This window comes from Acetobacter senegalensis (assembly GCF_001580995.1).
Classification (GTDB): domain Bacteria; phylum Pseudomonadota; class Alphaproteobacteria; order Acetobacterales; family Acetobacteraceae; genus Acetobacter; species Acetobacter senegalensis.
In genome coordinates, this window is sequence record NZ_LHZU01000145.1 from 1 (window position 1) to 115,343 (window position 115,343).

The following is a 115,343-nucleotide window of genomic DNA, read 5'->3' on the forward strand; positions in this document are numbered from 1 at the left end:
GGTGTTGCCAATGGCACAATTTCCCTTATCGAATCAAACGCGAAAAATTCCGACAAATTCATTGGAAGTGAGTTGACGATCTGGCGCAGTAGCCCGACCGAAGGGTTGATGGCGTTTGATTCGATAAGGGAAATTGTGCCATTGGCAACACCACAGCGCCTTGCCAGTTCACGCTGAGACAATCCCCTTTGCATGCGCAAGGCATAGAGCGTACCCCCAACATCCATGTTTCCCGCCTTTCCTGTCGTGTATATTTTTTAATCGTAATGAAAGACTCTGCCTGATGGCAAGGTGGCGGATGTGTGCAGATTTGCATCAAGGCTGACAAAATTCTGTTTGAAGTGTTTTTTATATTGAACACTCTGGAGCCCAATGGATGAGGGCTGCGGGGTGTAAAAAAGACAACAAAACTGTTGCGATTCAGCATTGTTATTTATATTATCATGAAAATGAAACGTTTTCTGGGAGTGATAAGGGGTAAGTTAAAGCGTCCAGCCTGTTTGGTATGTGTGTAATAGCATGCATGACGGGCGCTTTTGTGAGGAACTCGTGTGAGTTTCTTTCTTCATGACCTCGACTCTTTTGAACGCAAGTAGCGTTTTTAACCTTTGCCGCATCTGATATTCAAAGTGGAAGAAACACACGTGAGCAGAAAAACAAAATCAGCGGCTTTCACCGTTGCCTGCCGCAAACTGCCGTTGCGATGCGCTTTGTCATTCTCAACGTTGATACTTCCTGCACTGCTCTCTCCAGAGTCGGCAAAGGCTGCGCCAGATGATGTGGCTTCTCCCAAAACTCCCGTTAACCACCATGCGCCGCGTCCTACGCAAAGCCTGCATGTGGCTCCCGGTTCCCGGCATGCGGGCACACGGGCGCCAGCGCGTTCTCCGGCCAGAACCGTTCCTGCTGCGCGGCGCCATCAGGGCCCGGTGCAAGGGGGGAGTGAAGCCGTTGAAGTCAGTTCTCATCGCAGTGTTTCGCGTGGGGCGGATAACGTTGTTTCCAAAGCTGTCATGGAACAGTTTACGCCCGGCACTTCGGTGTTGAAATCGGCTGATCGTCTGCCGGGTGTCAGTTTCAGTTCTACAGACCCTCTTGGTATCGATTTGTGGGGGTCCAGCATTTATGTGCGTGGCTTCTTTATGGATCAGCTAGGCGTAACGCTGGATGGTATTCCGCTGAATGATCAGACTTATGAAAGCAATAACGGCCTGAATATCATCCAGGCTGCCATTTCTGATGATATTGACCGCAGCATTATCTCCGAAGGGCCGGGCGGTGTGGCTGTGCCCTCCACGTCCACGCTGGGCGGAACAATGCAGTTCGAGACCGGAGATCCCAAAGATCAACTGGGGGGTAAGGTTTCTCAGGGTTTTGGTAGCTATAGCTCCTTCCGTACCTATGCTCGCTTGGATAGTGGGAAGCTGAACAGCACGGGCACCAAGTTCATGACTGCCTATTCACGCTCGGATGAGGGGATGTGGGCCGGAGGCGGTTCTCAGTTCCAGCAGCAGGTGGATGCCAAGCTGGTGCAGCCCATTGGGCATGAAAGTGTCATGAAGGCTTTCTTCAACTGGAGTGATCTGGCGGAGTGGGGCTACTGGGATACTTCTTTGGCTATGTTGAATGGGCTTGGCTGGCGTACCCCGCACCTTTATCCCAATTACGCCAAAGCCTATAATTATGCGGCTGGAAATATTTCCCTGCCGACCACTGATGCCATTGAGGAGAATGGGGACGAACCGTACCTGTATGACGGTGGTCAGCATGAAACCAATTACACCGGGGGCCTGAATTTCGATCTTGCCCTGACAGACAGACTACGTTGGCGGTCCACTCTCTACGGTACCAGCCAGACAGGGTATTATACTTATGCCGATACCTCTACGCCTTCTGCTGATACAGAAGCACCATTTTCTGAGGAAGTCTGGCAGAACAGGCAGGAGCGTTATGGCTTTACCACGAGCTTCTTGTACAAAATCGCTAACCACAATATTGATGCTGGCGTATGGTATGAAAACAACAACCAGGAAGCAGGGTTGTTCTGGTACAATGAACCAACTCTAGGGGAAGGTTCTCCTCTTAAAACGGTTGGTCCGTACAACACATATGGTAAAGCGTTCCAGCAGGGCTACGGCTTTAACTGGAGAACAAACAATTTTGCCTTCCATCTACAGGATACGTGGCGTCCTATCGAAAATCTGCGCGTAACAGCGGGCTTTAAATCTGTTCTGGCAACCACAGCCGGAGGGGCGACTTACAACAATCCTGACTATACGGGGGTGGATGCTCTTCCCAACGGCAGCATGACAGCATCAAGTGCTTTTTTGCCGCATGTGGGGGCCAGCTATCATTTCCTCCAGCATCATGAATTCTATTTTGATCTGGCGGAAAACATGCGGACTTATCAGGTTCTACCAAATGGCGTAGGGAACTCCCCCTGGTCTGTGCAGGATCAGGATGCTTTCAGAAAACTTCAGCATAGCGTCTCGCCAGAAAAAGACTGGGTCTATGCTGTAGGGTATCGCTATACAGATAAACTGGTGCAAGCCAGCCTGGCCGGATACCATGCAGATGCCCGAAACCGGCTTCAGGCCGCAACGGAAGGCACTATTCTTGCTCCCGTTTCCACGGTTGTTCCCACAACAGTGCATACAAACGGGGTTGATGCCGCTGTTACGCTTACTCCTATCAAGGGATTGGCGATCTATAATAGTGTCAGCTACAACCATTCAACATATGGCGGAAATATTACAACTTCTGATGGTATATACTATACCAAGGGAAAGAAGATCGTAAACTTCCCGCAGTTTATGTATAAAGCCAATCTGTCTTACCGGTGGAAGGGGCTGGAAACACACTTTGACGTTCATTACTACTCAAAGCGTTACTACAGCTACGTGAATGATACCTCGGTGCCTGGTTACTGGCTGGCAAGCACTGGCGCACGCTACAATTTTGGGAAGGTTGGGTTTGCCAAAAACCTTTCTGTAGATTTCAATGTCTATAACCTGTTCAACTCGAAATATATTTCCATGATGGGGCAGAACGGTAACCCGATGTCCGGAGATTATCAGTCGCTTGAACGAGGGGCCGTTCGTGAATTCTTTGGGACGGTAAGCGCAGAATTCTAAACCGATTGTGAAGCCATCCCATCAGCAGAATAATGATAGGTCTGATATGCAGCACCGCATTACACGTCGCGATTTTGTTGGAGGGATGCTGGTTTCGACCACCCTGAGTGCTTTTGCCACTCTGCCATCAGCTTCCGCTCAGGCTTCTTCTTCTGATCACTTTGTGTCCCCGCCGTTACGTACAGGCATGCGGGGCAGTCATCCTGGCGCATTTGAAGCGGCCCACGCCCTGAGAGACGGCACTCTTCAGGAAAAAGAGATCAAAGACACGGGGGAAGTGTATGATCTTATTGTTGTCGGGGGAGGGCTCAGTGGGCTTTCAGCGGCACATTTTTTTCGGAAATATGCAGGTGCAGACAAAACTGTTCTGATTATAGAAAATCATGATGATTTTGGCGGGCACGCAAAAAGAAATCAGTTTTCCGTTAACGGACATGATCTGGTTCTGAATGGTGGAACGCTGGAAATAGAATCACCACAGCGATACAACCAGTGGGCATCCATGATCCTGTCTGACATAGGCGTGGATATAGAAGCCTATAAAAAAGAAAATACAAAGACAGGAAAAACGTACGAAGATATGGGCCTGCAAGCGGGCCTGTTTTTTAATCAGGAAGGCTGGCAACGCGATTATCTTATGCGCAAAAGCCAGAATCAGGCGGAAGATCACTGGCGTTTTGTGTCTGCCTCTGCCTTGAAAGCGGCACCACTTACGGACAAGGCGCGTGAAGATCTGATCAGGCTTGTGAACTCCAAACAGCCTGATTATCTGGCAGGAAAAAGCTTTTCTGAAAAAAAGAAGCTGCTCGCGACCAAATCTTACAAAGAGTATTTGCTGAATGTTGCCAACATAGATCCTGCGGCTGCTGCCATATTTCAGAAGGCCGCAGCCGGGGTGTTTTGCGTGGGTGCCGATGCATTGCCTGCTCTTTTTGCATGGGCAATGGGGTATCCTGGGTTTTCGGGGCTGGGGTTGGGCGAACTGCCTGAAGGTCTGCTGTCAGATTTACAGGGTGGCCAGCATGGCCGACAGAAAGATTCTGAAGAAACAGTGCATTTTCCGGATGGCAATGCAACGCTTGCACGTCTTTTGGTGGCGCATCTCGTGCCAGAGTCAACAAAGGCTCGCTCTCAGGATGATATGGGTCTTGCCAGCTTTGATTACACAAAGCTCGATCAACCGGGAAAACCTGTTCGCATCAGGTTAGGCACGCTAGCACTAAATGTTGCGCATGATGGTACGCCAGAAACTGCCGAGACAGTCTCGGTATTGTGTGCACCTGCAGGAGAAGAAGCGCCACGGCAAATCAGCAAGGTTCGGGGCAAGCAGGTTGTGCTGGCCTGCTGGAATATGATCATCCCTTATATGGTGCCCACTCTTCCTGCTGCGCAGAAAGAAGCTCTTGCGTGTGCAGTCAAAGGGCCGATCGCTTATGTTAATGTCGCGTTGAAAAATTGGCGGGCTTTCAAGAAACTGGGAGTTTCAGAAATTTCCTGTCCGGGGATGTTTTTTGAGGACGTGCAGCTTGCCGAGCCAGCCTCTCTGGGTGGGCTGAAAGCTCCCACGGACCCGGAAAAACCCATTGTGGTCCGTATGATCAAAACATTTGGCATGCCGGGCCTGTCTAAACGGGATCAGCATCGGGCTGGACGCAGTGTTTTGCTGGGTCTGACTTTTGAACAGTTTGAACATGAAATACGCCAGCAGTTGCAGCGTATTCTCGGCCCCGGTGGTTTTGATGCCGACCGCGATATTGCGGCCATTACGGTTAATCGCTGGCCGCATGGTTATGCCTACACCTATAATAGCCTGTATGATCCTCTGGACTGGGTTTTCACGGAAACGTCTGATCGGCCCTGCGTAAAAGCCCGGCAACCCTTTGGCCGTATTGCCATTGCAAATTCGGATGCCGGGGCCAGCCCTCATACAGATGCGGCATTTGAGCAGGCTCACCGTGCTGTTGTGGAACTGCTGGAGCGGCAGACTTTCCCGTTCGTCTCTGCTGCGCCGGGAGCGAGTACTCTGTGACCATGTTTGTTCCAGAGACTTCTCGCCACAAGGCGCATCGTTCTGAAAACCTCCCTGGCGCACCTCATGCGCCAGCACCCGCACTGGCCAAGAGTTTGCGTCCGCGGCACATCACCATGATTTCTCTTGGTGGTGTTATTGGGGCTGGGCTTTTCATCGGGTCTTCAGGTGCTATTCTGACGGCAGGGTCCAGTGTCCTGATCTCTTACGTTTTATCCGGGCTGATTGTTTTTCTGGTGAACATCATGCTGCGGGATATTGCGCTGCATGCACCCGGCCATGGATCTTTTGTAAACCAGATTCACTTTGCCTTGGGTCCTTTATCCGGATTTGTAGCCGGGTGGGTTTACTGGATTGTGTGGGTGACCACTCTTGGTGTGGAGGTCATTGCCTCAGCATCCCTTCTGGCACCGTATGTTCCGTTGCCTTACGCTTTGATCGAGATACTCATTCTTGCGGTGATGACAGCCATTAATCTGCTCTCTGTCAAAAACTATGGAGAGTTTGAATACTGGTTTGCCATGATCAAGGTTGCGGCAATTTGTTCCTTTGTTGTCATCGGCTGCCTGTTGCTGGGAAATCGCCCCGTACCCGTGGCACAGAATGTGTTCGGGCATGGCGGTTTGATGCCCATGGGTGTTTTTGCCTTTCTGGCAGCCATTCCAACAGTCCTGTTTTCCATGACAGGCAGTGAAATTGCGACCATAGCGGCCTTGGAATCTGATAATCCGGACCGAAATATCGCGCGTATCACCCGTACGGTAGCTCTGCGGCTTCTGGCATTTTATCTGACATCCATCGTGTTAATTCTGTGTTTGATACCATGGTCGGATAACATTCGGGGCTTTTCGCCTTTTTTGATGGTTTTGACCCGTTTTCATGTTCCTTATGCCAGCATGATCATGACCGGTGTGATCTTGTCGGCAACGCTTTCCACCCTGAATTCCGGGTTATACGCCACCTCTCGCGTTGTCTATGAGATGGCGTGCAAGGGGGACGCTCCCCGCGTTCTGCAAGCCATGTCTCCTCAGGCGCACCTTCCGCGCCGTGCTGTGCTTGCCAGTTCTGCTGTCGCACTTCTGATCTCTGCAACAGCCATATTCTCTCCGGGCGTCATGTTTGCTTTTCTGGTTGCCACAACCGGAACTTTCATTATGTTCTATAATGTAATGATTGTCTGCGCCCGTCTGCGTTTATACCGGTTGTCTGCCTGGAAAGGCTGGCTGGCCATCACTCTGCTGCTTGGGGTTCTGCTGTCCATGCTGATGACGCCGGAAACGCGGCATGAGCTGGCTGCCGGGTCAATCGCGCTGATTCTGATTACCGTCGGGGGCTGGATAAAACTTTATCGGAGTATCCATGCATCCGATGGTGGAGCATGACGTTTTTATTTTACCTGCGCAGCCTTGCTGTGTCTTCATCTGGCCTATCAGGCAAGGAGTTTGACTTTATGCACTGTTTCCCCGCTCTTCGCTCCGGTACTGCGGCTCTTGTGCTGGGCATGATGGCACTTGGTGCGTTCTCGGTCACTTCAGTCAAGGCATGGGCGGATGAACCTGTGGTGCAGGAGGAAGAAAGCGATATCATCAAGCTTTCTCCCGTTACCCCACATCGCATTCTTGTGCAGGACACCGTAGGCACCCATGCCAAGGATGGCCGGGTTTATGTTGTGGATGCGGATCAGGGCAAATTGCTGGGCATGGTCCAGGCCGCCTATAATGGCAACGTTGTGCAGGACCCCAAGGGTCGCGCATTTTACGTGGCGGAAACAGTATGGTCACGGGGTAACCGCGGAGACCGCCTTGATCTGCTGCCCGCTTATGACCCCCAGACACTCACCATCACCAATGATGAAGTTCTGCCGGGTAGAGCATTGGTTACGCCCAAAAAGAATAATCTTGCAATCAGTCAGGATGGCAGCCGCGTTTATATTTTTTCAATGGTGCCGACAAATGCGGTGCACGTCATTGACACAGCAGCCCACAAGGTAAGCCAGACGGTCGATTTGCCCGGGTGTGCTCTGGCCTACCCGTGGGGGAATGATGGGTTTACGTCTATCTGTGCCGATGGTGGTCTTGCCAATGTCAGCCTGAAGGATGGCAAGGCGAGCGTCACGCACACCAAACCATTCTTTGACCCTGAAAAAGATGCCGTTTTTGAACATAGCCCCACTCGTCGTTCAGATGGCAAAACGTGGTTTATCTCCTATAGCGGGCTGGTCTACCCCACGGCTCTTTCGACAGACAGCACGGTTGAGCCTGCCTGGTCCATTCAGGAAGCTGCGGGCATGAAAAAAGCCCCGGCTGCCGAAGCGCCTTTTGCCAAAACGTGGCGTCCCGGCGGCTGGCAGCTTTCTGCTCTGCATTATGCTAGCGGACATCTGTTTGTGCTGATGCATCAGGGAACATTCTGGACCCACAAAAAAGCGGGAACGGAAGTATGGGAGCTGGATACAGCCACGCATAAACTTGTCCGGCGTATTCCTCTGCATGCCCCGGCCACCATGGTAGGGGTGACACAGGATGATAAACCGCTTCTGTTTACCAATGATGATGAAGGTGACCTGTTTATCTGGGATATGAAAACCGGCAAGCAGATGAAAAAAATGCCGCATCTGGGTGATGATCTGTACTTTACGGTCGCGCTGGGTGAATGAGGATGCAAAGCCTTCCTTTACAGGTTCTGGGCGCGGTAGGGAGTGGCGCTTTTGGTGCGTTGTTCCTGTTCACCGGCATTGGAAAGGCTACGGATATTTCCCGTTTTGCGTCAGATATTGCCGCCTATCGTCTGCTACCGCTTGATGCTGCTTTTCCTGCGGCCTATGGCATTATTACTGTGGAAACAGCGTTGGGTGTCTGGCTTTTTTCAGGCTTTGCCGCGCTTCTTGCCGGTGTGATATCCGCGCTTCTTCTGCTGGTGTTCGCTACAGCCATGGGCATTAACGTTTGGCGCGGTCGTACACATCTTGCCTGTGGATGTATTCCCGGTATTGATGCCCGTCTTTCGTGGAACTCTGTTTTCCGCAATGCTGCTCTGGCGTTTCTGGTTTTTCTTGTTGGCCTTTGTGGCCAGCCGGGTTCTTTTTTCCTGTGCGTGGAAGGGCTGCTTGTTGGCGTTACCATGCTGCTTCTTTCAGTTGCCACGGTGTCTCTCCTGAAGCGTGAGGCGCGGATCTGATGATGACTGTTCTCATCGTTTCCACTGTGCTGTTAACGGTCTGTGTGCTTGCATTGGGTGTAGGGGTGTTTGTGCTGGCGCGTCAGATCGGGGTGTTGCATGAACGGCTGGCACCTATTGGCGTGCAGCCTGTTCTTGCCGGTTTGCAGGCCGGTCAGGCATTGCCTCAGATTACGGCGCGTACGCTGGACGGTACGGCTGTTTCTGTTGGCGGCCTCAATCCTTCCGGCCGCGCCATGGTGTTGATGTTTGCTTCGGCAGACTGCCCGGTTTGCAAGCGAACACTGCCTACCGCCCGGTCTGTGGCGAAGGAACACGATCTTGATCTGGTCCTGATAGGCGAGGGGGATGTTGCTGCTCTTTCCGCCATGGCCAGTCGTACTTCTCTGGATGGTGTGCCTTTGCTGCTCAGCACCGAGTTGCTGCTGCTCATGCAGATTGAACGTTTGCCCACATTGGTGGCGTTGGATGCCCGAGGCGTGATAACCGCGCGGGAAATTGCCAGCAGTCGCCGCGAAATTGAAGCTTTGGTTGCCACGCTGCCCCCGGTGCGTCAGGCCCTAACGGAGGAGTCTCTTCATGTCGCAGTCTGATGCATTTTCGCGCCACAAGGCGCGTTCAGAAAAAGAAGATACGGGCCGCAGTCTGCTTGACCGTGCGGTAGAGCGTCTGACGCGCCATGTTGCCAGCCGGAGTTCGCGCCGTAGTCTGCTTGGGCGGGCGGGAGCCTGGGTGACATTTGGCGCGCTGGTACCAACCTTGCCGGTTGAACGTGCTTCTGCCGCGACACCAGCCAAGCCTCAGCCAGCAAAGTTCAAGGCCCCCACACCGTTTGCAGCCAATGCGCAGACGAAAGACCCCACTGCCTGTAATTATTGGCGCTATTGCGCGATTGATGGGTTCCTGTGTGCGTCTTGCGGCGGCGGGGTTCATAGTTGTCCACCGGGCACAAGCCCGTCTCCAACCTCATGGATTGGCACCTGCTTCAACCCGGGAGATGGGCAGTCCTATCTGGTTGCTTATCGGGATTGCTGTGGGCAGGACGCGTGTAGCCAGCCCATGTGTCTTGGCAGTGAGGGAGATCAGCCCAGTTATCGCCCTCAGGCCAATAACGATATCATCTGGTGTTTCGGAACAGGTGCGTTAATTTACAACTGTTCCACGTCAGTCATTGTTGGGAACGCATCATGATAAAAAAAGGCTTATTTCTCTTTGCTGGTGCAGCCGCCTCCGTTCTGGGGGTAATGGCAGGATCAGCCCATGCAGCGTCTGACGGCGCTGCGGTCTATAATACTAATTGTTCAGTCTGCCATCAGGCGGCCGGAGCAGGGATGCCTGGCCAGTTTCCTGTTCTCAAAAACCGGATTGATAAAATTGCTTCCAGCCCGGAAGGGAAAACCTATCTGGCAGATGTGGTGTTGAATGGTCTTCATGGCCCCATTCAGGCGGGCGGTGTCACCTATGCGGGTTTCATGCCGTCCCTGAAAGCCTTGTCAGATGACGATATTGCTGCGGTGCTGACCTATGTGGCTTCCTTGAGCGACAGCAAACCCAGCCCGACCATTACGGCTGACGAGGTAAAAGCCGCCCGGGCGACCCCCAAGAAGAGTTCAGATATCCAGGCTGAACGGAACGCCTTGAATGCCGCGCATCCCATTCCATAAGATGGCAGCCGCTTGCAGATTTCTACCTGCAAAGGGAACAAAATGGCTGGCAGGGGCCGCGTTTGCGGCTCTGATGTGGGGGGGAAGTCCCTGTGTATCAGACGCTGCCCTGTTGGATCACGCGACCACAAACTATCTGACCCATTGCGGAGGGTGTCACGGAATTGAAGGGGCCTCTCCGCGCACCTTTGTCCCGCTATTGCGGGACCATGTCGGCACATTTGACTGCTCTGCTGAAGGCAGAGCCTATCTTGTGCGGGTGCCTGGTGTGTCCATGTCCCTTATTCGGGATGATCAGGAACTGGCGGATGTCATGAACTTTGTGCTGTTCCGGTTGGGGAGAAGCAGTACACCCGCAGCAGCCAAACCGTTTACTGCGCAAGAGGTTCATACGTTGCGGGCACAGCCCCTGACCACCACAGACCTGTTGAAGCTACGGGCAGAAGTTCTTTCTCGCGCTGCTGCGCAGTGCCCGCGTTAAGAGGGCGATAGCGCATGCGGGTTGGCTTCCAGAAAAGACTGAATGGAGGCATGGCCTGTTTCCGTTACGGCCAGCAAGCTTTCCAGATGCTCCCGGTTGTTGACCAGCCCCCGGGCTTCCACCGTGCCATCCGGGCCAAGCAGGACGGCAAATGGCACACGGTCTACACCCAGCAACCGGCCTACCGTTGCGCTATTGACCATCTGGTGCGCTGCAATGTGCAGGGTGTGCAAAGCCGCTTCCTGAGCCTGGGGCGTATCGTCACCCACAAAAAGCAGATCCAGATTTTCCCGGTAGCAGAAATCCTGCGTGATAGGAGCCATTTTCCGGGAAACGGGACAGTCGCCCGAAACAAACAGCAGAAGCTGTTTTTTGCCGTTCGTTCTTGGTCCGCCAATTACGCTCGTTTGGCCGCCCAATGTTGTCAGATGCTGCGCATCAAGCCTGTTTACGGCAGGCTGCGTGGGAGCCAGCGCGCCCAGAGGAGCGATTTTGCGATAAAGGGCTTTTATGCGTTCCAGCAACAGCAGGGTTACCGCCGTTGTCAGCAAAATCGCAATCCAGAGCATTCCCTGCGCGAGCATCAGAGCCGTCATGATCTGTCAGTCCTTGTCATTTATATGACTATCGCAACAAATTACCTGATGGTCGATACCAATCTTGTATAATAAGGAAAATTAACAATCATGTCCCATGCTTTGCAGTTTTATTATGATGGTCAATGGGTTGCGCCCCGCGGCATCCGCACTCTTGATGTTATTAACCCGGCTACTGAAAAAGCCTGCGCCACCATTGCCATGGGAAATGCGCAGGATGTGGACCGTGCAGTGGCTTCCGCGCGCAAAGCCTTTCCCGCATGGTCCGTCAGCACGCGGGAAGAGCGACTGGCCGTTCTGGAACGTATTCTGGTTGTTTATAAAAAACGCTCTGAGGATATGGCGCAGGCTATTTCTCAGGAAATGGGATCTCCCATCGCACGGGCGCGTGACAGTCAGACATGGGCCGGGATGGCTCATCTGGAGGAAATGATTTCCGCGCTCAAAACGTATGTGTTTGATGAACAGCGCGGCAATATGCTCATCACGCGGGAGCCAGTTGGGGTTGCTGGCCTGATTACACCCTGGAACTGGCCCATGAACCAGATCATGTGCAAGGTGGCGCCTGCGCTGGCGGCCGGCTGCACCCTGGTCATGAAGCCCAGCGAAGTTGCACCGCTCAGTGCACTGGTTTTTAGTGAAATCATAGAGGAAGCCGGTCTGCCCCCCGGTGTATACAACATGATTAACGGTGATGGGCCTGAAGTTGGTGAGGCCATTGCGCGCCATCCAGATGTCGATATGGTTTCTATTACCGGGTCAACGCGTGCGGGTGCTGCTGTTGCAAAACTGGCAGCCGATACAGTCAAACGTGTGCATCAGGAGCTTGGGGGGAAATCTCCCAACATCATTCTTCTGGATGCTGACTTTGAAGATGCTGTAAGACGAGGTGTTAAAGGTTGCTTTAGCAATTCCGGACAGTCCTGCGATGCCCCCACGCGGATGCTTGTACCGCGTGCCAAAATGGATCGTGCCATGGCCATTGCGAAAGAAACGGCAGACTCTTTCAAAATGGGGGATCCGGCAGATGAAACCACACAGCTTGGGCCGGTTGTCAGTGATGTCCAGTTTGGCCGCATTCAGGCGTTGATCGCAAAGGGCATCGAAGAAGGCGCTACTCTTGTCACTGGTGGTCTGGGCAAGCCGGAAGGTCTTGAAACAGGATATTACGTCAAGCCCACTGTCTTCGGAAATGTAGAGCCGGATATGACAATTTCACGAGAAGAGATCTTCGGCCCGGTTCTGTCTATTCTGGCATATGATGATGAAGAGCATGCCATTCAGATTGCCAATGATACGCCATATGGACTGGCCGCTTATGTTCAGTCGGGTGATCTGAAACATGCTCGGGCGGTTGCGCGTCGGTTAAGGGCCGGGAACGTAAATATCAATGGCGCAGACTGGACTGTTGCGGCTCCGTTTGGCGGTTACGGTCAGTCCGGCAATGGGCGCGAATGCAGTGAGTTTGGTCTGACAGACTTCCTGGAAATCAAAGCCATTCTTGGATACGGTGAAACAGCATGAAAACCGTGGCCAGTCTCTATGCCGCAGATGGCGGGGCTGGCCTCGCTTATCCTCCTCTTGATGGGCCAGTGCGTGCTGATGTTGCTATTGTTGGGGCAGGTCTGACAGGACTTTCCACAGCGCTTCATCTTGCTGAACAGGGCGCATCCGTCATTGTGCTGGAAGCGGAACAGCCCGGCTGGGGGGCTTCCGGACGGAACGGAGGGCAGGTTAACCCCGGTCTTAAGCCGCTTCCTGATGAGGTTGAGAAAGAGTTCGGCCCGGTTCATGGTCCAGCACTGGTTGACGCCGCGTGGAATGCGCCGAACCGCGTGTTTGAGCTTATTGAGCGCCATGCCATAGACTGCGCTGCGCAGCGTGGAGGGACACTCCGTGCGGCAACTGCTCCGGTGCAGATTGCCCCCTTGCGTGAACTGACACGACAATGTCTGGAACGTGGCTGGCCCGTGAAGTGGCTTGAGCCGGAAGAAATGCAAGCCCGAACAGGAACCTCTCTTTATTGTGGAGGGATGCTGGATATGCGGGGCGGTCAACTGGACCCGTTGGCTTATACTCGCGGATTGGCACGTGCAGCGACTCAAGTAGGCGCTACCATTTACGGTGCAACGCGCGTGGTCTCCTTTGCCCGGAAAGAAGGGGCATGGCATGTGCAGATAGGGGCAGGTAGCGTGGTTGCGCAACGGCTGGTATTCGCAACCAATGGCTATACGGACAAGGCATGGGATAAGCTTCGGCGGTCCGTGGTCCCTGTATTTAGCGGTATTGTCGCCAGTTCCCCGCTTTCGGATGCACTGGCCGAGCGTATTCTGTCTCAACATGAAGTTCTGTATGAACTGGGACAAATTACCACCTATTATCGGGTGGATGCTCATAAAAGACTGTTGATGGGCGGCCGGTCATATTCACATGATCTACAGGGAGCCTTGGCTTTTCCGTATCTGGTGCAACGTGCATTGTTTCTCTGGCCAGAGTTGCAGGATGTCGGCTGGACCCATGGCTGGAACGGGCAACTTGGTATAACGCTTGACCACTACCCCCATTGGCATGAGCCGGATGCGGGATTACTGGCATGCCTCGGTTACAATGGGCGGGGCGTTGCAATGGCGACCGTCATGGGGCAGCACCTCGCGAATTATCTTAGTGGAGCAGGCGTACCCCTTTTTCCTCCGTCTCCTATCAAACCAATAGCTGGCCATTTTGCATGGAAAGCAGGGGTTGCCGGACGTATTCTATGGGGCCGTCTTTCTGATCGGCTTGGTTTGCCTTTCTGAGTAAAATGCGGTGCTCTTTTGTCAGTTAAATGAGGAGGGATCGCAAAAATAGGAATAACTGGCAGGACGGTGTTGGTGCCGTGTGGCCATATTCTGTGCATAATGAAAATATAGCCCCTTAGATTGCCGGACGATCGGGGGCTGTTTCCTCTATTTTTTGTCTTTGCATCATGTTTTAGAAACAGATGCAGTAAATTCTGCATGGAAGTAAATACAAAAAAGAGGGCCACTTTCGCACCGGTAGCACTTAAATTGTGTTCCCTCAGCACCCTGCCTAAGGGACAGCATATTGTGGCTTGCGATGAATGAAAGTATCGAAGGAGCGTGTCAGTTAGGCAGATTGGCTTTCATCCTCTGATGGAAATGTTACACTGATCAAAACTGGGTTTTCTCTGGCAGTTATTTGTTCAGGTTTCAGATGATTTTGCAGATAAGGTTGCAATAGAAATCATCTGTATGGCTTCAAGCAAGGAGGCGAAGGGTTATGAGAACTGGTTATGCGATCCCTTCGTTCGTGATAATGGGGCTGTCCGTATCTTCTGCCTACGCTGCCAAGGATCAGACAAGTATGGTTTTTCGCATAACGCCTCTTAAGCCTGTGGATGAGCTTATGCAGCAAGCGCGTCGTGCTACGCCTCCCGCTTCAGGTATGGGGCTGCGTAAACCGGAATTGGTTGATCTGGCACACCTCTCTCCATTGTTCAAATTTGATGTGCGTTACGCCACAGATAGGAATTTTCTGGGAACACCTGTTTATTCGTCATCACATGCTTTTTTGGAAAAACCAGCGGCCGATGCGCTACTGCGTGTAGCAGAATTTCTGAAAACAAAAGGGTATGGACTTCTGATTTTTGATGCGTATCGCCCATGGTATATCACAAAAGTGTTCTGGGATGCGACACCAGCCGATAAACATCAATTTGTAGCAGATCCGGCCACAGGCTCACGCCATAATCGCGGGTGCGCAGTGGATTTGACATTATATGATCTGAAAACGGGACAGCAGGTGCCTATGCCCAGCGGCTTTGATGAAATGACACCCCGAGCTTATTCAGATTATACAGAGGCTCCTGAAGAACAGAAGACAGCCCGTGCTTTGCTGAAAGATGCCATGCAGCATGAAGGGTTTGAACAACTTCCTGAAGAGTGGTGGCATTTCGATTATAAAGACTGGAGCCTGTATCCCGTTCAGAATATTCCATTTGAAGAGATCAAAAATTAAAGGGCAGTTGAAAGGGTATTGGGAAGGTTATCCCCAAAATGCCACTATACCATCCCAGTAATCGGTTTCGGTCACTTTTTCTGCCATGAAAAGGCTCTGTCAGGCACATACCTGATTTTTTGAAATAGCCGCAAGAATTTTTGCACATTCTCACGCAGAAGGCTCATGCCATAAAATATTGTCGCTTTCTGCGTGAGTGTTTTCTTGATCAGGCTTGTGGTTGTCTTACGTGTTCTCTGCTCAGGTTATGCTCCAGACTTTAAGTTGTGCTTCTTGAAGGTGCCCGTGTAAGGGTTCAGTGCACCTGAACCCAGCTTTCGGCGGTATCGATACTGATTGTCGCAGGCTTGTAGCTGTCCGGTGCCGCATTAAAAATATTATCGACATAGGTTTGTGGATTACGATCATAAAGCGGAAACCAGCTAGACTGGATCTGTACCATAATCCTGTGACCTGGTAGAAAAGTGTGGGCCGCAACAGGAAGTTTCATGTGATAGACTTGGGGAACGTTGGCAGGGATGGGCTCCGGATGGTCAAAGCTGTTCCTGTAACGGCCCCGCAGAATATCTGCACTGATCATGAGCTGGTAGCCGCCCATTTCTCGCTGCGCGGGCACTTCATCCGGATAAACATCAATCAGTTTCACAACAAAATCGCCATCGGTACCCGTGGTTGTGGCGGTAAGATGCACCAGAGGCTGGCCTGAAATGGAAACTGCTTTTGTCAAAACCGGAGAGGTGAAGGAGGCAACATCTGGTCGAGAGGTTGCGTTCCGTTGATCAGTCGTCAACCACCATTGCCATTCCGAGTTAGGAAGATTTTTGGAGAGAACAGGCCGCTGAACATACGGAACAGGATGTTCAGGGTCTGATACATATTGCACCGTCTCTCCTTTTTGCGTGCTGGCGTCGAACGTCAAACCATGCTGAGGCGCAAGATGCAGTGTCGTGCATGTGGAATTGCAGTCTTGTGACGGCAAAGCGGGCATCGTCTCCCACTCATTGATGCCTGTGCGAAAAGTTGTAACGCGAGCAGGGAGGGGCACAGTGCTGTCTTTGAGATAATGCGCCAGAAAGGGCTCCAGTATTTTCTTACGGAAATATAGCCCTGTATCAGAATGCAGATCTATGGCGCCGAGCATGCTGGCGTCTTTTATTTCTCTGCCATGGTTCCACGGCCCCATGGCCAGCCATAAATCAGATTTTGCAGATGGCGTTTTTTGCAGGGCATAATACAGCGCGATTGCACCATAATTATCTTCCTGATCCCACAAACTATGAACAAGAAGCGTTGGAACAGTAAGACCTTCTTTTGGGAGAAGACGATCCAGCGCCTGAGACTGCCACCAGCTATCATAAGCAGGGTGTGCTAAAATCTGCCGGAAAAACCCGATCTGTTCCATACCATATGCTTTGCCAATAGCACCAGCAGAGACACCATTCAGGAAAAGCTGGTAATTGTCATACTGGTTGCTCCACCATTTGACTGTATTTTTTGGGGTCGCTTCCTGATTGTAGATGTAGGAAAGCATTTCTTCCCGAAATGCGCCGTTATGGAACCAGTCATCACCCATCCATCCGTCAACCATGGGGTTCATGGGCACAGAGACTTTAAGGGCGGGGTGAGGATGAAACAGGGCTGTGATGGCGGTGTAACCATCATAGGATACACCAAGAATGCCAACCTTGCCGTTGCTTTCAGGAACGTTGTGCACCAACCATTCAATGGTATCCCAGGTGTCCGTGCTGTGATCTACTTCCGTGGCATTTAATGGCCCCCGCATGGGGCGGTTCATTATATAATGCCCCTCGGAGCCATATTTGCCCCGCACATCCTGAACAACCCGAATATACCCGCCATCGGCTATAACGTCGGGCATATTGTCATAACCTTGCAGAACAGAGGCCATGGTGCCGCTGTCTGCCTGAGATGTCATGTGGTCGGCATTATAAGGGGTGCGTGTTAGCAGAATGGGCGCATTGTGTGCGTTTTTGGGCACCAGAATAACGGTATGTAATTTTACTCCGTCCCGCATCGGAATCATGATTTCCTTGCGGATAAAATCAAAGTCCTGAGTGCTGACTGTAAAATGGTCTGGCATGTCCGGGCTGATGCCGCCAGATGGCTGCGCGACGGCGGGCAGGCTTGTCGTGAGAAGACATGCCATGAGTAGAGAGCTTGTTTTCATGATAACCTTGAATGTCTTTGTGCGCACTGGACGTAATTTACACGTCCAGTGTGGTTAACGAATCTTTTAAAATTCAGCGGCAATTGTGCCAAAGAACTGCCGGGGAGCAGCAACAAACAGGTTGGCGTTATCGTCTCCTGATACGGAGGCTGCGCCATATACCCCACCAATATAGTTGGAGTTGAACAGATTGGTGATTCCAAAGGTGGTTTTCAGGTTTTGGGTAAAGCCAATTTTGCCAAAGTTATAGGCAAGATTAAGATTGGCGACCCAGTAAGCCGGAATTTTTTCATCATTCAAATATGTCATCGGGCGTGAGCCAATATAGTTCACGTTAAAGTTGAACATGGCACGTTTGTAGGTGTAGTTCAGGTTCGCTTTATACATGAACTTTGGATAGTAGACCTGATGCTTGCCCTTGATGTTGTATGATGTTCCCCCGTAATTGATGGAACGGCTTTGATATTCGGCATCGTTCCAGCTAAAACTATTGGTGATTTCAAGCCCTTCCACCGGGCGGATTGTGCCCATCACATCCGCGCCATTCATGGTTTCCCGACCGACGTTCAGGTAAGCGCTGTTCGCTGTATTTGCGCTGCCTTCCGTGATGGACGCAAGGCGGTTGTAATAGTCGGTATGGTAAAAATCGACGGATGCTGAAAAAAGATGCGTGTCATATCGGTATCCGACAACGTAGTTCCATGTCCGTTCTGGGCGAAGAACTTTCTTGTTGGCATCAAATACCTGCTGGGCGGTATAGGTGGAATTGCCTAGGCCACCCCATGCAGTGCTGCTTGCTGTCTGGGAATAGTAGTCATATGCGCGCATATTTTCCGCGATATCCCAGTAAAATTCATGATGATTAAGAAAGTGGTAGTCAAAATTGAAATGCGGCAGGAAGGCCGCCGATGCGGTTAAGGTGCCGTTTGCTGCGTGGCGATAATAAGTGTTCCATCCCTCAGCAGCCAACTGCTGGGTGTAGTCATCTTTGGTGCCACCATGCGTTGTTTGTGTGAGAGATTTGAACCCAGCCAGAAGATTCATGCCGGGAATAATGGTCCAGCGGTCCTGAAGGAAAAACTGGAAAGTATTGGTATTATAGGAGTTATTGAACCAGGTATGCCCCGTGCCCTGTTTGAAGTCAGATAGCCAGTTGTGCGCAGAGTTCAAACCGTCTTCGTAGAGCCTTTGGTTATAAATCCAATGGTTGTTTTCATACCATACGCCCGTTTCAATACGGTTGTGATGAGGGGCTTCAATGGTAAATTTCTGTGTGCCGCCCAGACGGCGCATGAAGGCATGCGCCATTGAGAGCGCCATGGGAACACCAGATACCGTGCCATCAGCCAGAAGTTCCGGCGTGCCATAAGAGGGAGACGTGACAAAGTTGTTCGTGCCACCATGCACCGCACTGCTGACGTTACCGTAAATAATGGTATCTGATTTTACATTTTTGAATAAATCGTAGTGGGTATTGATGGAGGATAGGTAGGTCCGCTGGATCTGCGAGGCATCCCAAGCATAATCACCAATTTCGTCATTAGACAGAAGACCTTCGTATCCCGGGGGGACGTCAGATGTATATTGGGCGTAATATGCCCAAAGTTTTGCTTTATCGTAGTCTGGTTTCAGATATGTGGAATTCCGCCCCATTGTTTTCCACATGTTTTTGGTCATTGTCAGGTAATTGCCCTGCGTAAAGTTACCATAGCCAAAAAAGGCCGTCACTTTGCCGCGGTCACCAAGGGGCTGAACAACCTTTGCATCGGCTTGCAGTTCGCTTTGGTAACCTTGCCCTTTCCACATATTTGTTTTGGTGCGCGCAAAAGATGCGTAGAATTTTGTTCCTGTGGAGTTCAGAACACCACTATCCACCCGGCCGTAAGTGCGAAAAGCGTTGTAACTGCCAAAAGTCTGGCTGATCTTGCCGCCAGCCTTGTCCTTGGGATCAGAGGTGACGTATGTCATTGCTCCGCCAAGGTTCTGGGCAGAGAAGGTGTCCAGAGAGCCTGCGCCCTGAGACATCGTCATGCCGCCGATGTCATCCTGAATCATTGCCTGGGTGATGGACACGCCGTTGTAGTTGGCAAAACCCTGGGTTCCCATCGGAATACCATCCAGCGTTGCGCCAATCTGCATTTGCGTAAATCCGCGCATGTAGAAAGTGTTGCCGTAGGTATCAAGGCCAAAGGCATCTGTTGATGTAAAGTTGGCTCCTGGTGTGGTTTGGGCAAGGATCTGCATCGGGTTAGTGCCCTCTACAAAGCGATCCATCACCTTACGCGTTACAGCAACTTCAGCACCGCGGCTGGCAACGCGGCGCGTGCTCACGTTTATTTCTTCATTGTCTTTGCTATGCAGCGGGCCGGATCGGCGATGTCGCGGCGGCGCAGAGCGCACTGCACTTGCGGGAGTGGAAGAAAGAGATTTATGCGGCTTGGTATGAAGGGGAGCTTTTTTGATCCCTGCCGTTGTGTGAACAGGGGTTGCCGCTGATGCTGCGGGAATAGTGAAAAGAGTAGCAAGAGCCGTGCCAAACAGCAGAAATGGCCTGCTATATCGTTCATAGAGCGTTTGACACCGGTATCCCATCTTAAACCCTTTTCAGATCGTAATGATATGCGTTGCTCAAACATCATGGCTGGCTGAATTGACCATAAAAGATCAGGTCAACCGCGAACCATAGGCTCTATGTTGTTGAACCGAAACGTATTCTGTCAATGCCCAAAAAATGATGGGTATGTGATAACTTTAGGTTAAGTTGTGGGACGGTGAGATCAAAGCAGAATGGAATGATCAGGTTCTTATTGTTGATGTAAGTACAACAATGGCTTCCTGCACTATAAACAGGAAGCCATTGGAACTGAAAATTTTATGTGTCTGTTTGTTTATAGTCTGTTTTTGGAAAAGTGCTTATTTGATTTCTGATTGATAAGTGGTGAGTTTGGTTTTGGTATCGGTTGCGAGTTTAACCAGATCTGTGTTCTTGGAGGTGGTGATTTGAGCCTCAAGCACTGATTTCATTTTGGTTGTGCTGGTCATGAAATAGCGGGTGTAGCTTCGGTCAAATGCCGAGCCATGCAAATGTTGCAACTGGTCAATGACTTTTTGGCTTTGCGCAGAAGGTTTGGCCGGCAGAGTCAATGTGTGGGTTGTGGCCAGCTTGGTTAGCGTATCGTGGTTTTCTGTCAGTTCTTTTACAATGGTTGTGCTGAGCAGAGCGATATCGTTACGAGCCGCGTGGGTTTTGGCGATGTTTGCCAACGCAATGTGGGTAAGATCCATATCATTGAGTTTTTGAACAAAGTCCGCGTCAGCTGACGTGAATGGCGCAGCTTTTTCCAGGGCAGGCAAGGGAGGAGCTGGCGGTTGGCCGGGGCTGATGCAGGCGCTCAGCGCAAAAAGGGTCACGAGAAGAGGGGAGCAGGCAAGCGCCTTACGACGGGACAGGACCAACATGATCAGCAAATTCTCCTTTGGCCACACGGGCCGTTTTGTCTGGCTGTCTTTAGGTGGTAGACGGCGCTTGGAAAAGCCCATGATGCTAGGGAGTGATAGGGATGGCAAGATAAGAGAGGCAGTCTGTTTTGATAAAAAGGACGAAATCAAGCGAGAATTAAGAGCGATATATTGGTCTGATGGTGACATATTTTGTCAGAAAAGAAATATTCCACACTTTATTTGACCTCTTGCATTGTATGGAAAGAGCACAGTAACTTAGAAGTGCTGCGCTTCATAGTGTGAGTGTTTGGGAAACGGGTGAGGATAGTCGAAGAAATGAAGTGTCGGATTGCGGGTTTGGTCGCGGTTGCCTCACTCTCTGTGAGTGTAAGTGGGTGCGGGTATTTTGATTCACGGGCTGCTCATAAAGCGCAGATCACAATGATCGGGATGACCTCTTATGATCTGCAGGCCTGTGCAGGCCTGCCGACGGCCACCAAACAGATCAATGATACAACTCAGATCTTTGTTTACACAGGAACGCAGCCACAGCCGAGTTATGGCGGTTCCACCCTTATTCCGATTGGTGATATTGCCACAACAATTGCACAGCTTGGCGGTGGGGGCGGAACAACTTGCTCTGCCGTGATCCGTCTGGATCATGACCGTGTCTCTGACGTGCATTACACAGGCAATAACGATGAAATGGTCGGAACAGATGGTATCTGTTCCATTATTACACGCGGTTGTGCCCGCCAGCCTGAAGGCACGATGCAGAAATCTGCTGGCGGCGTGTTTGGTCCGGTTTCAGCGTTCCATCCTCCCAGAACACCGCAGCAATCCACAACCGCAACTTACTCCACGCAATCAGGTGGGGCTGTGCTTAATTCTGATAAAAAATCTTCAGATCCTATTATTGTGCCCAGAACACAGTAAAATTCTGGGTTGAAAGAGCATTCAGTTATATTGTTTTAGAGGAAGCATTGCTCCGGTCATGTTTCCTCTTCTGCTGTTATTTGCGTAATCCCTGAGTTTTGGGTTGCTCTGGGGGTGATGCGTGTTGGGAAGCCTGATAATAGGCTTTCCTTGTTACCCAATGGAGGGCTGTTTCCCCTTCCGCTACGGTCAGAGCTCCTGAATCAATATCCAGTCCTACACGCAAGGATGCTTGGTCTATCTGCTGAAGAAGGGCGGCGTGAGTGCCCATTGCATCAGGTCCGTATTGTGAGTGTGCCTGATAGATGCAGCTAAAGCGTTTATATGCAGTGCCTTTTGCCAGCGGATATTTTGAGAAACAGCGTGAGGTAGCAGCGTGCATCGCACCTTTGCCATGATCATCCACGCATCCTGATAAAAGCACACAGATAGAAACAGGAGCCAGAAAATGCTTCCAGAAGGGAAGGGGCGGCTTTCGTATGTGATGGGTGGTTTGGGGGGCGTTATGCCGCCTTGTTTTTACAAAAATTTTCATGTTCCAGATAAAGCTTTGGTCAGCGACGATACGTGCAGATGGCCTCAGTAACTACATGGAATATATCATAAAAACCCAGAAATGTTATGTGTCAATCAAGTGGCAGACGGTTGGATGTTCAATGTTTGGCCCATTATCCGAACAGCTTCCGGCAAGACATGCCAACCCAGTATTGCCGAAGAGGGGTAAATCGAGTGCCCGGACACCGGGCGTCCTGCTGTGAGTATGGTTTTTCTGCCGAGCAGGCTGAAGAAAGCAGAGCGATCACAGATTTTTTTATGACATCGTGTATATTTTTTATGTTCTATAACGTAAAGTAAGAAATACATTTCTCGCAATTATGGTATATGTAATTCTCTGTTATGGCTGTTGAAAATAAACACGATCTTGCAAAGAAACGAATAATAGAAGCCGCTCGTCCTTTGATTGGAAAGCGGGGTTTTTCCGGTGTGGGAATTTCTCAAATATTGGAAGTGGCACAGGTTCCTAAAGGATCATTTTATCACTATTTTGAATCGAAAGAAAAATTCGGGGAAGATCTTCTTAGGCTATATATCCATGACTACCTTGCAGATATGGAACATTTGAGTTCCAAGAAGACTCAGACAGGGTACGAGCTGGTTTCATCTTATTTTGAACGCTGGCGTATCACCCATGTTGGGGGGCGGGTGGGCGATAAATGTCTTATTGTGAAACTGGCCGCCGAGATATCTGATCTTTCTGAAGATATGCGCGTTGTTATGGATAATGGTGTGGCTGCCGTTATCAAACGTTTGGCTGCCATGATCAAAGCAGGGCAAAAAGATAGATCAATTTCATCTCCTCTCTCCGCACATCAGTTGGCGACGTCTCTGTATCAATTATGGCTTGGGGCAACGCTGATGGCCAAGATCACCCACGCTCCCCATCCTTTTGATGAAGCTTGGCAGACGTCAATCATGCTTTTGAATGCGTCAAAGTAAGAAGCCGATTGAAGCGTTCGATAACGCGAGGCTTGCGTAGAGCAAGGGTGCCAAAAGGCAGTTGGTAGCAGATTTGGCAGCACGCAGCCTCTTGGAAACATGTGTTGTGAACAAGAGGCTGCCTGAGTATTTTTTTAAGCTGTGAAAAACTGGCTTAAACCGATGGACCGGAGTGCGCGGCGGTAAGCAATTGAACTTCGATCTGCCATCACATGAACCTCAAGCGAAGGGTCAAGGGGCAGGTTTTCCGGCTTTTGCGCTTCTACCAAAGCACGGTCTTCCTCAAAAACCTTGAGATTGAAGTCGTATACATCCTGCACGGGAAGGTCCGTATCAAAATTGCGGCAGATGGGGGCAAACATGCGTGTCTTGCGCGCAGAAACAGGAGAGGCTGCATTCATGATCACAAGCCGTTTCTCGTCGGGAAAATGAATTTCCAGGGTTGCGGTAAATGGCACATGCACCCGGAAATGCCTCAGCCATTCAAAGCCGGGCCGTCCTTTTTCAGAATGACCAATCGGATAATTGCCAACACTGCTCCGGTATTCTGCTTCAAACCCATAAGGGGTTATTTTGGGCATGTAGGCTGGCACAACAGGGTTTTCCGGGTCAGCAAAGGTCGCGGTATGGACGAAGGCGAAGTGAGCTACATCGATAAAGCCTTCAACCTGCCGGCCAGCAAAGCCGTTAATATCAATCCAGGGACAATTGATCTGTTGAAATTCAGGATCATTCCAGTGGGGCATGGAAGGAAGAGAAGCTTCTCCTTCCTGCGGGCGAAGGCAGGTCCAGATCAGGCCATAGCGCTCCATAACAGGATAGGTGCGCAGAGTAAGCCGTTTGGGAATGGCGTTATCCGGATGGGCTGGTACTTTCACACAGCGTCCTTCGGAGCCGAAGCGAAAGCCGTGATAGGCACAGGCTATGCTTTGCCCGTCTCCTCTACCCATGCTGAGAGGGACGCCCCGATGGGGGCATAGATCATCTGCCACCACAATCTCCTCCCCTGAACGGTAAAGGACAAGCGGCGCATCCAATAGCGTGACGCCGAGTGGCTTGTCTTCAAGTTCGCGCACAAGGGCGACTGGATACCAGTATGAAGCCAGAATAAGCCAATCATCCGGCTCAAACGTGTTGTCGCGGGGGAGCTTGGCTTCGGTGGTGCGGGCAGCGAGGGGGGGCGTGGTCACGGCAGGCGCTCCTGAAACAATGAAGGAGGAGGCAAAAGCCATCCAGTCATAGGAAGGAGTATTTCATTGATTGTATATTATCGGATATATCTGTTTCATGCAGTATGCATTCTCAAATTGAGAACAGTCGAATGAATCCGTTTTCTCGCTTCCTCATCTATTTTCTGGCTGTGGCGCGCCATGGGTCGATCCGCAAGGCATCGGAAGATCTGCGCATCGCCCCTTCCGCTATCGACCGGCATATTCTGTTGGGTGAACAGGCACTTCAAACGCCTCTGTTTGAACGTCTTGCGTCCGGCATGCGTCTTACTGCGGTGGGAGAACTGTTTCACGCTCATGCGAGCCGGTGGGTAAAGGATTTTGAGAGCCTGAACCGCCAGATTGATGAGTTGAAGGGGATGCGGCGGGGGCAGATTGATATTTTGGCCCCCCAGGCGCTGGCAAGCGCTTTTCTGCCGGATATAGCCGTGCGTCTGAAGGAGCATTATCCGGGTATTATTCTGAATATTCACATTCATGATAATGCCGAGTTAAATACCCGGCTTTTTGCCGGAGATGGGGATCTGGCCTTTCTGCTGGACCCTGTAGATGTGCGGGATTTACAGGTGAGGTCCGTTCTTTCTTTTCCGTTGGGAATTGTCAGTCCAGTGGGTCATCCCGTGACCGCACAGGCGCAGGCTCACTTTTCGGTTTGTGCGGAATATCCGGTTATTGTGCCAGAAGAACCTTTGGCGCTGGCTTCAGTATTCAGAAAACTGGAAGCTGATTGTCGGCTTAACGCTTATAGGGTTGCCAGTGGTAACAACGTGCAAATGATCAAATCCCTTGTCAGAACGGGATTGGGCATCACGCTTCTCAGTTATCTTGATGTTATGGAAGAAGTGCAGACAGGTGATCTTGCATTTACGCCCTTGGCAGGAGCAATGACGCCTCGCCTCACTTTGGCGTTGGCGCATGATCGTACGCGCCCTTTGTCTGGCGTGGCGCGACGTGTTGCCGATAGGGTCGAAGCAGAATGGACGCAATTACGACAGAAACTGGCGTAATTGCAGATCTCAATAAGAGAAAATTTTGGAAGGTTTCTCCAACTCTGCGTTGAGTTAGCATGCAGAAATTTTTATCAGCCTTCCATGTAGATTTTAGTCCAGACGAACGGAAGGGCGGATAATGGCTTCTATCCAGTCTGCAACGATGGAGGCCATGCCCCGGAAATAACCGAACAGTTCGATCTGATGCTTACGATAGAGCATGATGTGCCCAAGGCGCGCTGAAAGCCCGTGCATGATGCCACCACCTAAAACAGTGCCCCCCGGCAGCGCTGCCCATCCATTGTAATTGCCTAAAGCAACAATGGCCCCTTTATTGTGGAAAATGCAGGATGGGACTTCTTTACCGTGCTCCAGCCATGCAGGGAGATGTTGGGCAAGGTGGTGGGCCTGCTGCCGCGCCACCTGTGCTGTTGCGGGTAACGGTTCATCTGCAATGAAGGAGCAATCTCCCATTGCAAAAATCCTGTCATCATCAACTGAACTCAGATTAGGCTTAACCATAATCTGGCCGGACCGGTTGAGAGAAAGGCCCCCATAAGCTTTGGTGACTTCCGGTGCTTTGACGCCAGCCGCCCATACACGCAGGGTTGCGGCAATATGAGAGCCATCTTTCAAAATAAAGCCAGTGGCATCTGCTGCAGCAACACGAGAGGACGTGCGTACGGTAACACCCAACCGCTCAAGTTCTTTCTGCGCTGCGATGGAGACAGATTCCGGAAAAGCAGGCAGAATACGTGGGCCGGATTGAAGGAGTGTCACACTAAGTTTTGGAGGAGCCTTACCAAAGGCGTGCAAGCTGAGAGGATCGACAATCTCAAGCGATTTATGAAGTTCCGCGGCAAGCTGTGTGCCGGTTGCGCCCCCACCCACTATGGCAATGTCCAGTTTGGAACTATTGGCAAAAGATTTCAGGATTTCCATCCTGAATTTCTCATTGAAAGAATTGGCTTCAATTAGATTATCAATAAAAAGGCAATGTTCGGCCACGCCGGGGGTACCAAAATCATTGGCACAGCTTCCAACAGCCAGAATGATGGCATCATATTTCAGAGTGCGGCTTTCCAGAACCTTTGTGCCATCTGATGCATGAAGCGGGCTTAAAACAACTTCCCGTTTAGTGCGGTCAACTGAAATGACTTCTCCAGGCCAGAATTCAAAATGGTGGCTGCTGGCTTGAGAGATAAAGCTGATCCGATCATTTTCATTCAGTACAGTGCCGGCTGCAAAGCAATGCAGCATGGGTTTCCATACATGTGAAAAGCTTTTGTCAATCAGGGTAATACGCGCTTTCCCCTGCCTTCCGATCGTTTTTCCCAAACGGGTTGCAAGGGCCAGTCCTGCCACACCACCACCGACGATAAGAATTTCAGATTTGGATGCCATCAGTTTTACAAGCCTCTTTCAGAGAGTAAGCAGGGGAAGGTCCATTTTTTGGAATGTTGTTTGGGATGTGTATTTATAAAATATCTGTAAATAGAGTATATTTTAACGTTTATTTGTATTTTGTATGATCGGGAGAGAGGTGCCAGCAGAAGTCGGTCAAGACAACTGCTGGCGGTTTGATCAGAACGGTGCGTCGATATCAACCGTGTTGATCAGTTTGTGGTTCACAAATTCCTTGATCCCCAGGCCGATCAGTTCACGGCCATAACCGGAGCGTGCAATGCCCCCGAACGGCAGATCTGCCTTCGGCACCAGCGGATGGTTGATGAACACCATGCCGGTACGGATCTTTGCTGCCACGCGGGCACCACGCGCTTCATCTTTGGTGAAGACTGCACCACCAAGACCATAAGGAGAGTCATTGGCAATACGAACGGCGTCGTCTTCATCTTTGGCGCGGTAAAGCTGTGTTACCGGACCAAAAAATTCCCAATGGCGTGCTTCGTTATCGCCATGCAGGTTGGTCATCAGCAGTGGGCGGAAGAAAGCGCCTTTTCCAGGAACTTCCGGCCCAATGACTTCAACCTTGGCACCGTGCTTGATCGCGGCGGTTACCTGATTGTGCAGGTCATCTACCGCACCCTGAGAGCACAGGGGAGCCAGCGTGGTGGTCGGGTCCATCGGGTCGCCGGCTTTCAGTTCGGCAACGCCTTTTTTGTAAAGTTCCAGGAAGCGATCATAAACCGCGTCAGCCACAATCAGGCGCTTGGCTGATACACAAACCTGCCCAGCGTTCCAATGGCGGCCGACAACGGCCCATTTGGCTGCTTTTTCAACGTCTGCATCGTCCAGAACAATAAAGGCGTCTGCACCCCCCAGTTCCATGGTGGCTTTTTTCAGCGCTTTACCAGCAACACCAGCAATAATTGTGCCAGCGCCTTCTGAACCCGTAAGAGCGACACCACATACGCGCGGGTCATTCAGGATCAGTGCTGTATGAGACCGGGCAGCGTACAGATTGCGGAACAGCCCTTTGGGCAGTCCTGCTTCGTTCATCAGGTCTTCACAGGCTGCAGCACATTGCGGCAGGTTGGAAGCATGCTTCAGCAGAACAGCGTTCCCGGCAGAAAGCTGCGGAGCAATAATGCGGACAACCTGATAAAAAGGGAAGTTCCACGGTTCGATGGCGAACACAATACCAAGCGGTTCATGCACCAGAACAGCTTTTCCTTCGGCAGGATCAGCAACCGGCAGGCTTTCCGGCTTCAGAAGTTCTTCTGCATATTTCGCATAATATTCGAAAATTTCTGCAGAAAGAATGACTTCTTTCTTGGATTCTTCAAAAGTCTTGCCCATTTCAAGCGTGCCGAGGCCGGCATACTTGTCAACATCCCGCCGCAGAATGGCACCAGCAGCATTCATGATGCGGGCACGTTCGGCAAAAGGCGTATCACGCCATTTTTCAAAAGCTGAATAGGCGTCAGAAAGCGCTGTCTGAACCTCTTGATCTGTGGCTTCAGGGAAAGTGGCAAGAACTTCCCCTGTGTAGGGGTTGGTTGTCGCGTACGCCATTTTTACCTCGTAAACAATGGAAGACAGGCAAAAGGGACCCGCAACCGCATATGCGGCATACATCTGGAAGCGCAAAACAGGATATTCTGCATCACCATTGTCCCTTTGACCGACAAAAAATAGACCGGTCAACTTCTAACAGAAGGGAAAGACCCCTTTACAAAAAGCCCTCGGCTGGAAACAAAAAATCTTTTACCTCCTGCCATAGCTCACTGTTCTGTCTGCAGGTGTCTATATATAAACGGATATAGACACGGTCAACGCATAAATAGATTATTCAAATTAATAACTCTTATCAGGTTCCTCAGGTAAGAACGATGAAAGGGGGTAAAGGGGCGACACGCTTCAATGGAGCGAAGAGTATGGCCTGTGGGTGGCCAGCCAGAGTCGTGTCATCACGAAAAAGAGGGTATCTCTCCTCTCTCCGAAACAATGGCGCAGCCGTCGGCAGAACTCTCTTTTTGAAAATATTCGTTAATGTTCGTCTAGTGACGGAAAATACAGATGATCTGGAGGGATTAAAGAATTGTTGAGTGAGGCCCCAGTATCCTGATTTTGGACTCAATGAGCAGGTGTTGATGGTTCAGGGTTATGACTTTCACTCTGCGTTTGAGGCAAAAGGGGAAGCACTATCCTCTGGTTTTCTAAGCGGCGATACTGATCCGATCCAGGAACAGAAAGCGGTGCATGTTGTAGATGATGTTGGCCAGCCCGATCCTCGTGGTGGCACGAGTGATACCCACTGTCCGGATAAACAGTCCCGTCTGTGCTTTCTGATCAGCAAAGACATGCTCGACACGAGATTGGATGACGGACTTGCCTACATTAGACCGTTGGATATGCCGTGGCATGAGCTCGAGATGCAATTTTTTCCAGTGAATCTTCCGATTTCATTCTTTTAAAGGGTATCATGGAAATGTACCGGAACCCGTATCATGAAATGGAAACCTGAATAAAAACAAGAAGTATGGTGGTGCGAACTGCGGGACTCGAACCCGCTCTCTTTGGTCGTAATCAATCAGATAACCCATTGAAAAAGAACGATAGTTTCAGAAGAAATCATCCTTCGCATGGTGACTGCGGGTTCACTCTGCGAGCAAACCCATGGAGCAGTCAACAGATACATAATGATAAATTTATGATTCCCTACCCAACTCTTAATAGAAATACTGATCTTATAAATGAAAATTAATAATCAATATTTATACGTTGAAATTCTGATAATTTACTATCTATTTCGTCAGATATTATTTCCATAGATTTGCTAAAATCTTTAACGGCAACAATGGGAAATGGATAAGAATTTTGCCATTCTTGAATTTTACCATTTTGATCTCTTCTTTTAGACCTTTCAAATATCATTTTATATAAGCTAGGAGAAATTCCATAGAAATGAACAAATTTGACGCCATTTAAACCATCGCTATCTGTAATGGCATGTCTATATAACTTAGATGCCCGACTTTTTGGATACGGTTCAATATAAACAACTCTAGAGATACCAGAAGATACGATGTGTTTTGCACAATTATGACAGGGGTAAGTAGTAACATACATATTTGTATCTTTTAGAGGTCTCCCTAATCGAGCTGCATCAGTTATGGCGTTCATTTCAGCGTGAACCATTCTTCCATATTCTGTAATCTCACCAATCATAGATTTAGAAATTGTTTCTTTAATTTTTTGATCTGATAGTAAGCTTTCTGTTGTTCTTAATATTATTTTTTCATTTTCAAGAGTTTTAAGGAAACTGTATATTATTCTACTTGTCTCTTCTTTGTTTGCTTCTGAGCCTATGTCTATATCGCGATTTTTTTCTTGATCTTCTTCCCAAAATAGACCGCCTCCAGCTTTAGCTACATCATTACAGCCAGTAATAACAATTTCACCATTTTGGGTGAAAATGGCGGCTCCCACCTGCCGACTAGTATCAACACTCTTTAAGCTAGATGCGTTTGCAAAGTAACTTCCGTATTCATCTTTTGTGGGAGATATTAAATTACTTCCAAATATTCCTTTTATAAAGCGTTTAACTGAAACATCTACGGCTTCTCTACTTTTACAATTAACAAAAAAATCGGCAGTATAAAATGTTTTTGATATTCTTTGCCCATATTTTTCTCTTAATTCGTCAGCATCATCGCTTATTATTTTTCTACAAAAATTATCAACTTCTGTTGGATCTTTTTCTGGATATTCTTTAAATATTATATCCTTAAGAACTCTTGATCGGATGGACTCATCATTATTGGCAGAAATTTGTATAAACTGCTCACCAAAGCATTTTTTCAAACATTTTATTTCTTCTGGTCTTTTTAATTGTCTAATTATAAAGCATAATGGATTTTTTTCTTTTGGTATTATAGTGTCTTCTTCTTTTACGTTATTTGATTTTATTATATTATTTATTTTTTTTATAGTGGCTTTTGCAAGATAGTCTTTTTCTTTTGTTATCGAACATATTTTATTTCCAAGTTTAATTTTATCATCTATTCGTAAAGGCTTTGCTATATTTTCTATTATTCTAAATTTATCTGATATTTTTTCTATAATATTTGAAACATTAATGATGTGCACATCGTAACCGTATGATCTTATTTCAGTTTCTAACGACGTTTGGAGTAAATCGATTTTTGATCCAATTGGGGCTGTAAGACCAAATATCAGTATTGGTCTATTATCTGGATTATATTTTAGAGACATTATACAGGATCCAAAAAATTAAGTTTCAAACAATTAACTTAATTTAAAAAGGTTGCCCATTCATTACATATTGTCAACACCATGCGGCTTACAAATAATGGCATCAAAGTTGTTTGAAAGGCTCCTTCTTCAGGAATGTTTTAAATTATCAGGTTTTTAGGGGGAAGAGCGTAGGAGCCAGCCATGTAAACCAGCGGACACGTTGTGTCCGCTGGTTTACAATCTGGTCAGAGGGAGAGCATGGCTCTCCCCCTGTGAACCTCCTCATTTTCACGTTTGGGTTGCTCCAGTCTCAAAACAGCAGTTTTTGTGCTTTAGGGGGTCAACGGGGGAAAGGTATTCCCCCTTGCCAGATGCTCAATGGGTAGCCATTCGGCACTGCTGGCTCCCTTTTTAAATCGTTCCCTTTTTGAAGACTGTTGCCGGGTAGCTTATTGCCTCTATGGTTTGCAGCAGATTGGCTGTTGAGATGCTGGTGAGATAGGTTGTGGTGCCCTGACTTTTATGGGTGGCTTCATGACCCAGCAGGCGGTCAATCCACACCTCTCGGATATTGGCATCCGCGTTTCTGAGTTGTGTGGAGACGGTGTGCCGGAATGAGTGGAACGTAATTTCAGCGGGCAGGCCAATACGGGTCTTGAGCAATGAGAAGGCTCTGCCAAGGGCTGCTCCTCTGACACCCTGTTTTGAGGTTTCAAGACCGGGAATGAGGTAGGGGCCTTCAGTGGTATCCTTAAGGGCAAGAACTCCTGCTTCAATCAGTTTTGGATGGACAGGCACCACGCGGGTGCTTGCTTCTGTCTTTGGTGACCAGCCATCGTCGGAATGTGGTCTGACCATAAAGCAAGGGATGCCATCAATGTTTTGGAGGTCTTCTTTGCGCAAGGCGCAAATCTCGCCCAATCGCATTCCGCTGTAAGCTGCAACAAGAGTGACCAGTCGGAAGGTCTGTTCTGGCACCGAAGTGCTATGCCATGAAGCAGAGGCCAAGAGTGCTAATTCGCTAGCTGTCCAGCTTCTCCTGACGGTCTTTTGCCCATTCTCGAAATTCCAGCCTGTCCACGGGTTGCGTATGACCAGTTCCCGCTGGTGTAACTGGTTCCAGAGGGCAGAGAGGCGCATCATATGGTTTTTAACGCTCTTGCCACTCAAAATTGGTAAACCTTCCTCTCTGGCCCTCTGTGCTTCTTCTTCAAGGGTAAGGCTGCTCTTGCGTTTGCCCAATGATGCTGGAAGGGAAAATAGGAGGTCTCGGAATGCCCCAGCCTTCTCGCCACCAATAATGGACACAGGGGCATCTCCAAAGGCTTGCAGGAAAAGGTCTACGGCCCGTTGTGTGGCTTTTTTGGTGTCAGCACTGGCATGGGGACTGTCCAAGACAAAGCGTTTCAGAGCACCGGAGAGCATCAAGGGAGCCGCTTTGGGTGCTTTGGCCGTTTTCTTCATCGTTCGGGGTTTGGGTATCGGCGCTGAAACTGGCACAGTCCCCGTTTCATGAGCAGATGAAGGCAGGTTCACGCTCTGCAAATCCCGCAGTGAAACCCGCAGTCCTTCAAGCCTGCTTAAAGCGTCTGGTTCCAAGAGGACCAGATGGGCCTGTATGAACAGTTCTGTGGTTCTGGCATGAAGAATGGATGCCCGTTTACGGGCTTCGTTCTGGTAGCCGGTTTTCAGGGAAACCCAGATTTCCCGCCGGTTTAAGGCTGCTCGCAGGGCAGGGGGAACAATACGGCGGAAGTGGTAAGTGGTGCCTCTAACTCGGAGCATAGAATCTTCCCTCGGTGGGGAAGGACGATGGAGCAAAGACAGCCTTTGCCCCTCATTCAGCCGAAAAATCGTGCTATTTCAGGTGTCTGTGGTGCGAACTGCGGGACTCGAACCCGGAGAACAGGGTGAGGTGCGTTCGAAACCTTCATGATTTCATCAAAAAAAACGCTAAAAGACGTCCTTCTTGGTAACGATTTACGAGAAACACTTTGGAGAAGAAGTGAGTTCTCGTCAAGAGACTTTCCAAAGTCTTTAAAACGGTGAAGGTGTGCCAGGGGTTGGGTGTCGGGTCTGCGGGTTCGGTGCGGGAAAAGATGCGGGACTGCGGGAACGAGACGGGCTGATAAGCGCCTGATGTTTCACTTTATGGGTTTTCGTGTTGAGCAAATCAGAAAGTCGTTTGATTTCACGCTGAGCAGCATCTTTCTTGTCTCTGTGCGCTCTGTTCCAATCCATAATGCGCTTTTGGCGCGCTTGCACGATACGGTCAAAACGCTGGTTAAGCCATGGGTCCAGCATCTGTATGTCGGCCATGGCTGAAAATTCGGCATCATAGGTTTTCCTGAAGTGTTCCAGAGCCGGTTTGTTCTTTTCACTCAGGATGGAGCGGATCGGATTGGGCGGCTCTGCACGTAGCCCTACGATATGCAGCAAGGCTTGCACGACAAAGCGCAAGACTTCCAGAAATTCTAAAAAGAGCTGATCCGCTCTTCTTTCAAGTCTTGTGGCTTTCCCAGTGAGACGCTGCCAGCGACTTTTCTCAGCGTCCTGCCACTCTCGTTTTGCGACGCTATAATGGTCAAAGCTTTTTCTGAGCTGCTTCTGGTAAGGGGTAAGCTGCTTGCGCCATGTCGCTATCATCTTGTCTCGATCAAGAGGTTTCCAGCTTGTCTCTGGTGCCTGCTGGGCAAGAATAGCGTGTTGTTGTGCAATGGCTTGCCTGATCTCTTTCCGAAAATATGCTTCCTCTGCACTTATGATGTGCACGGAAGAGGAGGAGGGGAGTGGTTCTGTCGTGAGAGCGTCAACGTCAGCCATTTTTTTGAGCCAGAGTTCTTTTCGCCATGTAGGAATTTTCAGGAGCTTTATAACGGGCGTTTTTCGGAGCACTGGCTGAGTGTCAGATGGTTTGGGGATGGGGTATTCATTATAAAAATCTGCGGTCGTCCGGCGGATCGACAAGCGTGTGCTCTGGATTTTGACGTCTCGTTCATGCTCCGTTTGATTCTGCTCTTCGGAAAGCAGTTTTCGAAAGTCTGCGGCTTTGACTTTTGCCAGACGGGTAAAGCTTCCCACAAGAAGGCCATCACTTGTTTCGATAATATGAGCGCCCGGTCGTGTCTCTTTTCGGTCGCCTTCACGCAGTGTCAGAGAGTGGTCTTTCAAGGCTGCCCGGAAAGCTTTTAACCCGTCTGATTGCGACCAGAGGGACGTGACCAGCTTTTTCAGGGCTGGAAGATCAAGTCCTTGCCGTTCGGTGATACGTCGCGCCTCTGATGTATAGGCAGCGCGGGGTTTTGCACCATCAGCAACAGGAATGAGCGCATCGACCTGTTTCGCTTCACTGTGACGACCTTCCTTGCGCAAGGCTTGGGCAATCGCCCTGTCATGCCGACCGGCTACAAGTTTGTGCCCCAGCCGGATTTCTTCAAGACGCGCGACTTTTTCCATGCGCATCCATGTGAACCGGCTTTCCAGAACATGATCCTGTTGCCACTCTGGCAGGATGAGATGGCCGTGTGTGCTTCCGTCTTTCTGATGAACAACAAGAGTGAGGTGTTCAGAGTCTGCATGGAGTTCGTCACACAGACGACGAGCAAAGGCTGAAAGCTGTTCATCGGTCATCGCTTCATCTGGATTGAAGGCGATATGACGGAGACCGTATTTCAGCCCTTCGCGGTGGGCTTCACGCATATGGTCGTGCAGGAGCCATTCAGACCCGGACATAACCCTGATGGCTTCATTCTTCGCACCATGCAGCACATGGCTGGCAATGGCACCCGCTCCGCTCTTTGTTGTGATCCTGCTTTCCTTGACGATCATGGGTCATGCTCTCACAGGACTTTCAATGACGCGTCATATGAGCTTCGTCGCACCGGCGAGAGGCTGGCCGAATGGAAGGGCTCTTGCGAGCTCGGGACAGTATCTGGTCAAGCTGACAGATTAGCATGTCAAGATCATCGAGCACACACCCGCACCGGACAGCATCCTCGCAATTTGCAGAACGGGCTAATTGATTGAGGTTGTTGCCAACGCGGGAAAGCTGATGGCGTATGCCACGCAGTTCTTCGGGAACGGGACGGCCATCATGACCAGACAGTTCTGCACGGGTGAGTAGCGAACGTATCCAGTCGGCTGTTGTGGCATGGCTCTGAGCACGAGCGATATGGTTCCAGCGCATCAGCTCGTCTGGGGATGCCCTAACAGAAAGGCGGGAAGTGCGAGATATAGGCATGACTGGTTTCTCCTTGCTTAAGAGGGGGTCAACGGGGGAGATTTCTCCCCCCTTGCCAGCTGTCAAATGTACCCGGAACGGGTAGCCATTTGACACTGCTGGCTCCTCTTAAAGGTAACCCATCAGAACCTGCGATTTCCTGTTTTTATTTCTATGCAAGGAACGAAAAAAGAACAAAATATTAAAGCTTAAAATGGAGGAGGCTTCTGGAGAGATTTTTACTTCCGGAAAGCTAACATGATCGTGTGATATACAAGTGTAGGATTCCTGCGATCCGGAAATGGTTCAGAGCAGATCTAATGGCCATACGCAGAGGTAAGCCGTGGCTGAAGCTCTGCCTATGGTTCCTAAAACCGGGGCACGTTGGTAAGCGTGACCGGATACTGTGGGCACCCCTCTGGACCGCATCTCAAGGAACATGTAACTTACCAAAATTAAATTCTATCAATCTAGAATGCAGTTTACGCGGAGCTTTCTCATGAGGAAAAAAGTATACTCTCTGTCCATTCAATTTACTTAAAAACCTCGCAAAAACCCTGAAGGAAATTCAGGGTGCGTTCCATATGTTAGACTAGGAGGGAGACTAAAATTGGAATGCGGAGATACAACGCAGCCCTTGGATATAACGCCACCTAGTGACGCGCCGCTTCCCTTTGATGCGACGCTTCTAGTCAAGGCACTCCAATACCAGTTTTTGGTGGCCGTCGAATATTGCTATGACTTGGAAGAGAGTGAAAGCCTGTGGCTTGAAGTATTTGGCGACGTCACGGTGCCAGGGAAAATGCAAACCGAGGTCAAGAACTATTCTGACAGTCTCACAGATGGCCATTCAAATTTCTGGAACACCCTTAAAAACTGGCTCCATGAGGAATTTGATCACACCTCCTTTAAAAACCTTGTGCTGTTGACGACGCAGGAGTTCGGGAACCGGAGCCAACTCAAAGGCTGGAACAAGCTCACTGCCTCTGAACGCCTCGCGATCATGGAGCAAATCTCCACAGCTTCTTCCTCCCGTGCGAAGAAGAAGAAAAATGCGGATCAATCCGAGATCAAAAGCGAAACCTCTAAACCCTCGAAATCCCAGTCACTCCAACAGTACGTGATGGCTCCTGAACGCCGTACTGCGCTGATGGAAGTCTTGGAACGGATGCAGATCATAACGGGAGCGGACTCGCTGGAACAACGTATCCAGAAGTACAAGACGCGCCATCTCAAGACCATTCGTGCTTCTAAATATCAGCAATTCATAGATGATCTTCTAGGCTTCATGTGCAGCACCAAACTCGTGAGTGAAGGCTGGCAAATCACCCACGAAGCCTTTTCTGCAAAATTAACAGAACTTACAAAACAGTATACGAAATCTCCAACAGTCTTCCCCCAAGTAGATACAGCGGCGCTCGAGAAGCATATCAATATTCAAGAAATTCGACCCATGCCGTTCGCTCAAAAAATTATTGAAATCGGTGGTGAACAACGGCTGAAACGAGCGGCACTGCACCGCCTAATTGCTCAGACTACGATTTCCGATTTCTACAAAGATGGCGTTCTCTTTAAATCTTCTGTGGATCTATACCTACGTAATCATCTAATGCGGCATCTAGATGGACGAGAGCTCGCAATGCTCGATTGCACGGGTATTACATGTCGAACGGAACTGAAAACCCGATCTATGAAGTTCTATCTGGAATGCCACTCCCGGACAGTTGAGCCATTTTGCAGTCTGGAGCATACGATGACCGAATTTCGTAATGGCATCTATCACATGCTAGCAGGAGATAAGCCTAAGGACAAAGATGAAGAATTTTTCTGGAGGCTATGGTAATTGACTACTCAAGCCTCTGACTATCTGTATACCCTTCACAGAACTCCCTTCGCATTGGCTCCGGTTGTCCACAGCTTTTACCGAAACTGGGAGCCGGTCGAGAAGGATATTCTACTAAGCTATTTAATTCTTCCCATTGTAACCTACACCCCAATGCAGAGTTTTTTGAAAAATGCTCGACGAAACAGTTCTGTCCGAACGATGACCTCGAATTCTAAAAGACTGATCGGATTGGCCATGCGTGTCGAAGAGTTTAAACCCATAACAAATGCAGCCTTGCTAATCCTTGCCGCTGAAAAACGTCTCGAAATTACACCTGAGCTATCAGTGCGATCAAGAAGGACACCTCATGCAATCAACTCAGACAAAGACCTGCTGAGATACAGCCAGAAATTAGCGATGGTTTTTTCTAACGAAAATGTCGTTTCAATTTACAGGATGTTGGGACTCAAATCGCTATGAAATGTTATGTAAGATACATAGGTATCGTTGATAACAAGCATAAAGTCCACGAGGTCGCCTTTGAGCCTGGCCTCAATATTGTTACTGGAAATTCATCCAAAGGAAAGAGTGCAATACTCGATATTTTCGATTACTGTCTGGGGAGTTCCGAAGACACGATCCCGGAGGGAGTTATCACTGAGCGTGCAAAGTTGTTTTTTACAGTACTACGCTTCCCAACAATGGCTCTGGTCATCGGTCGTCTTCCAGGTAGCAATGATTGTTTTCTACGAGAGATTTCAGGGCCTGAAACGGACAGCATAATTCAATTCATTAAGGAGTTCGAAACCTTTTTTTCTGCGCATTTTTTTCATCCCCGGGATGAATTCATCAAGAGTCTAGGACGATATTTTGCGGTTACGCTTAAAAATATAGATGTTGATCCAATGCGCAAACAGATTACTGGTAAGTGGAGTCCAACGCCCTCTGTGCGGAGCTTTACGTCGTTCATGCTGCAACACCAAAATCTCGTAGCAAACCGGCACGCAATTTTCTACCGCTTTGAAGAAAAACGCAAACGTGATCAGGCTATAGATCATTTCAAGATTTTCATGGATATTGTTGGAGAGGATTATTTCGACCTCGCCAAGCTTCACACAGAAGCCATGTATGAGCTGAAACGAGCTCAAGCGCAAATACCGAAGCAAGACAAGATCAAAGCAGATTACCTCATAGAGTTTTCAACTCTCCTGAACGAGTATGAGGCTCTGGCCGGCCTTCCGTTGACCGGACTCACACCTGAAGATATTTGGCAGAAGCCTAAGTCTGTATTGAGTAGCCTTACTGGCATATCGGTCAAGGTTGATGGGCTTTCCAGCGCATTTGAAACCAAGCGTGCCGAGTTGCAGGGCAGAAAAGCCTTACTGATGTCCAGCATCCAGAAGGCACTAAACTCACGCTATCTTCTTACAGTGTCTGCCGGTCAAGCATCCGGATTTGCTGAGTCGTTGATATCGCTTCCCATCCCTAAAACCACTGACCTAGAGGATGGGGTTTGTCCCGTTTGTGCGTCTCAATCGGACGTAGCCGAGGATGAAGCCAATAAGTTGTCCGCAGCGATCCACTGGCTGAACGATGAGCTCAAAGTGTCAACCTACGCACGAGAAGGTTTTGGTGAAGAACGTAGGGCGATCGACAACGAGCTTAAAGATCTGCGCAAGAAGCTCGCAATTGTAGAGAAAGCACTAAAACCTCTTGATGATGAAGCCGATCGGCTTGATAAATCGAGGTCTGTCGATGCAGCAGCGCAGAAGGCCAAGATCAAGCTGGAGCTCGCCATTGAGCGCTGCATCGAAAACCCTCCATGCGAGGCCACGGGAATGGTGGAATATTGGCAAAAGAGAGTGAAAGATCTCGCCGAGAAAATGTCAAAATACGACGTCGATTATAAGTTGTCGGCGTTGCAAAATGGCATCAATAGTAAAATGAAGGCCATTGGAGAAAATTTTGACTTCGAAGATACCTACAAAAATGGCTCGTTAAAATTTAATGTCGGGACGTTTGACCTATGGCATGAGAGATCAGCTACTGGTGGCAACACCAAAAAGGTTTTCCTGCGCTCAATGGGTAGTGGTGCAAACTGGCTTTACTCTCATCTAACTTTGTTCCTTGCTCTACAGTATCAGTTTGCAAAAAATGAGACCTGTAAGATACCCCCTATTCTTTTCCTAGATCAGCCGACACAGGTTTATTTTCCGTCGACAGATGATGCTGACACATTCAAAGCAGATGATCTGCGCGGAGATAGGAAGACCGATAAGACTGTTGATGAAGATGTAGACGCAGTGTCGAAGATGTTCACCACCTTGGCCAGATTCTGCGATGATACGTTTAAAGAGACGGGTGTTATGCCGCAAATTATCGTTTGCGATCACGCTGATAAATTACCACTCCAAGAAGGCTATATCTTTGAGAACTTTGTTCGTGCCCGCTGGAGAAAGCATGGACTAATCGCCGACTGATGGAAGGTTGCCAAAAAAGCAGCGTTGCTCCCCATTTTTCGAGAAGGGTGATAAGCTATAAATCTGTAACTTCATTCCCGAATGCACCTTCAGTTTTGACTTGGAGCTTGTAGGGCAATGTGTGTCACCTATTGGCCAATGGGAACGAAATCAACCCAACCTAGACCGGGATTGGGGGCTCGAATGCAGGAAGCGGCTAGACGTCCATGACCTTCCTTGCAGATGTCTCACTGCATTAAGTGGTGCGCGCTCACCAACTTTGCGAAGCTAAACGGGGCGCAAAGTCGTCGCGAAGGCGGTTCGCGTGAATGTCCTGTTTTCTGATCATACGCCCGATAGCCGCCCCCCCCCCTAAGTCGTCATAGATTTTGTCTTAAATAGAGCGTCGGATACCTAACAGATTCCGTGGTTTGCTTGAGGTTGTCGGTCGTAATACCTGAAAGATAGGTCGTGGCCCCCTGACTCTTGTGGCTAGATTCATGACCCAATAGGGCATCAATCCAGAGTTCTCTGAGGTCTCCTGCCTGATTACGAAGACGGGTGGATACCGTGTGCCGAAAACTGTGGAAGGTAATGGCGGCAGGAAGCCCTATAGTCGTTTTGAACTTCGAGAAATTCCGGCCAAAGTCTGTGCCACGCGGGCCGGTTTTGGGTGTTTTCAGTTCCGAGAACAGGAATTTCTTGCCGTCTTTCCTGAAGTCCAGAATGCCCCATTCCAGCAAAGTACTATGGATCGGCACATTACGGGTGCCTGCCTCTGTTTTCGGTGTCCATTTATCGTCCTTGTGAGGGCGAACAAGGAAACAAGGGATACCATCGACCTCCTGAATATCCTCATTCCGCAGGTTACAGATTTCTCCCAGCCTCATACCGCTATACGCGGCGACCAGTGTAATCCCTGCAAAGGTGGCCTGTGAGATTGTGCTGCATGTCCATGCTGAAGACGAAAGAAGGGCGAGTTCATCGTCTGTCCATGCCCTGCGGGGGTTCCGCTTGGTCAGGTCAAAGTCCCAGTTGCTCCACGGGTTCTTTTCGGCAATCTCGCGGCGGATAAGCTGGTTCCACAAGGCCGAAAGACGCATGAAGTGGTTCTTCACGCTCTTGCCGCTCAATGTCGGGAGGTCAAATTCCTGCGCCCGCTCGACCTCAGCGTTTAAATCCAACTCCTGCTTGCCTTTGGCGTAGTAGGAGGGGAGAGAGAAAAGCAGGTCTCGAAATTCCCCGGCAATCCGACCAGTAATCTCTTGAACAGGTTTATCGCCAAAAGCCTGAACAAAGAGTGCTACCGTGCGGGCGGTTTCTTTCTTGGTGGCGTCACTCTTCTGCCTATCTGCCAACAGGGCAAGGTCAAGAGCTTTCGTCAGGCGAGGAGAGGTCGGGGCAGTGGGAGTAGGGGAAGGCGATGCTAACTGGTGAGACGGCGGCACCGCGCCGGGAGCCTGAGACAAGGCTGGGCCAGTCTGAAACAGTTTGACCAGTGTGTCATGCAATCGTTCGATTTCTTCGGTCTTACTGGCAAGACTGGCTTTGTCCTGCGTTTTGCCGGTGATCATGTCCTGACGCAGCGTGATGATATGCTGATTGAGCCGTTCCAAAGCGTCTGTGGAGTAAGTCAGGAAGGCTCTGGTTTTGAGCAGGTCTTCATAACGGGTCATGCTGGCTGTGTAACGCTCAATCTTGAGCTGTTCTGCGGCATTCCGTTCGGTGGTCTCGATGACCTCTTCCTGTCTTTTGATGATGTCTTCATACAGCGTCAGAAGGTCGTCCTTGGTGATGGGCTTGTTCTGGGCTGGGTCAGTCATGGTGCGGGCCGTCCTAAAAAGCGCGCTGGTCCGGGCATGGAGGGCCATGGCCGAGAGGCGGGCTTCTGATTTGTTCCCCGTTTTGAGGGAAATCCAGAATTCAGTTTTGCCGAAGAGGGGGCGCAAGGCAACGGGGACGACACGGCGGAAATGGTAGTGGGTGCCTACGAGAGCCAGCATTGAGAACTTCTCCAGTTTGGAGAAGGACTATGGAGAAGCGGGTTTACACTTCACCACTTTCAGTGTTTCCCAATAAAATCAATACCTTAAGGTATGCGAACTGCGGGACTCGAACCCGCACGCCCTTGCGGGCTGGAGATTTTAAGTCTCCTGCGTCTACCATTCCGCCAAGTTCGCTTAGAGGGCTGGGGCCGTTAGAAGTGTGTCGTGCCTGCCCGCCATGAGGCGTTGTTGAGTTGGGTTTTTAGCATGATGCGGCGCGGCGGCAAGGGGTGGTTTTCAGCGGGCGCTCAACAACTGGTTGCCGTGTTGTTTCAGCCACGCTTCGGCCTGCCGTCGGTGGGGGGTTAAGGCGTCTACCAAAGCCCAGAAGGCAGGACTATGGTTCATGTGCTTCAGGTGCGCGAGTTCATGGGCAATGAGATAATGCTGAATGGGATAAGCGGCCATAATCAGCCGCCAGGAAAGCATGATACGCCCTGAACTGCTGCAACTGCCCCAGCGACTGGATGTGTCTCTTATATCCAGTCGGGAAGGGAAAAGTTCAGCACTTCGCGCCAAAGCGCGTAGCTCCTGCCCCAAAATGGTTTGAGCGTGCTTTTTCAAAAAGTCGGCAACGCGGCGGCTAATGAAGTCTTCCTCACCAGTGACGACGAGCCTTGTGCCCTCCAGCCAGGCGCCCCCGCGTGCGTTGGGCTGGTGAACAATGGTGTGAGGCACGCCGCAAATGGGAATAATACTGTTGGGGGCAAAAAGGGGCGCGCGGGTAAGAAGCGTGAGCCGTGAGGTGATCCAGTGGGACTGGTTCCGTAAAAACAGGAGAGCCCTCTGCCTGGGAAAAGCAGGTGGATAGCTGACAATCACTGCCTGCTGTTTGGGATCAATGCGGACAGAAAGGCGGCGAGCTCGCACGGAGGGCCGCCAGATTATGGGGACAGCCGCATCTCCCAGTAGAACAGTTTCTGTGTGGGGAGAGGTTGTGCGGGGGGCCGTCATGTCAGAAGCAGGCCCCGTAAGTGAGATCGTGAGGGAAAGAAGCTAGCCTTTACGGGTGTGCACATGGCGTACGGCAGGCCGCTGCTGCGGGTGTCCCGTAACAGGCTCGGCCGGTTCGCCCGGCCATGTAACCAGATAATCTTCCAGATCTCCGGCTTTGCGTTCACTGATGCACCGCCCCGCTGCTGATGCGCCAGATTCTAGCACAGTTTCCGCCGTGCCGGTGAGTAGCGGATGCCACAAAGGGAGCGAGCGCCCTTCAGACAGGCGACGGTACGCGCAATCAGGGGGGAGCCAATCCAGCCCAGCCACCATCTCTGGGGTCAGGGTGATGCAGTCCTGTACTTTGCGGTGCCGTTGGACGTAGTCCGTGCATCGGCAGGTTGAAACATCCAGCAGGCGGCAGGCAACGGACGTATAATGAATTTCGTCCGTCTCTTCATCGCGCAGTTTGTGCAGGCAGCACCGTCCACATCCATCGCACAGAGATTCCCACTGTGCTGTGGTCATGTCTTGTAAAGGAGTAGTTTCCCAAAATGGCGCGGGGGCGGAAGACTGTGTCATGACGTTAGAATAAACCGCCTTGTGTGCTCAGGGAAGAAGAAGCCTGTAACAGGCAGACTGAGCCCGCTATCCCCAAGATCACGGCAAGAAGCAGACTAAGCATTAGAGGGCGCCGGATAAGAGGCAGCCAGAGGTAGCGAAGGCGCATCTGGCTGCTTGCCCCCAGCTCCTGCGCGGTCAGGGTCCATGTGGACGGAATGTTTCGCAGGCGGCTGAGAAGCACGAGAGAAAGAAGGGGGCTGATAAGGGCACCTTGCAGGATGGAGAGAGAGAAGGTCGATCCGGTAAGCAGAAAGGGCAGCATTAGTGCGGAGGCTGTGGCAGGGAGCACAATCAGCAGCAAGAGCACAAATATGCGTTGTCCTTGCTTTATCATCAGCGCCACGCAGGAGATGAGGGCCGCCAGACACAGGCCAACCAGTGCCACCCAAAGCGTATGGACAAACAGGGAGGGGAATGACGACAAACGGAGAAACTTTATGGTTAGGGTTCTTCTGCCCAATGTTCAAAACGGGCGGAGATGCTGGCCAGATGGGTGCTCCAGAACGTGTCGTCAACCGGGATGGCCGTGGGGAGGTGCTGTAACTCGGGCAAGCCGGAGGAGATTTCTTTAAGGGACGGGAGCGATGGCCACGCATTGGCGAAAGCCTGCTTCTGGGTCGGGTGCTCCAGCCAGGACGCGAAAGCCAGAGCTGTGTTGTCCTGCCCGGAGCTTTTGGGAACACCCCATGCGTAATTGACCTGGAGCCGCTGTGACCAGAACACCCCAAAGCGCAGGCGTTCACTGGGAGATTCGCTGAGAATCTCGCCCGTGGGTACGCAGCCCATCAGTGCACCGCCGCTTTTCAGGATATGGGCGGCTTCCGCTGGGGTAGACCACCACACAATATAAGGCCGGATCTGTTCCAGTTTGTGGAAGGCGCGGTCCAGTCCCTCATCACTATTGAGGACCCGGTAAAGGGCCTCTGGTGGAACACCGTCGGCCAGCAGGGCAATTTCCAACGTAGTACGCGGGTCCCGGCGCAGGCTGCGGCGCCCGGGGTGTCTGGCAACATCCCAGAAATCGGCCCACGTGGGAGCAGTGTCAAAGCGAGAGCGATCCCACGCCATGGCGAAATCAATGGCGGCGGAGGGTTGCCCGCAACTGCTATTGGAATTGTCGGCAGGGTCGCGCGCCAATAGGCCAAGGGAGCAACTGATTTGCAGACTGCTGTCTTCCATCATCACCGCTGCCCAGCGGTGAGGGGAAACGGTTTCCTGTTTGCGTAAAGCGTCGATTTCTCCATCCCACGGGGTGCTGGTTATGGAGCGTTTGAGAAGCTGGGCATAAGGTTTGAACAGAATTTTCTGCTGGGTGGTCGCAATCATCCCCCCAAATGTCAGAACCCGCAGAGGCGCTGCCGCCGGACGGATGCTGCGACGAGTGGTATGCGTACTGGCCTGTGCGCCGCCGTGTAATAACAGCATCCCCATGGCAAACGCCCCTATGCTGCGCCGCAGAAGGCGGGCAGGGGCTACTGGGGAAGGATGGTCCAGAACAGAAGATGGACGATGTCTGGGGCGGCGGAAAGAAAAAAACAGGGCAACCTCACACAGTTACGGCTTGGCTCTAAGTTACTTTAGCCTGATTTCTGGTCCATCGGGAAGGCGGTTGCGTTTGCTGTTTGCCACGCCAGCAACGCCAGCCGCCCAGGCTCAAGATCCTTGAGGGTATGGACGGGCGGCCGGTGCGCAATAAGTTCCCCTCCATCCTGCATGCGGAAGCGGATATGAATGACGGTGCCAAGGTGACGGGCAGAGACCAATGTGCCGACGACCATGCCCTCGGTTTCCTCTTTTGCAAGGGTGGCGGAGCGTGGAAACATGACGGAAAGCTTGTCTGGCGGGACGCAAATAGCGGCCAGATCATGCTCTTCCAACCCGTGTGAGGCCATGGCCTCCACGGTCTCACCAGAGGGCAGGCGCAGCTCGGCGCAGTCATCATCAGTATAAAGCACTTTGCCTGTCAGGACATTGGCCTCCCCAAACGCAACGGCAACGCTTTCGCTCGCTGGTCTTTGCAGCAGAGTGGGCGCGTTGCCGAGCTGAAGGAGATGACCGTTCTCCATCACGCCGATGACATCACCCAGCAACAGGGCTTCCGTGCGGTTGTGGGTGAGGAGAAGCAGGCTCAGACCAATGGCGCGCTGGAGCTTTTCAAGCAGCGCTATCTGGCGAAGCACACTTGCATGATCCAGACCGGTGAACGGATGATCCAGAACTATGGCTTCGGGCCTGAGAATAAGGGCGCGTGCAAGTTGGGCGCGAAAAGTCTGCTCTGCGGTCAGCTTGCCGGGCAGCACAGACCGCACGGCGTCCAACCCTGTCAGCGCCAGTGTTTCCGAGACCCGATGGTGCATGGCGCTTTCGGAGAGCTGGCTTCTGGCTTTGAGAGGGAAGAGACAGTTCTCGGCAACGGAAAGATGCGGAAATAGAGGGGTGTGCGGGCCGATGGTGGCCAGCTTCCGGTGTCCGGCGGGTTGGGATGTGACATTCTCTCCGCTCACCTGCAGACTCCCGGCACGGACCGGGATGTGTCCTGCCAGCGCAAGGGAAAGGGATGCAAAATCCTGTGATCGGTCTCCGATTCCCAAAAGAGCCACACAGCGCCCCGTATGGACGGAAAAGCTGAGCCCTGGCGCGGTTGGGTGATACGTAAAGTTCAAAAGCGCCATTGGCGGTGGCGAGCCATGCGTTGTATGCATGCAACGATGTCCTTACCGATCCGTTAAAAGGGTATCTTCAATAATTATAGAACGAATAGGGTTTTCCATGTCTTCTGATAAGCTCAAGGATGTAAAGGCTGCGGGTGAAAATGCAGCAGAAACGGCCCGCGATGAAATTGAAGCGGTAAAAGCCCACGTTGAACGCCTGATCACCAAACATATCGTGCCTGCATTGACGAACGCTGGTGGCAAAGCCGAGAATTTGACCGAGCAGGCGGTTGCCAATGCGCGTGAACTGGCCAATCATGCGCGCAATGATATTTCCAAGCAGACGCGTGGTCCGTCCTCTCTGGTCTCTATCGCTATTTCTGGCGTTGTGGGCTTTATCCTCGGTCGGTTGTCACGCTGAAGCGTAACGTCATCTGAACGAAGGTAGTCTCGGAGTCCATGCGTATCTTTGAACTTGGCAGGTCAGCCCTGCATGCCCAATCAAGCCTCATGCAGCAGATGGCCATTCGCCTTGGTCGTCAGGCTGCGTTCCTGGTGGTTGCCGCTGTGTTTGGCTTTTTTGCGCTGGTCTCGGGGCATGGACTCCTGTGGGCCCTTTTCCTGTTTACATTCCATTGGGGGCCGGTGAGCGCTGCATTTGCGGTGTTCGCGCTTGATCTGCTGGTTGCCCTGATCTGCGTGCTGTTTGGCCGTCGTTCCTATCTGACAACGGCGGAAGTGGATGCACGCATTGCCCGTAACCGCTGCATGACCCAGATGAAGGAATCTGTGACCATGGCGGCTGTTACCGCCACAGTGGCTAGTTCTCTGGGCCGCCACGGCACCCGCAAGGTGTGGGATGTGGTGCGCCGCAAGAAAAACTAAGCGTTTTTCTTTTTCTCTCCGCCTTTGCCCATAGGTTCCATTCCAATTTTGCATTGGCGGGGAAGTATATTTTCTGTGAATGATGAGCCCAGCATTTTGTAAGTGTGCAAACAGTTTGTATACTTGCTAGTATGGGCACCTTATGGAACCTGACCACGATTCCGCTAACAGTCATGAGATCCGCCGGTCCTTCGGGTACCGGCTGGCTCGTCTTGCGTCCGTATGGCGGCGTGAGATTGATGCAGATCTGCGGGAATTCGGGCTGACGGACGCAACGTGGCGGCCCATCTATTATCTCAATTTTTCATCAGCTCCGGTCAGGCAGACTGATCTGGCCCGCTCCCTCTCTCTGGAAGCGCCTTCGCTTGTGAGGCTTCTGGACGTGCTGGAGAAGCGCGGCTTTATTGTGCGTGAAATTGATGAGGATGACCGCCGTTCCAAACTTGTCAGTATTACGGAAGAAGGGCGGGATGTTGCTGCTCTGGTCAGCCGCGCGGCTGATGAGGTGACAAACCGTCTGACAGCGGATGTCTCTTCCGCCGAACTGGAGCAATGCTGTCATATTTTTGACCGTGTGGAACAGGCTGCCGTTGGACAGAAAGACCAGCCGGCAGGTGAGAGAGAACCCGCACGGTGATGGTTGGAACGAGAATGGCGTCATGCTGACGGAATTCAATCTTTTCGGTGTCTTTATGGCGCCGGTTGTTGTCTATGCGCTGGCGGCTTTGCCGCTCACGATGTTTGTACGGTTCGCCTTGTGGTGGAGCGGCCTGCTGGGCTGGTTCTGGCATATCGCGCTGTTCGAAGTCTCTCTTTACGTGTGTATTTTCTGCTTGCTGATCCTGTACGTCTGATCCCCCGATAAAGGCTTTTGAGTCCCCGCAATGCCCCTTCTGCGCACCCTGATACGAGTTATTCTGACCCTGGCGGTCGTCTCACTGGCCATTGTTCTGGGGATAACCCTCTGGAACGTTTACATGATTGCGCCCTGGACCCGTGATGGCCGCGTGCGTGTGTATGTGGTTGACGTTGCCCCTGAAGTTGCGGGAACGGTGGTTCAGATTCCGGTGGTGGACAACCAGTTTGTTCATAAGGGCGATCCCTTGTTCGTGCTGGACCCGGTGCGGTTCCGTCTGGCGATTCGGGAAGCACAGGCCCGGCTGGATGGTGCGTTGGAAGACCTGAAGCTCAAGCGTAATGATGCACGCCGCCGCATGGGGCTGGGTGGCATTGTGTCAGCGGAAGAGCAGGAAGTCTTCAACTCCAATGTTGCAACCCAGATTGCCTCTGTGGATGCCGCCCGCGCTGCGCTGGATCTGGCAAAGCTGAACCTCCAGCGTTCCGTGCTGTATTCACCCGTTAATGGCTATGTGACCAACCTGAACGTACGGGTGGGGGATTACGCATCTGCCGGGCAGGCCCGGATGGCCGTGATCGATTCTGATTCCTACTGGGTTTACGGGTATTTTGAGGAAACAAAGATGTGGGGCGTGCATGTGGGGGATGAAGCCCGCGTGAAGCTGATGGGGTATAAACCTATCCTGACAGGCCATGTTGTCAGTATCGCCCGTGGTATCAATGACACCAACGGCACCCCCGACAAGCTGGGCCTTCAGGACGTGAACCCCATCTTTACATGGGTGCGTCTGGCCCAGCGTATTCCGGTTCGTATCCATCTGGACCATGTGCCGGACAGCGTGACGCTGGCAGCGGGCATGACGGCGACTGTCAGTGTTGGACCAGAGCCACGTGGGCGTCGGGGTAAGCTGACGACCTGGCTGCAAGATCATCTCTGAGCGCGACGGGAAACGGAAAATGAAGGTTCGTCGTCGCCTCGGCCTGTTCATGGCGTCTTCCATGCTGCTTTCGGCCTGCACAGTTGGGCCGAACTATCAGCCTGATCGCATGAAAGTGCCTGCGCAGTTCAAGGAAGCGGCGGAAGAACACCCCGCAACTCCGGAAGAAATTGCACACACCACTCAGGAAATGACCGAGTGGTGGGCTTCCTTCAATGATCCCATGCTGACCAGTCTGGTGAAGCAGGCGATTGAAGGGAACTTTGATCTCCAGATCGCTGGTCAGCGTATTCTGGCGGAACGGGCTATTCGTGATCGGTCAGCTTCCCAATGGTATCCTCAGATGGACGCCAATATGGGCGGGGGGGATGTTCGGTACTCTCTGAACATTGATAACTGGCCCATTCGTCCGGGTAATCCGCAAAACCGGCCAGAAGCGTCCATGCTGACATATGGTGCCATGGCCACATGGGAAATGGACGTATTCGGCCGTATCCGCCGTGATGTGGAAGCGCACGAGCGTGCGGTGGAAGCGTCCATTGAAGGCCGCCGCGCCCTGTTGATGACGCTGCTTTCCGAACTGGCGTCTGATTACATGCTGCTGCGGGTAACGCAGTTGCAGATCCATATCGCCACGGACAATATCCGGGTGGCCAAGGATGCGGTGGACCTGACCAACAAGCTGTATCTGGAAGGTGTGGGCAACACCTTGCAGATTGCACAGGCGCAGGCGGAACTGGATTCCCAGATTGCGGCCCGTGAACCGTTGAAAACCCGTGTCTCCCAGATCACGCATGCCATTGCTGTGCTGCTGGGGAAAATGCCGGGCGAGTTGGAAGATCAGCTCAAGGTGGTGCGGCCGCTGCCGACGGTTCCCGCATTCCCCGCGACTATGCCGTCTATTGTGATGGCGAACCGCCCGGATATCCGTATGGCGGAACGTAAATATGCATTGGCAACGGCGCAGATTGGTGTGGCAGTGGCCAACCTGTATCCGCACTTTGTTATTCCGCTAACGTTCAACCCCAACGCGTCAGCCATGTACCAGCTCTTTCAGGTGAACGCCATGAGCTGGCAGTTCCTGATGATGGCCAGCCTGCCCTTGATGCATGGCGGCAAGATGACGGCGGAAGTCCGGGCAGCACAGGCATCAGCCGAGGCTGCGCGGTTGGAGTATAGGCAGACGGTGTTGACCGGCTTCAAGGAAGTTGAAGACGCCATGGCCGCCTGGCATGATGACATTGAATATGCCGAGCAACTGCATAAGGCTGCGGAAGACAGCGCGACTGCCAGCGAGCGGGCACGCAAGCTGTACGGTGCTGGTCTGGTTGGCTTTCTGGAAGTGCTGACCACGGAACGCACAACCCTGAATGCCCAGAACCAGGAAGCACTGGCCAAGCTGGAACGTTTGCGTGATGCCGTGAACCTTTACACGGCTTTGGGCGCTGGGTGGAAAGGCGTGCCGCTTACCAACACCACACTTCCTGTTTCTCTTGAAACGCAGAATGTGTTAGCGCGGGCCTTCAAACAGTAATTGCAGGGGGCCGCCATGCGCAGCCAGTCCTCATCTTATGTGCGTCGGCTTTTGCTGATTTCCTTCTGTTTTCTGGGAGGATTTGCGCTTCTGTGTATCAGCGGCTGGGTCATGGTGGTCAGGAGCAGCCCGCAGGATACGACACTGGTTACAGTGTTTCGCTGGGTGCCTGTCATTCTGGGGGCGTTGACCGTTCTGTTCGGGTTCTATCTGCTTAATCTGCCCGTGCCAGAAGATCCGGAAGATTTTTTTCTGGGTGACGATGCAGATGGAACGGTTGAACGGATGGATGGAAAGTAACCGGCTGTTTGAGACACTTCTCCGGCCAGTTTAGCAGGATTTTTGACTCAGATTGCCTTGGCTGCTTCCGTTGCGTCGGTATTACGAGAGCAAGAGAATAAAAAACTATCCCCCGCTTTTTATGAGCGGGGGATTTTTTCTTGAAAGACCTCGAACCTTAAAGTCTGAGGTCTTTTTCAAGCGACTGCCTTATTTTTTGGGCGCGCGTACAGCCGTCACTTCAATTTCGATCAGCCAGCCGGGGTTGGCGAGTTGTGCCACGGCAAAAGCAGAGCGAACCGGCAGATTGGGCTGTTTCGCTGTGCCGAAATACTGGGTGTAGGCTTTCATCATGCCCGCAAAATCAAGCTGTTTTGTGCGAGGGTCGGCCACCATGTAGATATGCATCTGCACAACGTCCCCCATGGTCAGGTTCAGCTTTTTCAGCTCGGCTTCAATGCGCTGAAGAGAGGCAAGCGTCTGGGTCTGCGTGTCACCATAGGCTTCAAGGCTTTTGGGCGGAGCAGTTTTATCCTGCACCGGGGCCCCCATGCCGCTCAGGTAGATTGTGCTTGCCCCAGCCGGAACCTCAATGGAGGTCGAGATCGGAAAATCGCCTTCGGCATGACGCACAATGCCCGTTTCAGCCTTGGCCACCAGCGGCATGGCCGTTGTGGCGGCAACCAGCGCCAGCGTACCAGCGGAAAGAAGAGTTTTGGAAAGGCGCACGTTATTCATCCTCTACAGTCAGGTGAGGCCGCATGGCGGCGACGTCTTCAGGCTTGAGCGTGTCAGTATAGTGGTTGCCAAAGTGCGTGCGAACGTAATTCACAACATTGGCCACCTGCTGGTCATTCAGCGCCACACCAAACCATGGCATGCCACCAAATCCGTTCAGCACCACATAGGCCGGGTATTCGGCACTTTGTAGCTTGGGGTTTCCTGCCAGCGCGGGAAAGCGGGCTCCAGCGCCTTCCGCGCCTTTGCCGTCCGGCATATGGCACCCTTGGCAGACATGTTTGTAAACCGCAGCACCATCGGGCAGCGTCTGCACTTTGCCTTCAACTGAGCTGGCGCTGTCAGCATAGGCGACAACCGGCATAAGGGCGGAGGAGAGCATAAGGGCGGAGAGAAGGAGAATGTGACGCATCAGGCGGCTCCCAGTGCGCGTTTGTGCAGACGGGTGACGGCATCCAGCGCGGAGAGGATGGCTCCTTCCTGCCAGCAGCCAATGTAGGACGCGTGTTCACCAGCCAGAACAACCCGGTTATCGACACTGCACAGTGTTTTGTAGTGGGTTTTGCGGGCCTCTTCCGTCCACATGGAGCAGCAGCCGAGTGTCCAGGGCACGCGGCTCCAGGCAAAGCTGACGCCGTTTGAAAACTCCTTGCGGTATTGCGGGTGAATGGCCGTGCCTTGGGTCAGGGCGCGTTCAAGCCGCTCCTTGGGGGTCATGCCTGCAAAATCATACGCGGCGGGGCCAAACATATACCCCCCCAGCAGAACTGCCGGTCCTTTGGAGAAAATACCGTGGCTGGGGTAGGAGATCTGGCTGATCTGCTGGTCAGTAAAGCTGATGCCGCCGTAAATCTGATCATCTTCCTCCCAGAAGCGGCGTTTGAATTCCATGCCCATCTTGACCGAGGACGCATAGGGCACGGCCAGAATGGCGGCTTTCATGGCGTCACTCACCTGCACATCCAACTGGGACAGAACGGAGAGCGGAATGGTGCAGACGCAGTAATCGGCCTGGGCCTGGCGCACCGCTCCACCGTTGGCCATATCATTATAGGTAACGGTCACGCCTTTCTGGTCCTGATGCAGGGCTGTGACCTTGCAGTTGAGCGTGATCAGATCCTTCACCTGCCGGGTGAAGCCCTTGCCAATCTGGTCCATGCCGCCAACAGGCTGGAACATGGTGGTCTGCATATCCAGCCGTTCATGAAAGGCCATCCAGTTCCATAGGCCGGACTTCATGACATCGTCCCGTGCGAACAGATCGGAGGGAATGGGCGCGCCATCAATGCCGCCGCCTTGCGGGCGGGCGAAGCCACGGCGAAGGGAACTGGTATTTCCTTTCTTGTAGGTGTAATCCTTGGCCAGCCCACCCCAAGATTTCATGGCCGTGCGCAGATGGTCGCGTTCGTCCTCGCTGACAAGATCGTCCAGCTTGTGCTGATCAATGGCTTTGGCAATCAGTTCGGCCGTGAAGCCGGTGAAATCCGATGCAAATTCCCGATAACGGACAGCCTTGCCGCCAAAGGCCCCTGTGGAGTGCAGCCAGGAATTATGATTGAGCTCGATAAACGGTTCGAGCTGGATGCCAAATTCCCGGCAGTAATGCAGGAGCCCCTGATGATGATAGGGGATACGCCACGGGCCGGGGTTGATGTAATTGCCCGGCGCAAACCCCACTTTTTGCGTGGCTCCGCCCAGTTCTGTTACGGTATCGCCACCGCGCAGACTGATGTTGCGACCGCCACTGCGGCTCTGAAATTCAAGAATCTGAACATCATAGCCGGCTTTTCGTAATTCATAGGCAGAGAGCATGCCCGAAAGGCCAGACCCCAGCACGAGAACCTTGGTTCCTTTTTTGGCTCCGCCAAGGGCTGGCGGCCCTTTGAAATCCGTTCCCTGAGCGTGGCCAAGACTGGTCATGGCCTGATAAAGGGCGGCGCTTCCTGCCAAAGTGCCAATGCGCGTCAGCAACTGCCTGCGGGTGGGAGGAGAAGAATGAGCTGATGGCATCAATTAACCCCAAGATATCCTAAAAAGCGTTACATCAGAAGCGATCACGGCGGAGGAGTGTCTGGTGGAGCGTGACGGTGCTGTCCAAATGTTCCCTATTAGGAACATTACGTTATCAATTTGAGAGTGACAACAGGTCTGATGAGAGGCAATGAGGGTTTGGGGGCGGCAGGGGCAACTGCCGCTTGAGATGCTCTGAAAAAACCGGGCTTAACGTGCCCAGCTCCAGTTTCGGATTTCCGGCATGTCTTCCCCATATTCACAAACATAGCGTTGATGTTCAGCCAGTTTGTCCTGCACGGCCTGGTGCGCATAAGCCGCTTTGGAGGCCAGCCTTGGTACGCGCCGGATAACGTTGGCAGCCAGATGGAACCGATCCAGATGGTTGCGGACCGTCATGTCAAACGGGGTGGTGGTTGTGCCTTCCTCACGGAACCCGTGCACATGGAAGTTGATGGCGTTCCGGCGCTTGTAAATAAGCTGATGCACCAGGGCAGGATAGCCGTGGAATGCGAAAATAACCGGCTTGTCGGTTGTGAACAGGGTATCAAACGTGGCGTCTGGCAGGCCGTGCGGGTGCTGGTCTGGCGTTTGCAGCGTCATGAGATCAACCACGTTGACCACGCGGATTTTCAGGTCCGGAATATGTTTGTTGAGAATACTGACAGCCGCCAGTGCTTCCAGTGTTGGCACATCCCCCGCGCAACCGATAATCACGTCTGGTTCTGAGCCTTTATCATTGCTGGCCCATTCCCAGATGCCAATACCCTGCTGGCAATGGGTGAGTGCGGCATCCATATCCAGCCACTGGAGCTCAGGCTGCTTGCCCGCCACAATCACATTGATACGGTTGCGGCTGCGCAGGCAATGGTCTGTCACACACAGCAGCGTATTGGCATCCGGCGGCAGATAGATCCGTACCGTTTCGGCTTTTTTGGTCACCATGTGGTTGAGAAAGCCCGGGTCCTGATGGCTGAACCCGTTATGGTCCTGCCGCCAGACGTGAGAGGTCAGCAGATAATTCAGCGAGGCAATAGGTTGCCGCCACTCGGTTTCAGATGCTGTTTTCAACCATTTTGCATGCTGGTTGACCATGGAATCCACAATGTGGATGAACGCTTCATAACAGGACATGAAGCCATGACGGCCCGTCAGCAGATAGCCTTCCAGCCAGCCCTGGCACGTATGTTCGCTTAGAATTTCCATCACGTGGCCATCAGGGGAGAGATGGTCATCATAGGAATAGGTTTCCGCGTTCCACGCGCGGTTGGTCACATCCAGAACAGCGTTCAGGCGGTTCGAGTTGTTTTCGTCCGGGGCCACAATCCGGAAGTTCCGTTTATCCGCATTGGCGGCCATGACATCTTTCAACCACGAGCCCAGAATGCGTGTGGATTCCGCTACGGTCTGGCCCGGGGCCGTGATCTGCACCGCATGGGTGCGGAAGTCGGGCAGGCGCAGGGGCCGCAGATGGGTGCCGCCATTGGCATAGGGCGTGGCGCTCATGCGTTTGTCGCCCTTGGGCGCAAGGGCAGCAAGTTCCGGTTTTAATGCACCTTTGGGCGTGAACAGATCATCCGGTTTGTAGGACCGCATCCATTCTTCAAGCACCGCCAGATGGCCGGGCTTGCTCATATTGTCCACCGGCACCTGATGGGAGCGCCAGTACCCTTCCGTGCGCAGGCCATCAACCGTTTTGGGGCCGGTCCAGCCTTTGGGGCTGCGCAGCACGATCATGGGCCATGCGGGGCGGGTGGTGTCTCCCTGTGTGCGGGCCTTTTCCTGAATGGCGCTGATGCTGGCAAATGCCTGATCCATGGCTGTGGCCATGGCCTGATGCATGGGGTCAGGTTCATGCCCTTCCACAAAAATGGGGTCATACCCGCAGCCTTTCAGGAAATCTCTCAGCTCGGGCTTGGGAATGCGGGCCAGAATGGTGGGGTTGGCAATCTTGTAGCCATTCAGGTGTAGAATGGGCAGTACTGCCCCGTCTGTCTTGGGGTCAAGAAACTTGTTGGAATGCCAGGATGTGGCCAGTGGCCCCGTTTCTGCTTCTCCATCACCGATCACGCAGGCCACAACCAGATCAGGATGGTCAAAAGCCGCGCCATAAGCGTGGGAGAGGCTGTAGCCCAGTTCTCCCCCTTCATGAATGGAGCCAGGCGTGGTTGCCGCGGCATGGCTGGGGATGCCGCCCGGGAACGAGAACTGGCGGAAGAGGCGGGTCATGCCCTCTTCATCCTGCGTTACGTCCGGAAAATATTCTGTGTAGGTGCCTTCCATCCATGTGGAGGCAATCAGCCCCGGAGCGCCATGACCCGGCCCCGCGATGAACAGGATGTTGCGGTCCTGCGCGCGGATAATACGGTTAAGGTGCAGCCAGATGAAGTTCAGGCCGGGCGTTGTGCCCCAATGCCCCAGCAGGCGTTTCTTGATGTCCTCCAGCTTCAGTGGCTCACGCAGTAAAGCATTTTTCAGCAGGTAGATCTGACCAACCGAGAGATAATTGGCAGCGTGCCACCACCTGTTGAACAGGGCCAGATCTGCGGCTGAAAGCGGTGCTGAGGGAGTTTGCGTGCTCATGGAGTGTCCTTTTTCAGGAAAGAGGCCGGAAGCAGGAGGCGCAAGGGTCAGGCCGGAGAGGCTTTGGCCAGCAGATCCAGCGTTGAGATGACATCCTTGCAGATCATCAGTTCTTCATTTGTTGGCTCCACGCGGATGATGACGGAACTATCGGGCGTGCTGATAATGGGGGCATGGCGCTGGTTGGCTTCCGCATCCAGGCGCACACCAACCCACTGCAGGGCAGTGCACACCTCTGCACGGAGGGCGGCATCATTCTCGCCAATGCCTGCGGTGAAGACGAGCCCATCCAACCCTTGCAGGATGGCCGTAAGGGCACCGATTTCCTGCACCACGCGATAGGCGAACAGATTGAGGGCTTCCCGCGCATTGGCAGCTTGTGGGGTGGACGCCTTTGCCTGCTCGCGGAGGGAGCGCATATCTGCCGCAAGACCGGAAACACCCAGCAGGCCGGATTGATGGTAGAGGACATCAACAATGGTATGCCATCCCGCGCCTTCTTCCTGCATCATGTAGAGCAGGACCCCTGGGTCCAGTGCACCGCAGCGCGTGCCCATCATCAGTCCGTCCAGCGCGGAGAACCCCATGGTGGTTTCAATGCTCTGGCCGTTTTTCAGGGCGCACAGGCTGGCCCCGCTGCCCAGATGCGCAACAATGGTCCGGCCCTGCGCAAGTTTGGGATCAATCTCGCGCAGGCGGGAGGAGATATAGGCGTAGGAAAGGCCATGAAAACCGTAGCGCCGCACGCCTGCCTGATCGTATCGGCGGGGAAGGGGCAGTAATTTGGCCAGCGGGGGCATGGTGTGGTGGAAGCCTGTATCAAAACAGGCAATCTGCGGAAGATCAGGGCGTTCGCGCGCAATCACTTTGATCGGGGCGAGTGTAACGGTCTGATGCAAGGGGGCGAAGGGCGTCAGCTTTTCCAGTTGCGCCAGAATATCCGGCGTAATGCGCACCGGAGCGATAAAATCAGGGCCGCCATGAACCACACGGTGGCCCACAGCCACCACTTTCCCACCGTCAAGATGGCTTTCTATCCATTTGAAAAGCGGACCAAGCGAAAACGGGGCTGTTTTATCCGTATGGTCTGGCTGGCTCCAGGTACAATCCGTCAGAACGGTGCCTGTGTTGTCCACAGCATGAAAGCGCGGGGAGTCGGGCGTTGTTTCAACTGCGCCATGTGCCAGCACGGCTGGAGCAGCGTGTGCCTGCAAACGGAACAACGTGAATTTCAGGCTGGATGATCCGCAATTGAAGGCCAGTATGACGTCTGACAACCCAGGGGCTCCCGTTGCTTGATAGTGGAGAAGGCGTTTGCAAGCATAACGTTAAACGGGTGATGCCCGTATTGATACGCCTCATGCCGAGCACTTTTTCAGGAATTTGTAACAGACAAACGCCGGTCGTCGTTCCCCGAGGTGCAGGGATAGCAAGCAAATCCGCCTTGTGCTGAAGAGTGTGAAAATGCTGGCTGCCGCAATAAGGAAGGCTGCCTTGCCCGAATAGAATGATTTTTTGGCAGATATCGTGGGGTAAGGCGCGTCTTGTCAGCGCACAAAAATGTCCGGCTTTTCCGAGAGAATAATGCATACGGGGCGTTAATGCTGAAAAAGGGACTGTTGGGCCGTGTTCTCTCACGACGGAACGAAAAAGGGGCAGCAATAGGGTGAAATGGAAAACGGCTCAGACTGCGTGAGCTTTCCGGCTGAGCTTATTTTTTAAAGAGGCTGTTCAGGCAGCCAAACGCGCAAAGGCCGGTTGGGCGCGCTGGTGGTTCAGAAAAGTCTGCATGGCCGAGCGAGCCATTCCTGCGTCCCGGCCCAGGGCAATAAGCCCCGGAATCTGGCCGGGATGGCGCAGAAGGGACTTTGTAAGAGCCCCAACCTTCAGGCCGCCATCAGGCGACAACACTGTGCCTGCAATGGAAGGAAGAGAACGGGTTGCGGGATCACATACCACCCGCAGTACGGCGAATGGTAGCCCAGCCTCATCAGCAGTACGGGCCAGAAAACCACTTTCCATATCCAGCGCGGCACAATGAGAAGACGCGAACAGACGCGCCTTTTCATCCGCGTTCAAGACAACATCGTCACTGTGGAGCAACGATCCGCTTAGGACACCAGACTGCCCGGCCCCCAGAATGTGGCGCAAGGTAGCGTCTGCCGTGTAAGCACTGCCCCATGCCGAGACTTTTTCTGGCACGATAATGCTGCCCGCAGGCAAATTCGGGTCGAGGCCAGCGGCAAGCCCGAAAGAGAGAAGGCAATCTGCACCACAGGCCGCAAGGCGAGCGGCTTCCCGCAGGGCGCCTGCACGGCAGGCCCCGCTGGCGGCAATGGCCGCATGCGGAAAAACCTGCCGGATAAAGCGGGCTTCGGCCTTAAGCCCGACCAGAATACCCGGCCGGGATGGGGATGGCTGAGCAGATTGCGCCATGGAGCCTCAGAACCCGAACGCGACGCGGCGGGTGTTGCTGCTTTCCAGATTACGGTAGCGGGCCAGCGCCATCAGCGGGAAGAACTGCTTGTATCCATGGTAGCGCAGGTAGAACACCTTCGGGAATCCAACGGCATTGTAGGGATCTTCATGCCATTCGCCGTTTTCATCCTGCTGTTCGGCCAGCCATGCCATGCCCTTTGCTACGGCGGGATCATCCCGGCGGCCAGCGGCCATCAGGCCCAGCGTAGCCCATGCGGTCTGGGACGGCAGGCTCTCGCCATAGGTGCCGTGTGCGCCGCCTTCATAGGATTCGCAGCCTTCACCCCAGCCACCATCGGCACCCTGAACGGAACGCAGCCATTCCACGGCTTTCACCACAGCCGGATCATCATGTGAGATACCCGCCGCGTTGAAGGCGCACAGAACAGACCACGTGCCATAAATATAGTTGGTGCCCCAACGGCCAAACCAAGAACCGTCTTCTTCCTGGTCCTTGCGCAGATATTCTATGGCACGGTCAATAACTGCTTGATCTTCCACATGCCCAAGCTGGGCCAGAAAGGAAATGCAGCGTGCCGTAACGTCTGCTGTCGGTGGGTCAAGCAGCGCGCCATGGTCTGCAAACGGAATGTGGTTGAGCAGATCCTTGTTGTTATCGATATCAAAGGCGCCCCAACCTCCGTTGGTGCTCTGCATACCGATAATCCACTGGCGGGCGCGTTCCAGAGCCTCGGCATTGGCCGGGTCACCTTCACGGTGCAGCAGCATGCCAACAACAGCGGTATCATCCACATCCGGATAATAATCATTGCCGTACTGGAAGGCCCAGCCGCCGGGGGCAAGGTCAGGCTTGTTGATGGCCCAGTCGCCCTTCACGTCCAGAATCTGCTTGTCGCGTAGCCATGCGCTGGCTTTGCGGAGTTCCGTGAGCGTTTCTTCCGGAGCCACACCATTGGGGCCGGAGGCGGCTTCAAGCATGGCATGGCCAGACAGGCCGGTATCCCAAATGGGGGAGACGCAGGGTTGGCAGTAGGCTTCATCATCCTTGATGACCAGCAGCTTCTGCACCGCTTTCCATGCCGTTACCGCGCGGGGATCTTCATCTGGCACACCAAGAGCCCGGTACATCATGACCACGTTGGCCATGGCCGGATAAATGGCACCCAGTCCATCTTCTCCGTTCAGGCGGGGTTCAATGAAGTCCACTGCCGCCTTGATGGCTTTGTCATGCGTTTTGGTCGGAATAAACGGCAGAACCGGGCGCAGAACCGTATCCAGCCCCTTGAAGACCCGGCCCCAGACGGAACGGTAAGGACCACGGATCCAGTCTTTCACCACTTCCGGGGGTGTTACAAACAGTTCGCGCACGTGAATCTGGCGCGGGTTGATGGCAATAGGTTTGAGGGCCGCAAGAACCAGAAGGGGCGCCACCACCGTGCGGGACCAGTAAGACATGTTCCATACGGAGAAGAATGCCTTGCGGGGCAGCAGCATCAGTTCCACTGGCATCACTGGCGTGGCGCGCCAGGGGGCATCTCCAAACAGGGCCAACTGACACCGGGTGAACACGTTGGTGCGCTCTGCGCCACCGTGATCCAGAATGGCTTCCCGTGCCCGGCGCATGTGCGGGGCGTTGATGTCATCCCCAACGGCTTTAAGCGCGAAGTAGGCTTTTACCGAAGCGGAGAGATCAAACTTGCCGTTGTGATACAGAGGCCAGCCACCGTGATCCTTGCTCTGGATACGGCGCAGGTAGTTCCCTATTTTCTGTTCAAGCGCATCATCAATACGGTCCAGATAGTGCTCAAGCAGCACATATTCCGCCGGGATGGTGGCGTCAGCTTCAAGTTCGTAAACCCAGTGGCCATCAGCCTGCTGGCGCTTGCCCAATGCGGCATGAGCGTTTGTGACTGCGCGATCCAGTGTTTCTTTGGAAACGGGGGCGTCGGAAAAAGCGCTGCCGTCAGCGGCCATGTCGATTGTTCCTTTTAGCTTTCAGCGTTGAATTGGAAAAAGCCCGACATGATGGGATCATGACGGAGAGCGAAGCCCAAGCGTATAAACAGCCCTTACACCTGAGCGCATTGCGCCTTCCAGTGTGGCGGGCAATCCGGTTGCCGTCCAGTCACCAGCCAGCGCCAGATTGACCAGCGCCGTTGCTGGGCCGGGCCGTAGGCGGTTCTGTTCTGGGGTTGCGGCAAAGGTGGCCCGTTTCTCCCACACCACCCGTTGCTGGGGCGGGGTGTCTGGCAGGGCTTCCATCAGAACCGGGTCACACGCATGGCGGACATCCTGCCAGATGGTGCGGGCCAGTTCATCCGGGTCCTGTTCCGTAAAGCGGTTTGCGGCGCTGACAGTTACGGAGAGGATGTCATCCCGCAGGAAAACCCACTCCGCAATGCTGCCCACCAACCCCATGAATCCACTTTTGGCGAATGTGCCAAGCGGGCGTGGGGGGGCAGCCAGACGGAAATGCAGGTTCAGGATGCTTTCAAACGCATCAGGTGCGGTAAAGCCCTGCACGCGGCCATCCAGCAGGCTGGCGGCAACCGGAGCAGGCACGGCAAGAATAACAAAATCGTCGTCCGTCAGCGGAATACTGCCTTCTGGGCCGTGCAGGGCAGTAATGCGGCCACGCTCAATATCCAGGCCACCAATGCGGCTTTGGGTCCGGATTTCCGCCTGCATCACACGCAGATGCGCCAGCGCGGGGTCCACCAGTGTCTCGGACAATCCATCCCGCGCATACCATGGCACACAGGCTTCCCCGCCCAGAGAGAGGGATTCTCGAATGACCGCGCCAAGGAGCGCAGCGCTCCCTGTCTCGCAGGGGGTGTTGAGTGCGGAAATAGCAAAGGGCTCAAGCAGACGGCGGGAAAAGGCACCCGGCAGCAGGCACTCGGCCACGGTCTGATCTTCCTTGGCGGACATCAGCTTTTGCAGGCTGCGCAGTTCCACCAGTCGCATATCCGGCACCCGGCGATGCGGCTGGAAGACCCACCACGGAACCCGCCCGCGGGAGAGATCAAGCGTCCAGCGTGCATCTTCGGCCAGATCGACAAACGGAAACAGGGGTTCCCGCGGGCCAGTTAACGTGTCCAGCCCGCCGGTCATGGCCAGATAGCGGAACACGGTCTTGTTGGCGGAAAGAAGCAGATGGTTCCCGTTATCAATCCGGCACCCGATCTGACGATCTTCATAGGAACGGGCACGACCGCCACAGGCGCGTCCGGCTTCGTGCAGCACAATATGCTTGCCAGCGCCAGCCGCTTCTACTGCTGCGGCCAGTCCGGCCATGCCGCCGCCAATAATGTGCAGGGTGCCTGCCATTCTGTGTGCTCTTTCCGCTCTCAGCTTACGGGAGGTAGGAGGCGGTCAGCCAGAAGGCCTTGCCCAGAGTGGAGGTGTGAGGCCGGTCCAGCAAGACGGCGCTGTTCCAGCCGCGCTTCCGCATGGCCACCAGCACAGCCTCATAGCTTGCCCCCATGATGCGCGCTGGCAGCATGGCCTTGGGGCGGCAGTGGCGCATGGTGGCAAAAGCGGCGCGGAAATGATCTTCCGCACGGGCGGCCAGAATGTTGGCTACATCCTGCAAGCCGGGAGCCGAGAGCGCCTTGATGGGATCATGCGGCACATTGAAGCGTGTCAGAAGATCGCCCGGCAGATAAAGCCGACCACGCGCGGCATCTTCTGCAATGTCACGCAGGATGTTGGTCAACTGTAAAGCGCGGCCGAGGTGATGCGCCACTTTGTCCGCTTCCTGCGTGCTGTCCCCAAAAATACGGACAGAAAGGCGGCCAACGGCGGAGGCTACGCGATCACAATACAGATCAAGCGTTTTTTCGTCCGGGGCGACAATGGTGTTTTCGGCATCCATGATCATGCCGTCAATCACCGCATCAAAATCTTCCTGCCGAAGGGAGAAGAAACGGATGGTGGCCATCAGAACGCGATCAAGCGGGTCAATCGCTTTGCCATCATAGAGATCAGCAATGTGCTGATGCCATGCGTCCAGACGGGCCTTGCGCTCTTCCATGGGTTCATACCCATCGGCAATGTCATCCACTACGCGGCAGAAGGCATAGATGGCGTACATGCCGTAGCGGCGCATGGGGGGCAGAATGCGCATACCGGCGGCAAAGGATGTGCCAGCCTGTTTTACTGTGCTTTCTACCCACGCCAGATCAGCAGGATCACACCCAAGCGGGGTTGGCTTGTCATGCGTCTGGATGTCTTCGGCTGTCACGCGCTTTCCACCTGTTGGTTCATGGTTGTTCGAAACACGGTCTTTTTACAGAACTTCCGGCAGAGGGAAAGCTCAAGACCATCCCCGCAGGGCCGCAAGGGCTGCATGCATGGCATCAGTCCGTTTCAGGGCAACCCGCCCAGCCAGAGGATCTTCCCGGCGCAGGCGCAGGGTCAGCCGCTTGGCCAGTTCCACAATGGCGGCACATTCCATACGGAAACGGCGGTCTTTAATATGGGAGGGCAGCGTGGAGGCCTGACGGTTGAGATTGTCCACACCATCCAGCAGGGTATTGAAGACGCGGCGCAGGCGCGGGCTGGTGCGTCCGGCCAGAATGTCCTCCTGCGATGCTCCGGCCAGCGCCAGCATGTCTGACGGCAGGTAGCAGCGTTTCAGCCGGATCAGGTCTCCCTGACAGTCCTGTAAATGGTTCAGAATCTGGAGAGAGGTGCACAGCGCATCAGATGCCGGGAAAGCATTGAGGCTTTCACGGTGCAACTGAATAAGGAAGCGCCCGACAGGATTGGCGGAATATTTGCAGTAGCGCAGCAGGTCATCCCACGTTTTGTATTCCACCCCGCGAGAATCATCCCGGAAGGCGATGATCAGATCTGTTGCGGTTTCAAAGGGAACCCCAGTGCGAGTGAGAGAGGCCCGGAGCACGGCGGCACTCATGGAGTCCTGTCGTGTAATGGCTTCCCGCTTGCCCAGAAGAACGTCTTCCATGGCGTTCAGGCGGGCCAGCTTTTCCTCTGGTGTCAGGGTTTCACAGTCCGCAATGTCATCAATCACGCGGGCGTAGGCGTAATAGGCATGCACATGCGGGCGCAGCGCCTTGCTGATCAGCAGGGAGCCAACAGGAAAATTCTCGTCAGACGCACCCTTGCCGGAGGAAACGTCTGCCGTGCCCCATACAGATGATGTCTCGGTCATGCTCGGCTCTGCGCGGTTGGCTATCATGAAGCGGACCTTTACACCCTCTGTTCAGGCGTGCCTACTCCTTGCGCGTGCAGACAGATTTTCTGGCCGGGTCCCGGGTTGAAGCAGGACCGGGTTTTCGCCTGCCCTGTGGTGTTGGGGTATTGCTCCGCCTGTTCTGCTTGGGGTGGGGTTACCGGCCGGGGCCGGCACCCCGCTGGGCGGAGCGAATCGGCTCTTCCTGCGGCGCAGGGACTTGGCTAATGCGGCCATCATTGGGAATAGCTTCCCGATAGGCGCGATTTTTCCACACCACACCACGCCCACAGTAATGATTGACCGCAGAACCGATGGTGGCCGCTGTGTAGAAAAGCGCCACAAACGGCAGGGTCAGTGCCCACAAGGGGGAGAGACGGAAACGCCGCAGGGTTGGCACGAAGGAGCCGATGGAGACCAACCATGTGGCCGCCCCGACCCAGGGGGCCAGACCGTGACCAAACAGCGCAATAACGCCCGGTGCCACCCACACCACGCACATGGCGAGAACCGTGAGCACCAGCAACACGGGCGAAAAACGAAGCTGCACATAAGCGGTGCGGGCAATCATGCGCCAGACATCAGCCACATACGGATAAGGGCGGATGGATTTGGCGAGGCAAGAATGACCCAGATACAGCCGTCCTCCGGCCTGTTTGACGCACATGGCCAATGTGCAGTCATCAATCAACGCACCTTTCAGTGCGGCAATTCCGCCGATTTCGGCCAATGTGTCGCGCCGGATCAGAATGGTGCCTCCTGCAGCGCCAGCGGTGCGGCTTTCAGGGTCATTGACCTTGGCGAAGGGGTAGAGCAGCGCGAAAAAGAAGACAAAGGCCGGAACCAGAGCGCGCTCAGGCAGACTTTCACACTGTAGCTCCACCATCTCAGAAACCATGTGCAAGGCATCTGTCTGGGCTTTGGCGACCAGAGTGGAGACATGGGTCGGTGCGTGGACGATATCTGCGTCTGTCAGCAGGATATAGCCGGTGTCCTGTTCCTGTTGTCGACGGGCTTCCGCCACACCCTGCGCCACGGCCCAGAGCTTGCCGCTCCAGCCGGGAGATGGGTCGGCACCATCAAGAACTGTAAGCCGCCCCATGGGGTCTGGAAGGCTGCGAGCAAGGGCCCCCGTATCGTCCTCGCTGCGATCATTGACCAGAATGAGAGAGAGCTTGCCGGGATAATCCTGCTGTAACAGGGAACCCAGCGCAGCTTCAATGCCTTCGGCCTCGTCACGTGCTGGAATGACCACTGTGACACTGGGGGCAATATCCGCAGGGGTATGAGAGGGGTTGGCAGGGCGGAGAATGGGCCCGCCCTGCCAGAATTTACCGTGGAAAAAGATGAGCCCGAACCAGATGAGCGCGGAGAGAACAGCCAGGCCGAAAACCATCCCTCAGCCTCCTTATTTCAGCATTCCATTATTACGGAACCAGGTAATGGCGTCTTCCACCGCCTTGCGGGCAGGGCGAGGGGAATAGCCCAGTTCCTTGATGGCTTTTTCTGATGAAAAGAACATTTTCTTGCGGGACATGGCCAGCATCTCACGCGTAACGCGCGGAGAGAACCCAAAAGAACGGGAAAGCCATTCTGAAACAATGGCAACAGGCCAGATCACTTCCTGCGGCAGACGGATGCGCGGCGGTGGCACATGGGCAATTTCAGACACCATGGCGAACAGGTCTCGCAGTAGATAGTTTTCTCCGCCCAGAATGTATTTTTCGCCAATGGTGCCGCGTTCGAGGGCCAGAGCATGGCCTTCTGCCACATCATCCACGTGCACAATGTTCACGCCCGTATCCACGTAGGCGGGCATGCGGCCCGCTGCGCAGTCCAGAATCATCTGGCCTGTCGGTGTCGGCCGGATATCGCGCGGGCCAACGGGTGTGGACGGGTTCACAATAACGGCGGGCAGGCCGTTTTCCTGCACCAGGCGCAGAACTTCCTGTTCCGCACGATATTTTGAACGCTTGTAGATGCCAATGACGCCATGCTCTTGCACAGGAGTCTCTTCATCCGATTCCGTACCGTCGCCAATCAGGCCCAGTGCCGCAACGGAGGAACAATAGACAATGCGTTCAACGCCAGCTTTCTGCGCTGCCAGCATCAGCAGGCGCGTGCCTTCTACATTGGCCGTCATCATGGGGGCGGGATCAGGCACCCACAGGCGGTAATCAGCAGCAACATGAAACACATAGCGGCAGCCTTCCACCGCGCGGGCGAAGGTTTCCGGGCGGGACAGATCACCATCCACCAGTTCGGCCGGAATATCGGCAATGTTGCGGCGATCGCTGCCTTCACGCACCATCAGTCTCAGGGTGTGGCCGCGTTCCAGCAACGTACGGGCTACGGCAGACCCGACAAAACCTGTCGCGCCGGTTACGAGCGTATGGGCGGTCATGAAAGTGCGCTCCCACAAGGGTATAAAAAGGACGGGTGTGAAACCCGAACGGCTGGATTGTCTCTTTATCCTGCCCTCCAAGGTGGCGCCAGACCCCGTGCTGGTGTAAGTGATCCTCCACTCACGAACAAAGCCCTCCTGGATGGACTGACTGCCGCCAGGCGCTGGGAGGCCCAGGGGGGCTTCTCGGGCAGATAGAGCTTAGGCCTTGAAAAAGCTTACGATTTTTCTCACTTTGCTGGGCCTTTTGGCCATTACGGCAGCCATGGCATGGAGCGGTTTTGGCTCTGTGGTTCATGCTGTTATGCGTATTGGTCTGGGCGGCTTTCTTCTGATGGTATGCTGCCAGTTGGCGGTGGACGGAGTGCTGGGCCTTGCCTGGCACGCTGCGTTTCCCGAGATTGGTTATCTGCGCCTGCTTGGTGCGCGGATGGTGCGTGATGCTGCGGCCACCTGTCTGCCGTTCTCCCAGCTTGGGGGAATTGTTATCGGGATTCGGGCCACCTGTTCCGGGCACGGCCTGCATGGGCGTGAGGCCAGACAGGTCGATCTGCCAGAAGCCGCGTGCGCCAATCTGGTGGATATCACCACGGAAGTGATGGGGCAGGTGGCCTTTGTGCTTCTGGGGGTGGCGTTTCTGGTGGCCCACCAGCGCAACAGCCCGTTTGTGATGCCTGTCATTATAGGGGCGGTGTTTCTGATTGTCGGCACGGCAGGCTTTATCTGGACCCAACGGCATGGTGGCAGCATTTTCCGCCGTTTTGGGGGGATGTTCACCCGCAGTCTGGCGTCTCAGTGGCATGACAGCGTGCTTAATGGCGCGGATGATCTGCAGGAACGGATGGAAGCAGTATGGGGCCGTCCTGGCCGTATCTGCGCTTCTGCCGCCTACCATCTGGTGGGGTGGCTGGGGAGTGCCGCCATGCTGTGGATGACAGCGGGTTTCCTTGGCGCGTCTCTCTCCTTCCCCAACGCGGTGGCTGTTGAGGGTGTGACGTGCGCCATCATGTCACTCGGCTTTCTGGTGCCGGGCAGTCTGGGTGTGCAGGAAGGAGCCTATATGGCCCTTGGTCATGCCTTTGGAATCGATTCTTCCGTCTCTCTCGGGCTTTCTCTCCTGCGGCGTGGGCGTGAACTGGCCATTGGCATTCCGGTGTTGCTGCTGTGGCAGTTCATGGAAGTGCGTGGATTGCGGACCCCAAGCGCCAAGCCCATGCCTAAAACAGAGGTTGGCTATGTTCCGGCTTCTTCCGTGGTGAAGGAGTGACGGGCGTGGCCGATGCGGGGCTTTCCATGCCTGACAACCAGAGTCGTCCCGGTGCGTCAGCGGCGCCTCTTCCTCCTGTGTTCGAGACGCTGGTGGTGGTCGGGCCGGGGCTGATCGGATCTTCTGTCCTTCGGCGTGCGCGGGAGTTCGGAGGGCTGGCTCGGCGTGTCATTGCGGTTGATGTTTCGCCAGAGGTCAGGGCACGCGTATCCGAGTTGGGCATAGCAGACGAAGTCATGGCCGATGCTGCCGAGGCTGCAGCCCAAGCTGATTGTGTCATGCTGTGCGTGCCTGTGGGGGCAATGGGGCCCGTTGCCGCGCAGGTGTTGCCCGCCATGCGTCCGGGTGCGATTCTGACAGAAGTGGGATCAACCAAGGTTTCGGTCATAGAAGCCATTACCCCTTATTTGCGGCCCGATGTCCCTTATGTGCCCGCGCACCCAATGGCGGGCACCGAGTTTTCCGGGCCGGATGCAGGTTTTGCTACGCTATTTGAAAAACGCTGGTGCTTGTTGACCCCGCTGGACAACACACCTGTTGAAGCCGTGGACGCCATTCGCACTTTGTGGGAGCGGTGTGGGGCACGCTTGAGGGAAATGACCCCGGCGCATCATGACCGTGTTTGCGCCATTGTGAGTCACCTACCGCACCTGCTGGCCTTTACCATTTGTGGCACGGCGGATGATCTGGCAGATGAAACGCGCTCGGAAGTGCTGGATTTTGCCGCATCCGGCTTTCGGGATTTTACCCGTATCGCAGCCTCTGATCCCATCATGTGGCGCGATATCTTTCTGTTAAACCGGGACGCGCTTCTGGAAATGCTGGCGCGCTTCATGGAAGACGCACAAGCCATGGCACGCGCCATCCGATGGGGAGATGAAGCGTATATTGTGGACCGCATCGAACGGGGGCGGAAAATCCGCAAAAGCCTGATTGAAAACGAGCAGGCCTAAGACGTGCCGCCGTTAGACGCCGTGTGAAAAGTCAGCCCGCACAGGAGCCGAAAGGCTGAGTTGAAAGCGTGATGGAGCGGGGCCATCGGGACGAGTATCCAACATCCTCGGTCCCAAACAGATTTGTGGGGCCGGCTTGCCAGATGTTTCAAACTGCTCTCGTGTAGAACGGACGTATCTCAGGTAGGCTGGCCGAAGGCTTTGATACGGAGCGCATCCAGGCGCTTGTGATTTTTGTCCGCCATGGGATTGAGATCCAGCATTTTCTGCCAGGCTTTCAGCGCAGCCTGACCATCATTGCGGTGCTCTTCAACTGTTGTCAGCAGGTTCCAGCTCTGGGCATCTTTCGGGTCCCGCTGGAGGGCCGCACCCAGATCCTGCACGGCTCCAGCCAGATCACCGGCGACCAGACGCATCTGGGCGCGTGAGCGCCAGAGAATGGCCTGGTCTGGCTGGAGAGCTATGGCGTCTCCCATATCGTCCACAGCGTTATCTGGTTTTTCCGCAGACACATCTTTCTGTGCACGACGCAGTAGAAGCTGAGTTGTGGGGGAAAGCCCGGCAGAACGAAGGGTTTCCAGCATGTCTTCCAGCGTATGGGCTTCTTCTGGCGTCTTGGCGTGGGCAAGCTGGTCTGCCAACAGGCCGATCCGGTCCTGACGGGTCAGTTTCTTGGCAGAAGGTGCAGAAGGCTTGTTATCGTGGCTGCTCTGCTGAGGTGATGTAGCCGCGGGCGGAGGCGTGGGAGCCTTGGACGGGGCGGAGGAAGGGGCTGAGCCAGCAGAAGCAGGTGGATGTGCCGTGGAAGTGGGGGCCGCCACTATCTGCCCGGCAGAGGCAAGCAGGCAGGAACCAGCCATGAGGAGTATCAGAAAACGGGAGCGCAAATGCAAAAACCCGTTTCTCCGGCGTGCGGAAAAACGGGTTGCGCGCATGTCATGCGTCAAACGCCAGCCGGAAGAGGCCGGAGATGGCATGGATCAGCCCTGACGAGCCTTCATGCGGGGGTTCTTCTTGTTGATGACGTAAACCCGGCCGCGACGCCGCACGACACGGCAATCTTTATCGCGCACCTTGGCTGACTTCAGGCTGTTTCTGATTTTCATGGCCCGTTTTACTCCGCCGATGCTTAAGGAACTGGAAACAAGTTGAGTGGGCACATACCGGTCCCGCCTGTACGAGTCAATGTTTCTCAAGGGTTCCAGACGGAATTTCTTCTTCTGGGGCTGGTTTCTTGCCGTTTTATTTGGATCTGGCCGTGTCTTTTTTCCCGATTGCGGAAAGGTCCGGCCTGGGTGTTTCCCGGTTGGCGGGCGCAAGGGTGGCAAAAGCTGAAGCCAGAGTATGGAAATCCGCCGCGCGCGGGGATCGGGGGCGCCATGCCAGCCCGATGGTGCGCCACACCGGACCGCCGGAAAGCGGGCGGGCGACAACACGATGATTCTGAAGAAGGCCGTTCTCAATAGCCAATGCGGGCACGACCCCAATGCCCAGAGACAGTTCCACCATTTCAACCATGGTCTGGAGCGATGTGGCTGTGAATGTGGAGTCGCCTTCTCCGTCCGAACTGTCCCATCCTCGGCCCTGGCGGCAGACAGCGAGCGTCTGCTCCCGCAGGCAGTGGCCGTCTTCCATCATGATCATGCGCTGGTTTTCCAGGCGCTCCACTGGCACATGCGTGAGGTGGCTCAGGTCGTGGCCTTCCGGCATGACAACATGAAACGGGTCCTGCCACAGAGGGAGCGTTTCCGTGCCATCACACAGGCAGGGCATGGCCAGCACCAGCATATCCAGCCGCCCGAGGGACAGTTTCTCCAAGAGATGTTCGGTTGTGTCTTCTGTCAGGGAGAGCACAATCTGAGGGAAGCGCAGCCGGATGATTTTGACCAGCGGCGTCAGGAGAAAAGGGCCAATTGTCGGAATAATACCTAGCCGTAGCGCGCCTGTCAGTGGTGTACGGGCGGCAGCGGCCAGTTGCGGCACGGCTTCCAGCGCTTCCAGCGCCTGCCGGCCCTTATTGGCAATGTCATGCCCCAGTGGTGTGAAGACCACTTTCTTTCCCACAGTGCGGTCCAGAAGTTGGGCGTCAAGCTGGCGTTCGAGCGCCATGATGCCTGCCGAAAGCGTGGATTGCGTCACGGCGCAGGCTGCCGCCGCCCTGCCAAAATGACGGAGTTCTGAAAGGGCAATCAGGTAGCGAAGTTGCTGGGCAGAAGGGAGGGGAAGCATGGCAGACCTCACACGTTTACGGCTGGCAGCAGATGCGCAGACATGATTCTCTTTTGAAGAACAGGAGGGGGATTGTTAATCGATCATTCCGATTGTTTTGATATAAAATATTCATTGGCATGAATGGACGCATCGCGCCATAGATACTTCCGCGGCAGCGGTGCGCATGTGCCGCTGTAACATATGCCCAACATATAAGGAGCAATCTGATGCTGACCGTTGGTGATAAATTTCCGAGCTTTGATCTGACTGCTGTTCCGGGTGGTCCCGAAGGGCTGAAGGGCGAATTCGTTCAGATTTCTGATAAGTCTGACGCTGGCAAATGGAAGGTTGTCTTCTTCTGGCCGAAAGACTTCACGTTCGTTTGCCCCACGGAAATCGTGGCATTTGGCAAGTTGTCCAAAGACTTCGCTGATCGTGATGCCGTTGTTTACGGTGTGTCCATCGATAGCGAATTCGTGCACCTTAACTGGCGCCTGCACAACGAAGACCTGAAGGATCTCTCGATCCCGATGCTGGCTGACATCAAGCGTGAGCTGACAGAAGGCACAGGCGTGATGGCGAAGGATGCCGGTGTGGCCCTGCGCGCAACCTTTGTTGTGGACCCGCACGGCGTCATTCGCCACGTGTCCGTGAACGATCTGTCCGTGGGCCGTAACCCGCAGGAAATCGTGCGTATTCTGGATGGCCTGCAGAGCGACGAACTGTGTCCCTGCAACTGGAAGAAGGGTGACGACTTCATCAAAGTCTGATCCTTCTGCTTTATCAGCCAGATCATGCTGTCTCTGATGGTTTTTGATCTGGCGGTTGTCTTCGTGGCGATTTCGGTCTGCTGCGAAGGCAACGCTTCCGGTTTGCCTGCCCTGTGATGGGACGGCAGCCCGAGCAGTCTGCTCCATGCGGGTTTGTACTGCGGCCCTGCGCCCTGCTTTCCCGAATGCTGAGAGTGCCTGATGTCCGGTAAGTTTTCCCGGTAGAAGGTGTCTCGTTTCCCCTACTTCTTTAATTTCTGCGGATTGACCCATGTCCCTTGATGCCCTGAAGGATCGTATTCCCGATTATGCGAAGGATCTGAGGTTGAATCTCAGCTCTCTCGCCAATGATATTGCCCTGACGCAGCAGCAGCTTGCCGGTACGTTCATTGTCTCTGCCATCGCGTCTCGTAATGATGATGTCACCAAGGCTATTGTTGCTGAATTTGGGGGCAAGCTTTCCCCTCAAGCCCTGAGTGCTGCCAAATCTGCCGCGGCTATTATGGGGATGAACAACATTTACTACCGCTTTGTGCATATGGCAGGCGGTGACTATGCCAAGATGCCAGCACAGCTCCGCATGAGTGTGATTGGGCGGCCGGGCGTGGAAAAAGTGGATTTTGAACTGTGGTCTCTGGCTGTGTCCGTCATCAACGGCTGTGACCTGTGCGTAACCAGCCACGAGAAGATTGTGCGAGAAGCCTTGGGGGCGGAAGCTGTTCAGACCGCCGCGCGTATTGCCGCAACCGTGCATGCTGTTGCCGTGGCTGTGGAAGGTGCAGCTGCACTGGGTGATTGATTCTCAGTCAGTGGGCGTCAGACGTTTTTATATCGTCGAAAAACTGTCTCCTACCTTCTTCTTTTGACCGTGCAAGCGAAGCGTTCTCCATTCCCTGCGGAACGCAACGCTTGCTCAAAGGAGGAGGGAAAGTTTGCAATCTCTTGCCTGCTTGCCTGCTTGCCTGCTTGCCTGCTTGCCTGCCTGCCGGAGGCAATGGCTGAGTAGAGCGTAGATCCAGTCTGATCAATCAGAGTGGTTTTTTCTGCCGGGAAGCAGGTTTTCGGCGCCATCCATAAAAGGCCAGCCCGATTATTGCCTGTGTGGTAGAGTGAGGCGTCCACCTGATGGGGCTTTGTGTTACGCCTCTGGGCCGTTGGTTTTTGTGCCAAAGATCCTCTATCGGGTTTTCAAACCTGCCTTTTCGATCTCAAGAGTTCTACGGGGTTTATTGGGGAAGGGCTTTTCAAATAGCTTCTACCATCCCTCCAATACGGTTCCCTTAAAAGGGTGGCGTTTTGCGGGCAGCGGGCGGTTCTGCAACGCATAAGGTGCAGCGCTTCTTAAATTGCCGGACACATTCTCCCTCTAATCCTACCCTGCACGCTTCGTGCGATTGCGGGCAGAGGCATGGTCGTGGCGATAGGCCAAGGCGTTATCGCGCTGACATCTAACGGGCGGCTACAGAAGCTACCCATAGGTTTGGCTGTAAAAAATGCCGGAAAGGGTAGCAGTTTAACGATAAAAACGATGGGGGATTGGCATGGGATCAAATGCCACAGGGGAAGGGCGCGCCATTTTCTCATTTAATTTGTATTTTGAGAGAAAGTGGCGCGAGTGACGGGGCTCGAACCCGCGACCTCCGGCGTGACAGGCCGGCGCTCTAACCAACTGAGCTACACCCGCAGTCCTGACGCTCACCAGTAGTGTGCGTCGGTATGAGGGGTCTTATAGCGGGGATTTTTCGTTTGGCAACAGGGTTTGGGTAAAAAAAATGCAGATTATGTATTTTTCTCTTTAATCCAGAGACTTATGGAGAAAATGGACGATTGTTGGAGGCATGCGGGAGGTGCGCGCCCCTTCGTCATGTGCCGGTAGGCAGGGTGGAAGGAACGGCCCGAAAAACCCCCATCCGGTAAGGCAGGGAAGGGGGCGTAGATCGGTCAGTTCTGCTTTTCAAATGCTCCTGCAATGGCAAGTGTCACCTCATCGCCAACCATTGGCACGTAGGTTTTTACGCCAAATTCGCTGCGTTTAATGACCCCTGTCGCCTGGAAGCCAACCGTATAAGCCTTGTCCATGGGGTTTACCCCAGACCCCACATAGCGTGCCTGCAACGTAAGGGGGCGGGTGATGCCATGTAGAGTGAAATTGCCGGTAATGGAGGCTCCTCCTTTGCCATCGGGCACGACCTGCGTGGAAACAAAGGTGGCCGTGGGGTATTTGGCTGCGTCCAGCCAGTCCGCGCCCTTCAGTTCGTCTGTCAGTCTATCACTGGTGGTTTGAACGCTGCTGACCGGAAGAGAAATGGTCAGTTTGGACGCAGCAGGATGCACGCTGTCCAAAGCGAGTGTGCCGCTGGCACCGGAGAACAGGCCGGAATAATTGGTAAAGCCGAAATGCAGCAGGGAGAATACTACCTGCGTATGGCCGGGTTCGACTTTGTAGGTACCGCTCTGAACCTGTTGGGGAGCGCCTTCTGCCAGCGCCATGCTGAGAGAAGCTGCCATGCCGACAACAGCAAGAGAGCATGTGAGAAGTCTTTTAGACATAATGAAACATCCTTGGGGAGTGGTGAGAAACAAAGGAAGGGAGGCATATGTCCGCTTTGCCCTAACGCGAGAGCGTTGGGTTCGTACTCTGCCGGGAAAAAGATCAGCCGCCGAAGGTGAAGCCGGAAAGAGCCTTGCCCATAACCGTGTCGCTATAGGTGCGGACGCCCGAATCTGTGCCCGCGGCACCTGCAACGACCATCAGGGGAAGCAGATGGTCTTCTCTGGGGTGGCAGATGCGCGCGGCGGGCGCGCTTTCCCACTGAACGAGTGCCTGATTACGTTGGGTTTCCGGCTGGGTGATGGCTTGGGCCAGCCATGTGTCAAACTGGCGGGCGGCATCATTGGAACGTGGGTCACCCGTCATGAAGTGGCGCAGATTATGGTAGGTCAGGCCGGTGCCCACGATCAGGATGTTTTGATCCCGCAGCGGCGCGAGGGCCTGCCCGATACGCAGATGCTGGGCCGGGTCCATATCCTGCTGCAGAGAGAGTTCCACAACGGGAATATCCGCCTTTTCAAACGCCAGCATGAAGGGAATGAAGACGCCGTGGTCAAAGCCGCGGTGGGGATCTTGTTCTGCGGGGATACCCGCATCCGTAAGCAGATGTTGCACTGTTTGAGCTAACTGGGGTGAACCCGGTGCAGCATAGTCAAGCTGATAGGTGTGGGGCGGAAAGCCGTAATAATCATAAATCAATGACGGATGAGCACCAGAGGTTACGGTTGGCACTCGGGTTTCCCAGTGGCCAGATACAACCAGAATGGCATCTGGCTTCTGGGGAAGGGTATTGCGCACCCCGCGCAGGTAAGCCGCCATGGCATCCCATGTATCCGGCCAGTCCATGAAGAAGCAAGGCCCCCCGCCATGCGGCAGGAAGAGGACGGGCTGACGTCCGGCAGAGTGTGAGTGCGGTGCGGCTTCAGGCATGGGCAGACCAACCGTGACAGGAGCAGGAATGGGAGTGTCGCGTTCTCGGTGCCTTTTGATAATCCCATGTTTCAGTAAGATATCTCACACCAGGAGTATGAGATGGGTATTCTGGAAGGCCCTTTTCTTCTCACTGGAGGGAACTGCCTTAGCTGTCGTCTCCTGAGGAACGCGCATAAAAAAACCGGAGGGCGGCATAAGCCGCACACTCCGGTTTCTCGAACCCCTCCTACGGTGTGATGGAACCGCAGGAGAAAGGCGAAAACGCTTTATTTGGCCTTTTTGGCTTCTTCCACGCCAGTGCGGATGAAGTCACCTGCTTCTTCACGGGTGCCCCAGCCGGTCACTTTCACCCATTTGCCGGGTTCCAGATCCTTGTAGCGGGTGAAGAAGTGCTCAATCGCCTTGACGGTGATTTCCGGCAGATCCTGCACGCTTTCCACTTTGCTGAACTGCGGGTGAACCTTGTCATGCGGGACGCAGATGATTTTTTCGTCCTGGCCGGATTCGTCTTCCATCTTCAGCACACCGATGGGACGGGCGCGAATCACGGAGCCGGGCACAACGTTGCTGGGGGTCAGCACCAGGGCGTCTGTCGGGTCTCCATCAGCGGCCAGCGTGCCGGGAATAAAGCCATATGCCGTGGGGTAGGCCATGGGCGTGAACAGGAAGCGGTCCACAAACAGGGCGCCGCTTTCCTTGTCGATTTCGTATTTGACGGAAGATCCCTGCGGGATTTCGATCACCACATTGATGTCAAACGGCACATCTTTACCAGGAGAGAGTTTCGACACGTCCATAAGGCTGCTCCAGCATGGGTAAAATACGGATGCCAGACCCTATCCGCCATGGTGCGACTTGCCAAGTCGGAACAGAAGGGAGTGAATTTTGGCTGTTTTTCACACTCAGAACTCTTGCCAAATGTGTCAGGTTGCGTAATCAGAGAGCCACCTGCGCGCCCGTAGCTCAATTGGTTAGAGCGGGCCGCTCATAACGGCTAGGTTGCGGGTTCAAGTCCTGCCGGGCGCAGGTTTTTGCCTTTCACGTCCTTATCGGCGCCTTTTTACCAGTCCATTCGCGGGAGTTCATCTCATGGCACCATATCAATACGTCTATGTGATGAAGGATCTGACCAAGTCCTATCCGGGTGGTCGGGAAGTGTTCAAAGGCATTACGCTGTCCTTCCTGCCGGGCGTGAAAATTGGTGTTCTGGGCGTTAACGGTGCCGGTAAATCCACCCTGCTCAAAATCATGGCGGGGATTGATAAGGAATATGGCGGGGAAGCCTGGGCGGCTGAGGGCGTAAAGGTCGGGTATCTGGAGCAGGAGCCCCAGCTTGACCCCAAACTGACCGTTGGCGAGAACGTGGCCCAAGGCTTTGGCGACCTGAAAAAGGCCGTTGACCGCTTCAACGAGATTTCCATGCGCTTCGCTGAGCCCATGGAAGATGATGAAATGAATGCCCTGCTGGCTGAACAGGCCGATCTGCAGGAAAAGATTGATGCTGGCGATGGCTGGGAACTGGACCGCAAGCTGGAGATCGCGCTGGATGCACTGCGCTGCCCGCCTGCTGACAGCCCGGTAGACAAGCTCTCCGGTGGCGAACGCCGCCGTGTGGCTTTGTGCCGCCTGCTTCTTGAAAAGCCTGATATCCTGCTGCTGGACGAACCAACCAACCATCTGGACGCAGAAAGCGTGGCATGGCTGGAAAAGACGCTGCACGATTATCAGGGCACCGTGATGGTCATCACCCATGACCGTTACTTCCTGGACAACGTGACCAACTGGATTCTGGAAATCGAACGCGGTCGCGGTATCCCGTTTGAAGGCAATTATTCCTCCTGGCTGGAACAGAAGCGCAAGCGTCTGGCACAGGAAGAAAAGGAAGAAAGTGCCCGCCAGCGTGCCCTTGCCGCCGAACAGGAATGGATTGGGTCCAGCCCCAAGGCGCGTCAGGCCAAGAGCAAATCCCGTATTGCGCGATATGAAGAAATGCTGGCCCAGAGCGCTGAAAAGCAGACGGGTGTGGCGGATATCGTCATTGCGCCCGGCCCGCGTCTGGGCGGCACGGTGATTGAAGCCGATCACCTCAGCAAAGGGTTTGGTGACCGTCTGCTGATTGACGATCTCAGCTTCAAACTGCCGCCGGGTGGTATTGTCGGGGTGATCGGGCCGAACGGTGCCGGTAAGTCCACGTTGTTCAAGATGATCGTGGGTCAGGAAAAGCCGGATTCGGGGGAACTGAAAATCGGTGAGACTGTAAAGCTGGGATATGTTGACCAGTCCCGTGACGATCTGGACCCCAACAAGACCGTGTGGGAAGAAATTTCCGGCGGCACGGATGTCATTTATCTGGGTAAGCGCGCCGTTCCTTCCCGTGCTTATGTCGGGGCGTTCAACTTCAAGGGTTCAGACCAGCAGAAGAAGGTTGGCATTCTTTCCGGTGGTGAGCGCAACCGCGTGCATCTGGCCAAGATGCTCCGCAAGGAAAGCAACGTGCTGCTGCTGGACGAACCAACCAACGATCTGGACGTGGATACCCTGCGTGCGCTGGAAGAAGCCTTGGCAGAATTTCCGGGGTGTGCCGTGGTCATTACCCATGACCGCTGGTTCCTGGACCGTCTGGCAACGCATATTCTGGCGTTTGAAGGGGATTCCCACGTCGAGTGGTTTGAAGGAAACTTCCAAGCTTATGAGGAAGACAAACGCCGGCGTCTGGGTGCTGATGCTACGGAACCGGGCCGCATCCGTTATCGGCCCATCGCCCGCTGATCTGGCTCGGATGGGTGTCTGATGCGGCATCCGTCCTGTCTGCCCTCAGGTAAATCTTTCTTTTTTTGTCTGACGCCCCATGCCGGGGCGTTTGCGCGTACCCCTGCCTTTGTGCGGAGGGCGCGCCATGTCTGATGCTCGTACAGTCCGCACTGGCCGTTTGGTGCTCCAGCCAGTTACCTGGCGTGATATGGAAGATATGGTTCGCCTCAAGGCCGATGGCGGCGCTTTTGGCCAGATGTTGGGCGGCGTGTGCACCCGTCAACAAGCTGAACGCGATATGGCGGATGATATTGCGTTCTGGGCCTGTCATCGTGTGGGTATTTTCACCATTCACGAGCACGGCAAATTTGTGGGGATGACCGGCATCCATGACAGACCGGATGGGCGAGGATTCGGCCTGCGGTTTGCCCTCTATCCTTGGGCAAGTGGGCGAGGAATTGCGCGTGAAGCTGCCAACGCGGCTTTAAGTTTTACGCATAATGCGGGGATTCCCCGTGTTGTCGCTGTGGCAAAAGAAACCAATCTTCCCTCACGCAGTATTCTGAAGGGAATCGGGATGCGCGAGTGTGAAACATTCGAGCGTGATGGTCAGACGATGGTTGTCTATGAAAGCATCCGCCCTTCCTGAAAGAAGCGGAGACTTCTGCCGCCGCAACGCAGATTAGAGCGCGTGCGCGAAAAACGCTGACCGTAAGGTGGCCGGGCGTTTTTGCCCGGAGACAAGGGGAGCGATCCCAATCTCTTGCTGTCATTGGGATGAACTGATGACGCATATGCCCTGAAGGCAGGCCTTCACATTTCCCTTGCCGGCTTCAGAGCATCCGTTTCTTTTTCCGGAGAAGCACCCAATCTTCCGTCAGGAAGTGGCGACGACAGCGTAGGTTAACGTCCAAAATCTGCATTAAGCTTGCGAGTCTGCTCGATAATTGTCTGGGTCAGGTGACTCTGGCTGGGAGGAAGCCGTACCTGAAGCGCCATCAGATCATGTGCTGTGGTCAGGTGGAGAAGGCCCTGTATGGGGCTGTTATTGGCTATCAGGCGGCTTTCTGTGCCGAATCCGGTTGTGTGCGGTGGGGTTGTGAAAGCAACATCTCTATCCCCTTCGCGCGTTATCTGGTCATCCGGATATGGGCCGCTCGGAAAGTGGCTGGCAGGCTCTATCCCTTCTTGAATGACTGACTGCACATACGTCTGATAGTTGGGAAAGGCGCGGGCAACGGTGCGTGCCACGTCAAAACGGCCACTGGTTGTTCCAAATGTGGAGGAAACCTGAATACCGGGGCCGTTGGTTTGGGCTTCAAGCGCGGCCCTGTCTGACTGGGGAAAGGCTTCGGGCCGGAGCATCAGGAAAGTGCCCGATGAGCCATACAGTTGCAGACAATGCCACCCAACCGGCCCCACGGCGGCCAGATCCTGAGAAGCATAAAGCGTTAGGCCGGCAGGAAGAGGGGCAGCCAAGGCAAAAGGGGTAGGAAGAACCGTTGGGGCGGCAACAGGACCTGTCTGCCCGTCTGCCGGACATCCCTGAAACTGCGTAATGAGGGAATGTGCTGCTTGTGCGTGGCGAGGGGAGAGAAATGTGGTTCCTGCCAGAACAGCGTATGGCAGAAGTAATGCGTACCTGTGCCGCAGAAGGTTGTGGACGAGGGTCATGATCGTGCTCTTTTCCTGTCCTGACGGTTCAGCCTGCTTTTCAGCGGCCTGTCTCATCTTTCATGAAAGAGCGGACGAGAGAAGAGTTTCCCCAATTTGTAACAATTCAAGGGGAGATCAGATGAGCACAAAAAAAGCGCCACTCCAGAAGAGTGACGCTTTTTGATCTCGCTCCGTTGCCGGAGGCGGAAGAGGCTTACTGCTGTGTGGCGGCCGTTGTGTGGTGGGCAATCTGGCGCTTCAGGGCGCTGATCAGTGCATCCACGTTGCCGCCGTTACGGGCGATGTAGGAGGAATAGTCCTGCCGCTGTGTCAGGCGCAGGCTGGCCCCTTCGCCAATAACGTCCACCACTTTGGGAGAGTTATTCACAATCCACTGCATGGTTGCGGGGGGCTGCTGGGGGCGCAGAAGAGTGGCTTCAACAGCGTCATCCTCACCGGATTTGGTGACATTGCCAATGGTAAAGCTCACGCCACGATAATCGCCCAGCTTGTCGGTAATGGCGTTCACCAGCACCTGATGGAACAGGCCCAGATATTCTTTCTGCTGGGCAGGTGTGGCAACTTTCCAGTAGCGGCCAAGGCAATAGCGGCCAATACCATCAATATCCACGTTTTCCTGGATAAGCGGCATAACTCTTTCCTTTTTTTCAGAAAGAGAGACCGGGCTATTTACAATAGCCACCAGCTTGTTGCCGAAGTCCTGAATGAACTGGCGGGTATTCTGAGCTGCATGGGCCGGCAGGATGGAAAGGCTGCCTGCACATACCATGGCAAAGGCACCCAGAAGAAAGCGGCGGCCAGAGAGGAATGTCATGTCAGTGTTACCCTTGTTGTTTATTCTTGACATGGTACCACAAAGGCACCGTCGCTCGGTGGTCGTTTTTGATAGCTTCTATCTGAGCCTTGCGTTGCTGCTGATACGCACTGCGAATGGTGGCGTACGGGTCGAGCGCATCCCGCTGCAGTGCATCCAGCTCATCCAGATGTTCTGAGCGTCCATGCACAACGGCCATCATGTTATAGGCCCAGTTGAAGCTGATCAGCCCATATCCACGTGGTACATAGTTCCAAGGGGAAAGCCCTTGGTCAATCCCGTAACCAATTCCGTCACGGATGGAGGATGGCCCCATGGGCAGGAACAGGTAGGGGCCGGAGGGAATGCCCCAGTTGGCCAGCGTCATCCCGCCATCATTATCATGATGAGGATATCCGGCCATTTTGGCGACATCGATCAGCCCGCCAAGGCCGACTGACATATTGATGCACCAGCGTACAAACGCATCCCCCGCACGGCGTGGCTTACCTGCGCCAACATCGTTAAAGAAGACAGAGGGCTCGTTCATGGTGGTGATCATGTTGCCCAGTGAATTCCGCACAGGGCGGGGCACGGCCCACACATAAGCCTTGGCTACCGGCCGCAGCGCCCATTTATCGAACGTCATGGTCAGGTTGTAGACCTTGCGGTTCAGGGGCTCGTACGGATCGTTCGCCTGTTTGTATTCGGCCAGGGCGTCCGGATCTTTGGGGGGCGGATTGCGGATGCTGCTGCAACCCGCCAATGCCAGGAGAGAAAGAGCGAGAAGAGAAGAGCGGGTGGAGAAACGGCGATAAGCCGAAAAGCCTGCCCGGGTCTGACCATTCTGTGCCTGACCGCGAGGGCGGAGCCGCATGCCGTTCCGTCCTGAATTCATTGCCGCCTTCACCTTCACCCTGTGACGCATCCTTAATATGACCTGACCGTATGGCAGGCCTATCCTGCCGCCTTGTCTACCACGAGAACGGCGCTACGCAATGCAGGGCTTCTCTGCACGGAAGGCAGGGTAGAAGAAAAAAAGCGCCTCTCTGGCCCTTCGGTTCACCGCAGAGTGTGATTTTTTTGTTCTCTGTTGCCTGAATGCCGCAATTATGGGGTTTCTCGCGCCATTATTAAGCGCGAGTGAGGGGATTCTGTTGGGGGGGCAGACGGCCAGTTTACAGGCCGCGTTCCCGTTTGATCAGATCCCATGCCGCGTTAATGCGTGAAATACGGGCAGAAGCCTCCGCAATTTCGGCAGGTGTCGCATTGCGGGCAGACATCACATCCGGGTGATATTGGCGAACCAGTGTTTTCCAATGCGCGCGAATCTCGTCATTGGAGAGAGAGGCTTCTACACCCATGATCACGTAAGCATCTTCTTCCGCCATGGCAGGGCGTGCGCGGCCCTGCTCCGCACGGTCCCATGCTCCCTTGCTTAACCCGAACAGGGCGTGAACCCGTTGCAGGAAGCGTGTTTCTTCTTTGGTTAAAGGTTCATCAGCGGCAAGGTCAGCGCGGGCAATGGTGAACAGAATTGCCAGCAGATCTTCCAGTGGCTGTTTGTCATCAGCGTAAGCCTGCCCCAGTTCGCGGGCAAAGGCTTCATAATCATCCGTGCGTTGACGGGCCATATCAAACAGCCGTCCCAACTCGCGCATGTTTTCTGGCGGAACCCGAAAGCGTGCCTTGAAGGCGTTAATTTCACGCCGGTTCACGGGGGCGTCGCATTTGGCCAGCTTGGCGCAGAGAATCACGCTGCTCAGGCCATAAAGCTGCTCTTTCTTGCCCATGGCCGCAGCCAGTTTGGCCGCCATGAAGGTTGCCGCCCCGTTGGGATCAGGCCGGGCACGGGCCGCCCAGCGGTCACTCCACCCTCCTGTCGGGGGCTGAAGCAAAGTGCCTTTATCCGCAGCGTGGCCCAGCGCCGTGCCCAAGGCGGCCCCTACAGGCCCCCCCATGGCAAACCCGGCAACGCCGCCAAAAATCTTACCCCAAATCGCCATTCTGTCCGCTTCAACCATCTGTGCTGTGAGTACCATATGGTGCCCGGTTTCAGCCTTTCAAACACCATAGCAAGGAGATGGCCTGCAAGAGAAGGCAATCTACCGGCAACGCTGCCATGGCGCGCCTGTTCAAATGGCTACGAATTCAGGGGGAGGCAGGGCGGGTGAGCGGTCTTAATTTTTATTTACGGTTTGCATTATAAAAAAGGGCGAGGGAAGGTGAACAATGCTTCCCGCGTGAACCGCAGGCGTCATGCCATGTCTCCGGACGAGGCGACCAAACGGCTCATGGTGTCCAGATAAGCGATATAGGCGCTTCGTCCCTGTTTTGTCAGGCTGAGTTGGGTGAGAGGGCGTCGCCCTGCAAAGCTTTTATTTTGCAGGACATATCCGGCCTCTTCCAGTTTTCTGAGGTGAGTGGACAGATTTCCATCCGAAACCTGAAGATGCGTCTTGAGGGTTGTGAAATCCGCAGTGCCGGTGGCGGCCAGAAAGGTCATGATGCCAAGCCGCACCCGGCCGTGAATGGTTTCATCGACCTCATGGATATTGAAAGGAGGCATGGGGGTTTAGGCTACAGCGTTCTGTTTGCGCATGAGCACACCGCCGGGCACAGCCAAAAGAAGCACGAGCAAACTGCCATAAAGCAGGAAAAGATAAGGTGAGTTGATGAACAGTGCAGACAGAAGAGCTCCAACAAAGGAAGAGCCAGCAACAAATTGCAGCCATTTCTGGCCCGAGATCAAAGCAGCAACCAGCCAGCCTGTTCCATAAAGCCCCAGAATCAGTGAGGGAAACAGTGCCCACACCAGTGTTGTCTGGCACCGCCACATGATCAGCAGGGCCGCTAGAAAGACAGTAAGAATACACCACCCAATAGATTGCCAGACCCGCGCCATGGCCTGATTGGTGAAAGAAGAAGCGCCCGTAAGGTTTGCTTTCCGTGCCAAGATGAAAACGCAAACCCCATGCACGCACATGGCGATCCCATAAATCCATATGATGGCGTCAGGCTCAAGGCCAAGAAGGTGGCGGGAGGCAGCCCACGCAATGACAGAGGCAACCCCGAAAACCAGGCCACCCGCCAGAAGGAAAGGCCCAAAAGTGAATGGCGTGCGTTGTCCGGCTTCAGCCAGAGCACGTAAAAAACTGATGTCCTGCTGCAAGGTATGTGTCTGTTGGGTCATGGAGCGTCTCACAAGCCGAAGGGGTGGTTGCCAGCAACCGTGAGTTCACCATAGGAAATTAACTTTGAAATTAAAAGTAAAATTTTATGCAAAGTTAAAGGTAGGCGTTGGCGTGCATTGAAAAGCTGAAGGCAAGGCGAGGTAGAGGGAATGCGGGGAGGTCCTGCGCTGTAGAGCCAGAGCAGAAAGGAACGTGCTTTTTGACGTGAGTGCTGTTGCCTGCCGAGAACGCAAAAGCCGGTTAAACTATCTATCTGGTGGACCGGCCTTTTGGGGAAAACGTATTTGTCATGTGACAAAATGAGATTAAGAGGCTGTTTGAAAAGTCTATAAGGCGGAGGGACGGGGCGTCAGCGGCTGACTGTGTTGGCTTTTATTCCGATGGTTTCGTATCGACCTTCATACTCACTTTTTCAATCTTGCTAGTCTCTCGTCAGCTTTTTCATAGTTTATTTTTCAAACTGTCCTTCAGCGTCAGGATTCCATTTGTTATTTTGAAAATTTATTTCCTATACAAGATTCTTATTATTTTCATCGTGTTTACGAAGGTGTTTGTAGCCTTACTACCTAGGTGTTTTCAACACCTTATTATTTATTATTAGGTCTGATTGTTTTCTAGAATTATTTTTAAAATAGACTGACTAATTCAAATATTTTTCGTTTAATGTTGTTCTGCTTTATCATCTGTCGTCGCATTGACCTGTTTGCGCAGCCAGTTGAGGGCATGGACCCGTAAGGCAGAAGCAAGAGAGCGTGGTGGAAGGCGTTCTGCATCCACCCGTGCAACCAGAACGGGCAGAGGCTGCTGGCAGGCATCTGCCATTTCCTCAAGAACGTCCCAGAAGTCTGGTTCCAGCGCCACGCTTGTGTCATGTCCGGAAAGAATAAGGCTGCGTTTGCGTAAATGCGAACTCATGATCCATTCTCTTTCAGGCGGAGGGTAGCCCATTGGGCAGCTTCGGCAACTGCCGGGTCTGTGTCTGTCAGCAACTTTTCGGCGTGAGGTAACAGGGAAGGTTCGCCGCTGTTGCCTATGGCAATCAGCACGTTGCGCACAAAGCGATTGCGGCCAATGCGTTTTATGGGAGAACCGGAAAACATCTGGCGGAAAGAGGCATCATCCAGTTGGCTGAGGGTTGCCAGTTCCGGGGCAATCAGGTCTGGGCGTGGCTGCAGTTTGATCTGGCGGGATGTCTGGGCAAAGCGGTTCCAGGGGCATACAGCCAGGCAATCATCACACCCATAGATATGTGTGCCTATGGCTGGGCGTAAGGCGTGCGGAATAGGGCCGGAATGTTCAATGGTCAGATAGGAAATGCAGCGTCTTGCATCCATTTTATAAGGTTCAGGAAAAGCCTGTGTGGGGCAGGCCGTCAGGCAGCGCGTGCAGCTGCCGCAGCTTCCTCCGGAGGGAGGAGAGGCAGGCAATGCCAGCGTTGTATAAATCTCACCCAGAAAAAGCCAGCTTCCATGGGTGCGGGAAACAAGATTGGTGTGCTTTCCTTGCCATCCTAATCCTGCCTGTTCTGCCAAAGGTTTTTCAGAAACAGGCGCCGTATCGACAAAGACCTTGACCTGCGGCGTTTCAGACAACGGATGTGCCTGTGCCTGTGCCTGTGCCTGTGCCTGTGCCTGTGCCTGTGCCTGTGCCTGTGCCTGTGCTTGTGCTTGTGCTTGTGCTTGTGCTTGTGCTTGTGCGGCGGCGAGAGTCTCACGTCCTTCCTTGACCACAAATTGGGCCAGATGCTTCAGCATGCCTTTTACCAGATCATGGTAATCGCGGTGGCGGGCATAGACGGAAATATTGCCGCGATCTCGCTGGCGCAGGGTTGCCAGGGCATCGCCTTCCGGCGCGTAAGACAGACCGAGCGCAATCACGCTGTGTGCATCGGGCCATAAATCCTGCGGATGCGTGCGCTGGTCCGTACGTTCGGCCAGCCAGCCCATTTCTCCCTGATAGCCGTTGGCCAGAAAATCGGTCAGACGCGTGCGTACCTCTGGCCCCAAATGCGCAGGGCTGAAGCCAATGGCGTCAAACCCCAGAGCCAGTGCTTTATCCCGAATACGCGCGGCAAGCTTCTCCATGCGTGCAGCGGGGCGGGGAGGGGAAACGGAGTGTGAGTCAGGCAAGAGAGGCCCCCGCGAAAGCGAGATCTCTTACGGCTTGGGCCGGGAAAAGGGGATATGGTGAAACTGGCTTCTGACCCGCTTGACGGTAGGGGATAAAGCAGGGAGTGACATGCCCTGCTTTATCCTCAGTACGAGCACTGGCGGGGTCAGGGAACAGGTGGGATGACCGGTTGTGGCATTTCATCTTCTGTCCAGTCTTCTGCGGCCCATTCAGCCCGAAGCTGTGTAGCCAGCGTTTCCAGTCGGCCTTCCAGAATGGCTTGGCGTATCTGGCGCATCAGCCGCTGATAATAGGCGATATTATGCCATGTCAGCAGCATGGGGCCCAGAATTTCATTCGCCCGGAACAGATGATGCAGATAGGCGCGGCTGTGGCGTGAACAGGCCAGACAGTCACAGTGTGGAGAAATGGGCCGTGCATCGCCAGCGTGGCGGGCGTTGCGTAAATTCAGGGTGCCACGTTCTGTATACGCGCGGGCTGTACGGCCTGCACGGGTGGGCATGACGCAGTCAAACATGTCCACGCCGCGCATCACGCTGCCCAGCAGATCATCAGGCGTGCCAACGCCCATCAGGTAGCGGGGCGCATTTTGCGGCATAAGCGGAACGGTGGTGTCCAATGTGGCGAACATCAATTCCTGCCCTTCGCCAACGGCAAGGCCGCCAATGGCGTAGCCTTCAAACCCGATGTCGGTCAGGGCTTTCACGCTTTCAGCCCGCAGGTCTGTTTCTGTGCCGCCCTGCACAATGCCAAACTGACCGTAGCCCTCGCGGTGCACAAAAGCCTCGCGGGAGCGTGCTGCCCAGCGCATGGACAGGCGCATGGATTTGGCAATGATTTCTGGCGGCGCAGGCAGGGCCGGGCATTCATCAAAACACATGGTGATGGTGGCATCCAGCGCGTGCTGGATGTCGGTCGAGCTTTCCGGGGTCAGGCGATGCGTTGAACCGTCAATATGGGATTTGAAGGTGACGCCATCCTGATCCAGTTTGCGCAGCGCCCCCAGAGACATGACCTGAAAGCCGCCAGAATCCGTGAGAATCGGGCCGGACCAGTCCATGAATTTGTGCAGGCCACCCAGTTGCCGCACCCGCTCCGCGCCCGGGCGCAGCATCAGGTGGTAGGTGTTGCCCAGCACAATGCCCGCACCGGTGGATCGCACAGCATCCATGGTCATGGCTTTTACGGTGCCCACAGTGCCCACAGGCATGAAGGTGGGGGTGGCAACAGGGCCGTGAGCAGTGTGCAGGGTACCAGCGCGGGCGTTGCCGTCCGTGCTCTCGCAGGTCCAGTTGAAACGGGTCATGAAAGGGCTCCGGCCGCACCCGTGGGGTGGGCAGTGGTCTGATGAGAAATGCGGTGGGCATCAATGGGGTTGGCGCACCGCAGCAGGCAGGCATCTCCGTAGGAATAGAAGCGGTAGCCAGAGTGTACAGCGTGGGCGTAGGTCGCACGCATGCGCTCTGTTCCGGCAAAGGCGCTGACCAGCATGAACAGGGTGGAGCGTGGCAGATGAAAATTGGTCATCAGCATGTCCACCGCCCGGAATTTGTAGCCGGGCCGAATGAAAATGGAGGTTTCAGCGTCAAACGGATGCACCCGGCCTGTTTCATCCGCAGCGCTTTCCAGAAGGCGCAGGCTTGTGGTGCCGACAGCAATAATACGGCCACCCGCCTGCCGTACGGCGTTGATACGGTCTGCTGTTTCTTGCGTGATGATCCCGCGTTCAGCGTGCATGTGGTGTTTGGAGATATCGTTCTCCCGCACGGGCAGGAAGGTGCCGGCACCCACATGCAAAGTAAGAGTGCAGCGTTCAGCTCCGGTCGCGTCTACTGCTTCCAGCAGGGAGGGCGTAAAGTGGAGTCCCGCCGTGGGGGCAGCCACAGCCCCTTTATGCTCGGCAAAAATGGTGGCGTAGTCTTTGTCGTCCTGCGCAGTCGGGCCATGTGGGCGGTGAATGTAGGGTGGAAGCGCCAAAGCCCCTACATCTTTCAGGAACGCATCAAAGGCACTGCCTTCTGCTGAGAACCGGAGCACGCCTCCGCCACCCTCTTCCCGCGCCAGAACCTCGGCAGTGTGGGGGCTGCCGGTAAATGTCAGGGTATCGCCCACCCGCAGGCGGCGCGCATTGCGGACCAGCACATGCCATGTGCCATCGGCCAGAATACGGTCCAGCGTAATGCCGATGCGGGCTTCCCCACGCAGGGCGTGCAACTGGGCGCGGATAACGGCTGTATCGTTTGCGACCAGCAGATCACCCGCGCGCAGCAGGGAGGGGAGATCAGACACATGCCGGTCATGGAACGGGCCGTCTTGCGGCACATCCAGCAGGCGGGCGCTTTCCCGTGGTCTGGCAGGTTCCTGCGCGATCAGGGTTTCGGGCAGGTGGAAATCAAAATCTTCGGTGCGGTCGCTCATGGCCCGATGGGTTTACGCAATAGGCAGCGCCTGCGCCAGAGGGCAGATGGATGGAAAACTGAACCTTGTGAGCACTGATGCGTCTGGCCCACAGGGAAGAGGGCAGAAGGAGGCGGCCGGGTTTTGCAAAAGATGGCATGGGTGGTACGCCTCATCCTGTCTTGAAGTGCGAGCAGGCGAGGTTCAAAGTCCACTCCTGTTTGTATGAGAAAATTTGGAGAAAAGAATGTCTTACGCATTGCTTGATGCGGCCCGCGTTGCCAAAGCCGCCAAAACCTCTCTGGGTGTTTTGCAGGCCAGCAACGAATCTTCTGAAGCGCATCAGCGCAAGATCATCATGATTGAACGGATTGAAGCTCTGGCCCGTGCCGCGGCTGAATCTGACGCTGGCAAGGCCGTTACCCTGACGTCTGAAGAATTCTGGCTGATCAGCCGCAACTGGTAACAAAGGAAAAGCACACCATGGCGTTTGTTCTCTCAAGCCCGGCTTTTACTGAGGGCGCAACCCTGCCGCAGGCCCAGGTTTACAACGGCATGGGGCAATCCGGGCAGAATCTTTCCCCCGCGCTGGAGTGGAAAGGCGCGCCGGAGGGCACCAAAAGCTTCGTGATCACAGTGTATGATCCGGATGCTCCAACAGGGTCCGGCTGGTGGCATTGGGTGGTTGCCAATATTCCTGCAAGCGTGACCAGCCTGCCCGAAGGTGCAGGGTCAGGCAAAGGGGGGCTCCCCGCAGGGGCCTTGCAGGTAAGGACTGACTTCGGCGTGCCGGGTTATGGTGGGGCAGCTCCTCCGCCCGGACCGGTGCATCATTATGTTTTTACGGTGCATGCGGTGGATGTGCCCGAACTGGATGTTACCCCTGACTCCAGCCCGGCTCTGGTTGGTTTCATGGTGCATCATCATAGTCTGGGTGCGGCCAGCCTTACGGCTGTTTACGGCGGAAAAGCCCCGTAAGGTCTGCATGAAGCGTCTGCGGAAGGATAAATCCGCCGTTTTCATCGGACAGGAAAAAGGAGGCCTGAAAAGGGCCTCCTTTTTTAGTGCTTACGGCCTGCCGGAGAGTGAAGCTGAACGGAGCGGCGTATGATGTGCCAGATCCACCACCACATCCGTCATGGACACACTGCCCTCGTGTGTCAGGAGCGCGTCTTTGCCACCCACATGATGGGGCATGACCATCAGGGTTTCTCCTTCATCCATGAATTTGAGGCGCAGGTCATTCCACCGTGGTGCCACAAAGCGCCGGAAGGCAGCCGCTAGAGCACATTGGTCCACACACCAGTTGGTCGGGTTTTTGGGGTCATAGGCCGTGTTCAGATAATCGCTCAGGAAGTGTGCGATGGGCGGCAGGAGATCGGTTTCTCCAAAATAGGAAATACCTGCGCCAAAACCCCAGGGTTCACCCATCACCTGCTGGCCCTCATGATTATAGGCGTACAGACGGAACCCATAATCCGCTGTGTCAGCCATCTGTTGCCACAGGGTAGTGAAGTTTTCAGGGAAGTACCCGTCACAATCGGCTGTAATCACCGGGCAGCGGAAGTGGGCCACAATTTCGGGCAGCATCAGATACCGGATGGCTGTATAGGTCGCGCCGTCCCTGTGTGTCAGAGAACCATGGGTAAAGCTGAGCTTCACGTGCGGATCATGGGCCGCCAGCCATTCTGAAACCCGCGTCAGGAAGGTCAATTGTTCCATGGTTGGCTGTTCCACCCCGATACAGAGGTGAATAGGCTGGGCAGGCGGAGTGCTTCGGCAGGCCCGAAGGAGGGACAGCACCAGCTTTGGGATAAAACGGAAATAACCGGTATCACACCCGAAAACCAGACACAGGGCTGGTGGTGAAGCGGTAGCCTCTTCCTCCGGGCTGAAATGCCATTCCCACCCAGAGAGGCCAAGCCGGTCTGGTACAGCGCGGGAGGAGAGGGCGTCGCATTCAGCCTCACTCAGCCATGAAAAAACTCCACAATTATAATGGATGGGATGAATATGTGTCTGGATGGCCAGTGCTTTTGCTGCCGCGTAATGGGCATCGGCTTCCCTGCGCAGGCCAGCCAGCCAGCTGGCATGACCCATGTTCACTTCTTCCCAATAGCTGAGGCCGTTGAAATGGGCCTCAGCCTTCAGGATCTTCAGCCGACGCTGTATGCTCTGACCTGAACAGATTTCTTCAAAACGTGTGCTGTAGGCCTGTCGTACATCATGGCTGTTCTGCCGTGCTAGGGGCATGGGGATAAGCAACTGATCAAAGAACCCGTCAAACATGGGCAGCCCCATGCGCCCCAGACGGCGGGGTAAATCCAGCAGAGCGTCTTCCCCTGCGTTCACCCGATCAAGAAGAGGTTGAATCCGTTGCAGATCCGTGTCGGGGAAGCGGGCGCTCAGGGCTTCGCTCAGCAGATGTGCTGCGGTTTCATACTGTTTTGTACGCAGGGCCAGAATGGCAGCATAATAGATCAGATCGGGGTTGGTATCTTGCGCGCGTGCGCAGGAGAGGAACCCTGCCGCCAGATCCCAAAGGGCAAAAAAACCACACTGGCGCGCCAGATGGAGCAGATGCCCCGTATCGCCGGGTGCGACGCTCACCTTGAGGATCTGCTCGCGCAGCTCCTCTGTTACGGCCCAGGGTGTGCTCTGGCTTGGCCGGATTTCTCCCATCTGCAACCGTTCTGTCAGCGTTTCCAGTAGCGCTGAAAGTGTGCGGGAAGGGCATTGAGTCAAAGTGATCCGCTGGTCACTTCCTTCAGTCCAAAGGGTGAGGGCATCCCCTTTTCGTTCCGTCTGTAGTGCTTCTGCTGGCCACTTCCAGTCTCCCAGATGAATATGGTGTTCGTGGCATACGGCGCGCCCAACCCAGCGGCCATTTTCGTGCCAGTCACGGGTGGTCAGGTCTTTCAGAACGGGAAGGAGCGTGGTGGGAAGGGCCAGAAAATGTTCCCAGGCGGCGCAGATAGGCATCGTGTCAAGTTTGTCAATTGCGCGGCTGGAAAGGTAATGGGCGTTGGCCTTCAGCGCCACAAACTGCCTGGTGGCAATGGAGTCCACAGGCACGACTTTTACAAAGGCCTCACATGGCTCGATCGTGCCGTCATCATGCAACACCACAGGGGATGCCGCACGGAACAGGATATCCGTGAAAGAAGCGGAATGCATGTGCAGGCCTGTGTAACCCACCAGCGCGCCATGCCATGAGAGAAGAAAAAACGCCATTTCAAAACTTTATCCTGAAACGGCGTTCGTGAAAGAGGAATTTTATCAGGTCAGACTGTTTTTGTGTGCAGTCAGAAAGAACAGACCTGCCTTTATGCCAGAGCCTCTAGCAGCGGTGGCAGATACTGATCCAGTTTTACGCGGAGCGGCATCAGATAAGCCCGCCCTTTTTCCTGCGAAAGCTGCCGTAATACGGTCTGGGCAAACTGGATATTGGCCTCCAGCGTGGGTTCAAAATCCTTTGGGAACACCACATGGTTGGTGGTTTCCCAATAAGAGCGTGAGCGTGGGCCGATAACGGGAGACAAGCCCCAGAACACGGTTTCATCCCGCAGCCATTCGCGGCAGAGGTCAAACAGTTTCAGGTCAAACACGGGTTGGGTGAAGAACCCTTCCGCCCCGGCCTCTTTCTTGCGGGCAACGTCTTCCAGTTCCTGCCATGGCGCACGGCGGTAAGGATCAAATGCCGCATAAATGCGCAGGTGAGGCGCTTCCTTTTTGTAGCGGCGGATAATGCTTTCCGTGCTGTTGGGGTAGGTGCGGTGGGACAGATCTGCTGGCGGATCTCCGTGCACAACCAACACTTCCTCAAGCCCCGGCTGATCTGCGCCGGGCAGAGGGGCGTCTGGAGCGATATCAATCGCCCGGATATGGGGGACAACCCGCGCAAAGTGGGGGCGGATCAAGGCAGCAGCATCCCAACTGCGCAGCGGAAAGCGCATCAGATCCGGCACGTTTAGCGTATCGGCTGCGGCAAACAGAGCCTTTACGCTGGCAACATCGTCCAGCAAGGCTTCCGTGCTGCGGGGAATCAGTTCAACGGAGAGGCGTGAAAGGCTCATTCCGGTTTTCCCGTTACCAGAAGGCGCGCAGCTGTGAGAGTATTTTTCAGCAGGCAGGCAATGGTCATGGGGCCGACGCCACCCGGTACTGGCGTGATACGGCCAGCCACTTTGACGGCTTCGTTAAACACAACATCGCCGACCAACCGGGTTTTGCCGTTCTCCAGCGTGACGCGGGTGATGCCCACGTCAATCACTGTGGCCCCCGGTTTGATCCAGTCACCCCGCACCAGTTCACGCACCCCGGTGGCCACCACCAGAATGTCGGCCTGCCGGGCCAATGCAGCGGTATCCCGCGTATGGATATGCGCGATAGAGACCGTGCAGCCTTCGGCCAACAACAGCAGGGCCAGCGGCTTGCCGACCAGATTGGATGCGCCAATCACCACGGCGTGCTGGCCGTGCATGTCTCCCAACTGGTCTTTCAGCAGGAGCAGGCAGCCCAGCGGGGTGCAGGGCACAAGACCGGGGAGCCCGATTGCCAGACGCCCTGCGTTGGTTTCTCCCAGTCCATCCACGTCCTTTTCGGGGCGGATGGCATTGGTCACACGCCGCGCGTCCAGCCCTTTGGGCAGCGGAAGCTGAACCAGAATGCCATGAATTTCCGGATCGTTGTTCAGGCGTTCAATCAGCGCCAGAAGTTCGGTTTCAGAGGTTGTTTCCGGCAGCATGTGCATGAAGGAGCGCATGCCTGCATGATGAGTCTGGATAGCCTTGTTGCGTACATAGACTTCGCTGGCCGGATCATTCCCTACCAGAATGACAGCCAGCCCCGGCGTGACGCCGTACTGATCATGGAAAGTACGCACATCATCGCGGATCTGGGCGCGAAGGGAGGCGGCAAAGCCTTTGCCATCAATCAGGGAGGCCTGATGGTCGGAAGAAAGGGGAGAGGATGCGCTCATCGTTCCTGCTGCCAGTCTAATCGGGAAGGGGCGGTCTGAAGTGTTGGAGGCATACGCAAAAAAACACCTCGGGACAATGCCGCAGCCCGGTACAGCCGCAGTTTTCTGCGCGCATGTCAGGGCAGCAGGGATAAACCGGCAGCCTCCACATGTAGCGGGCTCCCTTATTCTGCGGCGTTATCCTGCCGATAGGGGGAAAGCTGGCCCAGCGCCTGGGCTTCTTCCGTCATTGCTGAGCGTTCGTGTTCCAGAAAGTTCGCCACACTGGCCCGAAAGGAGGGGTTTTCAATCCAGTGGGCGGAATGGGTGAGGCTGGGCACATAACCGCGCTGGATCTTGTGTTCCCCCTGTGCGCCGGCTTCTACACGTTTCAGCCCATGTGCGATGGCAAAGTCTATGGCGCGGTAATAGCAGAGTTCAAAATGCAGGAACGGCCAGTTGCCCGTGCAGCCCCAGTTGCGTCCGTACAGAGTATCTTTGCCCAGCAGGTTCAGGGCGGCGGCTACTGTTTCTTCACCGTTGCGCGCTACCATCAGCACAACCCGTTCCCCCAGCCGTTCTGAAAGCAGAGGAAAGAAAGCAGGGGTGAGGTAGGCGCTGCCCCATTTGCGGTCTACCGTGTTCTGGTAAAATCTGTAGAACGCATCCCACTCGGGTTTGGTAATGTCGTTCCCGCGCAGGGTATGAAAGGTGAGGCCCGCCGCATTGGCGTCTCGCCGCTCGCGCCGCAGGACCTTGCGTTTGCGGGATGAGAGCGCCTCAAGAAAATCCTCAAAGCTCTGATAACCCCGGTTATGCCAGTGATATTGCAGCCCCAGCCGATGCAGCCAGCCACGTTTGGCCATCAGGGCGCTTTCCTGCTCCTGACAGAAAGTAACATGGGCGGAAGAAAGGCCGGTATCGCCACAGATCTGGCGCAGGGCATCTGCCAGCACGGCTGCAGCTTCCGGGGGAGCATCAGGGTGCACAAGCAGGCGCGGGCCGGGTGCCGGGGTAAAAGGAACGGCAACTTGCAGTTTGGGATAATACTGGCCGCCTGCGGCTTCAAAAGCGCGGGCCCAGCCTTGGTCAAACACGTATTCGCCCCAGGAATGCCCTTTCAGGTAAGCGGGGCAGACGGCCGCCAAGGTGCCATCCGGGGCGTGCAGGCTGACATGCCGGGGCATCCAGCCGGTGCGGCGGGAGACAGAACCACTGTCTTCCAGCGCAGAGAGAAAGGCGTGGCTGACAAACGGGTTATCTGACCCCGCGCAGGCATCCCACGCCTCTGCCGTGAGGGAATGGATGCCGTCGTGGAGTGAAACAGACCAGTCCGGCATGGCGCATCCTCTCAATCAGTCGATTTCGAACAACCCTTCCACTTCAACCGGGGCATCCAGCGGCAGGGATGGCACACCCACGGTGGAGCGGGCATGGCGGCCAGCATCACCAAATACATCCACGGCCAGATCAGAGGCACCATTCATGACGGATGCATGAGCCGTAAAATCTGGCGTGCAGGCAATAAATCCGCCCAGACGCACCACGCGTTTCACACGGCTGAGGTCACCCACGGCGGCCTTAACCTGCGCGATCACGTTGATCATGCTGTAGCGGGCAGCTTCAACAGCGGTTTCGACAGATACCGCGCCACCCAGCTTGCCTGTGGCGAACAGCTTGCCGTCAACCATGGGTAACTGGCCGGATAGAACCAGCAGGTTGCCAGTCTGCACGGTCGCTACATAGTTGGCAACAGGAGCAGCGGGTGTGGGCAGGGTGATACCCAGTGCGGCCAGACGTGCTTCAGGGGTGGTGCTCATACAATCATCTCCGTTCAGGGTGCCGCGTGCGCCATCAAAGGCGCATGCGGCGGGAAAAGAGGCTGCCCCGGCAGGCTAAAAGCCGGCCCCGAAAGGGAGGGCCGGCGATAGAAAACCGCTCCGTCTGGCTCCAGCGTATCCCCCGCAACAAAGTGCAGGGCAGCGCCGGGGCTAGAGGACCAGAGTTCCGTTAGCTGACAACCAGCCGCAGGCTGCCTCGTTTGCGGGGGGCAGGGTCGCTCTCATCCGCCGGGAAATCAAGCGGCAACAACGGATCAGGCTCGCCCTGCATGTCCTGATGGGGGCCATCGGGCAGCTTTTTACCCAGATAGGCTTCAGACAAAGCGCGAAAGGCATAATCCAGCATGGAGGTGGCGTAGGTGGCCACGGGGTCGCCTTCCACCGTGCCGGAGGGGCCGAAGCAAGAATAGGCAAAGCTGTTCACATATTCTTCCAGCGGCGCACCATATTGCAGGCCAATGCTCACGGCTTCCCCAAAGCTTTCCATCAGCCCTTTCACCATGGCGCTCTCCCGCGTGGGGGTAAGGGACAGTTCGCCTAGCGTTCCGTCTTCATACTCTCCAGTACGCAGGAACAGGCGGTGGCCGCCAATGGCTGTTTTCTGGGTAAAGCCGCCGTGGCGGTGGGGCAGCGCACGGCGCATTCCGCGTTCCAGCTTGCGGCGTAGCGGCTGGGCGGCCGGGTCTGGCCGTGCTGGCATGCGGTCAATAAAGCCGGTCAGCGCCCGATACATGGCCATGTGCGCGGTGGGCCCGGGCAAAGGCAGTACGGTTTCCCCGGCCAGCGCAGCCGCCAGAGCGGTTTCTGTGGTGAAGCCTCGGGCCTCCAACCGGTTGACGGTGCTTTGAGCCAGCCGTCCATCCGGGCGCAGCAGGGAGAAAACGGGAGCAAGGCCGCACGCTTCCACACCCAGCACGCCATCGACTGGTCCGGAGGTAGAGAAGCCGGTTTCAATGGCTTCAAGCGGATTTTCAGTTTCTACCGCAGCTTCATTCCACACGGCCCGGAGCGTTTCGCTCAGGCCCGGCAAAACGGTCCGCACAGGCGGAAGGGGAAGGGACTCGGGGCCACAGCCGGAATGGGCTGTCAGCGTTGCCAGTGTGGCAATGGCGCATGCGGCGGCACGGCCATCTTCACTATCGTAATCCAGCCCTACTCCAGCCAGACACGCATCCAGATTGGTCAGCAGGATGTCCCCGGCACAGCGCGGGGCAGTGCCTGCGCCATCCACATCAGAGCTCTTGACGGCAGGCTGAGTGTTTTCAGACTGGGGTGCAAACAGATCAGGCAGGGGTAGCTCGCCGTTGCGCTGGTTGCCCATGGTGTGGGAGGCATCACGCAGCACGCGGGAGAGCAGACGCAGAGCCGCCACAAAGGTTTCTGCGGCAAACCCTTCCCCCGGAGAGACAAAAGCGGCCAGATTGAGCACAAAGCCCGGTGGCCGATCGAACTCACATGCCCAGACGGCTTCTGTCGGAGCCGCCTGACGCATGAGCAGAAGCCAGATGAGAGACCGCGCGGTGGCGTCATCCTGTGTCAGGGCGTCCACCCAGCGCGAGGCCGCACGCGGGAGGTCTATTGCGTCCGTGCCGGGTATGAGCTGGGCCAGCGCAGAAGCTGCGTCGGTATCCCACTCAGCGGGCAGCGTTACGGAGCGGAAAGGAGCATCCGGGTCTGCTGCGGCCTGTAGTGTGCTCATGAGCACACCGTTCCAATGGCGTCTGGCTCTTGTCATGCCCGCAGTTTACGCCCTGTGCACAGGGCGATGGAACCCGGTCAGACCCCTCTGCAGATTATACAGACCCCGGTATAATGAGGATATGGGGGATAACTTTTTTCCAATCGAGCGCAGTTGATCGAACAGGCGGCCAAAAGGCATGGACCGCGCCTTGCTAGCGGTTTTATCATCCCGTTCATGGCAAATATCGGAACACGGCTGTACACGCGCCGCAAAGGGCGGCTGGTTGGCAAGGACGCTCAAGGGCGCTGCTATTACGAATCGACCGGCCCCGCACGCCGTGGCGGCGGGCTTGACCGGCCTGAACGGTGGGTGATCTACCTGAAAGGGGAAGATCCTTCCGCCGTGCCGCCGGAATGGTGGGGGTGGCTACACCATACGCTGGATGCGCCCATTCCTGATGAAGAGCGCAAGCCATGGCAGCTTCCGTACCAACCCAACATGACCGGCACGGCGCAGCGCTATAGCCCGCCGGGCAGTGCATACAGCACCGGGCAGAAACCTCCTGCTACAGGAGATTATGACGCCTGGACGCCGGATGCGTGATCTCGGACGCATTCCCTGCTAAGAGGAAAATCCAGAGCAGGGAGTGCAACAGGATTCATGGCTTCAGTGACATCAGCAACCGCACGGCGGAATTCGGTTGAACTCATAACGGGTGTGGTCGTGCTGATTGCCCTCGCCCTCATGCTTGTGGCCGCTGTGGTAGGGGAAGGCCGGAAAACCGATAGTACGGGTTATCCGCTTCATGCCAGCTTTTCCCACATAGACGGGTTGAGCGTGGGTTCGGATGTGCGGCTGGCAGGTGTTACCGTTGGGCAGGTGGTCCAGGAACGGGTTGATCCCACGACCTACAAGGCGGAAGTCACCTTTACCGTGCGGCCCGATATCAAATTGCCAACGGATAGTGCTGCCATCATCACCAGTGATAGTCTTCTGGGCGGTAAATACATTGCCCTCTCTCCTGGTGGGGATGATCAAACCCTGAAACCGAACGCCATGGTTAATCAGACCCAGGGTTCGATCAGTCTTGAACAACTGCTGAGCAAATTTATTTTCTCTGTAACGGACACACTGACCCGCGCCAACAAGGATGCGGCCAAGGATCAACCCGCTGCCCCGGCTGATGCGGGGAAGGGTGATCTGCCTTGAGGCAGAACGCCTGGTGTGCGCGGCTGTGGAGAAAAATAGCGAGATGAAAACCCCTGAAATCTGGCCGCAGGACGACGGGCAACCCGTTTCCTGCGTGGAAAAATTAAAGGTGCTGGAAGAAAACTGGCAGGAAGTGCAGGACGTTCTGCGTGATGCGTTTGAGGATGCGGTTTTAATGGGGGTAAGTGAACAGGTGATGCGTGACCGGCTGGCTGATCTTGTAACGGCTCTCGTCTCCCCCCGTCAGGGGAGCGGCGCATGAAAAGCATACAGATTGTGCGCAAAATCGCTCTTGCCTGTGTCATGGCCGGCAGCGCGGGCGTAGGTGCTGTTTCCGTCGCTCATGCCGTCGGTACGCCGCTTGCCCCTCCGGCCATTTATCCGCCCAACACATGGCAGGGGAAAGCGACCGCCGTTGTGCGTGTGCTGGATCGGCTGGATGCTCATGTGGAAGTGATCTCGGTTCCGGTTGGAACGACTGCACATTACAAGAGTTTAGAGATATCAGCGGGTCGTTGCCTGGAACGGCCGCAAACATTATCTCCGGATGCCGCAGGCTGGCTGGAGTTGCATGACACGCACCCGGATGGGGCAACGTTCAAAGGCTGGATGCTGGCCGCGGAACCTGCTTTGGGTGTGTTTGAAAGCGCTGTGTACGATGTGCGGATGGTGCGGTGTGAAGGGGATAATGTTGCCCCTGCTGCGCCGCCACTGCCCACACCAAGCGTGCCGGTGCTGACGCAACCTTCTGGTGCCACCCCTCCTTCTACCGGGAGTGATGGCGGGGCAGGCGGGCAGGCTCCCTCTACAGGAGCAGCGCCCGCTGGCCAGAACCAGACACCAGCCACACCTGAATATGGCGGCGAATATTAAGGTTAAGGACGCATTTTCTCCATAGTGTGTCCACAGAATGCATGACCAGCCCTGCCGTGCGGGGTGGTTGTCGTCAGCCGTTGGCTCCGGCATCGTTCAGCAACAGGCTCTGACGACCCTGAAGGCGAGGGACGGAGCCTGAAAAGATAGTAAGACGAGGTGCACGTGGTCCGTACTTTTTCCGGTAATGAGTTCCGCCTTCAGGTTCCCCCCGTGAAGGAGGCGGCTTTTTTATTCGATTTTGACGGAACACTGGTTGATATCGCCCCGACACCTGATTCTGTGGTGGTGCCTCCCGGCCTGCTGGAAACATTGCGTCGTCTGCGGGCGGCGTGTGGAGATGCCCTTGCGGTTATCTCCGGTCGTCCGATTGATCAGATCGACCATTTCCTCGGAGATGTGCCTTTTGCCGTGGCGGGGGAGCATGGGGTCGCGGTTCGGCATCGTCCGGGTGGTCCGATCGAACGGGTTGCTCTGCCGACTGTTCCGCAAAGTTGGTTGGTTGCCGCCCGTAAACTGGTGGAAGCCTGGCCCGGTTCCCGGTTGGAACACAAGCAGGCCGGGTTTGTGCTGCATTATCGCGCCGTTCCTGAAGCAGGCGAGGTTTTTCGGCAGGCTGCCGAGGGCTGGATGAAGGAAGCAGATGGCGCGTTCCATTTGCAAGCCGCCAAAATGGCGTGGGAAATCCGGCCCGCAGGCGTGGACAAAGGCTATGCTGTTTCCACCTTGATGGAAGCGGCCCCCTTTGCAGGCCGAAAGCCGGTTTTTGTGGGTGATGATGTAACCGACGAAGATGGCATTGCCGCAGCAAAAAGGCTGGGCGGAGCTGGCCTGCGCATCCCCACGGATTTTCCAACACCTGCGGCGTTTCGGGACTGGCTGGGGATACTGGTTGGAAAGGAGCGCTAAAGGATGGGACGTCTTGTTGTTGTATCCAACCGCGTTCCCGCCCCGCGTGACCGGCAGCAGCCCGCAGGTGGGCTTGCCGTGGCGTTGCGCGATGCGCTGAGCGAGGGCCAATGCCTGTGGTTCGGGTGGTCTGGCCAGCAGATTTCCGAGCATGAAAAGGCAGAGCGCGATGTCAGCATCGATCACGTGGAAAATGTTACCTACGCCACGATAGATCTGACGCATGCCGAGTTTGACGGGTTCTATCAGAAATATTCCAACGCCATCCTGTGGCCGCTCTGCCATTATCGTGCTGGCCTGATGGAATATAACCGGAAAGATCGTGAAGTTTACCTAGATGTAAACGAACTGTTTGCCCGGAAACTTTTGCCGCTTTTAAAACCGGATGATCTGATCTGGATTCACGATTATCATCTGTTCCCGTTAGGGCAGGCGCTGCGCGATCTGGGGGTTACATCCCCTATTGGGTTCTTCCTGCATATTCCGTTCCCACCTTGGAGCTTGATGAAAGCACTGCCCGGCGGGACCAAACTCATGCAGAACATGCAGGCGTATGATGTGATCGGCCTGCAGACAGAAGACGACGCACGCAACATGAATGATGGATTTTCCATCTGTGGCGTCAAGGCACGGGCACAGGTCTTTCCCATAGGAATTGACCCGGAAAGCTTTGCCGAGCAGGCAAAGGCCGGAGAAGATCTGGCAGAGGTGCAGCGCCTAGGCGAAAGTCTGGCGGGGAAGCCTTTGATTATTGGTGTGGACCGGCTGGATTATTCAAAGGGATTGCCTGAGCGTCTGAAAGGATATGAAACCTTTCTTCAGCGCTACCCTGAACACCGGGGCAAGGTTGTGTACCTGCAAATTGCGCCGGTTTCCCGTGGGGATGTTGAGGAATACCGTCTGCTGAAGCAGGGGCTGGATGAAGCCGTGGGCCGTATTAACGGCAGCTATGGTGATTTTGACTGGACCCCCGTGCGCTACCTGACGCACCCGGTGCCGCGCCATCTGCTGGCAGGTTTTTACCGGCTGGCCAATGTTGCGTTGGTCACACCGCTGCGGGATGGCATGAATCTGGTGGCCAAGGAATATGTAGCGGCACAGGATCCGGAAGACCCCGGAGTGCTGGTTCTTTCACATTTTGCGGGTGCGGCGCCTGAGATGGAAGATGCCTTGCTGGTCAATCCGCATGATGCCGATGAAATAGCAGAGGCCTTGCACAAGGCGCTTATCATGCCACAGGCAGAACGAAAGGCCAGATGGGTCCTGTTGCAGCCTGATGTCTGGCGCGTTACGGCAGGAAGCTGGGCGCGAGATTTCATCGGCACGTTGGCAAAGGTAAAGCGCGCGTGAAGGCTGCGTTGGTTCATCGGAAAATGGGATTATTTCTGGCGTTGGCCGGAGGGCTGGCGCTGGGCGTAGCATGGTGGGTGGAACATGTTCTGCAAATCATGCCGTGTGAGTTGTGTCTGGTAGAACGCTGGCCGTGGCGCATTCTCATTCTGATTGGCATTATCGATATTGTTCTGCCGGGTGCGGCGGGTGGTCCAGTGCTGTGGCTGGCTGTGCCTGTTCTTCTGGCATCAGTCGGGCTGGCTGCGTGCCACGCCGGGGTAGAGTGGCAATGGTGGCCTAGCCCGTTTCCGGGGTGCCACGCACCGCATATCAGCGGCCGTACAATGGCGGAACGTCTGGCGTCCATGCCGTTGCGTCCTTCCAAACCCTGTGATGCTCCCACCTATCTTGTGCCGGGCTTACCGCTGTCCATGAGTGTTATGGGCGGCCTGTATGCGGCCGCTATTCTGGCTGTGTTCTTTATCTGGAAACGCAGAGTGGCCCGCACAGCAAGACGGATTTTCTACTGAAAAGCTGCCAGACAGATTGCATGCAAAGCCTGTCTGATCAGACTACTCCGCTTTTTGCGTCTGATATGCGGGCATCTTGGTGATGCCTCTATCCGCACGAGGCTTGTAAAAATCTTTTTCCCCCAGCCCCAAAAATTCCTCGTCTGTGGCCGATGCAGATTTCTCGCGCCGGATTATGACTGGTTTTCGTGGATCTGTGCTTCTTGCAGGACATGCTTGGCAAGGGTGGCGACGCGCTTGCTGGCTGAAGCACCCAACGCAGTTATGTCCTTATAGGAAAACCAGCGGGCTTCGAGAGCATCATCGCCCGCACACGGGGTCTGCAATGTTGGCGCTGATTCTGTGCAGCACACGGCGATAATAATGTAATGGAACAGCAGTGCGCCATCCGGGCCGTAGTGCAGGCTATCAAATACATCAGCAACATGTGTGGCTTTGGCGCACATTCCGGTTTCTTCAAGCAGTTCCCGTTCTGCTGCCTGAAGCAGGGTCTCGCCTGCTTCAATGCGCCCACCGGGAAATCCCCATAGTCCGGCATCCGGCGGGTTGGCCCGTCTGACCAACAGGAAATCGGAACCGCGACGTACTACGGCAAGAACTCCCGCACGGGGCATAAAGGGAGGTGTTTGGGTCATTGCGTCTCTATCAGACAGATCATTCAACAGGGGCTTACGGAGGAGAGTATAGAAGGTAAGGCTGATTGATCAAAAAGTCAGAAGGTCTGTCAGGCGAGGAAGGCCGGGTAAGGGGAGAAGGCTGACCGGCAAAGCCAGCCCCTTTGGGGGCGGTGTTTCAGTCAACCTGTTCCAGCCACACGCTATGTCTTTTGGGACTCATGTTTCTGGAAAATTGCCTGTATGGCAGCCTCCCATATTTGCCATGCAACTTATCACGGAGGAGAGGTTTAGGCTTTGGGTTTCTCCGCCCTTATCTTGCTGGTAAAGGACGGATAAAGTTGCAGTTTATATTTGTTGGGAGTTCTCAGGAATGACGGCAGAAATGCTTTCTATCCCCGGTCTGGCCAAACCGGCCTCACGCATCGCCCTTGGAACATGGGCTATTGGCGGGGCCATGTGGGGCGGACCGGATGATGAGAATGCCGCCAGAACCATTGATAAGGCGCTTGATCTTGGCATCAATGTTATTGATACCGCTCCCGTTTACGGCTTTGGTCATTCAGAAGATGTGATTGGCCGGGCGCTGGAAGGCAAACGGGACCGCGTGATTCTGGCTACTAAAGTCGGCCTGAACTGGCAGGACGGCAAGGTGTTCCGTGATAGCCGGCCAGAGCGTATCAAACAGGAAGTGGAAGACTCACTGCGGCGGCTGCGCACGGACCATATTGATCTTTATCAGGTGCATTGGCCCGACCCCAAAACGCCGATTGAAGAGACAGCACGGGCGCTTGAGCAGCTTGTCACGGATGGCAAGGTGCGGGCTCTGGGCGTAAGTAACTTCTCGCCTGCTCAGATGGATGAATTCCGCAAGGTGGCTCCACTTGCCGCGGTGCAGCCGCCTTACAACCTGTTTGAGCGCGAGATTGAAAAGGATGTGCTGCCGTACGCCATTCAGAACAAGCTTGTGGTGCTGGCATATGGTCCTCTTTGCCGGGGGCTGCTGTCTGGCCGTATGACGGCGGACCGGAAATTTGAAGGGGATGATCTGCGCAAGACCGACCCTAAATTCAAAGAGCCGCGCTTTGACCAGTATCTGAAGGCGGTGGCAGACCTCAAAGCCATTGCAGACAAGCACGGCAAGAGCATGCTGGCGCTGGCGATCCGCTGGGTGCTGGACCGTGGGCCGACCATTGCTTTGTGGGGCGCAAGAAAGCCCGAACAGATCAGTGGTGTGGATGATGCTCTGGACTGGAAGCTGGATGAAGCAGACATGAAAGAGATTGATGCCATCCTGACCCGTGATATTACGGACCCGGTAGGACCGGAGTTCATGGCGCCACCCGCGCGCGCCTGAGGAAGTGGCAGGAAGGGGGCCGACAGCGGGCCCTTCCATATGGGCTTGCTGTAAGACCCGCCGTGGTCGCAAGGCTGGCGTCCGGGGTTTAACGTTGACTCGGCAAGCCGCTTTTCCGCAAGCTGTCAGGAATGAAAGACCCCTCCACCCTTCCTGAAGCGCCAGAACAACCGGGAACGGTCTTCCAGTTCCCGCTTCAGCAGGTTCTGAGTAGCCAGCAGGCGGCTGGCTATCTGGGGGTTTCTGAAAAACGGTTGCGGATTCTGGCGCTGTTTGGCGGTGGCCCGGCCCGCGTCAGGCAGGGCGGTGCTACGCCTCATTATCGCAAGGATGATCTGGACGCATACAGCGCCGCGCTGTTTTCCTATGCCGGACTTTCAGATGATGAACTGGCCCGGTATCGCAGCAACCGCACAGCAAGTGGTTTTTCAGGTATTGATCGCTTTATGGACATGGCCAGTCGGGATGAACTCTCTCAGGCCTGCGCGTTTATTGGTGGTCGTATTGCCATTGTTCTTGGCATGGTGGTGATTGTGCTTTCCCACACCCCCCTTTCACGCATGCTGTTTCATATGCAGTAAGGCGGTTTTTGGCGCGGTGGAGCGGGGCAGCCCTTGCGGGAGGCCGCGCCGTGCCCCATCTTGCTTTCTATGGCCACACAGTCTGCATCCCGTTCCTCTTCCTCCGCAGCGCGGGGCAAGAAACGTCCCTCCCTGAGCGAAAAGGCAGCCGCACTGCCGCCCGTGCTGTTCAAGCCGGAAAAACAGGCGGCTCGGCCAAAGCTCAAGCGGATGGAAGTGGTTTCCGAATATGAACCCGCCGGGGATCAGCCACAGGCCATCAAGGAACTGGTGAAGGGTGTTGAGGCCAATGAGCGGGATCAGGTACTGCTGGGGGTTACGGGCTCCGGCAAGACCTTCACCATGGCCAAGATGATTGAGGCCACCCAGAAGCCAACCCTCATTCTGGCTCCCAACAAGACATTGGCTGCACAGCTTTATGGGGAAATGAAGCAGTTTTTCCCGAATAATGCGGTCGAATATTTTGTCAGTTACTATGATTATTATCAGCCGGAAGCTTATGTGCCACGGTCTGACACCTATATTGAAAAAGATAGTCAGATCAATGAACAGATAGACCGGATGCGTCACGCTGCTACACAGGCGCTGCTGGAGCGGAATGACGTGATTATTGTTGCATCCGTTTCCTGCATTTACGGTATCGGGTCGGTCGAAACCTACTCCCGCATGGTGGTAAAGCTGGAATTGGGTGGCGAGATTGATCGGGACCGATTGGTGCGCGGTCTGGTGGAACTGCAATACCGCCGGAATGATGCCGCATTTACCCGTGGCACGTTCCGCGTGCGGGGTGAGACCATTGATGTCTTTCCGGTGCAGAATGAAGACCGCGCCTGGCGTATTTCCCTGTTTGGCGATGAAATTGACGGCATTATCGAGTTTGACCCTTTAACAGGGGAAAAAACGGCAGATCTGCAGGAAGTCACCATTTACGCCAACAGCCACTATGTGACACCTCGGCCCACGCTCAATCAGGCTATCAAAGGCATCAAGCAGGAACTGCGCGAACAGCTTGATCGTTTCACGCAGCAGGGAAAACTGCTGGAAGCAGAACGGCTAGATCAGCGCACCACTTTTGATCTGGAAATGCTGGAAACCACAGGTGTGTGCAAAGGGATTGAAAACTATTCCCGTTACCTGTCTGGCCGTGAGCCGGGTGATCCACCGCCAACCCTGTTTGAATATCTGCCTGAAGATGCTTTGCTGATTGTGGATGAAAGCCATGTGACCGTGCCCCAGATTGGGGGCATGGAGCGCGGGGATAACGCGCGTAAATCCACCTTGGCGGAGTTCGGCTTCCGTCTGCCCTCCTGCCTTGATAACCGGCCTCTCAATTTTGCGGAGTGGGATACCTTTCGTCCGCAGACCGTGTTTGTCAGCGCCACCCCTGGCCCATGGGAAATGGAACGTACCGGCGGTGTATTTGCAGAGCAGGTTATCCGTCCGACGGGGCTGATTGACCCTGTTACGGATATCCGTCCGGTTGAGCACCAGGTGGATGATCTTCTGGCAGAATGTCGTCTGACCATTGCCAAAGGCGGCCGTGTTCTGGTGACAACGCTTACCAAACGCATGGCGGAAGATCTGACGGATTATCTGAATGAAGCCGGTATCCGTGTGCGCTATCTGCATTCGGATGTCGATACGCTTGAACGGATTGAAATTATCCGGGATCTGCGCGTAGGGGCGTTTGATGTTCTGATCGGGATCAACCTTCTGCGTGAGGGGCTGGATATTCCGGAATGTTCGCTTGTGGCCATTCTGGATGCGGATAAGGAAGGCTTCCTGCGGTCTCGCACCTCACTGATCCAGACCATTGGTCGTGCTGCCCGTAACGTGGAAGGCAGGGTGTTGCTGTACGCCGATAAAATGACGGATTCCCTCCGTTACGCGGTGGAAGAAACAGCCCGCAGGCGTGAAAAGCAGATGGCTTGGAACGAAGCGCATGGCATTACCCCGCAAAGCGTGCGCAAGAATATCAGTGATATTGTCTCTTCTGTCTTTGAGCAGGATTACGTCACCATCGCCCCGGATGAAGATACGGGTGTGACGGAATTTGTAGGGCAGGATCTTGATGCCGCTATTGCTGGCCTTGAAAAGCGCATGCGTGAGGCAGCCGCCAATCTGGAATTTGAAACAGCAGCGCGCCTGCGTGATGAAATCAAACGGCTGGAAGCGCTGCAACTGGGGATAGAGCCTCCTCCGCAGCCAACATCTACGGCCGGGAAAAAGCCAGCCGGGCGGCGCAAAAAGCAGGATCAGGTTCCGCGTCCCCTCGGGCCAGGCGGGGGAGGGTATGATCCCAAACCCAAAAAAGGCCGCACCCGAAGCCGGGGTTAGCCGAAAGGGGCGGTTTTTTAAGAAGTGGAAACGGGCCCGCCAATAGGGCAGGCAATCCTGCTTGTCCTGTTGAGAACAATGCGTCACATTTCTTAAAAAACATCTGGCCTATTGAGAGTTTTCTGAAACAGGCGGTCTGTTGATGCCAGTGGTTTCCTGAGCCTGATCACTTTTCTCTTTAAAAAGCCGAAGAACAGGCAGCCTAAGAGAACAACGGATAATGTATTAAGATGATATCAAAATGCTCGTCTTTTAATTGAGAGATCTCTGGTTTCTTTTCCTCAATTTTGAAGGTGACATCTGAAAGCCTCCTAACAGCAGAGGCTGGAGGCTTTCAAAGGGATCAGGCCGGGGTTTGTGGCGCGGCGGTTCTGGCTTCCGCCAGCCAGCTTTTGACCAGCGTATAGGTTACAGAGAGAATAACGGGGCCGACAAAAATCCCCACAAGCCCAAAGGCGGACAAGCCCCCAATAACGCCCAGCATGATCAGGATAAGCGGCACGTCTGCCTGTTTGCGAATAAGGTAAGGGCGCAGCACGTTATCAATCACAATGGTCAGGACGGTGATAACCAGCAAAACAATGGCGCTCAGCATGTCCTTGAAGAAAAACATCCAGATTACAGCAGGAATAAGTGTTACGCCGGGCCCTGCCTGAAGCAGGCAGGCAATAAAGGTAATGGCGGTGAGAACACTGGCCCATGGCATGCCGGTTATTTCCATCCCTGCGCCGCCCACCGCTGTTTCAACAAGGGCTGTTACCGTCACACCTATGGCCACGCCGCGGATGGTGCGGCCCGCCAGCAGGATCATGTCCTTGCCGCGTTGTTCTGCCAGAGCGTAGCCAAACTCCAGCACCAGTCTGGTGGCTGCTTCACCCTTGGCGTGGAGCGCGGCCATGATAACCAACGTCAGCAGAAACTGTAATGCAAGCATGCTGAACCCGCCCAGATAATTCAGAACCCAGCGGATAATCTGGCCTGTATCAGGCACCATGTTGTCCAGCAGCTGGGGCAGGCGTGCGTTTTCAATTTTCTGCCACAGGGTAATGGTTTTTGGTCCTATCAGCGGCAGGTTGGCCAGCCAGTGTGGTTCGGCAGGCACACGGAACTTCATGGCGGTCTCCCCAAACTGCATCAATTCTGCGGAATGGGTCATGAGGGTGGTCATGGCGAGCCAGAAGGGCAGCACAAATACCAGCAACGCAATCAGCGTGGTGCAGGATACGGCCAGAGCCCGGCTGCCCCAGAGCAGCTTTTGTATGCGAAGCAACAGGGGCCATGTGGTTATGCCAATGGTCATGGCCCAGATGGTGGCAGGCAGAAACGGGCGCACCACCCACAGTGAAAACAGGATCATCACACCCGCCATCAGGGCAGCCAGAACCGCACGGGATTCCCGTGGTGTGGGGAGGGTAGGGGTCATGCGCTGGCCTGTCTGGAATGAATGACGGGAAAGGGGAAAAATATCATGCTGAACTGTCTGTCTTGATGGCGCTTGTGGGGGCCGGGGTTTGAATGCCTCTTCTTTACGCTACCTCTGCGTTGCCTCCCACCCTGTAGTTCTGTAACTCCCTGTGAACGGAAATGGCGCGGAGGTCATGCCAGTCAAGGCAGATTTCAAAACCGCGCAGGTTTGAAAAGAGAGATCATGCCAGAGCAGACAGAACTCCCGCCAACACAGCAGAAACGAAACCTGCGCTTCTGGTTCCTTTGTGCGGGAGGGGGCTTATGTGCCGTGGCTGCTGCCTCGGCTGTGGCTGGCTGGATGGCGGTCTCGCACGTCAATCTCGGGCCGTTTGTTGGCCGGCGCGCCACAGCCATGCTCGGTCGTCCTGTTTCAGTTGAAACCGTGTCCATTACGCCGGGACGTTGGGTGAAGCTGGCTCTGTCTGGCGTGAAAGTCGCCAATATTCCAGGTGGCAGTCAACCGGATATGGTGCAGGTTGGTAAACTGGAAGCGGAAGTGAAACTTTCCTCCCTTCTGCATGGTCCCATGCTGGTGCGGCATGTGGCGGGGGAAGGGATTCACGTTCTGGTGGAACGCACACCTGACAGGCAACCCAACTGGCGTTTTGACACGTATGGCCTGCCGGGTGTGCAGTCAGAAAAACCTTCAGCACCCCGGCCTGCACCTGCTGCAATAACCTTGCCATCGCAGGTGGTGCCGGATGATCGGAGCGCTTATCCGACCGCGCTGGATGTTGTTTTCCGTAACAGTGATGTCACGTATCGCACGGCCCATGGTTCCTCGTTCCGGACCACGTTGAATACTGTCACCCTGCAAACACAAAGCGCGACAACACCTGTCAAACTGGTGGTGGATGGGGCCTATAACGGGCAGCCGGTGCAACTTACGGTCAACATGCAGTCCTTTGATGCTTTGCGCCACACACACACACCTTATGGCATGGTTGTGCAGGGGCAGTCGGGTGATTTGAAATTCACCTTTGATGGCACGGCAACAGATCCGGTGAATGCAGATGGCCTGTCCGGCAAGATCACTGCGGACACGCCAACCTCACGGCCGCTCATGACAATTGCAGGCATGGCCCTGCCACAGGATATTCCCCTGCATATGGAAGGCCAGTTTACCCATGCGGGAAATTTCTGGTCTCTCACACAAGGCATGGGGATGGTGAAGAACAACGCCCTGAGCATTACGCTGGCCGAACTGGATGAAGGGACGCGCGGCCAGCCTGACCGTGTGAAGGCGGATATTGCATTCGATCACCTCAATCTGAACGATTTTCTGGGGAAAGAAGGGGCCTCCAATCCGGCCGCGACCGATATGGTGCTTGATGTGAGCCAGAACCCGGATCCGCTGATAGACGCACATCTTTCGGCCAAAGGCATCACCTACAATATTTACCATTTTTCCGATGCCAGCCTGACAGCCACCGTAACCCCCGGCGTAATGGCTGTGAAAAATCTTTCTCTGGCATATCTGGGTGCAACCATGACTGCTTCCGGCCAGATTGCCGCGGCCGATCAGGGAAAAGCCCACGTGCAGGGAGCAGTTGCCTTAACAAAGGTGGATATTGACAGATTCCGCCGGGCGTTGGGCTTTCAGGCTGTGCCGCTACAAGGGCAGGTGGATATGCAGATGACCGCCAGCGCCACACAGCACACAGTGAATGCTGTTGTTCAGCAGGCAGATATTGCCGCCGCTGTGGCCATGACCAATGGTGCGCTTGATCGCAAGATTATCCGGGCGGCATCGGCTGATCTGCGCATGTTGTTTCATACTCCGCAGGGCACAACCCCTGTTTCCTGCCTTCTGGGCGTTGTCAGTTCTCATGGTGGGGTGGGGCAGGCCGTGCCGCTGCGCATTAAAACGGCGGAGGGAACACTCTCCGCCAATGCGCGGTTCGATCTCAACCGGCGGTGGTTTGATCTGACATTTGGAAGCCAGGGCAAAACAACGGGCCGTTTTGCCCTGGATATTCCGGTGCAGGTTAGCGGCAGTTTCAGCAATCCACATATCGGGTTGGCTCGGTGGTCGGCTGATGGACGGGCCATGCTGGCCCAGAGCGAGCGGCTGAACGCCCTGCCCGCCGGGGTAAAGCAGTTTGCGCAGCGCAACGCCTGTTATCGGGCCATAGCGCAGTAACGGCGTTGACGGGGAATGAGGTGAAGGCTTGTTCCTGTCGCTTATCCCTTCTACCGTGCAGATGACAACAAGTTCATATCTGGACGGAACGCATGACAACGTCTGAGACCACACTCGAGCCAGATTACGCGGCCCTGGCCGCGGCACCTGTCTGCGCGGACCCGTTCCCGCATGTGGTGGTGCCGCATTTTATCCGCCAGCAAGATCTGCCACGGCTGTTTGCCGCTATGCCGGACATTCAGGCAGGTGGCTCCTTTCCGCCTGCGTCTCTTTCCCTGTCGCCTCTGGTGAAATCTCTGGTGGAGGCCATGGAAGGGCCAAAACTGCGGCAGATGGTGGGGGAAAAGCTGGGGCTTGCGCTTGAAAACGCTCCGTCCATGCTTACCATCCGTGGCCGCACACGGGAGAAGGATGGCCGAATTCATACGGATTCTCTGGCAAAGCGTGTCACCATACTGCTCTATCTCAACCCGGCTGATGAGACATGGCAGAAACAGGAAGGGTGCCTGCGTCTGCTGCGTGGGCCCCATGATATTGAAGATTACGCAAAGGAAGTGCCTCCCGTGGATGGCACGTTGCTGATTTTTCCCAATGGTCCCACTACGTGGCATGGCCACCGCCAGTTTGTGGGGCAGAGATATACCATTCAGTTGAATTACATGACGGAGGATGCGCGTGCGCGGTCTGAACTCCGTCGGCATCAGCTCTCCGCTGTGGCGAAGAAGCTCGCCATTCCGGGTTTTGGTGCCTGAATTTCAGCAGTTTCTCTTAAAAACATAATCCACCACTCAAGGTAATAGAATGACGGCTTATTCTCCTTCCTCTGGTTCTCAACACAAGGCAACGGTGCGCGGTATGGCAAGGCGGCGGAGGAGAATGGCCTCTCTCATGGTGGCGGCCACCATGCTGGCAGGTACTGCCTTATCCTCTGTTACCTGGATGACCTCTGCGCATGCGCAGCAGGCAGCACCGCAGCAAGCCGCTGTGCCGGGCATGCCGTCCTCCCTGGTGCCCGCGGCGTTAAGCAGCGCGCAGGTCGTGCGGGCCACACTGCCCAATGGGCTGCGGGTGGTGATTGTTCCTAACCGCCTTGCTCCCGTTGTGACAACGGAGATCAACTATCTTGTGGGCTCGGCCGAGGCTCCTGCGGGCTTTCCCGGAACGGCCCATGCGCTGGAACACATGATGTTCCGCGGCAGCAAAGGGCTGGATAAAGACCAGCTTGCAGCCATGGGGGCCAGACTGGGTGGCAGCTACAATGCTGACACAACGGAAGATGTCACCCAGTACTTCTATACGGCGCAGGCGCGCGATTTGCCTATCCTGCTGAAAATTGAAGCCCTGCGCATGAACGGCCTGACCTTGTCCGAGGCTGACTGGAGCAAGGAACGTGGCGCGATTGAGCAGGAAGTCTCGCGTGATCTGTCCAGCCCGGCCTACCGGTATCTGGAGCAGCTTCAGGCCATTCTGTTTGCAGGCACGCCGTATGAAAAAGATGCCCTTGGCACGCGACCCTCTTTTGACAAAACCAACGCAACGCTTCTGCGCTCCTTTTACGAAAAATGGTATGCGCCCAACAATGCTATCCTGATTATTACGGGTGACATCAATCCGGTAACAACGCTGGATCAGGTGCGTGACATCTTCGGCGCCATTCCACGCAAGACGCTGCCAGAACGGCATAAAGTGTCGCCTGTCCCGCCATCTGCTCATACCATCGCTCTTCCCACGGATTATCCGGTAGGGTTCGCAACGCTTGCTTTCCCCATGCCGGGCCGTACAGCCCAGGATTTTGCAACAGCGGATATCCTGTCCGATGTTCTAGGGAGCCAGCGTGGCGCGCTGTATGATCTGGTGCCGCAGGGCAAAGCGCTGTTTGCCGGTTTTGAATATGCGCCCAAAAAGGAAGCCGGTTTTGGACTGGCTCTGGCGGCCTTCCCCAAAGGAGCGGATTCCACCAAGACACTGGCTGATCTGCAGGGTGTGCTCGACAAGATCCGTAAGGAAGGTGTTCCGGCTGATCTGGTGGAAGCCGCAAAACGGCGTGAGATTGCCCAATTGCAGTTCTCTGCCAATTCCGTAAGTGGGCTGGCTGCGATCTGGTCCAACGCTCTGGCTTTCCAGAATCTGGAGTCCCCCGGTGATGTGGTTGCAGCCTATCAGGCCGTGACACCTGAAGCTGTTAACCGTCTGGCTGCCACGCTTCTTGATCCGACCCACGCTGTGACAGCCGTGCTGACACCAGAAAGTTCCGGAAAACCTGTGGCCGGAAAAGGGTTTGGTGGGGCAGAATCTTTTGCCTCCACCCCGGATAAACCAGTCAAGCTGCCGGATTGGGCGGAAAAAGCCCTGACCCAGCTTGAAAAGCCGGTGCCGGCACCGTTGCCTTCCGTCAGTATTCTGCCGAACGGTCTCAAGTTGATAGTCTGGCCTTCCCATGTCAGTCACACGGTTCAGTTGAGCGGCGAAATACGCCAGTCAGCAAACTTGCAGGAGCCAGTGGGCAAGGAAGGTGTGGAGGGCATTACGGAAGCCCTGTTCTCCTACGGCACCACCACGCATGATCGTCTGGCGTTTCAGAAGGCGTTGGATGATATTCCTGCGTGGGAAGATGCAGGCGGAAGCTTTTCCTTGCAGACGCTCACGCCTGATTTTGAAAAAGGCGTCGCTCTTCTTGCGGAAAATGAACTGCATCCGGCGTTTCCGGATAAGGCGTTTCAGGTTGTAAAAATGCAGACGGCTCAGGCGCAAGCTGGGCAATTGCTCTCTCCTGGCTATCTGTTTGGCCGGGCGGTTACAAAAGCCCTTGTTCCCGCCAAGGACCCGGAACTGCGGGAGGCCACGCCAGCTTCCATCATGAGTGTCTCGCGCGATGATGTTCTGCATTATTATCAGGCAGCGTGGCGGCCTGATCTGACCACTATTGTCGTGACGGGGGATATCACGCCAGAAAAGGCGCGTGCTGTGGTGGAAAAGGCTTTTGGTGATTGGAAAGCGACAGGTGCCAAGCCCGATCTTGATCTGCCCAAAATACCGCTCAGCAAGGCATCCCGTGCGAATGTGCCTGATAAAAGCAGCGTTCAGGATGAAGTGATTCTGGCGGAAACGCTGGGGTTGCAGGTTAGTGATCCGGACCGTTTCCTGCTGAATCTGGGCAATGAAGTCTTGGGTGGGGGGCTGTTCTCCTCCCGGCTGTATCGGGATCTGCGGGTTAAAACCGGGTATGTCTATTCGGTCGGGAGCAGTTTTGACTGGAGCCGGACCCGTGGCAGCTATTCCATTGAATACGGGGCAGACCCGAATAAAGTAGGGCAGGCGCGTGTGGCTGCGGTTAAAGACCTTCAGGCCATGCAATCTGCTCCCCCGACAGACGATGAACTGTCTCTCGCTAAAGCGTCTCTCCTGCGTAGTCTGCCGTTGCGGCGGTCCAGTCTGGGGGCAATTGCCCGCCAGTATCTGAGCCTGACAGACCTTGATCTGCCACTGGATAATACGGACAAGGCGGCAGAGGTGTACTACAAGGCAAGTGGCGCAGAAGTGCAGGCAGCGTTTAAAAAATGGCTACGTCCGGACGATCTGGCGCAGATTGTCAAAGGTCCTGCTCCAAGCTGGTAATGCTGAGAGGCGATGTAAACGCCCTTTCCAGATTGGAATAATAGAAAAGGCTGACAAAATTTTAGGTTTTGTCAGCCTTTTTAGTGAGCAGAAATAACGGCGCGTTCTGGTCACTCATGGCAGAGGAACTCTGTCAGCGCTATTTATGTTCGGCTTGTCGCGTAACCGACCCGTGTAGCAGGCAGACTATAGGCGCAAATGGGGAGACGCCTCTGCCTGCAACTGGAGAGGCTTTTATTTTGTGGCTGTTTCTGGTGAGGGGTGACGGAATTCCATCACCAGTTCCAGATCATAATGGGCGGCCAATGCTTCCGTTGCTGTGCGGGAAGAGTGGTGAACTCGATAGCGGCACAGAATTTCCGGCAGGTAGCCGGGCGTAAGGCCGTGATCAATAAATTTCAGCCAGAAATCATAATCTTCCCAGCCTTCTTCAATATGGGAAAAGCCGCCCACTTTTTCCCACGCCTCTTTGCGGATGAGCGCCATGACATCCACATAATTGCTTTCTCTCATGCGTTCAGGGTCCCAGATATCTGCCTTTCCAATACCCTGACGGTTACCGAATTCTTCTATCTGTGTGTAAACAGCGGGAAATTTACCATTGATGAGCGCAGCATAAGTCTTTTCCAGCGCTGTGGGATAAATCAGATTATCTGCGTCCATAATGAAGACAGCTTCGGCTGAAGCATGGTCAAAGGCGCAGTTGCGAGAAAAGGAAGGCCCCTGATTACGCGGGTTGACCAGAAGCAGGGTGCGATAGAACCGATCCCTGTTTTCTTCCATCCAGCCGGAAATAACATCAACCGAGTCATCCTTGGTGGACAGATCATCCACAACAATCAACTCGATAGCTTGATGTGTCTGGGCGGCAATGGAGTCCAGACACTCTTCAACCACCTTGGCGTAATTGTAATTGGTGACACAGACGGTAATGAGGTCTTTGGGTTTCCGGCTCTTCTTTTTATGCAGGAAGACAACATCCGGCGCAGGGTCCCAGGGTTTCAGCACGCTCATTTCAAAGTGCTCCAAACGGCAGAGATGTAGTTTTTCACGTCAAGATTCTTGGAATTGAAAATATCATCGTCTTCCAGAAGAGTGATGATGTTTTCCTGAATTTCCTCAGCCTTTTCCTGTCCCTCTTCAGTTCGTATCAGCCATTCAACCAAATTAGGCATGTGGCGGGGTGTTTCTGCAAGAAAATGTACGCCTTCCTTGTAGAGCGGGTGAGGGAAGCATTCTTCAGTCACCACAATGGAACCTGAAGCCATGCTCTGTTTGACAATACGGTGCCATTCAAAAAAACAGTTGTCATCGCGGTGGATGTTGAGAGAAATTTTCGAATTTTCGGCAACATAGCGCGGCAGGCGCGAGAGGATGTCGTACATGCCTGTAGCAGGAAGCGGGCCTTCCGCTTTCCGGTAATAGAAAAAAGTCTGGTAGTCAGAAAAGAAACTGGCAGAGCGGGAGAAAAACTTCTCCCGCTTGCGCGATGCATTGCCAAAGAAACTGACATCAATACTGCGTTCATGAAATGGTCTGAACGGCGATGAGTTTTTCTGTGCGCCTTCAGGCAGCACCCTAAAGAGGGGATGTTTGCGGTCTGATGGGGTCAGAACGCAGTCTTCCATCTCAACAGGTGGATCAAAATGGAAAACGGGCAGACCGATATCAGAGAAGGATTTCAGGTTCTGGTAGCACAGGTCCATCACCCCGGCAGACATCAGGATATAAATGATCCCGCGCGTAAACCAGAGCGTTTGAGGCTGCTCCGTGTTGAACATGATGGCGTTGTGGATGATTTCGTCTTTTTTCCATGGTTCGCTGCCCGGCAGGAAGAAAAATTCATGGGGAGCACAGAAAATGCAAAGGTCTGGTGCATCTTCCATTTTTGTTTTTTCTGTCAGAACACTTGAATTCAAGCCGCTATCGTTAAGATAGAGGTTCAGACATTCAGAAATTTCTTTGATAAAAGAATTTCCTTCTGAATGATGAAAAACGCCGATTGTTTTAGGAACGGGCTTTTTGAGCGATCGGGTTGATATCTTGTAGTGGGCAGGTTTTTGACACTCGACGCCCAGCGCATGTGCGATTGATTTTTTGGAGAAGACCTCTCGTCCCTCTCCCACACCGTAAAGGAGAGCATGGCGAAGAGGGGAGAGTGTGGTGGATGCCACATCCGCGTTCATGTTGAGGTAATCATCAGCATTAAAGAAGGCATAATTCTTTAATCTGTTAAGAGCGAGAGTAATGGAGTTATAGGAATATTCCTGTAGGAGGCCTTTTTCAAAAAAATGAAGGTTTTCATTGTTTCTTAAATAGTGCGCAAACGGGTTTTCACCATTTTCAATGGCATTTTTATAGAGTGAGTAATAAATTTTTGTATTAAAGTTATCATTCGGGTTTTTATTTTCTTTCGACCCAAATAAAACGTAGTGCACAATTGGATCAAGGCCAGATGATTCTGCTTCGGGGTTCTCGGTAGTATAGTAGTCAGCATCAAATTTTTTGGATTCTATAATTGTTTTTATGTCTTTTTTGTTCCAGGCGGTTAAAGCGGCCATAATGTTTCCTGCAGGAGCTGATCAATCATGTGTTGAGAAA

Annotated in this window: 103 protein-coding genes, 3 tRNA genes and 1 pseudogene; 47 read left to right on the forward strand and 60 right to left on the reverse strand. The window is 54.4% G+C overall.

Going from position 1 to position 115,343, the window contains the following annotated elements; all coding sequences use genetic code 11:
- Positions 1–227: helix-turn-helix domain-containing protein (locus AD948_RS17880; RefSeq protein ID WP_156479053.1), on the reverse strand; the 227-nt coding region annotated here is incomplete at its 3' end.
- A gap of 417 nt (positions 228–644) precedes the next feature.
- On the opposite strand from AD948_RS17880, the gene AD948_RS14625 reads away from it, so the two are divergent.
- From AD948_RS14625 to AD948_RS14665, 9 genes are all read left to right on the forward strand, one after another.
- Positions 645–3,134 carry a TonB-dependent receptor domain-containing protein gene (locus AD948_RS14625; protein ID WP_248846055.1) on the forward strand — a complete coding sequence of 830 codons (2,490 nt, stop codon included), beginning with the start codon at positions 645–647 and terminating at the stop codon, positions 3,132–3,134.
- Between the two features lie 46 nt (positions 3,135–3,180).
- The gene (locus AD948_RS14630; protein WP_061472510.1) at positions 3,181–5,163 is read left to right on the forward strand and encodes a flavin monoamine oxidase family protein; all 1,983 of its coding nucleotides are present in this window, start codon (positions 3,181–3,183) and stop codon (positions 5,161–5,163) included.
- Between the two features lie 2 nt (positions 5,164–5,165).
- A complete protein-coding gene (locus AD948_RS14635; RefSeq protein ID WP_082782475.1) occupies positions 5,166–6,545 on the forward strand; it encodes an amino acid permease in 1,380 nt (459 codons plus the stop codon).
- Between the two features lie 68 nt (positions 6,546–6,613).
- The gene (locus AD948_RS14640; protein ID WP_061472573.1) at positions 6,614–7,819 is read left to right on the forward strand and encodes an amine dehydrogenase large subunit; all 1,206 of its coding nucleotides are present in this window, start codon (positions 6,614–6,616) and stop codon (positions 7,817–7,819) included.
- A 2-nt stretch (positions 7,820–7,821) separates the two neighbouring features.
- Positions 7,822–8,340, forward strand: a complete 519-nt coding sequence (locus AD948_RS14645) for a MauE/DoxX family redox-associated membrane protein (RefSeq protein WP_061472511.1) — start codon at positions 7,822–7,824, stop codon at positions 8,338–8,340.
- A complete protein-coding gene (locus tag AD948_RS14650; protein ID WP_061472512.1) occupies positions 8,340–8,933 on the forward strand; it encodes a redoxin family protein in 594 nt (197 codons plus the stop codon). Before AD948_RS14645 ends, AD948_RS14650 begins: the two co-directional genes overlap by 1 nt.
- On the forward strand, positions 8,920–9,531 hold the full coding sequence (gene mauA / locus AD948_RS14655) for a methylamine dehydrogenase (amicyanin) small subunit (RefSeq protein ID WP_058988055.1): 612 nt from the start codon (positions 8,920–8,922) through the stop codon (positions 9,529–9,531). The genes AD948_RS14650 and mauA overlap by 14 nt, the downstream gene beginning before the upstream one ends.
- Positions 9,528–10,004: a c-type cytochrome gene (locus AD948_RS14660; protein WP_061472513.1), complete on the forward strand. Its 477-nt coding sequence runs from the start codon at positions 9,528–9,530 to the stop codon at positions 10,002–10,004. The genes mauA and AD948_RS14660 overlap by 4 nt, the downstream gene beginning before the upstream one ends.
- Positions 9,982–10,485: a c-type cytochrome gene (locus AD948_RS14665; protein ID WP_248846056.1), complete on the forward strand. Its 504-nt coding sequence runs from the start codon at positions 9,982–9,984 to the stop codon at positions 10,483–10,485. Before AD948_RS14660 ends, AD948_RS14665 begins: the two co-directional genes overlap by 23 nt.
- Here the strand turns inward: AD948_RS14665 and AD948_RS14670 are convergent.
- Positions 10,482–11,081, reverse strand: a complete 600-nt coding sequence (locus AD948_RS14670; protein ID WP_061472514.1) for a thioredoxin domain-containing protein — start codon at positions 11,079–11,081, stop codon at positions 10,482–10,484. The genes AD948_RS14665 and AD948_RS14670 overlap by 4 nt on opposite strands.
- A 90-nt stretch (positions 11,082–11,171) precedes the next feature.
- Here AD948_RS14670 and AD948_RS14675 point away from each other — a divergent pair, with 90 nt between their 5' ends.
- The 3 genes from AD948_RS14675 (at position 11,172) to AD948_RS14685 (ending at position 15,098) form a co-directional block, all read left to right on the forward strand.
- Positions 11,172–12,605 carry an aldehyde dehydrogenase family protein gene (locus tag AD948_RS14675; RefSeq protein ID WP_061472515.1) on the forward strand — a complete coding sequence of 478 codons (1,434 nt, stop codon included), beginning with the start codon at positions 11,172–11,174 and terminating at the stop codon, positions 12,603–12,605.
- On the forward strand, positions 12,602–13,876 hold the full coding sequence (locus AD948_RS14680; protein ID WP_061472516.1) for an NAD(P)/FAD-dependent oxidoreductase: 1,275 nt from the start codon (positions 12,602–12,604) through the stop codon (positions 13,874–13,876). Before AD948_RS14675 ends, AD948_RS14680 begins: the two co-directional genes overlap by 4 nt.
- A 568-nt stretch (positions 13,877–14,444) precedes the next feature.
- The gene (locus AD948_RS14685) at positions 14,445–15,098 is read left to right on the forward strand and encodes a M15 family metallopeptidase (protein ID WP_248846057.1); all 654 of its coding nucleotides are present in this window, start codon (positions 14,445–14,447) and stop codon (positions 15,096–15,098) included.
- Positions 15,099–15,393: 295 nt separating this feature from the next.
- Here the strand turns inward: AD948_RS14685 and AD948_RS14690 are convergent, their stop codons facing one another.
- The 3 genes from AD948_RS14690 to AD948_RS14700 all read right to left on the reverse strand — a co-directional run bounded on the left by AD948_RS14690 (position 15,394) and on the right by AD948_RS14700 (position 20,934).
- Positions 15,394–17,286 (reverse strand): CocE/NonD family hydrolase, encoded by a 1,893-nt coding sequence (locus AD948_RS14690; RefSeq protein WP_061472518.1) that lies wholly within the window; start codon positions 17,284–17,286, stop codon positions 15,394–15,396.
- A 66-nt stretch (positions 17,287–17,352) separates the two neighbouring features.
- Entirely contained in the window at positions 17,353–19,878 is a 2,526-nt protein-coding gene (locus tag AD948_RS14695; protein WP_061472519.1) for a TonB-dependent receptor domain-containing protein, read from the reverse strand.
- A gap of 321 nt (positions 19,879–20,199) precedes the next feature.
- Positions 20,200–20,934 (reverse strand): DUF4142 domain-containing protein, encoded by a 735-nt coding sequence (locus tag AD948_RS14700; protein WP_244183835.1) that lies wholly within the window; start codon positions 20,932–20,934, stop codon positions 20,200–20,202.
- Between the two features lie 234 nt (positions 20,935–21,168).
- Between AD948_RS14700 and AD948_RS14710 the strand changes: the two genes are divergently transcribed.
- A complete protein-coding gene (locus tag AD948_RS14710; RefSeq protein WP_006558018.1) occupies positions 21,169–21,663 on the forward strand; it encodes a hypothetical protein in 495 nt (164 codons plus the stop codon).
- Between the two features lie 76 nt (positions 21,664–21,739).
- Here the strand turns inward: AD948_RS14710 and AD948_RS18770 are convergent, their stop codons facing one another.
- Entirely contained in the window at positions 21,740–21,934 is a 195-nt protein-coding gene (locus AD948_RS18770) for a hypothetical protein (RefSeq protein WP_248846058.1), read from the reverse strand.
- A 626-nt stretch (positions 21,935–22,560) separates the two neighbouring features.
- Between AD948_RS18770 and AD948_RS14720 the strand changes: the two genes are divergently transcribed.
- Entirely contained in the window at positions 22,561–23,160 is a 600-nt protein-coding gene (locus AD948_RS14720) for a TetR/AcrR family transcriptional regulator (RefSeq protein ID WP_061472521.1), read from the forward strand.
- Positions 23,161–23,294: 134 nt separating this feature from the next.
- Here AD948_RS14720 and AD948_RS14725 read toward each other — a convergent pair whose 3' ends face one another.
- Entirely contained in the window at positions 23,295–24,392 is a 1,098-nt protein-coding gene (locus tag AD948_RS14725; RefSeq protein WP_248846059.1) for an aromatic ring-hydroxylating dioxygenase subunit alpha, read from the reverse strand.
- 62 nt (positions 24,393–24,454) lie between these two features.
- On the opposite strand from AD948_RS14725, the gene AD948_RS14730 reads away from it, so the two are divergent.
- Positions 24,455–25,396: a LysR family transcriptional regulator gene (locus AD948_RS14730; RefSeq protein WP_082782477.1), complete on the forward strand. Its 942-nt coding sequence runs from the start codon at positions 24,455–24,457 to the stop codon at positions 25,394–25,396.
- 93 nt (positions 25,397–25,489) lie between these two features.
- Here AD948_RS14730 and AD948_RS14735 read toward each other — a convergent pair whose 3' ends face one another.
- From AD948_RS14735 to AD948_RS17895, 7 genes and pseudogenes are all read right to left on the reverse strand, one after another.
- Positions 25,490–26,782 (reverse strand): NAD(P)/FAD-dependent oxidoreductase, encoded by a 1,293-nt coding sequence (locus tag AD948_RS14735; RefSeq protein WP_006558012.1) that lies wholly within the window; start codon positions 26,780–26,782, stop codon positions 25,490–25,492.
- 180 nt (positions 26,783–26,962) lie between these two features.
- Entirely contained in the window at positions 26,963–28,354 is a 1,392-nt protein-coding gene (locus AD948_RS14740) for an NAD-dependent succinate-semialdehyde dehydrogenase (protein ID WP_061472577.1), read from the reverse strand.
- 644 nt (positions 28,355–28,998) lie between these two features.
- Positions 28,999–29,238, reverse strand: a pseudogene (locus AD948_RS18775) (IS5/IS1182 family transposase); the annotation flags it as partial.
- Between the two features lie 304 nt (positions 29,239–29,542).
- Positions 29,543–31,057: an anti-phage dCTP deaminase gene (locus AD948_RS17890; protein WP_082782478.1), complete on the reverse strand. Its 1,515-nt coding sequence runs from the start codon at positions 31,055–31,057 to the stop codon at positions 29,543–29,545.
- Positions 31,058–31,450: 393 nt separating this feature from the next.
- On the reverse strand, positions 31,451–32,824 hold the full coding sequence (locus AD948_RS14750) for a site-specific integrase (RefSeq protein WP_061472523.1): 1,374 nt from the start codon (positions 32,822–32,824) through the stop codon (positions 31,451–31,453).
- A 252-nt stretch (positions 32,825–33,076) separates the two neighbouring features.
- Complete coding sequence (locus AD948_RS18780; RefSeq protein ID WP_248846060.1) at positions 33,077–34,867, reverse strand: relaxase/mobilization nuclease domain-containing protein; 1,791 nt, start codon at positions 34,865–34,867, stop codon at positions 33,077–33,079.
- A 22-nt stretch (positions 34,868–34,889) separates the two neighbouring features.
- Positions 34,890–35,279, reverse strand: coding sequence for a plasmid mobilization protein (locus AD948_RS17895; protein ID WP_082782479.1), 390 nt, complete (start codon positions 35,277–35,279; stop codon positions 34,890–34,892).
- Between the two features lie 616 nt (positions 35,280–35,895).
- Between AD948_RS17895 and AD948_RS14765 the strand changes: the two genes are divergently transcribed.
- From AD948_RS14765 to AD948_RS14775, 3 genes are read left to right on the forward strand one after another with little or no spacing between them, the layout of a single operon-like run.
- The gene (locus AD948_RS14765; RefSeq protein ID WP_211264497.1) at positions 35,896–37,101 is read left to right on the forward strand and encodes a hypothetical protein; all 1,206 of its coding nucleotides are present in this window, start codon (positions 35,896–35,898) and stop codon (positions 37,099–37,101) included.
- Complete coding sequence (locus AD948_RS14770; protein WP_061472525.1) at positions 37,102–37,563, forward strand: three component ABC system middle component; 462 nt, start codon at positions 37,102–37,104, stop codon at positions 37,561–37,563.
- Positions 37,560–39,563, forward strand: a complete 2,004-nt coding sequence (locus tag AD948_RS14775) for a DUF3732 domain-containing protein (protein ID WP_061472526.1) — start codon at positions 37,560–37,562, stop codon at positions 39,561–39,563. The genes AD948_RS14770 and AD948_RS14775 overlap by 4 nt, the downstream gene beginning before the upstream one ends.
- A 359-nt stretch (positions 39,564–39,922) precedes the next feature.
- Here AD948_RS14775 and AD948_RS18785 read toward each other — a convergent pair whose 3' ends face one another.
- The 7 genes from AD948_RS18785 to AD948_RS14810 form a co-directional block, all read right to left on the reverse strand.
- A complete protein-coding gene (locus AD948_RS18785) occupies positions 39,923–41,545 on the reverse strand; it encodes a site-specific integrase (RefSeq protein WP_248846061.1) in 1,623 nt (540 codons plus the stop codon).
- Between the two features lie 94 nt (positions 41,546–41,639).
- Positions 41,640–41,722: transfer RNA gene (locus tag AD948_RS14785), tRNA-Leu, on the reverse strand.
- Between the two features lie 102 nt (positions 41,723–41,824).
- Positions 41,825–42,541, reverse strand: coding sequence for a M48 family metallopeptidase (locus AD948_RS14790; RefSeq protein ID WP_061472527.1), 717 nt, complete (start codon positions 42,539–42,541; stop codon positions 41,825–41,827).
- A 42-nt stretch (positions 42,542–42,583) separates the two neighbouring features.
- Positions 42,584–43,105, reverse strand: coding sequence for a YcgN family cysteine cluster protein (locus tag AD948_RS14795; RefSeq protein ID WP_061472528.1), 522 nt, complete (start codon positions 43,103–43,105; stop codon positions 42,584–42,586).
- A gap of 4 nt (positions 43,106–43,109) precedes the next feature.
- Complete coding sequence (locus AD948_RS14800; protein WP_061472529.1) at positions 43,110–43,571, reverse strand: hypothetical protein; 462 nt, start codon at positions 43,569–43,571, stop codon at positions 43,110–43,112.
- 17 nt (positions 43,572–43,588) lie between these two features.
- Positions 43,589–44,578 (reverse strand): extracellular solute-binding protein, encoded by a 990-nt coding sequence (locus AD948_RS14805; RefSeq protein ID WP_061472530.1) that lies wholly within the window; start codon positions 44,576–44,578, stop codon positions 43,589–43,591.
- 146 nt (positions 44,579–44,724) lie between these two features.
- A complete protein-coding gene (locus AD948_RS14810; RefSeq protein ID WP_061472531.1) occupies positions 44,725–45,849 on the reverse strand; it encodes an ABC transporter ATP-binding protein in 1,125 nt (374 codons plus the stop codon).
- A 67-nt stretch (positions 45,850–45,916) separates the two neighbouring features.
- Between AD948_RS14810 and AD948_RS14815 the strand changes: the two genes are divergently transcribed.
- The 7 genes from AD948_RS14815 (at position 45,917) to AD948_RS14845 (ending at position 50,313) form a co-directional block, all read left to right on the forward strand.
- Entirely contained in the window at positions 45,917–46,219 is a 303-nt protein-coding gene (locus AD948_RS14815; RefSeq protein WP_006560365.1) for a hypothetical protein, read from the forward strand.
- A 38-nt stretch (positions 46,220–46,257) separates the two neighbouring features.
- Positions 46,258–46,683: a phage holin family protein gene (locus AD948_RS14820; protein ID WP_035382474.1), complete on the forward strand. Its 426-nt coding sequence runs from the start codon at positions 46,258–46,260 to the stop codon at positions 46,681–46,683.
- 142 nt (positions 46,684–46,825) lie between these two features.
- Positions 46,826–47,320, forward strand: a complete 495-nt coding sequence (locus AD948_RS14825; protein ID WP_061472532.1) for a MarR family winged helix-turn-helix transcriptional regulator — start codon at positions 46,826–46,828, stop codon at positions 47,318–47,320.
- A gap of 22 nt (positions 47,321–47,342) precedes the next feature.
- Positions 47,343–47,537 carry a DUF1656 domain-containing protein gene (locus AD948_RS14830; protein WP_006560264.1) on the forward strand — a complete coding sequence of 65 codons (195 nt, stop codon included), beginning with the start codon at positions 47,343–47,345 and terminating at the stop codon, positions 47,535–47,537.
- A 30-nt stretch (positions 47,538–47,567) separates the two neighbouring features.
- On the forward strand, positions 47,568–48,479 hold the full coding sequence (locus tag AD948_RS14835) for a biotin/lipoyl-binding protein (RefSeq protein WP_006560263.1): 912 nt from the start codon (positions 47,568–47,570) through the stop codon (positions 48,477–48,479).
- A gap of 19 nt (positions 48,480–48,498) precedes the next feature.
- Positions 48,499–50,013 carry an efflux transporter outer membrane subunit gene (locus AD948_RS14840; RefSeq protein WP_006560262.1) on the forward strand — a complete coding sequence of 505 codons (1,515 nt, stop codon included), beginning with the start codon at positions 48,499–48,501 and terminating at the stop codon, positions 50,011–50,013.
- 15 nt (positions 50,014–50,028) lie between these two features.
- Positions 50,029–50,313, forward strand: a complete 285-nt coding sequence (locus tag AD948_RS14845) for a hypothetical protein (RefSeq protein WP_035382473.1) — start codon at positions 50,029–50,031, stop codon at positions 50,311–50,313.
- A gap of 189 nt (positions 50,314–50,502) precedes the next feature.
- On the opposite strand, the gene AD948_RS14850 is transcribed toward AD948_RS14845, so the two are convergent.
- The 12 genes from AD948_RS14850 to hpnA form a co-directional block, all read right to left on the reverse strand.
- Positions 50,503–50,958, reverse strand: coding sequence for a RidA family protein (locus AD948_RS14850; RefSeq protein ID WP_086898027.1), 456 nt, complete (start codon positions 50,956–50,958; stop codon positions 50,503–50,505).
- 64 nt (positions 50,959–51,022) lie between these two features.
- A complete protein-coding gene (locus AD948_RS14855; RefSeq protein WP_045542528.1) occupies positions 51,023–51,442 on the reverse strand; it encodes a c-type cytochrome in 420 nt (139 codons plus the stop codon).
- Entirely contained in the window at positions 51,442–53,040 is a 1,599-nt protein-coding gene (locus AD948_RS14860) for a flavin monoamine oxidase family protein (protein WP_006558213.1), read from the reverse strand. Before AD948_RS14860 ends, AD948_RS14855 begins: the two co-directional genes overlap by 1 nt.
- Before the next feature lie 210 nt (positions 53,041–53,250).
- The gene (locus AD948_RS14865) at positions 53,251–55,623 is read right to left on the reverse strand and encodes a phosphoketolase family protein (protein ID WP_061472533.1); all 2,373 of its coding nucleotides are present in this window, start codon (positions 55,621–55,623) and stop codon (positions 53,251–53,253) included.
- Positions 55,624–55,670: 47 nt separating this feature from the next.
- Positions 55,671–56,900, reverse strand: coding sequence for an acetate/propionate family kinase (locus AD948_RS14870; protein WP_061472534.1), 1,230 nt, complete (start codon positions 56,898–56,900; stop codon positions 55,671–55,673).
- 454 nt (positions 56,901–57,354) lie between these two features.
- Entirely contained in the window at positions 57,355–58,059 is a 705-nt protein-coding gene (locus AD948_RS14875; protein ID WP_061472535.1) for a phosphorylase family protein, read from the reverse strand.
- Between the two features lie 6 nt (positions 58,060–58,065).
- The gene (gene shc, locus AD948_RS14880; protein WP_061472536.1) at positions 58,066–60,036 is read right to left on the reverse strand and encodes a squalene--hopene cyclase; all 1,971 of its coding nucleotides are present in this window, start codon (positions 60,034–60,036) and stop codon (positions 58,066–58,068) included.
- 57 nt (positions 60,037–60,093) lie between these two features.
- On the reverse strand, positions 60,094–61,392 hold the full coding sequence (gene hpnE, locus AD948_RS14885; RefSeq protein ID WP_061472537.1) for a hydroxysqualene dehydroxylase HpnE: 1,299 nt from the start codon (positions 61,390–61,392) through the stop codon (positions 60,094–60,096).
- A 25-nt stretch (positions 61,393–61,417) separates the two neighbouring features.
- A complete protein-coding gene (hpnD, locus tag AD948_RS14890; protein WP_006558206.1) occupies positions 61,418–62,308 on the reverse strand; it encodes a presqualene diphosphate synthase HpnD in 891 nt (296 codons plus the stop codon).
- A 72-nt stretch (positions 62,309–62,380) separates the two neighbouring features.
- Positions 62,381–63,241: a squalene synthase HpnC gene (hpnC, locus tag AD948_RS14895; RefSeq protein WP_061472538.1), complete on the reverse strand. Its 861-nt coding sequence runs from the start codon at positions 63,239–63,241 to the stop codon at positions 62,381–62,383.
- 178 nt (positions 63,242–63,419) lie between these two features.
- Positions 63,420–64,658, reverse strand: a complete 1,239-nt coding sequence (locus tag AD948_RS14900; protein ID WP_061472539.1) for a glycosyltransferase — start codon at positions 64,656–64,658, stop codon at positions 63,420–63,422.
- A gap of 12 nt (positions 64,659–64,670) precedes the next feature.
- The gene (hpnA, locus tag AD948_RS14905) at positions 64,671–65,666 is read right to left on the reverse strand and encodes a hopanoid-associated sugar epimerase (RefSeq protein ID WP_006558203.1); all 996 of its coding nucleotides are present in this window, start codon (positions 65,664–65,666) and stop codon (positions 64,671–64,673) included.
- 208 nt (positions 65,667–65,874) lie between these two features.
- Here hpnA and AD948_RS14910 point away from each other — a divergent pair, with 208 nt between their 5' ends.
- The gene (locus tag AD948_RS14910) at positions 65,875–66,933 is read left to right on the forward strand and encodes a lysylphosphatidylglycerol synthase domain-containing protein (RefSeq protein WP_058988093.1); all 1,059 of its coding nucleotides are present in this window, start codon (positions 65,875–65,877) and stop codon (positions 66,931–66,933) included.
- Between the two features lie 26 nt (positions 66,934–66,959).
- The gene (locus AD948_RS14915) at positions 66,960–67,886 is read left to right on the forward strand and encodes a prephenate dehydrogenase/arogenate dehydrogenase family protein (protein WP_061472580.1); all 927 of its coding nucleotides are present in this window, start codon (positions 66,960–66,962) and stop codon (positions 67,884–67,886) included.
- A 179-nt stretch (positions 67,887–68,065) separates the two neighbouring features.
- Here the strand turns inward: AD948_RS14915 and AD948_RS14920 are convergent, their stop codons facing one another.
- The 3 genes from AD948_RS14920 to AD948_RS14930 form a co-directional block, all read right to left on the reverse strand.
- Positions 68,066–68,863 carry a tetratricopeptide repeat protein gene (locus tag AD948_RS14920; RefSeq protein ID WP_061472540.1) on the reverse strand — a complete coding sequence of 266 codons (798 nt, stop codon included), beginning with the start codon at positions 68,861–68,863 and terminating at the stop codon, positions 68,066–68,068.
- Positions 68,864–68,866: 3 nt separating this feature from the next.
- Positions 68,867–68,992, reverse strand: coding sequence for a type B 50S ribosomal protein L36 (ykgO, locus tag AD948_RS14925; RefSeq protein WP_003625637.1), 126 nt, complete (start codon positions 68,990–68,992; stop codon positions 68,867–68,869).
- 136 nt (positions 68,993–69,128) lie between these two features.
- On the reverse strand, positions 69,129–70,115 hold the full coding sequence (locus AD948_RS14930; protein ID WP_006558199.1) for a hydrogen peroxide-inducible genes activator: 987 nt from the start codon (positions 70,113–70,115) through the stop codon (positions 69,129–69,131).
- A gap of 209 nt (positions 70,116–70,324) precedes the next feature.
- Here AD948_RS14930 and AD948_RS14935 point away from each other — a divergent pair, with 209 nt between their 5' ends.
- On the forward strand, positions 70,325–70,867 hold the full coding sequence (locus AD948_RS14935; protein ID WP_006558198.1) for a peroxiredoxin: 543 nt from the start codon (positions 70,325–70,327) through the stop codon (positions 70,865–70,867).
- Between the two features lie 271 nt (positions 70,868–71,138).
- A complete protein-coding gene (locus AD948_RS14940) occupies positions 71,139–71,666 on the forward strand; it encodes a carboxymuconolactone decarboxylase family protein (RefSeq protein ID WP_006558197.1) in 528 nt (175 codons plus the stop codon).
- Positions 71,667–72,474: 808 nt separating this feature from the next.
- Here AD948_RS14940 and AD948_RS14950 read toward each other — a convergent pair.
- The 4 genes from AD948_RS14950 to ppa all read right to left on the reverse strand — a co-directional run bounded on the left by AD948_RS14950 (position 72,475) and on the right by ppa (position 75,148).
- Positions 72,475–72,551 (reverse strand) — tRNA-Asp (locus AD948_RS14950).
- Between the two features lie 257 nt (positions 72,552–72,808).
- The gene (locus AD948_RS14955) at positions 72,809–73,417 is read right to left on the reverse strand and encodes a YceI family protein (RefSeq protein ID WP_006558195.1); all 609 of its coding nucleotides are present in this window, start codon (positions 73,415–73,417) and stop codon (positions 72,809–72,811) included.
- 103 nt (positions 73,418–73,520) lie between these two features.
- Positions 73,521–74,348 (reverse strand): DODA-type extradiol aromatic ring-opening family dioxygenase, encoded by an 828-nt coding sequence (locus AD948_RS14960; RefSeq protein ID WP_061472542.1) that lies wholly within the window; start codon positions 74,346–74,348, stop codon positions 73,521–73,523.
- Between the two features lie 269 nt (positions 74,349–74,617).
- A complete protein-coding gene (gene ppa / locus AD948_RS14965) occupies positions 74,618–75,148 on the reverse strand; it encodes an inorganic diphosphatase (protein ID WP_035382459.1) in 531 nt (176 codons plus the stop codon).
- 155 nt (positions 75,149–75,303) lie between these two features.
- On the opposite strand from ppa, the gene AD948_RS14970 reads away from it, so the two are divergent.
- From AD948_RS14970 to AD948_RS14980, 3 genes are all read left to right on the forward strand, one after another.
- A tRNA-Ile gene (locus AD948_RS14970) sits at positions 75,304–75,377 on the forward strand.
- Between the two features lie 63 nt (positions 75,378–75,440).
- The gene (gene ettA / locus AD948_RS14975) at positions 75,441–77,120 is read left to right on the forward strand and encodes an energy-dependent translational throttle protein EttA (protein ID WP_035382507.1); all 1,680 of its coding nucleotides are present in this window, start codon (positions 75,441–75,443) and stop codon (positions 77,118–77,120) included.
- A gap of 127 nt (positions 77,121–77,247) precedes the next feature.
- Positions 77,248–77,751: a GNAT family N-acetyltransferase gene (locus tag AD948_RS14980; RefSeq protein WP_061472543.1), complete on the forward strand. Its 504-nt coding sequence runs from the start codon at positions 77,248–77,250 to the stop codon at positions 77,749–77,751.
- Between the two features lie 254 nt (positions 77,752–78,005).
- Here AD948_RS14980 and AD948_RS14985 read toward each other — a convergent pair whose 3' ends face one another.
- The 10 genes from AD948_RS14985 to queA all read right to left on the reverse strand — a co-directional run bounded on the left by AD948_RS14985 (position 78,006) and on the right by queA (position 87,314).
- Positions 78,006–78,776, reverse strand: coding sequence for a hypothetical protein (locus tag AD948_RS14985; protein WP_156479055.1), 771 nt, complete (start codon positions 78,774–78,776; stop codon positions 78,006–78,008).
- A 196-nt stretch (positions 78,777–78,972) separates the two neighbouring features.
- Positions 78,973–79,593 (reverse strand): MlaC/ttg2D family ABC transporter substrate-binding protein, encoded by a 621-nt coding sequence (locus tag AD948_RS14990; protein ID WP_006558189.1) that lies wholly within the window; start codon positions 79,591–79,593, stop codon positions 78,973–78,975.
- Between the two features lie 7 nt (positions 79,594–79,600).
- Positions 79,601–80,470 (reverse strand): MlaA family lipoprotein, encoded by an 870-nt coding sequence (locus AD948_RS14995; RefSeq protein WP_039903956.1) that lies wholly within the window; start codon positions 80,468–80,470, stop codon positions 79,601–79,603.
- 280 nt (positions 80,471–80,750) lie between these two features.
- Complete coding sequence (locus AD948_RS15000; protein WP_061472581.1) at positions 80,751–81,578, reverse strand: TerB family tellurite resistance protein; 828 nt, start codon at positions 81,576–81,578, stop codon at positions 80,751–80,753.
- 251 nt (positions 81,579–81,829) lie between these two features.
- Positions 81,830–82,141, reverse strand: coding sequence for a winged helix-turn-helix domain-containing protein (locus AD948_RS15005; protein ID WP_061472545.1), 312 nt, complete (start codon positions 82,139–82,141; stop codon positions 81,830–81,832).
- A gap of 6 nt (positions 82,142–82,147) precedes the next feature.
- Positions 82,148–82,765: a hypothetical protein gene (locus AD948_RS15010; RefSeq protein WP_061472546.1), complete on the reverse strand. Its 618-nt coding sequence runs from the start codon at positions 82,763–82,765 to the stop codon at positions 82,148–82,150.
- Between the two features lie 661 nt (positions 82,766–83,426).
- Positions 83,427–83,681 (reverse strand): ribbon-helix-helix domain-containing protein, encoded by a 255-nt coding sequence (locus AD948_RS15015; RefSeq protein WP_061472547.1) that lies wholly within the window; start codon positions 83,679–83,681, stop codon positions 83,427–83,429.
- Entirely contained in the window at positions 83,678–84,850 is a 1,173-nt protein-coding gene (gene queG / locus AD948_RS18790) for a tRNA epoxyqueuosine(34) reductase QueG (RefSeq protein WP_061472548.1), read from the reverse strand. Before queG ends, AD948_RS15015 begins: the two co-directional genes overlap by 4 nt.
- Positions 84,851–85,041: 191 nt before the next feature.
- Entirely contained in the window at positions 85,042–86,202 is a 1,161-nt protein-coding gene (tgt, locus tag AD948_RS15025) for a tRNA guanosine(34) transglycosylase Tgt (RefSeq protein WP_061472549.1), read from the reverse strand.
- Complete coding sequence (queA, locus tag AD948_RS15030; RefSeq protein ID WP_061472550.1) at positions 86,199–87,314, reverse strand: tRNA preQ1(34) S-adenosylmethionine ribosyltransferase-isomerase QueA; 1,116 nt, start codon at positions 87,312–87,314, stop codon at positions 86,199–86,201. The genes tgt and queA overlap by 4 nt, the downstream gene beginning before the upstream one ends.
- A gap of 226 nt (positions 87,315–87,540) precedes the next feature.
- Between queA and AD948_RS15035 the strand changes: the two genes are divergently transcribed.
- Both AD948_RS15035 and AD948_RS15040 read left to right on the forward strand, forming a co-directional pair.
- A complete protein-coding gene (locus AD948_RS15035) occupies positions 87,541–87,759 on the forward strand; it encodes a hypothetical protein (protein ID WP_006557113.1) in 219 nt (72 codons plus the stop codon).
- A 17-nt stretch (positions 87,760–87,776) separates the two neighbouring features.
- Positions 87,777–88,271, forward strand: a complete 495-nt coding sequence (locus AD948_RS15040) for a kinase inhibitor (protein WP_061472551.1) — start codon at positions 87,777–87,779, stop codon at positions 88,269–88,271.
- A gap of 90 nt (positions 88,272–88,361) precedes the next feature.
- On the opposite strand, the gene AD948_RS15045 is transcribed toward AD948_RS15040, so the two are convergent.
- From AD948_RS15045 to AD948_RS15070, 6 genes are all read right to left on the reverse strand, one after another.
- The gene (locus tag AD948_RS15045; protein ID WP_061472552.1) at positions 88,362–90,527 is read right to left on the reverse strand and encodes a hypothetical protein; all 2,166 of its coding nucleotides are present in this window, start codon (positions 90,525–90,527) and stop codon (positions 88,362–88,364) included.
- A gap of 92 nt (positions 90,528–90,619) precedes the next feature.
- Positions 90,620–91,369, reverse strand: a complete 750-nt coding sequence (locus AD948_RS15050) for a methylenetetrahydrofolate reductase (RefSeq protein WP_061472553.1) — start codon at positions 91,367–91,369, stop codon at positions 90,620–90,622.
- Positions 91,366–92,274 (reverse strand): bifunctional methylenetetrahydrofolate dehydrogenase/methenyltetrahydrofolate cyclohydrolase, encoded by a 909-nt coding sequence (locus tag AD948_RS15055; RefSeq protein ID WP_006557117.1) that lies wholly within the window; start codon positions 92,272–92,274, stop codon positions 91,366–91,368. The genes AD948_RS15050 and AD948_RS15055 overlap by 4 nt, the downstream gene beginning before the upstream one ends.
- Before the next feature lie 164 nt (positions 92,275–92,438).
- On the reverse strand, positions 92,439–93,593 hold the full coding sequence (locus AD948_RS15060) for a GNAT family N-acetyltransferase (protein WP_061472554.1): 1,155 nt from the start codon (positions 93,591–93,593) through the stop codon (positions 92,439–92,441).
- A 15-nt stretch (positions 93,594–93,608) separates the two neighbouring features.
- Positions 93,609–94,073: a RidA family protein gene (locus AD948_RS15065; RefSeq protein WP_006557119.1), complete on the reverse strand. Its 465-nt coding sequence runs from the start codon at positions 94,071–94,073 to the stop codon at positions 93,609–93,611.
- A gap of 190 nt (positions 94,074–94,263) precedes the next feature.
- Positions 94,264–95,829 carry a TSCPD domain-containing protein gene (locus AD948_RS15070; protein WP_061472555.1) on the reverse strand — a complete coding sequence of 522 codons (1,566 nt, stop codon included), beginning with the start codon at positions 95,827–95,829 and terminating at the stop codon, positions 94,264–94,266.
- Positions 95,830–96,009: 180 nt separating this feature from the next.
- Here AD948_RS15070 and AD948_RS15075 point away from each other — a divergent pair, with 180 nt between their 5' ends.
- The 7 genes from AD948_RS15075 (at position 96,010) to AD948_RS15105 (ending at position 100,628) form a co-directional block, all read left to right on the forward strand.
- Positions 96,010–96,378 (forward strand): NADH-ubiquinone oxidoreductase subunit NDUFA12 family protein, encoded by a 369-nt coding sequence (locus AD948_RS15075; RefSeq protein WP_039903165.1) that lies wholly within the window; start codon positions 96,010–96,012, stop codon positions 96,376–96,378.
- A 57-nt stretch (positions 96,379–96,435) separates the two neighbouring features.
- A complete protein-coding gene (mlaD, locus tag AD948_RS15080; RefSeq protein WP_061472556.1) occupies positions 96,436–96,984 on the forward strand; it encodes an outer membrane lipid asymmetry maintenance protein MlaD in 549 nt (182 codons plus the stop codon).
- 43 nt (positions 96,985–97,027) lie between these two features.
- Positions 97,028–97,246: a hypothetical protein gene (locus AD948_RS15085; protein WP_058989276.1), complete on the forward strand. Its 219-nt coding sequence runs from the start codon at positions 97,028–97,030 to the stop codon at positions 97,244–97,246.
- Complete coding sequence (locus AD948_RS15090) at positions 97,243–97,857, forward strand: DUF2155 domain-containing protein (protein ID WP_231873669.1); 615 nt, start codon at positions 97,243–97,245, stop codon at positions 97,855–97,857. Before AD948_RS15085 ends, AD948_RS15090 begins: the two co-directional genes overlap by 4 nt.
- Positions 97,858–98,022: 165 nt before the next feature.
- Positions 98,023–98,766 carry a trehalose-phosphatase gene (gene otsB, locus AD948_RS15095; RefSeq protein ID WP_006557125.1) on the forward strand — a complete coding sequence of 248 codons (744 nt, stop codon included), beginning with the start codon at positions 98,023–98,025 and terminating at the stop codon, positions 98,764–98,766.
- Between the two features lie 3 nt (positions 98,767–98,769).
- Positions 98,770–100,116 (forward strand): alpha,alpha-trehalose-phosphate synthase (UDP-forming), encoded by a 1,347-nt coding sequence (locus AD948_RS15100; protein ID WP_061472557.1) that lies wholly within the window; start codon positions 98,770–98,772, stop codon positions 100,114–100,116.
- Complete coding sequence (locus AD948_RS15105; RefSeq protein ID WP_006557127.1) at positions 100,113–100,628, forward strand: disulfide bond formation protein B; 516 nt, start codon at positions 100,113–100,115, stop codon at positions 100,626–100,628. The genes AD948_RS15100 and AD948_RS15105 overlap by 4 nt, the downstream gene beginning before the upstream one ends.
- 173 nt (positions 100,629–100,801) lie before the next feature.
- Here AD948_RS15105 and AD948_RS15110 read toward each other — a convergent pair whose 3' ends face one another.
- The gene (locus AD948_RS15110; RefSeq protein ID WP_061472558.1) at positions 100,802–101,263 is read right to left on the reverse strand and encodes an NUDIX hydrolase; all 462 of its coding nucleotides are present in this window, start codon (positions 101,261–101,263) and stop codon (positions 100,802–100,804) included.
- A gap of 352 nt (positions 101,264–101,615) precedes the next feature.
- On the opposite strand from AD948_RS15110, the gene AD948_RS15115 reads away from it, so the two are divergent.
- The 3 genes from AD948_RS15115 (at position 101,616) to uvrB (ending at position 105,517) form a co-directional block, all read left to right on the forward strand.
- Positions 101,616–102,599 (forward strand): aldo/keto reductase, encoded by a 984-nt coding sequence (locus AD948_RS15115; RefSeq protein ID WP_006557129.1) that lies wholly within the window; start codon positions 101,616–101,618, stop codon positions 102,597–102,599.
- 131 nt (positions 102,600–102,730) lie between these two features.
- Positions 102,731–103,180 (forward strand): hypothetical protein, encoded by a 450-nt coding sequence (locus AD948_RS15120; RefSeq protein WP_006557130.1) that lies wholly within the window; start codon positions 102,731–102,733, stop codon positions 103,178–103,180.
- A 69-nt stretch (positions 103,181–103,249) separates the two neighbouring features.
- Positions 103,250–105,517, forward strand: a complete 2,268-nt coding sequence (gene uvrB, locus AD948_RS15125) for an excinuclease ABC subunit UvrB (protein WP_006557131.1) — start codon at positions 103,250–103,252, stop codon at positions 105,515–105,517.
- A gap of 343 nt (positions 105,518–105,860) precedes the next feature.
- On the opposite strand, the gene AD948_RS15130 is transcribed toward uvrB, so the two are convergent.
- A complete protein-coding gene (locus AD948_RS15130) occupies positions 105,861–106,940 on the reverse strand; it encodes an AI-2E family transporter (protein WP_061472559.1) in 1,080 nt (359 codons plus the stop codon).
- A gap of 225 nt (positions 106,941–107,165) precedes the next feature.
- On the opposite strand from AD948_RS15130, the gene AD948_RS15135 reads away from it, so the two are divergent.
- The 3 genes from AD948_RS15135 (at position 107,166) to AD948_RS15145 (ending at position 112,742) form a co-directional block, all read left to right on the forward strand.
- Positions 107,166–109,127 (forward strand): AsmA family protein, encoded by a 1,962-nt coding sequence (locus AD948_RS15135; protein ID WP_061472560.1) that lies wholly within the window; start codon positions 107,166–107,168, stop codon positions 109,125–109,127.
- A gap of 92 nt (positions 109,128–109,219) precedes the next feature.
- A complete protein-coding gene (locus AD948_RS15140) occupies positions 109,220–109,879 on the forward strand; it encodes a 2OG-Fe(II) oxygenase family protein (protein ID WP_006557134.1) in 660 nt (219 codons plus the stop codon).
- Positions 109,880–109,982: 103 nt separating this feature from the next.
- Positions 109,983–112,742: a M16 family metallopeptidase gene (locus AD948_RS15145; protein ID WP_061472583.1), complete on the forward strand. Its 2,760-nt coding sequence runs from the start codon at positions 109,983–109,985 to the stop codon at positions 112,740–112,742.
- 234 nt (positions 112,743–112,976) lie between these two features.
- On the opposite strand, the gene AD948_RS15150 is transcribed toward AD948_RS15145, so the two are convergent.
- Together AD948_RS15150 and AD948_RS15155 are read right to left on the reverse strand one after the other, a co-directional pair.
- Positions 112,977–113,756, reverse strand: coding sequence for a glycosyltransferase family 2 protein (locus AD948_RS15150; protein WP_006557136.1), 780 nt, complete (start codon positions 113,754–113,756; stop codon positions 112,977–112,979).
- Complete coding sequence (locus AD948_RS15155; protein WP_061472561.1) at positions 113,753–115,303, reverse strand: CgeB family protein; 1,551 nt, start codon at positions 115,301–115,303, stop codon at positions 113,753–113,755. The genes AD948_RS15150 and AD948_RS15155 overlap by 4 nt, the downstream gene beginning before the upstream one ends.
- Between the last annotated feature and the right edge of the window lie 40 nt (positions 115,304–115,343).

Excerpts from the sequence above, each read along its gene's own strand:
- AD948_RS14630 (WP_061472510.1), top strand. The coding sequence starts at position 3,181 with ATGCAGCACCGCATTACACGTCGCGATTTTGTTGGAGGGATGCTGGTT.
- AD948_RS14635 (WP_082782475.1), top strand. The coding sequence starts at position 5,166 with ATGTTTGTTCCAGAGACTTCTCGCCACAAGGCGCATCGTTCTGAAAAC.
- AD948_RS14640 (WP_061472573.1), top strand. The coding sequence starts at position 6,614 with ATGCACTGTTTCCCCGCTCTTCGCTCCGGTACTGCGGCTCTTGTGCTG.
- AD948_RS14645 (WP_061472511.1), top strand. The coding sequence starts at position 7,822 with ATGCAAAGCCTTCCTTTACAGGTTCTGGGCGCGGTAGGGAGTGGCGCT.
- AD948_RS14650 (WP_061472512.1), top strand. The coding sequence starts at position 8,340 with ATGATGACTGTTCTCATCGTTTCCACTGTGCTGTTAACGGTCTGTGTG.
- mauA (WP_058988055.1), top strand. The coding sequence starts at position 8,920 with ATGTCGCAGTCTGATGCATTTTCGCGCCACAAGGCGCGTTCAGAAAAA.
- AD948_RS14660 (WP_061472513.1), top strand. The coding sequence starts at position 9,528 with ATGATAAAAAAAGGCTTATTTCTCTTTGCTGGTGCAGCCGCCTCCGTT.
- AD948_RS14665 (WP_248846056.1), top strand. The coding sequence starts at position 9,982 with ATGCCGCGCATCCCATTCCATAAGATGGCAGCCGCTTGCAGATTTCTA.
- AD948_RS14670 (WP_061472514.1), bottom strand. The coding sequence starts at position 11,081 with ATGACGGCTCTGATGCTCGCGCAGGGAATGCTCTGGATTGCGATTTTG.
- AD948_RS14675 (WP_061472515.1), top strand. The coding sequence starts at position 11,172 with ATGTCCCATGCTTTGCAGTTTTATTATGATGGTCAATGGGTTGCGCCC.
- AD948_RS14680 (WP_061472516.1), top strand. The coding sequence starts at position 12,602 with ATGAAAACCGTGGCCAGTCTCTATGCCGCAGATGGCGGGGCTGGCCTC.
- AD948_RS14685 (WP_248846057.1), top strand. The coding sequence starts at position 14,445 with ATGGTTTTTCGCATAACGCCTCTTAAGCCTGTGGATGAGCTTATGCAG.
- AD948_RS14690 (WP_061472518.1), bottom strand. The coding sequence starts at position 17,286 with ATGAAAACAAGCTCTCTACTCATGGCATGTCTTCTCACGACAAGCCTG.
- AD948_RS14695 (WP_061472519.1), bottom strand. The coding sequence starts at position 19,878 with ATGGGATACCGGTGTCAAACGCTCTATGAACGATATAGCAGGCCATTT.
- AD948_RS14700 (WP_244183835.1), bottom strand. The coding sequence starts at position 20,934 with ATGTCACCATCAGACCAATATATCGCTCTTAATTCTCGCTTGATTTCG.
- AD948_RS14710 (WP_006558018.1), top strand. The coding sequence starts at position 21,169 with ATGATCGGGATGACCTCTTATGATCTGCAGGCCTGTGCAGGCCTGCCG.
- AD948_RS18770 (WP_248846058.1), bottom strand. The coding sequence starts at position 21,934 with ATGGGCACTCACGCCGCCCTTCTTCAGCAGATAGACCAAGCATCCTTG.
- AD948_RS14720 (WP_061472521.1), top strand. The coding sequence starts at position 22,561 with ATGGCTGTTGAAAATAAACACGATCTTGCAAAGAAACGAATAATAGAA.
- AD948_RS14725 (WP_248846059.1), bottom strand. The coding sequence starts at position 24,392 with ATGGCTTTTGCCTCCTCCTTCATTGTTTCAGGAGCGCCTGCCGTGACC.
- AD948_RS14730 (WP_082782477.1), top strand. The coding sequence starts at position 24,455 with ATGCATTCTCAAATTGAGAACAGTCGAATGAATCCGTTTTCTCGCTTC.
- AD948_RS14735 (WP_006558012.1), bottom strand. The coding sequence starts at position 26,782 with ATGGCATCCAAATCTGAAATTCTTATCGTCGGTGGTGGTGTGGCAGGA.
- AD948_RS14740 (WP_061472577.1), bottom strand. The coding sequence starts at position 28,354 with ATGGCGTACGCGACAACCAACCCCTACACAGGGGAAGTTCTTGCCACT.
- AD948_RS17890 (WP_082782478.1), bottom strand. The coding sequence starts at position 31,057 with ATGTCTCTAAAATATAATCCAGATAATAGACCAATACTGATATTTGGT.
- AD948_RS14750 (WP_061472523.1), bottom strand. The coding sequence starts at position 32,824 with ATGCTCCGAGTTAGAGGCACCACTTACCACTTCCGCCGTATTGTTCCC.
- AD948_RS18780 (WP_248846060.1), bottom strand. The coding sequence starts at position 34,867 with ATGATCGTCAAGGAAAGCAGGATCACAACAAAGAGCGGAGCGGGTGCC.
- AD948_RS17895 (WP_082782479.1), bottom strand. The coding sequence starts at position 35,279 with ATGCCTATATCTCGCACTTCCCGCCTTTCTGTTAGGGCATCCCCAGAC.
- AD948_RS14775 (WP_061472526.1), top strand. The coding sequence starts at position 37,560 with ATGAAATGTTATGTAAGATACATAGGTATCGTTGATAACAAGCATAAA.
- AD948_RS18785 (WP_248846061.1), bottom strand. The coding sequence starts at position 41,545 with ATGCTGGCTCTCGTAGGCACCCACTACCATTTCCGCCGTGTCGTCCCC.
- AD948_RS14790 (WP_061472527.1), bottom strand. The coding sequence starts at position 42,541 with ATGACGGCCCCCCGCACAACCTCTCCCCACACAGAAACTGTTCTACTG.
- AD948_RS14795 (WP_061472528.1), bottom strand. The coding sequence starts at position 43,105 with ATGACACAGTCTTCCGCCCCCGCGCCATTTTGGGAAACTACTCCTTTA.
- AD948_RS14805 (WP_061472530.1), bottom strand. The coding sequence starts at position 44,578 with ATGGGGATGCTGTTATTACACGGCGGCGCACAGGCCAGTACGCATACC.
- AD948_RS14810 (WP_061472531.1), bottom strand. The coding sequence starts at position 45,849 with ATGCATACAACGCATGGCTCGCCACCGCCAATGGCGCTTTTGAACTTT.
- AD948_RS14815 (WP_006560365.1), top strand. The coding sequence starts at position 45,917 with ATGTCTTCTGATAAGCTCAAGGATGTAAAGGCTGCGGGTGAAAATGCA.
- AD948_RS14820 (WP_035382474.1), top strand. The coding sequence starts at position 46,258 with ATGCGTATCTTTGAACTTGGCAGGTCAGCCCTGCATGCCCAATCAAGC.
- AD948_RS14825 (WP_061472532.1), top strand. The coding sequence starts at position 46,826 with ATGGAACCTGACCACGATTCCGCTAACAGTCATGAGATCCGCCGGTCC.
- AD948_RS14830 (WP_006560264.1), top strand. The coding sequence starts at position 47,343 with ATGCTGACGGAATTCAATCTTTTCGGTGTCTTTATGGCGCCGGTTGTT.
- AD948_RS14835 (WP_006560263.1), top strand. The coding sequence starts at position 47,568 with ATGCCCCTTCTGCGCACCCTGATACGAGTTATTCTGACCCTGGCGGTC.
- AD948_RS14840 (WP_006560262.1), top strand. The coding sequence starts at position 48,499 with ATGAAGGTTCGTCGTCGCCTCGGCCTGTTCATGGCGTCTTCCATGCTG.
- AD948_RS14845 (WP_035382473.1), top strand. The coding sequence starts at position 50,029 with ATGCGCAGCCAGTCCTCATCTTATGTGCGTCGGCTTTTGCTGATTTCC.
- AD948_RS14850 (WP_086898027.1), bottom strand. The coding sequence starts at position 50,958 with ATGCCGCTGGTGGCCAAGGCTGAAACGGGCATTGTGCGTCATGCCGAA.
- AD948_RS14855 (WP_045542528.1), bottom strand. The coding sequence starts at position 51,442 with ATGCGTCACATTCTCCTTCTCTCCGCCCTTATGCTCTCCTCCGCCCTT.
- AD948_RS14860 (WP_006558213.1), bottom strand. The coding sequence starts at position 53,040 with ATGCCATCAGCTCATTCTTCTCCTCCCACCCGCAGGCAGTTGCTGACG.
- AD948_RS14865 (WP_061472533.1), bottom strand. The coding sequence starts at position 55,623 with ATGAGCACGCAAACTCCCTCAGCACCGCTTTCAGCCGCAGATCTGGCC.
- AD948_RS14875 (WP_061472535.1), bottom strand. The coding sequence starts at position 58,059 with ATGGCGCAATCTGCTCAGCCATCCCCATCCCGGCCGGGTATTCTGGTC.
- shc (WP_061472536.1), bottom strand. The coding sequence starts at position 60,036 with ATGGCCGCTGACGGCAGCGCTTTTTCCGACGCCCCCGTTTCCAAAGAA.
- hpnE (WP_061472537.1), bottom strand. The coding sequence starts at position 61,392 with ATGGCAGGCACCCTGCACATTATTGGCGGCGGCATGGCCGGACTGGCC.
- hpnC (WP_061472538.1), bottom strand. The coding sequence starts at position 63,241 with ATGACCGAGACATCATCTGTATGGGGCACGGCAGACGTTTCCTCCGGC.
- AD948_RS14900 (WP_061472539.1), bottom strand. The coding sequence starts at position 64,658 with ATGGTTTTCGGCCTGGCTGTTCTCTCCGCGCTCATCTGGTTCGGGCTC.
- hpnA (WP_006558203.1), bottom strand. The coding sequence starts at position 65,666 with ATGACCGCCCATACGCTCGTAACCGGCGCGACAGGTTTTGTCGGGTCT.
- AD948_RS14915 (WP_061472580.1), top strand. The coding sequence starts at position 66,960 with ATGCCTGACAACCAGAGTCGTCCCGGTGCGTCAGCGGCGCCTCTTCCT.
- AD948_RS14920 (WP_061472540.1), bottom strand. The coding sequence starts at position 68,863 with ATGCCATCTCCGGCCTCTTCCGGCTGGCGTTTGACGCATGACATGCGC.
- ykgO (WP_003625637.1), bottom strand. The coding sequence starts at position 68,992 with ATGAAAATCAGAAACAGCCTGAAGTCAGCCAAGGTGCGCGATAAAGAT.
- AD948_RS14930 (WP_006558199.1), bottom strand. The coding sequence starts at position 70,115 with ATGCTTCCCCTCCCTTCTGCCCAGCAACTTCGCTACCTGATTGCCCTT.
- AD948_RS14935 (WP_006558198.1), top strand. The coding sequence starts at position 70,325 with ATGCTGACCGTTGGTGATAAATTTCCGAGCTTTGATCTGACTGCTGTT.
- AD948_RS14940 (WP_006558197.1), top strand. The coding sequence starts at position 71,139 with ATGTCCCTTGATGCCCTGAAGGATCGTATTCCCGATTATGCGAAGGAT.
- AD948_RS14955 (WP_006558195.1), bottom strand. The coding sequence starts at position 73,417 with ATGTCTAAAAGACTTCTCACATGCTCTCTTGCTGTTGTCGGCATGGCA.
- AD948_RS14960 (WP_061472542.1), bottom strand. The coding sequence starts at position 74,348 with ATGCCTGAAGCCGCACCGCACTCACACTCTGCCGGACGTCAGCCCGTC.
- ppa (WP_035382459.1), bottom strand. The coding sequence starts at position 75,148 with ATGGACGTGTCGAAACTCTCTCCTGGTAAAGATGTGCCGTTTGACATC.
- ettA (WP_035382507.1), top strand. The coding sequence starts at position 75,441 with ATGGCACCATATCAATACGTCTATGTGATGAAGGATCTGACCAAGTCC.
- AD948_RS14980 (WP_061472543.1), top strand. The coding sequence starts at position 77,248 with ATGTCTGATGCTCGTACAGTCCGCACTGGCCGTTTGGTGCTCCAGCCA.
- AD948_RS14985 (WP_156479055.1), bottom strand. The coding sequence starts at position 78,776 with ATGACCCTCGTCCACAACCTTCTGCGGCACAGGTACGCATTACTTCTG.
- AD948_RS14990 (WP_006558189.1), bottom strand. The coding sequence starts at position 79,593 with ATGACATTCCTCTCTGGCCGCCGCTTTCTTCTGGGTGCCTTTGCCATG.
- AD948_RS14995 (WP_039903956.1), bottom strand. The coding sequence starts at position 80,470 with ATGAATTCAGGACGGAACGGCATGCGGCTCCGCCCTCGCGGTCAGGCA.
- AD948_RS15000 (WP_061472581.1), bottom strand. The coding sequence starts at position 81,578 with ATGGCGATTTGGGGTAAGATTTTTGGCGGCGTTGCCGGGTTTGCCATG.
- AD948_RS15005 (WP_061472545.1), bottom strand. The coding sequence starts at position 82,141 with ATGCCTCCTTTCAATATCCATGAGGTCGATGAAACCATTCACGGCCGG.
- AD948_RS15010 (WP_061472546.1), bottom strand. The coding sequence starts at position 82,765 with ATGACCCAACAGACACATACCTTGCAGCAGGACATCAGTTTTTTACGT.
- AD948_RS15015 (WP_061472547.1), bottom strand. The coding sequence starts at position 83,681 with ATGAGTTCGCATTTACGCAAACGCAGCCTTATTCTTTCCGGACATGAC.
- queG (WP_061472548.1), bottom strand. The coding sequence starts at position 84,850 with ATGGAGAAGCTTGCCGCGCGTATTCGGGATAAAGCACTGGCTCTGGGG.
- tgt (WP_061472549.1), bottom strand. The coding sequence starts at position 86,202 with ATGACCCGTTTCAACTGGACCTGCGAGAGCACGGACGGCAACGCCCGC.
- queA (WP_061472550.1), bottom strand. The coding sequence starts at position 87,314 with ATGAGCGACCGCACCGAAGATTTTGATTTCCACCTGCCCGAAACCCTG.
- AD948_RS15035 (WP_006557113.1), top strand. The coding sequence starts at position 87,541 with ATGTCTTACGCATTGCTTGATGCGGCCCGCGTTGCCAAAGCCGCCAAA.
- AD948_RS15040 (WP_061472551.1), top strand. The coding sequence starts at position 87,777 with ATGGCGTTTGTTCTCTCAAGCCCGGCTTTTACTGAGGGCGCAACCCTG.
- AD948_RS15045 (WP_061472552.1), bottom strand. The coding sequence starts at position 90,527 with ATGGCGTTTTTTCTTCTCTCATGGCATGGCGCGCTGGTGGGTTACACA.
- AD948_RS15050 (WP_061472553.1), bottom strand. The coding sequence starts at position 91,369 with ATGAGCCTTTCACGCCTCTCCGTTGAACTGATTCCCCGCAGCACGGAA.
- AD948_RS15055 (WP_006557117.1), bottom strand. The coding sequence starts at position 92,274 with ATGAGCGCATCCTCTCCCCTTTCTTCCGACCATCAGGCCTCCCTGATT.
- AD948_RS15060 (WP_061472554.1), bottom strand. The coding sequence starts at position 93,593 with ATGCCGGACTGGTCTGTTTCACTCCACGACGGCATCCATTCCCTCACG.
- AD948_RS15065 (WP_006557119.1), bottom strand. The coding sequence starts at position 94,073 with ATGAGCACCACCCCTGAAGCACGTCTGGCCGCACTGGGTATCACCCTG.
- AD948_RS15070 (WP_061472555.1), bottom strand. The coding sequence starts at position 95,829 with ATGACAAGAGCCAGACGCCATTGGAACGGTGTGCTCATGAGCACACTA.
- AD948_RS15075 (WP_039903165.1), top strand. The coding sequence starts at position 96,010 with ATGGCAAATATCGGAACACGGCTGTACACGCGCCGCAAAGGGCGGCTG.
- mlaD (WP_061472556.1), top strand. The coding sequence starts at position 96,436 with ATGGCTTCAGTGACATCAGCAACCGCACGGCGGAATTCGGTTGAACTC.
- AD948_RS15085 (WP_058989276.1), top strand. The coding sequence starts at position 97,028 with ATGAAAACCCCTGAAATCTGGCCGCAGGACGACGGGCAACCCGTTTCC.
- AD948_RS15090 (WP_231873669.1), top strand. The coding sequence starts at position 97,243 with ATGAAAAGCATACAGATTGTGCGCAAAATCGCTCTTGCCTGTGTCATG.
- AD948_RS15100 (WP_061472557.1), top strand. The coding sequence starts at position 98,770 with ATGGGACGTCTTGTTGTTGTATCCAACCGCGTTCCCGCCCCGCGTGAC.
- AD948_RS15110 (WP_061472558.1), bottom strand. The coding sequence starts at position 101,263 with ATGACCCAAACACCTCCCTTTATGCCCCGTGCGGGAGTTCTTGCCGTA.
- AD948_RS15115 (WP_006557129.1), top strand. The coding sequence starts at position 101,616 with ATGACGGCAGAAATGCTTTCTATCCCCGGTCTGGCCAAACCGGCCTCA.
- AD948_RS15120 (WP_006557130.1), top strand. The coding sequence starts at position 102,731 with ATGAAAGACCCCTCCACCCTTCCTGAAGCGCCAGAACAACCGGGAACG.
- uvrB (WP_006557131.1), top strand. The coding sequence starts at position 103,250 with ATGGCCACACAGTCTGCATCCCGTTCCTCTTCCTCCGCAGCGCGGGGC.
- AD948_RS15130 (WP_061472559.1), bottom strand. The coding sequence starts at position 106,940 with ATGACCCCTACCCTCCCCACACCACGGGAATCCCGTGCGGTTCTGGCT.
- AD948_RS15135 (WP_061472560.1), top strand. The coding sequence starts at position 107,166 with ATGCCAGAGCAGACAGAACTCCCGCCAACACAGCAGAAACGAAACCTG.
- AD948_RS15140 (WP_006557134.1), top strand. The coding sequence starts at position 109,220 with ATGACAACGTCTGAGACCACACTCGAGCCAGATTACGCGGCCCTGGCC.
- AD948_RS15145 (WP_061472583.1), top strand. The coding sequence starts at position 109,983 with ATGGCAAGGCGGCGGAGGAGAATGGCCTCTCTCATGGTGGCGGCCACC.
- AD948_RS15150 (WP_006557136.1), bottom strand. The coding sequence starts at position 113,756 with ATGAGCGTGCTGAAACCCTGGGACCCTGCGCCGGATGTTGTCTTCCTG.
- AD948_RS15155 (WP_061472561.1), bottom strand. The coding sequence starts at position 115,303 with ATGGCCGCTTTAACCGCCTGGAACAAAAAAGACATAAAAACAATTATA.